This is a genomic window from Fuscovulum blasticum DSM 2131, assembly GCF_003034965.1.
GTDB classification, from domain to species: domain Bacteria; phylum Pseudomonadota; class Alphaproteobacteria; order Rhodobacterales; family Rhodobacteraceae; genus Pseudogemmobacter; species Pseudogemmobacter blasticus.
This window is the reverse complement of record NZ_PZKE01000007.1, coordinates 115344-202728: the sequence shown is the minus strand read 5'-3', so window position 1 is coordinate 202728 and position 87385 is coordinate 115344. Positions and strand designations below refer to the sequence as shown.

At 68.0% G+C, this 87385-nt stretch carries 87 protein-coding genes and 1 pseudogene (1 of these 88 running past the window's edge); 49 read left to right on the top strand and 39 right to left on the bottom strand.

Features of this window, described 5'->3' with window-relative positions; all coding sequences use genetic code 11:
• The 7 genes from C5F44_RS09580 to C5F44_RS09550 all read left to right on the top strand — a co-directional run.
• On the top strand, positions 1-876 hold an 876-nt coding region (locus C5F44_RS09580), incomplete at its 5' end, for an ATP-binding cassette domain-containing protein (protein ID WP_146161926.1).
• A complete protein-coding gene (locus tag C5F44_RS09575; protein ID WP_107673297.1) occupies positions 873-2171 on the top strand; it encodes an HlyD family type I secretion periplasmic adaptor subunit in 1299 nt (432 codons plus the stop codon). The genes C5F44_RS09580 and C5F44_RS09575, both read left to right, overlap by 4 nt.
• A 150-nt stretch (positions 2172-2321) precedes the next feature.
• On the top strand, positions 2322-2780 hold the full coding sequence (locus C5F44_RS09570; protein ID WP_107673296.1) for a RidA family protein: 459 nt from the start codon (positions 2322-2324) through the stop codon (positions 2778-2780).
• Positions 2780-3556 carry a glycerophosphodiester phosphodiesterase family protein gene (locus C5F44_RS09565; RefSeq protein WP_107673295.1) on the top strand — a complete coding sequence of 259 codons (777 nt, stop codon included), beginning with the start codon at positions 2780-2782 and terminating at the stop codon, positions 3554-3556. Before C5F44_RS09570 ends, C5F44_RS09565 begins: the two co-directional genes overlap by 1 nt.
• 49 nt (positions 3557-3605) lie before the next feature.
• Positions 3606-4766, top strand: a complete 1161-nt coding sequence (locus tag C5F44_RS09560) for a GNAT family N-acetyltransferase (protein ID WP_107673294.1) — start codon at positions 3606-3608, stop codon at positions 4764-4766.
• A gap of 77 nt (positions 4767-4843) precedes the next feature.
• Positions 4844-5452 (top strand): glutathione S-transferase family protein, encoded by a 609-nt coding sequence (locus C5F44_RS09555; protein ID WP_107673293.1) that lies wholly within the window; start codon positions 4844-4846, stop codon positions 5450-5452.
• A complete protein-coding gene (locus C5F44_RS09550) occupies positions 5452-5820 on the top strand; it encodes a 4a-hydroxytetrahydrobiopterin dehydratase (protein WP_107673314.1) in 369 nt (122 codons plus the stop codon). Before C5F44_RS09555 ends, C5F44_RS09550 begins: the two co-directional genes overlap by 1 nt.
• Before the next feature lie 40 nt (positions 5821-5860).
• Here C5F44_RS09550 and C5F44_RS09545 read toward each other — a convergent pair whose 3' ends face one another.
• On the bottom strand, positions 5861-6349 hold the full coding sequence (locus tag C5F44_RS09545) for a peroxiredoxin (RefSeq protein ID WP_107673292.1): 489 nt from the start codon (positions 6347-6349) through the stop codon (positions 5861-5863).
• Between the two features lie 94 nt (positions 6350-6443).
• On the opposite strand from C5F44_RS09545, the gene C5F44_RS09540 reads away from it, so the two are divergent.
• The 5 genes from C5F44_RS09540 (at position 6444) to C5F44_RS09520 (ending at position 12106) form a co-directional block, all read left to right on the top strand.
• Positions 6444-7643, top strand: coding sequence for an NAD(P)/FAD-dependent oxidoreductase (locus C5F44_RS09540; RefSeq protein ID WP_107673291.1), 1200 nt, complete (start codon positions 6444-6446; stop codon positions 7641-7643).
• Positions 7640-8203, top strand: coding sequence for a 16S rRNA (guanine(966)-N(2))-methyltransferase RsmD (gene rsmD / locus C5F44_RS09535; RefSeq protein WP_107673290.1), 564 nt, complete (start codon positions 7640-7642; stop codon positions 8201-8203). Before C5F44_RS09540 ends, rsmD begins: the two co-directional genes overlap by 4 nt.
• Positions 8200-8853, top strand: coding sequence for an HAD family hydrolase (locus C5F44_RS09530; RefSeq protein ID WP_107673289.1), 654 nt, complete (start codon positions 8200-8202; stop codon positions 8851-8853). Before rsmD ends, C5F44_RS09530 begins: the two co-directional genes overlap by 4 nt.
• Before the next feature lie 77 nt (positions 8854-8930).
• Positions 8931-10946, top strand: a complete 2016-nt coding sequence (locus tag C5F44_RS09525; RefSeq protein ID WP_107673288.1) for an oxidoreductase — start codon at positions 8931-8933, stop codon at positions 10944-10946.
• 254 nt (positions 10947-11200) lie between these two features.
• Positions 11201-12106, top strand: coding sequence for a LysR family transcriptional regulator (locus tag C5F44_RS09520; protein WP_107673287.1), 906 nt, complete (start codon positions 11201-11203; stop codon positions 12104-12106).
• A gap of 12 nt (positions 12107-12118) precedes the next feature.
• On the opposite strand, the gene C5F44_RS09515 is transcribed toward C5F44_RS09520, so the two are convergent.
• The 3 genes from C5F44_RS09515 to C5F44_RS09505 are packed head-to-tail and all read right to left on the bottom strand — an operon-like array spanning position 12119 to position 14560.
• A complete protein-coding gene (locus tag C5F44_RS09515; protein WP_412917537.1) occupies positions 12119-13111 on the bottom strand; it encodes an OmpA family protein in 993 nt (330 codons plus the stop codon).
• A 19-nt stretch (positions 13112-13130) separates the two neighbouring features.
• Positions 13131-13844, bottom strand: a complete 714-nt coding sequence (locus C5F44_RS09510; protein WP_107673285.1) for a GNAT family N-acetyltransferase — start codon at positions 13842-13844, stop codon at positions 13131-13133.
• Entirely contained in the window at positions 13841-14560 is a 720-nt protein-coding gene (locus tag C5F44_RS09505) for a competence/damage-inducible protein A (RefSeq protein ID WP_107673284.1), read from the bottom strand. The genes C5F44_RS09510 and C5F44_RS09505 overlap by 4 nt, the downstream gene beginning before the upstream one ends.
• A 146-nt stretch (positions 14561-14706) precedes the next feature.
• On the opposite strand from C5F44_RS09505, the gene map reads away from it, so the two are divergent.
• The 4 genes from map to C5F44_RS09485 all read left to right on the top strand — a co-directional run bounded on the left by map (position 14707) and on the right by C5F44_RS09485 (position 19037).
• The gene (gene map / locus C5F44_RS09500; RefSeq protein WP_107673283.1) at positions 14707-15516 is read left to right on the top strand and encodes a type I methionyl aminopeptidase; all 810 of its coding nucleotides are present in this window, start codon (positions 14707-14709) and stop codon (positions 15514-15516) included.
• Positions 15517-15660: 144 nt separating this feature from the next.
• Positions 15661-17142, top strand: a complete 1482-nt coding sequence (locus C5F44_RS09495) for an acetyl-CoA hydrolase/transferase family protein (RefSeq protein WP_107673282.1) — start codon at positions 15661-15663, stop codon at positions 17140-17142.
• A 57-nt stretch (positions 17143-17199) separates the two neighbouring features.
• On the top strand, positions 17200-17988 hold the full coding sequence (locus C5F44_RS09490) for a ThuA domain-containing protein (protein WP_107673281.1): 789 nt from the start codon (positions 17200-17202) through the stop codon (positions 17986-17988).
• Positions 17985-19037 carry a Gfo/Idh/MocA family protein gene (locus tag C5F44_RS09485; protein ID WP_235822591.1) on the top strand — a complete coding sequence of 351 codons (1053 nt, stop codon included), beginning with the start codon at positions 17985-17987 and terminating at the stop codon, positions 19035-19037. Before C5F44_RS09490 ends, C5F44_RS09485 begins: the two co-directional genes overlap by 4 nt.
• 4 nt (positions 19038-19041) lie before the next feature.
• On the opposite strand, the gene C5F44_RS09480 is transcribed toward C5F44_RS09485, so the two are convergent.
• From C5F44_RS09480 to ilvD, 4 genes are all read right to left on the bottom strand, one after another.
• Positions 19042-19431, bottom strand: coding sequence for a hypothetical protein (locus C5F44_RS09480; protein WP_107673280.1), 390 nt, complete (start codon positions 19429-19431; stop codon positions 19042-19044).
• A gap of 4 nt (positions 19432-19435) precedes the next feature.
• A complete protein-coding gene (locus C5F44_RS09475; protein WP_107673312.1) occupies positions 19436-20197 on the bottom strand; it encodes a DUF6478 family protein in 762 nt (253 codons plus the stop codon).
• A gap of 114 nt (positions 20198-20311) precedes the next feature.
• A complete protein-coding gene (locus C5F44_RS09470) occupies positions 20312-20893 on the bottom strand; it encodes a hypothetical protein (protein ID WP_146161924.1) in 582 nt (193 codons plus the stop codon).
• Positions 20874-22610: a dihydroxy-acid dehydratase gene (gene ilvD, locus C5F44_RS09465; protein ID WP_107673278.1), complete on the bottom strand. Its 1737-nt coding sequence runs from the start codon at positions 22608-22610 to the stop codon at positions 20874-20876. The genes C5F44_RS09470 and ilvD overlap by 20 nt, the downstream gene beginning before the upstream one ends.
• A gap of 377 nt (positions 22611-22987) precedes the next feature.
• Between ilvD and pheT the strand changes: the two genes are divergently transcribed.
• Positions 22988-25408 (top strand): phenylalanine--tRNA ligase subunit beta, encoded by a 2421-nt coding sequence (gene pheT, locus C5F44_RS09460; protein WP_107673277.1) that lies wholly within the window; start codon positions 22988-22990, stop codon positions 25406-25408.
• A 68-nt stretch (positions 25409-25476) separates the two neighbouring features.
• Positions 25477-27084, top strand: coding sequence for a GMC family oxidoreductase (locus C5F44_RS09455; RefSeq protein ID WP_107673276.1), 1608 nt, complete (start codon positions 25477-25479; stop codon positions 27082-27084).
• 2 nt (positions 27085-27086) lie between these two features.
• Here C5F44_RS09455 and C5F44_RS09450 read toward each other — a convergent pair whose 3' ends face one another.
• The 10 genes from C5F44_RS09450 to panB form a co-directional block, all read right to left on the bottom strand.
• Positions 27087-27740, bottom strand: a complete 654-nt coding sequence (locus C5F44_RS09450) for a DUF1523 family protein (protein ID WP_235822590.1) — start codon at positions 27738-27740, stop codon at positions 27087-27089.
• A gap of 4 nt (positions 27741-27744) precedes the next feature.
• The gene (locus C5F44_RS09445; RefSeq protein ID WP_328588485.1) at positions 27745-28014 is read right to left on the bottom strand and encodes a hypothetical protein; all 270 of its coding nucleotides are present in this window, start codon (positions 28012-28014) and stop codon (positions 27745-27747) included.
• Positions 28011-29426, bottom strand: coding sequence for a DUF6638 family protein (locus C5F44_RS09440; RefSeq protein ID WP_181318236.1), 1416 nt, complete (start codon positions 29424-29426; stop codon positions 28011-28013). Before C5F44_RS09440 ends, C5F44_RS09445 begins: the two co-directional genes overlap by 4 nt.
• Before the next feature lie 196 nt (positions 29427-29622).
• A complete protein-coding gene (locus C5F44_RS09435) occupies positions 29623-29949 on the bottom strand; it encodes a hypothetical protein (RefSeq protein WP_107673275.1) in 327 nt (108 codons plus the stop codon).
• On the bottom strand, positions 29942-31876 hold the full coding sequence (locus C5F44_RS09430) for an AAA family ATPase (RefSeq protein WP_107673274.1): 1935 nt from the start codon (positions 31874-31876) through the stop codon (positions 29942-29944). The genes C5F44_RS09435 and C5F44_RS09430 overlap by 8 nt, the downstream gene beginning before the upstream one ends.
• A gap of 70 nt (positions 31877-31946) precedes the next feature.
• Positions 31947-33074: a hypothetical protein gene (locus tag C5F44_RS09425; protein ID WP_107673273.1), complete on the bottom strand. Its 1128-nt coding sequence runs from the start codon at positions 33072-33074 to the stop codon at positions 31947-31949.
• Positions 33067-33387, bottom strand: a complete 321-nt coding sequence (locus C5F44_RS09420) for a hypothetical protein (protein ID WP_107673272.1) — start codon at positions 33385-33387, stop codon at positions 33067-33069. The genes C5F44_RS09425 and C5F44_RS09420 overlap by 8 nt, the downstream gene beginning before the upstream one ends.
• Entirely contained in the window at positions 33384-34454 is a 1071-nt protein-coding gene (locus tag C5F44_RS09415; protein WP_107673271.1) for a coiled-coil domain-containing protein, read from the bottom strand. The genes C5F44_RS09420 and C5F44_RS09415 overlap by 4 nt, the downstream gene beginning before the upstream one ends.
• 259 nt (positions 34455-34713) lie before the next feature.
• Entirely contained in the window at positions 34714-35553 is an 840-nt protein-coding gene (gene panC, locus C5F44_RS09410; protein WP_107673270.1) for a pantoate--beta-alanine ligase, read from the bottom strand.
• Positions 35550-36395, bottom strand: coding sequence for a 3-methyl-2-oxobutanoate hydroxymethyltransferase (gene panB / locus C5F44_RS09405; RefSeq protein ID WP_107673269.1), 846 nt, complete (start codon positions 36393-36395; stop codon positions 35550-35552). The genes panC and panB overlap by 4 nt, the downstream gene beginning before the upstream one ends.
• A 147-nt stretch (positions 36396-36542) precedes the next feature.
• On the opposite strand from panB, the gene C5F44_RS09400 reads away from it, so the two are divergent.
• Entirely contained in the window at positions 36543-36884 is a 342-nt protein-coding gene (locus C5F44_RS09400) for a cupin domain-containing protein (RefSeq protein WP_107673268.1), read from the top strand.
• 228 nt (positions 36885-37112) lie between these two features.
• Here the strand turns inward: C5F44_RS09400 and C5F44_RS09395 are convergent.
• The 3 genes and pseudogenes from C5F44_RS09395 to C5F44_RS09385 all read right to left on the bottom strand — a co-directional run.
• A pseudogene (locus tag C5F44_RS09395) lies at positions 37113-37838 on the bottom strand (L,D-transpeptidase); the annotation flags it as partial.
• Positions 37839-37980: 142 nt separating this feature from the next.
• Entirely contained in the window at positions 37981-40146 is a 2166-nt protein-coding gene (locus C5F44_RS09390) for an esterase-like activity of phytase family protein (RefSeq protein ID WP_107673266.1), read from the bottom strand.
• 96 nt (positions 40147-40242) lie between these two features.
• Positions 40243-41451, bottom strand: coding sequence for a M24 family metallopeptidase (locus C5F44_RS09385; protein WP_107673309.1), 1209 nt, complete (start codon positions 41449-41451; stop codon positions 40243-40245).
• A gap of 241 nt (positions 41452-41692) precedes the next feature.
• Here C5F44_RS09385 and C5F44_RS09380 point away from each other — a divergent pair, with 241 nt between their 5' ends.
• Positions 41693-42697: a P1 family peptidase gene (locus tag C5F44_RS09380; RefSeq protein ID WP_107673265.1), complete on the top strand. Its 1005-nt coding sequence runs from the start codon at positions 41693-41695 to the stop codon at positions 42695-42697.
• Between the two features lie 13 nt (positions 42698-42710).
• Here C5F44_RS09380 and C5F44_RS09375 read toward each other — a convergent pair whose 3' ends face one another.
• The 8 genes from C5F44_RS09375 to C5F44_RS09345 form a co-directional block, all read right to left on the bottom strand.
• The gene (locus C5F44_RS09375) at positions 42711-43151 is read right to left on the bottom strand and encodes a molybdenum cofactor biosynthesis protein MoaE (RefSeq protein ID WP_107673264.1); all 441 of its coding nucleotides are present in this window, start codon (positions 43149-43151) and stop codon (positions 42711-42713) included.
• A gap of 1 nt (position 43152) precedes the next feature.
• Positions 43153-43401, bottom strand: coding sequence for a molybdopterin converting factor subunit 1 (gene moaD, locus C5F44_RS09370; protein WP_107673263.1), 249 nt, complete (start codon positions 43399-43401; stop codon positions 43153-43155).
• On the bottom strand, positions 43398-44063 hold the full coding sequence (pgsA, locus tag C5F44_RS09365; protein WP_107673262.1) for a CDP-diacylglycerol--glycerol-3-phosphate 3-phosphatidyltransferase: 666 nt from the start codon (positions 44061-44063) through the stop codon (positions 43398-43400). The genes moaD and pgsA overlap by 4 nt, the downstream gene beginning before the upstream one ends.
• Before the next feature lie 90 nt (positions 44064-44153).
• Positions 44154-45413, bottom strand: a complete 1260-nt coding sequence (locus C5F44_RS09360) for a PAS domain-containing protein (protein ID WP_107673261.1) — start codon at positions 45411-45413, stop codon at positions 44154-44156.
• 76 nt (positions 45414-45489) lie between these two features.
• Positions 45490-47343 carry an excinuclease ABC subunit UvrC gene (uvrC, locus tag C5F44_RS09355; protein ID WP_107673260.1) on the bottom strand — a complete coding sequence of 618 codons (1854 nt, stop codon included), beginning with the start codon at positions 47341-47343 and terminating at the stop codon, positions 45490-45492.
• A gap of 298 nt (positions 47344-47641) precedes the next feature.
• Positions 47642-48415, bottom strand: a complete 774-nt coding sequence (locus C5F44_RS09350; protein WP_107673259.1) for an SDR family oxidoreductase — start codon at positions 48413-48415, stop codon at positions 47642-47644.
• Positions 48412-48588: a hypothetical protein gene (locus tag C5F44_RS17990; RefSeq protein WP_181318235.1), complete on the bottom strand. Its 177-nt coding sequence runs from the start codon at positions 48586-48588 to the stop codon at positions 48412-48414. The genes C5F44_RS09350 and C5F44_RS17990 overlap by 4 nt, the downstream gene beginning before the upstream one ends.
• Before the next feature lies 1 nt (position 48589).
• Entirely contained in the window at positions 48590-49384 is a 795-nt protein-coding gene (locus tag C5F44_RS09345; RefSeq protein WP_107673258.1) for a S49 family peptidase, read from the bottom strand.
• A gap of 109 nt (positions 49385-49493) precedes the next feature.
• Between C5F44_RS09345 and C5F44_RS09340 the strand changes: the two genes are divergently transcribed.
• Positions 49494-50390, top strand: a complete 897-nt coding sequence (locus tag C5F44_RS09340) for a LysR family transcriptional regulator (RefSeq protein ID WP_107673257.1) — start codon at positions 49494-49496, stop codon at positions 50388-50390.
• A 16-nt stretch (positions 50391-50406) separates the two neighbouring features.
• Here the strand turns inward: C5F44_RS09340 and C5F44_RS09335 are convergent, their stop codons facing one another.
• Positions 50407-50628, bottom strand: a complete 222-nt coding sequence (locus C5F44_RS09335; RefSeq protein WP_107673256.1) for a hypothetical protein — start codon at positions 50626-50628, stop codon at positions 50407-50409.
• 218 nt (positions 50629-50846) lie between these two features.
• Here C5F44_RS09335 and C5F44_RS09330 point away from each other — a divergent pair, with 218 nt between their 5' ends.
• The 9 genes from C5F44_RS09330 to C5F44_RS09290 all read left to right on the top strand — a co-directional run bounded on the left by C5F44_RS09330 (position 50847) and on the right by C5F44_RS09290 (position 61482).
• Entirely contained in the window at positions 50847-51899 is a 1053-nt protein-coding gene (locus tag C5F44_RS09330) for a saccharopine dehydrogenase (protein ID WP_107673255.1), read from the top strand.
• Positions 51900-51978: 79 nt separating this feature from the next.
• Positions 51979-53130, top strand: a complete 1152-nt coding sequence (locus C5F44_RS09325; RefSeq protein WP_107673308.1) for a saccharopine dehydrogenase C-terminal domain-containing protein — start codon at positions 51979-51981, stop codon at positions 53128-53130.
• 113 nt (positions 53131-53243) lie between these two features.
• Positions 53244-54971, top strand: coding sequence for a heparinase II/III family protein (locus C5F44_RS09320; protein ID WP_107673254.1), 1728 nt, complete (start codon positions 53244-53246; stop codon positions 54969-54971).
• Positions 54972-54988: 17 nt separating this feature from the next.
• Positions 54989-56572, top strand: coding sequence for a bifunctional phosphoribosylaminoimidazolecarboxamide formyltransferase/IMP cyclohydrolase (gene purH, locus C5F44_RS09315; protein ID WP_107673253.1), 1584 nt, complete (start codon positions 54989-54991; stop codon positions 56570-56572).
• A gap of 4 nt (positions 56573-56576) precedes the next feature.
• Positions 56577-57095 carry a signal peptidase II gene (gene lspA / locus C5F44_RS09310; protein ID WP_107673252.1) on the top strand — a complete coding sequence of 173 codons (519 nt, stop codon included), beginning with the start codon at positions 56577-56579 and terminating at the stop codon, positions 57093-57095.
• Between the two features lie 53 nt (positions 57096-57148).
• Entirely contained in the window at positions 57149-57676 is a 528-nt protein-coding gene (locus C5F44_RS09305) for a DUF3035 domain-containing protein (protein ID WP_107673251.1), read from the top strand.
• A gap of 91 nt (positions 57677-57767) precedes the next feature.
• On the top strand, positions 57768-59180 hold the full coding sequence (locus C5F44_RS09300; protein WP_107673250.1) for a M16 family metallopeptidase: 1413 nt from the start codon (positions 57768-57770) through the stop codon (positions 59178-59180).
• Positions 59177-60496 carry a M16 family metallopeptidase gene (locus C5F44_RS09295; protein ID WP_107673249.1) on the top strand — a complete coding sequence of 440 codons (1320 nt, stop codon included), beginning with the start codon at positions 59177-59179 and terminating at the stop codon, positions 60494-60496. Before C5F44_RS09300 ends, C5F44_RS09295 begins: the two co-directional genes overlap by 4 nt.
• Before the next feature lie 131 nt (positions 60497-60627).
• Positions 60628-61482 (top strand): glycosyltransferase family 32 protein, encoded by an 855-nt coding sequence (locus tag C5F44_RS09290; RefSeq protein ID WP_181318234.1) that lies wholly within the window; start codon positions 60628-60630, stop codon positions 61480-61482.
• Here the strand turns inward: C5F44_RS09290 and C5F44_RS09285 are convergent.
• Positions 61469-62389 carry a glycosyltransferase family 2 protein gene (locus tag C5F44_RS09285; RefSeq protein ID WP_107673247.1) on the bottom strand — a complete coding sequence of 307 codons (921 nt, stop codon included), beginning with the start codon at positions 62387-62389 and terminating at the stop codon, positions 61469-61471. The two genes, C5F44_RS09290 and C5F44_RS09285, sit on opposite strands and share 14 nt — an antisense overlap.
• A 212-nt stretch (positions 62390-62601) precedes the next feature.
• On the opposite strand from C5F44_RS09285, the gene mutL reads away from it, so the two are divergent.
• The 4 genes from mutL to C5F44_RS09265 are packed head-to-tail and all read left to right on the top strand — an operon-like array spanning position 62602 to position 67065.
• Entirely contained in the window at positions 62602-64437 is a 1836-nt protein-coding gene (gene mutL / locus C5F44_RS09280; protein ID WP_107673246.1) for a DNA mismatch repair endonuclease MutL, read from the top strand.
• Entirely contained in the window at positions 64434-65594 is a 1161-nt protein-coding gene (locus C5F44_RS09275; protein WP_107673245.1) for a DNA recombination protein RmuC, read from the top strand. Before mutL ends, C5F44_RS09275 begins: the two co-directional genes overlap by 4 nt.
• Positions 65591-66538: an alpha/beta hydrolase gene (locus tag C5F44_RS09270; RefSeq protein ID WP_107673244.1), complete on the top strand. Its 948-nt coding sequence runs from the start codon at positions 65591-65593 to the stop codon at positions 66536-66538. Before C5F44_RS09275 ends, C5F44_RS09270 begins: the two co-directional genes overlap by 4 nt.
• Positions 66535-67065, top strand: a complete 531-nt coding sequence (locus C5F44_RS09265; RefSeq protein WP_107673243.1) for a HutD/Ves family protein — start codon at positions 66535-66537, stop codon at positions 67063-67065. Before C5F44_RS09270 ends, C5F44_RS09265 begins: the two co-directional genes overlap by 4 nt.
• Here C5F44_RS09265 and C5F44_RS09260 read toward each other — a convergent pair.
• The 3 genes from C5F44_RS09260 to C5F44_RS09250 all read right to left on the bottom strand — a co-directional run bounded on the left by C5F44_RS09260 (position 67062) and on the right by C5F44_RS09250 (position 68958).
• On the bottom strand, positions 67062-67649 hold the full coding sequence (locus C5F44_RS09260) for a biliverdin-producing heme oxygenase (RefSeq protein WP_107673242.1): 588 nt from the start codon (positions 67647-67649) through the stop codon (positions 67062-67064). The two genes, C5F44_RS09265 and C5F44_RS09260, sit on opposite strands and share 4 nt — an antisense overlap.
• A 105-nt stretch (positions 67650-67754) precedes the next feature.
• Positions 67755-68402 carry a ChrR family anti-sigma-E factor gene (locus C5F44_RS09255; RefSeq protein WP_107673241.1) on the bottom strand — a complete coding sequence of 216 codons (648 nt, stop codon included), beginning with the start codon at positions 68400-68402 and terminating at the stop codon, positions 67755-67757.
• A gap of 7 nt (positions 68403-68409) precedes the next feature.
• Entirely contained in the window at positions 68410-68958 is a 549-nt protein-coding gene (locus C5F44_RS09250; RefSeq protein ID WP_228156700.1) for a sigma-70 family RNA polymerase sigma factor, read from the bottom strand.
• A gap of 235 nt (positions 68959-69193) precedes the next feature.
• On the opposite strand from C5F44_RS09250, the gene C5F44_RS09245 reads away from it, so the two are divergent.
• The 6 genes from C5F44_RS09245 to C5F44_RS09220 all read left to right on the top strand — a co-directional run bounded on the left by C5F44_RS09245 (position 69194) and on the right by C5F44_RS09220 (position 74672).
• Positions 69194-69934: a sulfite exporter TauE/SafE family protein gene (locus C5F44_RS09245; RefSeq protein WP_235822589.1), complete on the top strand. Its 741-nt coding sequence runs from the start codon at positions 69194-69196 to the stop codon at positions 69932-69934.
• Positions 69935-70072: 138 nt separating this feature from the next.
• The gene (locus C5F44_RS09240) at positions 70073-71368 is read left to right on the top strand and encodes an NAD(P)/FAD-dependent oxidoreductase (RefSeq protein ID WP_107673238.1); all 1296 of its coding nucleotides are present in this window, start codon (positions 70073-70075) and stop codon (positions 71366-71368) included.
• Positions 71365-72117, top strand: coding sequence for a DUF1365 domain-containing protein (locus C5F44_RS09235; protein WP_107673237.1), 753 nt, complete (start codon positions 71365-71367; stop codon positions 72115-72117). Before C5F44_RS09240 ends, C5F44_RS09235 begins: the two co-directional genes overlap by 4 nt.
• Positions 72117-73349, top strand: coding sequence for an MFS transporter (locus tag C5F44_RS09230; protein ID WP_107673307.1), 1233 nt, complete (start codon positions 72117-72119; stop codon positions 73347-73349). Before C5F44_RS09235 ends, C5F44_RS09230 begins: the two co-directional genes overlap by 1 nt.
• 1 nt (position 73350) lies before the next feature.
• Positions 73351-73935, top strand: a complete 585-nt coding sequence (locus C5F44_RS09225; RefSeq protein WP_107673236.1) for a DUF3833 domain-containing protein — start codon at positions 73351-73353, stop codon at positions 73933-73935.
• The gene (locus C5F44_RS09220; RefSeq protein WP_107673235.1) at positions 73932-74672 is read left to right on the top strand and encodes an SDR family NAD(P)-dependent oxidoreductase; all 741 of its coding nucleotides are present in this window, start codon (positions 73932-73934) and stop codon (positions 74670-74672) included. Before C5F44_RS09225 ends, C5F44_RS09220 begins: the two co-directional genes overlap by 4 nt.
• Before the next feature lie 371 nt (positions 74673-75043).
• On the opposite strand, the gene C5F44_RS09215 is transcribed toward C5F44_RS09220, so the two are convergent.
• Positions 75044-76276: an RsmB/NOP family class I SAM-dependent RNA methyltransferase gene (locus C5F44_RS09215; RefSeq protein WP_107673234.1), complete on the bottom strand. Its 1233-nt coding sequence runs from the start codon at positions 76274-76276 to the stop codon at positions 75044-75046.
• A gap of 71 nt (positions 76277-76347) precedes the next feature.
• Between C5F44_RS09215 and C5F44_RS09210 the strand changes: the two genes are divergently transcribed.
• On the top strand, positions 76348-76524 hold the full coding sequence (locus C5F44_RS09210; RefSeq protein WP_107673233.1) for a DUF1674 domain-containing protein: 177 nt from the start codon (positions 76348-76350) through the stop codon (positions 76522-76524).
• Between the two features lie 6 nt (positions 76525-76530).
• Here the strand turns inward: C5F44_RS09210 and C5F44_RS09205 are convergent, their stop codons facing one another.
• Together C5F44_RS09205 and dapB are read right to left on the bottom strand one after the other, a co-directional pair.
• Positions 76531-76893 (bottom strand): dihydrodipicolinate reductase, encoded by a 363-nt coding sequence (locus C5F44_RS09205; protein WP_107673232.1) that lies wholly within the window; start codon positions 76891-76893, stop codon positions 76531-76533.
• Positions 76894-76984: 91 nt separating this feature from the next.
• Positions 76985-77794 carry a 4-hydroxy-tetrahydrodipicolinate reductase gene (gene dapB, locus C5F44_RS09200; RefSeq protein WP_107673231.1) on the bottom strand — a complete coding sequence of 270 codons (810 nt, stop codon included), beginning with the start codon at positions 77792-77794 and terminating at the stop codon, positions 76985-76987.
• Positions 77795-77894: 100 nt separating this feature from the next.
• On the opposite strand from dapB, the gene rbfA reads away from it, so the two are divergent.
• From rbfA to truB, 3 genes are read left to right on the top strand one after another with little or no spacing between them, the layout of a single operon-like run.
• A complete protein-coding gene (rbfA, locus tag C5F44_RS09195) occupies positions 77895-78311 on the top strand; it encodes a 30S ribosome-binding factor RbfA (protein WP_107673230.1) in 417 nt (138 codons plus the stop codon).
• A gap of 56 nt (positions 78312-78367) precedes the next feature.
• Positions 78368-79054: a phosphodiester glycosidase family protein gene (locus tag C5F44_RS09190; protein WP_107673306.1), complete on the top strand. Its 687-nt coding sequence runs from the start codon at positions 78368-78370 to the stop codon at positions 79052-79054.
• A 3-nt stretch (positions 79055-79057) separates the two neighbouring features.
• Positions 79058-79960: a tRNA pseudouridine(55) synthase TruB gene (gene truB, locus C5F44_RS09185; RefSeq protein ID WP_107673229.1), complete on the top strand. Its 903-nt coding sequence runs from the start codon at positions 79058-79060 to the stop codon at positions 79958-79960.
• 13 nt (positions 79961-79973) lie between these two features.
• Here truB and C5F44_RS09180 read toward each other — a convergent pair whose 3' ends face one another.
• Complete coding sequence (locus C5F44_RS09180; RefSeq protein WP_107673228.1) at positions 79974-81035, bottom strand: calcium-binding protein; 1062 nt, start codon at positions 81033-81035, stop codon at positions 79974-79976.
• Between the two features lie 322 nt (positions 81036-81357).
• Between C5F44_RS09180 and rpsO the strand changes: the two genes are divergently transcribed.
• Positions 81358-81627, top strand: coding sequence for a 30S ribosomal protein S15 (rpsO, locus tag C5F44_RS09175; RefSeq protein ID WP_107673227.1), 270 nt, complete (start codon positions 81358-81360; stop codon positions 81625-81627).
• Positions 81628-81761: 134 nt separating this feature from the next.
• Positions 81762-82490 carry a sterol desaturase family protein gene (locus C5F44_RS09170; protein ID WP_107673226.1) on the top strand — a complete coding sequence of 243 codons (729 nt, stop codon included), beginning with the start codon at positions 81762-81764 and terminating at the stop codon, positions 82488-82490.
• A 95-nt stretch (positions 82491-82585) separates the two neighbouring features.
• Here the strand turns inward: C5F44_RS09170 and C5F44_RS09165 are convergent, their stop codons facing one another.
• The gene (locus tag C5F44_RS09165; protein WP_235822588.1) at positions 82586-82972 is read right to left on the bottom strand and encodes a pore-forming ESAT-6 family protein; all 387 of its coding nucleotides are present in this window, start codon (positions 82970-82972) and stop codon (positions 82586-82588) included.
• 302 nt (positions 82973-83274) lie between these two features.
• On the opposite strand from C5F44_RS09165, the gene pnp reads away from it, so the two are divergent.
• The 3 genes from pnp to C5F44_RS09150 all read left to right on the top strand — a co-directional run.
• Entirely contained in the window at positions 83275-85416 is a 2142-nt protein-coding gene (gene pnp / locus C5F44_RS09160; protein ID WP_107673224.1) for a polyribonucleotide nucleotidyltransferase, read from the top strand.
• A gap of 229 nt (positions 85417-85645) precedes the next feature.
• Entirely contained in the window at positions 85646-86779 is a 1134-nt protein-coding gene (locus tag C5F44_RS09155; protein WP_107673305.1) for a Fic family protein, read from the top strand.
• A gap of 185 nt (positions 86780-86964) precedes the next feature.
• Positions 86965-87385, top strand: partial view of a D-amino acid dehydrogenase gene (locus C5F44_RS09150; RefSeq protein WP_107673223.1) — the start only. It continues 878 nt past the right edge of the window; the window shows 421 of its 1299 coding nt (coding positions 1-421); the start codon lies at positions 86965-86967; the stop codon falls past the right edge of the window.

Genomic DNA, 87385 nt, shown 5'->3' with positions numbered 1-87385 from the left:
GAAACCGCCATCGGCCACTGGCCGCTGATGACCCGCGCCCGCGCCGCCGGCGCCCGGCTGGCGGCCCTGCTGGCCGCCGTGCCGCCGGACCGGCCCCGCCTGCCGCTGCCGCGCCCCGCCACCGGCCTTTGGGTGCAGGGGCTGACGGTCATTCCCCCCGGCGCCACGACCCCGGCCCTGCGCGCTGTCAGCTTCCGCCTGGCCCCGGGGCAGGTGCTGGGCGTGATCGGCCCCTCGGGCGCCGGCAAGACAACCCTTGCCCGCGCGCTAACCGGCGGCTGGCGCCCGGCAGCGGGCTGTGTCCGGCTGGGTGGCGCCACGCTGGACCAGTATGATCCCGCCGATCTGGCGCGGCTGATCGGCCACCTGCCGCAGCGGGTGTCGCTGTTCGAGGCCACGGTTGCCGAAAACATCGCCGGGCTTGACGAAACCGCCGACCCCGCCGCCATTACCGCCGCCGCGCAAAAGGCAGGGGTGCAGGATCTGATCCTGCACCTGCCCGCCGGCTATGACACACCGCTGGGGGCCAACGGCGCCGGCCTTTCCGGCGGACAGATCCAGCGCATCGGTCTGGCCCGCGCGCTGTATGGCGACCCCGCGCTTCTGGTGCTGGATGAACCCAACGCCAGCCTTGATGCCGAAGGTCAGGCCGCGCTGAACCACGCCATCCGCAGCGCCCGCGATGCCGGGGCGGCGGTGGTGGTGCTGGCCCACCGCCCCGCCGCCCTTCAACCCTGTGATCTGCTGATGGTGCTGGCCGAGGGGCGGGTGCAATCGTTTGGCCCGCGCGACCAGATCCTGCGCGAAACCCTGCGCAATGTCGGCCAGGTGGCACCCGCGCTGGGGGCCAGCGCCTTTGCCGGCGGTGTCGCATGACGCCGGCCTTCTGCTCGGCCCGCCGCCCGGTGATGCTGGGGCTGGGTACGCTGGCCGGGCTGGCCCTCGCCGCCATGCTCTGGGGCAGCCTTGCCCCGATTTCGGGCGCGATCATCGCCTCGGGCCGGGTTGAGGTGGCGCAGAACCGGCAGGTGGTGCAGCACCCGGATGGCGGCGTCGTGGCCGAGATCCGGGTCACCGATGGCGCGCATGTCGCCGCCGGGGATGTGCTGGTCCGGCTGGATGGCAGCGCGCTGGCCTCTGACCTTGCCATCCTGCAGGGCCGTCTGACCGAACTTTCCGCCCGCCGCGCCCGGCTGCTGGCGGAACGTGACGCAGCCGCCGCGCCGGTGTTTCCGCCCGCCCTGCTGGCAGAGGCCGCCACCCACCCCGAGGTGGCCGAACAAGTGGACGGCCAGCGCCGGCTGTTCACCGCGCGGGCGGAAAGCCTGACCGCCGAAACCGGCCAGTTGCGCCGGGAGATCGACCAGATCCGCGCCCAGATTGACGGCATCGCCGCGCAATCCGATGCGCTGGTGGTGCAACTGGCGCTGATCCGGCAGGAACTGGCCGCGCAACAGGCGCTGCAGGCCAAGGGGCTGGCGCAGGCCGCCACCGTGCTGGCCCTGCAACGGGAAGAGGCCCGGCTGGCGGGGCAGGCGGGGGAACTGGCCGCCGTGCAGGCGCAGGCCCGCGCCCGCATCACCGAAACCGAAATCCGCATCACCCGCCTGACCGCCGACCGCCGCGAAGCCGCCATGGCCGAATTGCGCGACATCGCCCCGACCGAGATGGAACTGGTCGAACGTGCCCGCGCCCTGACCGACCGGCTGGCCCGGCTGGACCTGCGCGCCCCGGTCTCGGGCGTGGTGCTGGGGCTTGCCGTGACCACGCCCCGCGCCGTTCTGCGGCCGGCCGAACCCGTGCTGTTCCTTGTGCCGCAGGACCGCCCGCTGCTGATCGCCGCCGCCGTTTCGCCCTTGCAGGTGGCCGGCGTGCGGCCCGGCCAGCCGGCAGAACTGGCCTTCCCCGCGCTTGCCGCCCCCGGCACGCCGCATCTGACGGGCCGGGTCACGCTGGTATCGGCCGATGCGCTGGCCGATCCGGCCACTCATGCCGCCTATTACCGGGTCGAGATCGCGCCCGATCCCGGCCAGATCGACCGGCTGGCCGGACAGGCGCTTGTGCCCGGAATGCCGGTGCAGGCCTATCTGTCAACCGGCCCGCGGTCGCCGTTCGGCTGGCTGGTGCAGCCGCTGACAGATGCCTTCGCCGGCGGCCTGCGCGAAGGATAGGGGCCGCCGAAATATTGGCAGATCGCGGAAGCCGCCAATCAACCCGTTGATATTGCTTTGCCAACGGCCTGGCCCGACCCGGGACAGTCCCCTTGCCCGCCACGGCCCGCCCGGCTAGGCTCCGCCGCAACCCGACAGGAGGAAGAACCCATGTCCGTCGAATCCCGTCTTGCCGATCTTGGCCTGACCCTGCCCGAAGCCCCGGCCCCGGCGGCGAACTATGTGCCCTTCGTGGTGGTGGGCAATCTGGTCCATATCTCGGGCCAGATCAGCCAGAACGAAGCCGGCCTGATCAAGGGCAAACTGGGCGCCGACCTGTCCATCGAACAGGGCGCCGACGCCGCCCGCCGCTGCGCCCTGTCGCTGCTGGCCCAGTTGAAACGCGCCTGCGACGGCGACCTGTCGCGCGTGGTGCGGGCGGTCAAGCTGGTGGGCTTCGTCAACTCGTCGCCCGATTTCATCGACCAGCCCAAGGTGATCAACGGCGCCTCGGACCTGATGGTCGCCGTGCTGGGCGACGCCGGCCGCCATGCCCGTTCGGCCGTCTCGGCCGCCTCGCTGCCGCTGGGCGTGGCCGTCGAGATCGAGGCCCTGTTCGAGATCCGCTGATGCCCCGCCGCATCGCCCTGCCGCCCGCCTTCCTGCGCGCGCCCATCGCGCACCGTGCCCTGCATGACCGGGCGCAAGGCAGGGTCGAAAATTCGCCCGCCGCCATACAGGCGGCGCTGGACCACGGCTATGCCATTGAGATTGACCTGCAACTCAGCGCAGACGGCGTGGCCATGGTGTTCCATGACGAAACGCTGGACCGGCTGACCGCAGAAACCGGCCCCGTCACCGCCCGCAGCGCCGCCGACCTGGGCCGCATTGGCCTGACCGGCGGGGCGGACACGATTCCCACCCTGACGCAGGTGCTGGATCAGGTGGCCGGCCGCGTGCCCCTGCTGATCGAGATCAAGGATCAGTCGCTGGTCATGGGCCCCACCGATGGCCGGCTTGAGGCCGCCACGGCGCAGGCGCTGCAAGGCTATGCCGGCCCGGTGGCGGTGATGTCGTTCAACCCTGCCGCCATTGCCCATATGGCCCGGCTGGCGCCCGAGCTGCCGCGCGGCCTGACCACCGCCGCCTATGACGCCGAAAGCTGGCACCCGCTGCCCGAAGCGGCCTGCGCCCATTTCCGCGCCATCCCGGATTATGACCTGCTTGGTTGCAGCTTCATCAGCCATGAAGCCGCCGATCTGGGCCGCGACCGGGTGGCGCACCTCAGGGCGCAGGGGGCGGCCATCCTGTGCTGGACCATCCGCTCGCCCGCCGAAGAGGCGGCGGCACGGAAGGTGGCGCAGAATGTCACCTTCGAGGGCTATCTTTCCCCGCTGCCCGCTTGACCCGGGCGGCGGCGGCCCCACCTTGCCCTCGGGCAACCCCAAGGGCGCCATGGCCGAAATCACCCTGCACGACAGCCTGACCGAAATCGACGCATCCGCCTGGGATGCGCTGGCCGCGCCCGAACAGGCCGATGGCGGGCGCCCGGTTGATCCGTTCACCACCCACCGCTTTCTGGCGGCGCTGGATCGGTCGGGGTCAACCGGCGCGGCGTCGGGCTGGCAGCCGAAGCCGCTGATCCTGACCGAAGCCGGGCAGCCGGTCGCCGCGCTGCCGCTTTATGCCAAGACCCACAGCCAAGGCGAATACATCTTCGATCACACCTGGGCCGAGGCCTATGAACGCGCCGGCGGGCGCTATTACCCCAAGCTGCAGGTCGCGGTGCCCTTCACCCCGGCCACGGGCCGCCGCTTTCTGGGCCTGCCCGAACACCGCGCGGCCCTGGCCCGCGCCGCCATCGGGCTGACGCGGGGCAACGGGCTGTCCTCGCTGCATGTCACCTTCTGCACCGCGGACGAGGCCACCGATCTGGCCGGGACCGATGGCCTGCTGCACCGTGTCACGCAGCAGTTCCACTGGGAAAACCGGGGCTATGGCGGTTTCGACGATTTCCTGGCCGACCTGTCCAGCCGCAAGCGCAAGATGATCCGCAAGGAACGCGACACCGCCCGCGCGGCGGGGCTGACGATCCGGGCGCTGACCGGCGACCAGATCGAACCCCGCCACTGGGCGGCCTTCTGGGCCTTTTACCAAGACACCGGCAGCCGCAAATGGGGCCGCCCCTACCTGACCCGCGCCGCCTTTGACGAATTCCACCGCACCATGCGCAACGACATCCTGCTGGTGCTGGCCTTCCGCGACGACCGGCCGGTGGCCGGGGCGCTGAACTTCATCGGGCGCCACACGCTTTACGGCCGCTACTGGGGCTGCGTGGAAGATCATCCCTGCCTGCATTTCGAACTGTGCTACTATCAGGCCATCGACTGGGCCATCGCCGCGGGCCTGCACCGGGTCGAGGCCGGGGCGCAGGGCGAACACAAGCTGGCGCGCGGCTATCTGCCCGCCGAATGTCATTCGCTGCACTGGATCGCCGATGCCGGCTTCCGCAAGGCCGTGGCGCAGTATCTTCAGGCCGAACGGCAGGCGGTGGATGAGGAAATCGAGGTTCTGACGGCCTATGGCCCGTTCCGCCGCGGCGACAGGGCCGAGTAACGCCGCGGGGGCTTCACGCCCCCGCACCCCCGTGGGGTATTTGTGCCAAGATGAAGCGGGGAATCGGAGGACGCCTGATGCTGACATTCTACACCAATCCGATGTCGCGCGGACGAATGGTGCGCTGGATGCTTGAGGAAACGGGCGAACCCTATGAAACGGTGGTGCTGGACTATGGCCCGCCGATGAAATCGGCCGAATATCTGGCGCTGAACCCGATGGGCAAGGTTCCGACGCTGGTGCATGACGGCAAGGTGATCACCGAAGTGGCCGCGATCTGCACCTATCTGGCGCAGGCTTTCCCGGAAAAGGGCCTGATGGCCAGGGACAGTGCCAGCTTTTACCGCTGGATGTTCTTTGGCGCCGGACCGCTGGAACAGGCGGTGGTGAATGCCTCGTTCGGCTGGGCGCCACAGGGCCCGCAAGAGGCCCGCCGCACCGGCTATGGCAGTCTGGAAACCGTGGTTGCCACGCTGACCGATCATCTGGCGAAGAACGATTACATCGCCGACGGACGGTTCACGGCGGCCGATGTCTATCTGGGCAGTCAGGTCGGCTGGGGTCTGGCGTTCAAGAGCATTCCCGCCAACGACACGCTGGCCGCCTACTGGGCGCGGCTGGAACCGCGCGCCGCCCGCAAGGCCGCCGCAATCAAGGATGACGCCCTGATGCCGACGAGGACATGATGACCGATCTTCTTTCCACCGACGACCGCGCCGCCCTGCTGCCTGCCCTGGGTGAAACCGGCTGGGCGGCCGTTCCGGGCAAGGATGCCCTGCGCAAGATCCTGAAGTTCAAAAACTTTTCGGAAGCCTGGGGCTTCATGTCCCGCGCGGCGCTGATGGCGGAAAAGCTGAACCACCATCCGGAATGGAAGAACACCTACAATGTGGTGGACGTGACCCTGACCACGCATGACGTGCAGGGGCTGACCCGGCTGGACATCGACCTTGCCCGCGCGATGGACCGTTTCGCCGGCAGCACCGAGGTGCAGCGCAACCATGGCGAGCCGGTCAGTTCGCTGTGCGAGGCGCGGGCCAGCCGCAAGGCCTGAGCGGCGGCCCCGCAGGGATGTGCGGGGCCGCGCCTTGGGTTCAGATCTGCGACAGCAGGGTTTCGCCGGCCGAAATCTCGCAGGCGCCGGGGCTTTCCTCAAGGTTCAGCACCTTGACCACGCCGTCCTCGGCGTAAAGCGCATAGCGCTTGGACCGGGAATGGAACCCGATGGCCGGAACATCGAAATCCATTCCGATGGCCTTGGTGAACGAAGCATCGGCATCGCCAAGGAAGGTGATCCCGGCGGCGGTGGCGCCGGTCGATTCCCCCCAGGCCTTCATCACGAAGGGATCGTTGACCGAGACGCAGATGATTTCATCCACGCCCTTGGCATCGAATTTCGCCTTGTTGCGGATGAAGCTGGGCACATGGGCGGTGGTGCAGGTGCCGGTATAGGCGCCGGGCAGGCCGAAGATCACGACCTTGCGGCCCTGAAGTTTCGGGCCAAGCGCCACCTGTTCGGGGCCGTTCGCGCCCATGGTCAGCAGCGTTGCGTCGGGCAACCAGGCCCCGGTGGAAATGGTCATGCGCGCGTCCTTCCTTGTCTGGCGGTGTCTGTGCGTTGCACCTGTCGGTCAGCCGGATATAGGGTCGGGCAAGAGACATGCCAAAGGAAATGCGATGCGTGTGGTGATCGTGGGGGCCGGGCAGGCCGGGGCGGCGCTGGCGGCGAAGTTGCGGGCACTGGGGCACGAAGGGCCGATCACCATGATCGGCGAGGAGGCGGCGCCCCCCTATCAGCGGCCGCCGCTGTCGAAAGGCTATCTGCTGGGGCAGATGGAGGAAGACCGGCTTTGGCTGCGCGCCCCCGATTTCTGGGCCGAGAATGCCATCGACCTGCGGCTGGGCACGCCGGTGACGGCCATCGACCGCACCGCGCGCACCGTAACGGTGGGCGACGAGACGCTGGCCTATGACGCGCTGGCGCTGACCACCGGATCGGCCCCGCGCAGGTTGCCGGCGGCGATCGGCGGCGATCTGCAGGGCGTGTTCACCGTGCGGACGCTGGCCGATGTCGATGCGATGCGGGCCGAATTCGTGCCGGGGCGGCGGGTGGTGATCGTCGGCGGCGGCTATATCGGGCTTGAGGCTGCGGCGGTGGCGTCGAAGCTGGGGCTGGCGGTGACGGTGCTGGAAATGGCGCCACGCATCCTGCAGCGCGTCGCGGCGCCGGAAACCAGCGACTATATCCGCGCGCTGCATCAGTCGCATGGCGTGACCATTCTGGAAGGCACTGCGCTGGAGCGGCTGCTCGGCGGCCCGCGCGTCACCGGGGCCCGGCTGGCCGACGGGCGCGAAGTGCCGGCGGATTTCGTGATTGTCGGCGTGGGCATCACCCCCGGCACCGCGCTGGCCGAGGCGGCGGGGCTGGCGCTGGACAACGGCATTGCAACCGACGAGATGGGCCGCACCTCGGACCCGGCGATCTGGTCGGCGGGGGATTGCGCGTCGTTTCCGTGGAATGGCCGGCGCATCCGGCTGGAATCCGTGGGAAATGCCATTGATCAGGCCGAAGCGGTGGCGGCCAACATGCTGGGCGCGGACCGGCCCTATGTGGCGACGCCGTGGTTCTGGTCGGACCAGTTCGACCTCAAGCTGCAGATCGCCGGGCTGAACACCGGATATGACCGGATCATCACCCGCAGCGAAGGTATGGCGGGGGTAAGTTTCTGGTATTACCGGGGTAACACCCTGCTGGCGGTGGACGCGATGAACGATCCGCGCGCCTATATGGTGGGCAAGCGGCTGATCGACGCCGGCAAATCGCCCGCGCCCGAGGTGCTGGCCGACGCGCCTGACCTGAAGGTGCTGCTGAAGTGAGGATCATCGGCGGCGCGCGACGCGGCCTTTTGCTGGCCGAGGTGGGCGAGGGCGATCCCGCCGCGCATCTGCGCCCTACGTCCGACCGGGTGCGCGAGGCGATCTTCAACCTGCTGATCAACGGCGCGGGGGAAAACCCGCTGCCCGGCGCGCGGGTGCTGGACCTGTTCGCCGGCACCGGCGCGCTGGGGCTGGAGGCGCTGTCGCGCGGTGCGGCGCGGGTGGCCTTTGTCGATGACGGGGCCAAGGCGCGGGCGCTGTTGCGGGCGAACATCGAAAAGATGCAGGCCATGGGCACCACCGATGTCTGGCGCCGCGATGCCACGCGGCTGGGGCCGAACCGTGGCCCCGGCTATTCGCTGGTCTTCCTTGACCCGCCCTATCACAAGGGTCTGGGCGAGGCCGCCCTTGCCTCGGCCATCGAAGGGGGCTGGCTGGCCCCCGGCGCGGTGATCGTGTGGGAGGAAGGCACCCCGCCGCAACCGCCCGACGGGTTCACCCGGCTGGACCAGCGCAAATATGGCGATACGCTTGTCACCCTGCTGAAAGCGCCGGAATGACCCCGGCCGCCGTTCTGTTCGACTGCGACGGCGTTGTCGTCGATAGCGAAGGCCCGACCTTCGACCTGCTGATCGAAGACTTGGCTGCGCATGGGCTGGTGCTGACCCGGCATCAGTTGGAAACCGACTATATCGGCGGCACGATCGAGACCGTCGCCACCCGGGCGCGGGCGGCCGGGGCGCGGTTGCCGCAGGACTGGGTCGCGCGGTTCTATGACCGGATGTATGCCATGCTGGCCGCCGGTACGCCGCTGATCCCCGGCATTGTGGCCGTGCTGGACGCGCTGGATGCGGCGGGCGTTCCCTATGCGATGGGGTCGAACGGCACGCTGGAAAAGATGTCCATCACGCTGGGCCAGCACGGGCTGCTGTCGCGGTTCCGCGCCACGCTGTCGGGGCAGGCGCTGGGCCGGCCCAAGCCCGCGCCAGACCTGTATCTGGCCGCCGCCGCAGCCTGCGGGGCCGATCCCGCCGCCTGCGTGGTGATCGAGGACAGCGCCACCGGGGCCCGGGCGGCGCTGGCGGCGGGCATCCCCTGCCTTGGCTTTGCCCCGCATGGCCCCGATGCCCCGGCCGCGCGCGGCATGGCCGCGCTGGGGGTGCCGCTTTTTGCCGATATGGCCGGGCTTCCGGCGCGGCTGGGGCTGTGACCCGCCCCAGATGACGCCGCGTTGCGGATGACGAACGCGCGCGCTCGCGTCATTCTGCCGGACAAGGGAGAGCCAGCATGTCCGATTTCAGCCACCTTCTGTCGCCCATCACCCTGGGCACCACCACCCTGCGCAACCGCAGCCTCATGGGGTCAATGCACACGGGGCTTGAGGAAACCGGCGACTGGGGCCGGGTGGCCGCCTTCTACGCCGCCCGCGCCCGGGGCGGGGCGGGGCTGATCGTCACCGGCGGCATGGCCCCCAACCGCGAAGGCGGCGTCTTTCCCGGCGCGGCGGGCCTGTTTTCCGACAAGGACATCGCCAACCACCGCCGCGTGACCGATGCGGTTCACGCCGAAGGCGGCCATATCGCGATGCAGATCCTGCACGCGGGCCGCTATGCCTATTCGCCCGACTGTGTGGCGCCTTCGGCGATCAAGTCGCCGATTTCGCCCTTCCCTCCGCGCGAGCTGGACGAGGCGGGGATCGAGAAGCAGATCGCCGACATCGCCACCGCCGCCGCCCGCGCCATCGAGGCCGGTTATGACGGGGTCGAGGTGATGGGGTCGGAAGGCTATTTCCTGAACCAGTTCCTTGTCACCCGCACCAACAAGCGGACCGACCGCTGGGGCGGGTCTTACGAAAACCGGATGCGCCTGCCGGTCGAGGTGGTGGCGCGCGTGCGCGCCGCGCTGGGGCGCGACCCGATCCTGATCTTCCGGCTGTCGCTGATTGATCTGGTGCCCGAAGGATCAAGCTGGGACGAGGTGGTGCACCTGGCCCGCGCGGTGCAGGCGGCGGGGGCCAGCATCCTGAACACCGGCATCGGCTGGCACGAGGCGCGGGTGCCCACCATCGCCACCTCGGTGCCGCGCGCGGCCTTTGCCGACCTGACCGCCCGGCTGCGCCCCGAGGTGCAGATCCCGGTCATCACCTCGAACCGGATCAATGCGCCGGATGTGGCCGAACGGCTGCTGGCCGATGGCATGGCCGACATGGTGTCGATGGCGCGGCCCTGGCTGGCCGATGCCGAATTCATGGTCAAGGCGGCCACGGGCCGGGCGCGCGACATCGCCCCCTGCATCGCCTGCAACCAGGCCTGTCTGGACCACACCTTCAGCGGCAAGCTGACAAGCTGCCTGGTGAACCCCCGCGCCTGCCATGAGACCGAGCTGGTCTATGCCCCGGCCGAGACACCCAGGCGGATTGCCGTGGTGGGGGCCGGTCCGGCGGGAATGATGGCGGCGATCGTCGCCGCGCGGCGCGGGCACAAGGTTACGCTGTATGAGGCGTCCGGTCAGGTGGGCGGGCAGTTGAATCTGGCCAAGCAGGTGCCGGGCAAGGAAGAATTCCACGGTCTGGTTGACTGGTTCGCCCGGCAGCTTGACCATCCGAACCTGACCCTGCGGCTGGGCAAAACCGCCACCGAGGATGCCCTGAAAGGGCAGGATGAGGTGATTGTCGCCACCGGCGTCACCCCGCGCGATCCGGGGATTCCGGTCGAGCCGGGCGCCCATGCGCTGAGCTATCTTGAGGTGCTGCGCGGGGCGCAGGTCGGCCCGCGTGTCGCCATCGTGGGCGCGGGCGGCATCGGCTTTGATGTGGCGGAATATCTGGTTCATTCCGGCGAAAGCCCGGCCGAGGACACCGCGCTGTGGCGGCGCGAATGGGGCGTTGCGGCGCCCTGGCTGTCCCCCGGCGGGCTGGCCCGCCCCGACCCCGAGCCGCCCGCGCGGCAGGTCTGGCTGTTGCAGCGCAGGGCCGAACAGCCGGGCAAGCGGCTGGGCAAGACCACCGGCTGGATTCACCGCGCCACGCTGGCCGCCAAGGGCGTGCAGATGCAGGGCGGCGTGACCTATGACCGGATCACCGCCGAGGGCCTTTGGGTCCGCCGGGGCGAGGATGCGCAACCGGAACTGCTGGCGGTGGACAGCGTGGTTCTGTGCGCCGGGCAGGAACCGGCACGCGGCCTGTCGGCCCGGCTGACGGCGGCGGGCATCGCGCATCATCTGATCGGCGGGGCCGATGTGGCCGCCGAACTGGATGCCAAGCGCGCCATCGACCAGGCCGCCCGGCTGGCCGCAACGCTTTGACGGGCCGGCTTTCACGCGGAAGGCGAATCACGGCAGTAACCACCCGCCCGCGCGCCGGACCTGCGCGGGCGGGCGGGTGGCGCTCCTTCCCCGCTGCCGTGCGAATCCCCTGCCCTGCCGCCGGTTTGCCGGTTTCCATGCCATGAACGGTTCGCGGTTTTATCCCGGATAGGTCGCGGTCGCGCCGCGTTACCGCCCCAATTCTGCTGTCAGATCGGGGCTACCCGCTTGTCGCTGCCCGCATGAGGATCTGGATGGACCGACTGACCGAAATGGAAGCCTTCGCCACCGTGGTGGATCAGGGCGGCTTCACGGACGCGGCCAAGAAGATGGGCATCTCGAAGTCTGCCGTGTCCAAGCATGTCTCGGCGCTTGAGGCGCGGCTGGGCGCGCGTCTTCTGAACCGCACCACCCGCCGCGTTTCGCCGACCGAGATCGGGCTGGCCTATTACGACCGCGCCCGCCGCGTGCTGAATGACGCGGGCGAGGCGGATGCGCTGGTCACCTCGATGCAGTCGGCGCCGTCGGGCCTGTTGCGAATTTCGGTGGCCACCGATTTCGGGGTGAACCTGCTGTCGCCGATCCTGGGGGATTTCCTGCTGGAATACCCCGACATCACCGTGAACATGGTGCTGAACAACCGCTATGTCGAACTGATCAGCGAAGGCTTCGACATGGCGATCCGGGTGGGCGATCTTGAGGATTCGTCGCTGCGCGCGCGCAAGCTGACCGAAACCACCCGCCGGATGATTGCCGCGCCGGGCTATTTCCGCAAGTTCGGCCGCCCGACCCGGATTGACGACCTGAACGAGCACAAGCTGCTGCATTATTCCAACCAGGCCAATGGCAATGTCTGGAAGATCACCGCGCCGTCGGGGGAAAAGCGGCAGGTGCGGTCGAACGGCTGGCTGACGGTGAATGACGGGCAAAGCCTGCTGAATGCGGCCATCGCGGGGCTGGGCATCGCCTATCTGCCGTCGTTCCTGTATGCCGATGCGCTGCGCCGGGGGCTGGTGGAAGAGGCCATCCCCGGCCTGCCGGTCGAGGTGATGGGGATCTATGCGATCTATCCGCCGGGCCGGTTCACCCAGCCCAAAGTGCGCGCCTTCATTGATTTTCTGGCGCAGCGCTTCATGGAAAAGGGCCCCGACAACTGGTAGGCGCCGCCGCCGTCAGTTGACCAGCGGCACCGCCTCGACCCGCCGGTTGCGGGTGCGGCCGTCCTCGGTGGCATTGGTGGCGCGCGGCGACAACGGACCGGCCCCTTCCGCCGTGACGCGCGCGGCGTCCACGCCATAGCCCTGGATCAGCGCCTGGCGCACCGCCTCGGCCCGCTTCTTTGACAGCGCCACATTGGCGGCCAGCCCGCCCGAGGCATCGGTATGCCCGACCAGCATCACCCGCCGCGCGGGATCGGCGCCCAGCCAGCCCGCCAGCGCCAGAAGCGACGGGTAGGCCCCCGGTTCCAGCCCGCCCGAGCCCGAAGCGAAAACCAGATCGTCCAGCGCCACCGGAAGCCCGGCATCCAGCGGCGCCATGTCAGGCGCCGCCGCATCGGCAGAGGGGGGCGTGACCGGGCTGACCGGGGCCGCCGGCAGGGGAACGGCGTCGGGCGCCGGGGCGGCGGCATCGGACGGCGCGTCGGACGGGGCCGCAGGGGCCGCGCCTTGCGCGCTGATCTGGATCACCTGCACGAACACCGCCCCGGTGGACCGGCTGACCAGCACGCCAACGCCTTCCTCGCCGCGCAAGGCGGCCAGAAAGCGGAACTCGCCCAGATCCACATGCATCGCGGGTTCCGGGATCACATCGGTCGCGAAGCGGAAATCGAACCCGCCGCAACGGCGGTCTTCACATTGGAACACCACCTCATACCCGGCGGCGACCAGTTGGTCGCGCAGCGGCACCAGCACATCCAGCAGCGGCGCCCCCGGCGCATCCAGCCGGTAGGCGCGGCGGTCCAGCGCCCCTTCCAGCCGATGCACCGGCACCCCTTCGGCCCCGAACAGCCCGACCGGCAGGTTATAGCTGCCATGCGGGTTGGTACTGCTGGCCTCGGCCGTGACCGGGGCCGGCATCACGGGGCGGAACGCAGCCTCTGCCGCCGCGGGCAGGGGGAACAGCAGCGCCGCGACCAGCGGCAAGACGGAACGGGGGGGCAACACGCGGGCAATCGTCCTTGCTTCAGGGCCGGTCCGGCGCGGGGCCGGCCCGGTAATGATACTGTCCCACAACCCGCATCCCGAGGCGATCATAAAGCGCCCGCGCGGCTGTGTTCCGCTCTGTCACCACCAGCGAAAACAGCGTGGCCCCGGCTTCGGCGGCCCAGTTCGCGGCGGCGGTCAGCAGGTGGCCCGCCACGCCGCGCCGGCGCTGCGCGCTGCGCACCTCAAGCGCGTGCAGCATCGCCACATCGCCCTGGCAGGCCACGAAGGCCGCGCCGGCGGGCCGGTCATCCGCCCGGGCCATCAGCGCCGTCTTCGGCCCCTGCACCCGCTGCATCACGGCAATCCGCGCCGGGCCGATGCCGCCTTCGGCCCAGACGGCGCGCGCCGCTTCCAGCGGCGGCCAATGGGCAAAGGTGGACAGGAACGGCGTCTCGCCCTGCAAACTGGCCACCGGGGCGGCATAGGCCACCACCGGATCAACCACCGCGAAGCCGCGCGCCGCCAGCGCGGCATCCAGCGCGGCATCGCCCTGGCGGATCAGGAACAGCGGTTCGGCCATGGCGGCAATCGCGGCCTCCAGCGCGGCGGCGTCCCAGGCGCCCTCGGCACTGGCCGCCGACACGCGCTTGCCGCCCCCCGCGCCATCGCGCAGGCGGAACGGCCCCAGATCGCGGCTTGCCGCCGGGGGCCAGGTCGCCTCCATCACGGCGGCCAGATGGTCGGGCGTCATCCGAACAGCCCCGTCAGCCGCACCATGGCCGCATCCAGCCGGGCCGGATCGCTGCCACGGATCACCAGATTGGTGCCGAAGGCACCGTTCAGGCTGAACGGGTAAGACCCCATCGACAGATCGGGATACTCGGCCGCAAGCGCCGCGAAATCGGCGGCAATCTCGCCCTCGCCCCGCAGAACGCGCAGGGTCTGCGACAAGAGCGGCGCACCCCCCGTCAGCGTGGGCAGCACACCGGCCAGCATCGCCTCGAAGATCTTGGGCACCCCGGCCATGACATGCACATTGCCGATGCTGAACCCCGGCGCGACCGAGATCGGGTTGTCGATCAGCCGCGCGCCTTCGGGGATGCGGGCCATGCGCTGGCGGGCCTCGTTGAAGGGCATACCCTGCCGGTCATAATGCGCCTGCAACAGCGCCATGGCATCGGCGCGGTGGCTGATCGGGGCGCCCATCGCCTCGGCCACGGCATCGGCGGTGATGTCGTCATGCGTCGGCCCGATGCCGCCGCTGGTGAACACATGGTCATGCGCCGCCGACAGCGCCCGCACGGCGGCCACGATGGCGGCATGGTCATCGGCCACCACCCGCGCCTCGCGCAGGTCAATCCCGCTGCGCGTCAGTTCCCCGGCCAGGTAATGCAGGTTCGAATCGCGCGTGCGCCCCGACAGGATTTCATCCCCGATGACCAGCATCGCCGCTGTCGGATTGGCCATGGCCCTGCCCCTGTCTGCGTTCCCATGCGCGGTATATCCGGCGGCGGCGCACATTCCAACTCCCCGCCAACTCCCCGCCCTTCACCTGCTGCCCGCTCTGGCCAAGCGCGGGGGTTGTGCCTATGTAGGGCACGAAAGGACCACCCATGGACGATACCCCTATCCGCACCACCCGTGATGGCATCCGCATCTATGACGCGGCCGATTTCGCCGGTATGCGCGACGCAGGCCAGGTTGCGGCCGAAATCCTGGATCAGGCCGCCGCCCTGGTGAAGCCCGGCGCCACCACCGCCGAGATCGACGATTTCATCCGCGAAGAGATTGTCCGCCGCGGCGTGGTTTCGGCAACCATCGGCTACAAGGGCTATCAGCACGCGTCCTGCATCAGCGTGAACCATGTGGTCTGTCACGGGATTCCGGGCGGCAAGGTTCTGGCCGACGGCGACATCCTGAACATCGACGTGACCGTCATCGTCGGTGGCTGGTATGGCGACACCAGCCGGATGTATGTGGCCGGCACCCTGTCGCGCAAGGCGGAACGCCTGGTCGAGGTCACGCATGAGGCGCTGATGCGCGGCATTGCGGCGGTGAAGCCCGGCGCCACCTTCGGCGACATCGGCCATGCGATCCAGACCTATGTGGAAGCCAACCGCATGTCGGTGGTGCGCGATTTCTGCGGCCACGGGCTGGGCCGGGTGTTCCATGCGCCGCCGAACGTGCTGCATTACGGCCGCCCGCGCACCGGCCCTGTGCTGGAAGAGGGCATGTTCTTCACCATCGAGCCGATGGTGAACCTTGGCCGCCCCGAGACCAAGATCCTGGCCGACGACTGGACCGCCGTCACCCGCGACAAATCGCTTTCGGCGCAATACGAACATTCCATCGGCGTCACCGCAACGGGGTGCGAGATCTTTACCCTGTCGCCGTCGGGCAAGTTCTTCCGCACCTGGGAATAGGCCGCGCCCGCGCCAGTCATTCCAAATTTGCAATAGGTATGCGATTTTCGCATACCGGCCTTCTCGCATACACCGGCATACCGCCGTTGCGCCCGCGCGGCCCTGAAACTAGGGGTCGCTCTGGTGCCGTCGAGGAGGAAGGCCATGCAAGATCGTATCCGTAACGCGGCGCTGCGCGACAGAATCGTATCCGCCGCCGAAGCGGCCGCCCTGATCCAGGACGGCATGGTCGTCGGCATGTCGGGCTTTACCCGCGCCGGCGAAGCGATGGCCGTGCCGCTGGCGCTGGCCGAACGAGCGCGCAGCCATCCGCTGAAGATCACGCTGATGACCGGGGCCAGCCTGGGCCACGATCTGGACAAGATCCTGGCCGAAACGCAGGTCACCGCGCGGCGCCTGCCGTTCCAGTCTGACCCGGCGCTGCGCCGCGCGATCAACGCGGGCGAGGTGATGTTCATCGACCAGCACCTGTCGGAAACCGTGGAACAGTTGCGCACCCGGCAACTGCCCGCGCCCGACATCGCCGTGATCGAGGCCACCGCGATCACCGCGGAAGGCGGCATCATCCCCACCACCTCGGTCGGCAATTCGGCGTCTTTCGCCATTCTGGCCAAGAAGGTGATCGTCGAGATCAACAGCGCGCATCCGCTGAGTTTCGAGGGGATGCACGACATCTTCATCCCGACCTACCGGCCGAACCGGATGCCCATTCCGGTGGTCACGCCCGACAGCCGCATCGGCCTGCCCTATATTCCGATCCCGCCGGAAAAGATCGCGGCCATCGTGATGACCTACAAGTCGGACAGTGCCGCCTCAATCGCCTCGCCGGACGAGGATACCGTGGCCATCGCCAATCACCTGATCGACTTCCTGTCGCATGAGGTGAAGATGGGCCGGATGGACAACCGTCTGGTGCCCTTGCAGGCGGGCATCGGGTCGATTGCCAATGCGGTGCTGCACGGGCTGATCGAAAGCCCGTTCCACGATCTGCGGATGTATTCCGAGGTCTTGCAGGATTCGACCTTTGATCTGATCGACGCGGGCAAGCTGACCTTTGCCTCGGGGTCGTCCATCACGCTGTCGGCGGCGCACAGCCGGCGGATCATGCAGGATTTCGACCGTTACAAGCCGCATCTGATGCTGCGGCCGCAGGAAATTTCCAACCACCCCGAGGTGGTGCGGCGGCTGGGGCTGATCGCCATCAACACCGCGCTGGAGTTCGACATCTACGGCAACGTGAATTCGACGCATGTTATGGGCACGCAGATGATGAACGGCATCGGCGGCTCGGGCGATTTCGCGCGCAACGCGCTGCTGTCGGTGTTCGTTACCAAGTCGGTCGCCAAGGGCGGGGCGATTTCGTCGGTGGTGCCGATGGTCAGCCACGTTGACCATACCGAACATGATGTCGATATTCTGGTGACGGAAACCGGCCTGGCCGATCTGCGCGGACTGGCCCCGCGCGAACGGGCCCGGATCATCATCCGGAACTGCGCACACCCCGACTGGCAGTCGTCGCTGCAAGACTATTATGACCGCGCCTGCGCCTTTGGCGGCCACACCCCGCATATCCTGGAAGAGGCGTTCAGCTGGCACATCCGGCTGCGCAAGACCGGGCGGATGTGACCGCTTTCAAAGCGCTTTGAACCCCGATAGCCTGCGGGCAGAAAAGGGGGATTCGGCATGTCGGATATTCGCGTCACCGTCTGGGGCGAAAATGTGCACGAACGCACCAACGCGGTCGTGCGCGGGATCTACCCGGAAGGTATGCACAGCACCATTGCGGCGGCGCTGAACGCGGCGGGCGGCATCACGGCCCGCACCGCCACGCTGGACCAGCCCGATCACGGCCTGCCCCCCGGCAGTCTGGAAGAAACCGACGTGCTGCTGTGGTGGGGCCATTGCGCCCATGGCGAGGTGCAGGATGCGGTGGTTGACCGGGTCTGCAACGCCGTATGGTCGGGGATGGGGGCGATCTTCCTTCATTCGGCGCATTTCTCGAAACCCTTCAAGCGGCTGATGGGCACCCCCTGCAACCTGACCTGGCGCGAGGCGGGCGAGCGGGAACGGCTGTGGCTGACCTCGCGCAATCACCCCATTGCCGCCGGCCTGCCCGATCATTTCGAGCTGGAACATGAAGAGATGTATGGCGAACCCTTCGGGATTCCCGATCCGATGGAAACCGTTTTCGTTTCCTGGTTCCAGGGTGGCGAGGTGTTCCGGTCTGGCGTGACCTACAAGCGCGGCGCGGGCAAGGTCTTCTACTTCCGGCCGGGGCATGAAACCTATCCGACCTATCACGATGCACATGTGCAGCGGGTGATCGCCAATGCCGTCCGCTGGGCGCACAACCCGGCCCCCCGGGTGGCCGATCCCTGCGATGCGCCCAACGTGCCGGTGGACACCGCGCTGGAGCCGATCACCGAACGCGGCCCGCGCCTGCATGGCCAGGATGATCGGGGGTTCCGGTGACGATCCGCCTTCTGGTTCTTGGCACCGGCGGCATGGCCGCCAACCACGCCACCGCCTTTGCCGCCATTCCCGGCGTGCGCCTTGTGGCGGGCGTGGACACCCGCGCCGAACAGCTTTCGGCCTTTTGCAGCACCCACGGCATCCCGCACGGCTTTGCCAGCCTGGATGAAGCCCTGGCCTGGGGCAAGTTCGACGCCGTGACCAATGTCACCCCCGACGCGGCCCACCACGCCACCACCCTGCCGCTTCTGGCGGCGGGCAAGCATGTGCTGTGCGAAAAGCCGCTGGCGACCAATGCCGCGCAGGCCGATGAAATGGCCGCAGCCGCCGAACGGGCGGGCGTGGTGGCCATGGTCAACCTGACCTATCGCAACGTGCCCGCGCTGCAGAAGGCGGCGCAGATCGTGCGCGAGGGCGCGCTTGGCGCCATCCGGCATTTCGAGGCCAGCTATCTGCAAAGCTGGCTGACCCAGCCCGCCTGGGGCGACTGGCGCACGCAGGACCAGTGGCTGTGGCGCCTGTCCACGGCGCATGGGTCCAAGGGGGTGCTGGGCGATGTCGGTATCCACATCCTGGATTTCGCCACCTTCATCGCAGGGCAGCCCGCGACCGAGATTTCGGCCCGGCTGGCCACCTTTGACAAGGCGCCCGGCGGCCGGATCGGCGCCTATGCGCTGGATGCGAATGACAGCGCCACGATGCAACTGCGGCTGGCCGGCGGGGCGCTTGGCGTGGTCCATGCCAGCCGCTTTGCCACCGGCCATTTGAACGACCTGCGGCTGCGGATCTATGGCACCGAAGGCGGGCTTGAGGTGCGGTTCGAAAACGCCACCAGCCGGCTGTCGGCCTGCCTGGGCATCGACCGGCTGTCGGCGGCCTGGCGTCCGGTTGATTGCCCGCCGGTGCCGACCATCTATCAGCGCTTCATCTCGGCCATCCGGGGCGAAGGCCCGGCGGACCCCGGCTTTGCCCGGGGCGCGGAATTGCAGCACTGGCTGGACCGGGCCGAAGACAGCGCCGCCGCCGAAGCGCGGGCGCTGCCGGTCTGACGCCCTATTCGCCCGACGGCGCGGGCGCCGTTTCGGCGCAATGGCGGCGGAAGGCGCGTTTCAGCAGGTCAAGTTCGGCGCGCAGCAGATCAATCTCGGCGCGCAGATCCTGTTCCGACGCCGCGCCGGTGATGATGGTGAAATGCGCCAGCGTCTCGTTGCCCGCTTGCAGCAGGAAGGTCTGCACCCCGTCATTCAGCAATTCGGCCGGGACCGGCAGGCGCAGCAGGAAATCGCCCGGCCCCTTGGCAACGGGCGTCACCGTCAGCCCTGCCACAGCCTTGCCCTGATGCGTCACCTCAAGCTGCGGCGCGGTCTCGCCCACGGCGGCAAGAACGCCTTCCCAAACCCCGGCGCGCAGGCGCGTCTGCGTCAGTTTCACCTTGTCACCCATGATCCTACACCTCGGCCCTTGGTCTGCGGCTGACCGACAGGTCGCGCAGAACGATCTGGTTCATCTCGGGCCCGTCAAAGATCAGGTCCAGCCACAGCTTCTCGATCCGCTTCTCGACCACCTTGGTATAGGTCAGGTCGAATTCGACCATCGTCTCATCGCTGTCCAGCGGCAGCTTGCGGACCACCTTTTCGACATTCGGGCCGTGCTTGATGTTCAGCCGAACATAAACCTCGATCGGCCGCTCGGTCTCGACAATCGCGTCCACCCGCACCAGATGGCGCAGCAGCAGCCCGTCGGCACCTTCGGGGGGCAGGTCCAGCACAAGGCTGAGATAGGTTCCGTCGAAGCGGAACACTTCCAGCGACAGGCCGAAGGGGGCCATGTCCGATTCGCGGGTGTTGCGGACCTGACGGTAGGAAATCTCGCTCAGCCCGCAATCGTGGAACAGGGTCACCCCGTCATGCAGCGTCTCGCGGCCTGACACGCCGGCGGCGCCGGGCTGCGGAATGGCCCCGCGCCAGGGGGCGGGCCGCCAGGCCCAGTCGGTGCCGGCCGGGCGGCGGACCTTGGTGGTTCCGATGGCGGGCAGCGTCAGCCGGTGGTCAGCCTCATGCAGCAGGCGGTCAACCTGCCGGCGCAGGGACCGCGCCTCGTCACGCAGACGGCGCAACTGCCCCAGGCCCATGGCCGGGGCTTCATCGGCCCATCTGGTCCAGCGCGACAACATCCGCCGGAACGCCAGCTTCTCCAGAACTTTATTCACGAGCACCACCATCGTTCGGCCGTTACCGACCCTTAAACGAGACCCGCGCCTGATTGGCATATCATGGCTGAAACGTAAACCGAATCGCTGACTTGACCTATGGTAAGTCGCCAATCACGGGGCAGAACCGCGATTGGCTGCCCGCATTGAGGCAATGCTGCGATCCAGCAGCGCCCGACCGGCCTTGGCGTCAAGGCTGGCCCCCCTGGGTGCGCTGACGGCGATGGTCACCGCCCGGCCGTTGAGGCCGATCAGCGCCCGCCAGATGCGGCCGACCGCGCGGTCGGTCAGGTCCAGCACCAGCGCGCCATCGGCCACCGCGACCGACCGCACCGCGACCGAACTTGCCCGCCCGTCGCGCGCCAGGGCCGCCCGACCGGCGGCGCTGGTGAAATAGGCGCTCAGCGCCGGCGCCCCGCTTTCCAAGACGGAGGCCGATCCCGGCCCGCCCACGGTGACGGTGATCAGCGCCGGCTTCGCCGTGCCGCTGCCGGAACAGCGGCCCAGCACGGCGACGGCGGTCCTGTCGGTCTGATGCCCCGCCTTGCCGTCGATGCAATAGCCCGAGGGTCCGGCCACAGTGACCGCGCCCCCCAGCACCGGCGCCGATGTGCGGCCCGTCGTGCCCGGCATTCCGCCGGGCACACAGGCCGCCAGCAGCAGGGCAGCGCCGGCCTTACTGATCCATGTAGACATGCGCCTCGTCCTTGGCGCCGGGGTGCGTGACCGCGCCATAGCGGGCAGACCCCACCAGCCGCGCATATTTCCACAGCGCGCCCGAGGTGTATTCGGTCTTGCGCGGGCCTTTCCATTCGGCCTTGCGCTTGGCCAGTTCCTCATCGGACAGCGCCACCGACAACTCGCCCGTCAGCGCGTTCAGCGTGATGACGTCGCCGGTGCGGATCAGCGCAATCGGGCCGCCATGCGCGGCTTCGGGGCCGACATGGCCCACGCAGAAGCCACGGGTCGCACCCGAGAAGCGGCCGTCGGTGATCAGCGCCACCTTCTTGCCCATGCCCTGACCGGACAGGGCGGCGGTGGTCGCCAGCATCTCGCGCATCCCGGGGCCGCCGGCGGGGCCTTCGTTGCGGATGACGATGACTTCGCCTTCCTTGTATTCGCGCGCCTTGACGGCGGCGAAAGCCTCTTCCTCGCATTCGAAAACGCGGGCCGGGCCGGTGAAGACCTGTTCCTTCTCGGTCATGCCGGCCACCTTGACGATGGCCCCGTCGGGCGCAAGGTTGCCCTTCAGCCCGACCACGCCGCCGGTCTTGGTCAGCGGCTTGTCGATGGAATAGATCACCGTGCCGTCGGCCTCGCCGCGGATTTCCTCAAGGCTTTCGCCCAGGGTCTTGCCGCTGGCGGTGATGCAGTCCAGGTGCAGCAGGCCGGCGCGCGCCAGTTCCTTCATCACCACCGGCACGCCGCCCACTTCGTACAGATCCTTGGCCACATATTTGCCGCCCGGACGCAGGTCCACGAAATAGGGCGTGTCGCGCATGATGTCGGCCACGTCGAACAGGTCGAAGTCGATGCCCGCCTCATGCGCGATGGCCGGCAGGTGCAGCGCGCCGTTTGTGGAACCGCCGGTGCAGGCCACCACGCGGGCGGCGTTTTCCAGCGCCTTGCGGGTAACGATGTCCCGCGCGCGGATGTTCTTCTCGATCAGGGTCATCACGGCAACGCCCGAAGCCTCGCCATACTGGTCGCGGCTTTCATAGGGCGCGGGCGCACCGCTGGAATTCAGCAGCGCCAGGCCAATGGCCTCGGACACGCAGGCCATGGTGTTCGCGGTATATTGCGCGCCGCAGGCCCCGCTGGACGGGCAGGCGATCTTTTCCATGATCTCCAGCTCCGCCTCGCTCAGCGTGCCGGCCTGGTTCTTGCCCACGGCTTCGAACATGTCTTGAACGGTGATGTCCTGGCCCTTGTAGCGGCCGGGCAGGATGGACCCGCCATAGATGAAGACCGAGGGCACGTTCAGCCGCACCATCGCCATCATCATGCCGGGCAGCGACTTGTCACAGCCGGCAAGGCCCACCAGCGCGTCATAGCAATGGCCGCGCATCGTCAGTTCCACTGTATCGGCGATGGCATCGCGCGAGGCGAGCGAGGACCGCATCCCCTCATGCCCCATGGCGATGCCGTCGGTCACGGTGATGGTGGTGAATTCGCGCGGGGTTCCGCCGCCCTTTTTCACGCCATGCTTCACGATCTGCGCCTGACGGTTCAGCGCGATGTTGCAGGGCGCCGCCTCGTTCCAGCAGGTGGCCACGCCCACCCAGGGCTGGTGGATTTCCTCTTCGGTGATCCCCATCGCATAGAAATAGCTGCGGTGCGGGGCGCGTGCCGGCCCTTCGGTGACATGACGGCTGGGCAGCTTCGACTTGTCGAACCGCTGGTTGGTGGACATTGGCTTTCTCCCGCAGAATTCGCTTTGCGAAGGGGATATAACCATGCCCGCACAGGGGCAAGCGGCGCGTTGCGGGGAAGGGCCGTCAGCCCGCCAGAAGCGGGAAGCCCAGCCACAACAGCAGGAAGCCCGCGCCCATCAGCAGGCACAGCAGCCAGACGGGCAGGCCCTTGCGGCGTTTCGGAACTTCAAGCCAGTCATCCATGATGCCACCCTAGCGCAACCTGGACGCGAAATCCCAGCCCTATTCGCCGCAGCCCGGCCCCGGGGGCGGAAACCCGCGCAATCGGGCAGGCCAGCGTTGCCCTACCCCGCCCTTCCCCTTGCGCCGGCTTTGCGCTAATCCCTCCGCCGACCCCGCCCAAGGACCGCTTGCGATGAAATTCACCCTTTCCTGGCTTTCCGATCACCTTGAAACCTCGGCCAGCGTGACCGAGATCGCCGAGGCGCTGACCGACCTTGGCCTTGAGGTCGAGGGTGTCGAAGACCCGGCCGAACAACTGGCGCCCTTCCGCATCTGCCGCGTGATCGAGGCGGTGCAGCACCCCAACGCCGACCGCCTGCGCGTCTGCCGGGTGGCAACATATCCGGGCGGGCCGGGCAGCGAGATGGTCGAAGTCCAGGTCGTCTGCGGCGCCCCCAATGCGCGCACCGGGCTGGTGGGTGTGTTTGCCCCGGCCGGCACCCATGTGCCCGGCACCGGGGTGGACCTGAAACCGGGCAACATCCGCGGGGTCGATTCCAACGGGATGCTGTGTTCCGAACGCGAACTGATGCTGTCGGATGATCATAACGGCATCATCGACCTGCCCGAAGATGCGCCGCTGGGCGCCCGCTTCATTGACTGGCGCGGCCTGAACGACCCGGTGATCGAGGTCAAGGTCACGCCGAACCGCCCCGATGCCCTGGGCATCCGCGGCATTGCCCGCGATCTGGCCGCGCGGGGCCTGGGCAAGCTGAAGCCGCTGGACATCGCCCCGGTCGCGGGCGGGTTTGACAGCCCCATCGCCGTGCAGATCGACCCGGCGCTGAAAGCAAAGGGCTGCCCGCATTTCGCCGGGCGGGTGATCCGCGGCGTGACCAACGGCCCCTCGCCCGACTGGCTGCAAAAGCGGCTCAAGGCGATTGGCCTGCGCCCGATTTCGGCGCTGGTCGACATCACCAACTTCTTCACCTACGCGCTGAACCGCCCGCTGCACGTCTTTGACGCCGACAAGGTGGCCGGCGGCAGCCTGCGGATTCACCCCGCTGCCGGTGGCGAGGAATTCCTGGCGCTGGACGGCAAGACCTACACGCTGGCCGCCGGCCAGATGGTGATTTCCGATGATGCGGGCGTGGAATCCCTGGCCGGCATCATGGGGGGCGAACTGTCGGGCTGCACGCCCGAGACGGTGAACGTCTTTCTGGAAAGCGCCTGGTGGGACCCGATCACCATCGCCGCCACCGGGCGCGCGCTGAAGATCAACTCGGATGCGCGCTATCGCTTTGAACGCGGCGTCGATCCGGCCTTCACCCTGCCGGGGCTGGAACTGGCCACGCAGATGGTGCTGGACCTGTGCGGCGGCGAGGCCAGCCATGTGGTGCAGGACGGTGCCGCGCTGGACACCACCCGCAGCTACAAGCTGAACCCGGCCCGGGTGATCAGCCTTGTCGGCATGGACATCCCCGAAGCCGAGCAGCGCCGCACCCTGACGGCGCTGGGCTTCACCCTGCGCGGCAATGACGTGACGCCCCCTTCGTGGCGGCCCGATGTGCTGGGCGATGCCGATCTGGTGGAAGAGGTGGCGCGCGTCGCCTCGCTGTCGCGGCTGAAGGGCGCCCCGATGAAGCGGGGCACGCCGGGCGTGCCGAAGCCGATCCTGACGCCGCTGCAACAGCGCGAAAAGGCCGCCCGCCGCACCATCGCGGCGCTGGGTTACAACGAATGTGTGACCTACAGCTTCATCGACGCCAAGGCCGCCACCCTGTTCGGCGGCGGGTCCGAGGCGGTTCGGGTTGAAAACCCGATCTCGTCCGAGATGAGCCACCTGCGCCCCGACCTGCTGCCCGGCCTGCTGGCCGCGGCGGCGCGCAATCAGGCGCGCGGCTTCATGGATCTGGCGCTGTTCGAGGTGGGCCCCGCCTTCCAGGGCGGCGAGCCGGGCGAACAGCACCTGCAAGCCACCGGCCTGCTGGTGGGCGCTTCGGCGGCGCGCGATCCGCACGGGTCGCGCCGCGCGGTCGATGTCTATGACGCCAAGGCCGATGCCGAGGCGGTGCTGGCCGCGCTGGGCGCCCCCGCCCGCGCCCAGATCAGCCGCAAGGTGGCCGGCTGGTGGCACCCCGGCCGGTCCGGCGCCATCGGGCTGGGGCCGAACACCATGGCGACCTTTGGCGAAATCCACCCCCGCATCCTGCGCGAGATGGATGTGAAAGGCCCCGCCGTGGCCTTCACCGTGCTGGTCGCCAATGTGCCCGCGCCCAAGGTGAAAACGCCCACCCGCCCGGCGCTGGCGATCAGCGACCTTCAGGCGGTGGACCGCGATTTCGCCTTTGTGGTGGATGCGGGCGTCGAGGCGCTGACCGCCGTCAACGCGGCGCTGGGGGCCGACAAGGCACTGATCGAAAGCGTCCGCGTCTTCGACCAGTTCACCGGCGACAAGGCCGAGGCGCAGATGGGGGCGGGCAAGAAATCCATCGCCCTGACCGTGCGCCTGCAACCCACCGCCTCCACCCTGACCGATGCCGAGATCGAGGCGGTGTCGGCGAAGATCGTGGAAAAGGTGTCCAAGGCCACTGGCGGCACGCTGCGCGGCTGATCCCGGCTTTCCGGGCTGACGGTGCGTCACGCTTCCGTGACGCGCCGTCCTCGCCTAGCCTGCGGGGCATGGAATTCGATTTCATCATCGCGGGCGGCGGATCGGCCGGGTCGGTTCTGGCCGCGCGGCTGTCGGAAGACCCGGCCGTTTCGGTCTGTCTGGTCGAGGCCGGCGATAGTGCGCGCGACCTGCTGGTCCGCGCGCCGGCGCTGGTGGCGGCCATGGTGTCGGGGCGGCCGCCCCTGCACAACTGGGCGCTGCACACCGTTCCGCAAGCCGGGCTGAACGGCCGCCGCGGGTTTCAGCCGCGCGGGCGCGGGCTGGGCGGCAGTTCGGCGATCAATGCCATGCTCTACATTCGCGGCACCCCGGCCGATTATGACGGCTGGGCCGATGCCGGCGCCACCGGCTGGGACTGGGCCAGCGTCAGGCCGTGGTTCCTGCGGGCCGAAGGCAATATCCGGGGCGCCGGCCCCGACCATGGCGCCGACGGCCCGCTTCAGGTGGCCGACCAGCGCCACCCCCGCCCCATCACCCGCTCCTTCATCGAAGCGGCAGGCACCTGCCAGATCGCCCCGAACGACGATTTCAACGGCCCGGTGCAGGACGGGGCCGGTCTCTATCAGGTGACCCAGTTCCACTCTGGCCCGCGCAAGGGCGAACGCTGTTCGGCCGCCGCCGCCTATCTGCATCCGGTCATGGGCCGCCCGAACCTGACCGTCCTGACCCGGACCCGCGCGCTGCGGCTGGTGCTGGACGGCCGCCGCGCCACCGGCCTTGTCGTGCGTGGGCGGGGCGGTGAAACCACGCTCACGGCGCGGCGCGAGGTGATCCTGTCGCTGGGCGCCTTCGGCTCACCACAGCTTCTGCTGCTGTCGGGTATCGGCCCCGAGGATGAACTGCGCGCCCATGGCATTGCCCCGGTGCATGTGCTGCCCGGCGTGGGGCTGAACCTGCAGGACCATCTGGATTACACCATCAGCCACAGCTCGCCCCGGCGCGATGTGGTGGGGCTGAACCCGCGCGGGCTGATGCGGCTGCTGAAGGCAGGCTTGCGCTGGCGGAAAACCGGCGAGGGGCTGTTCGCCTCGCCCATGGCGGAAGGGGCGGCCTTCCTGCGATCAACCCCGCAGGAACCGCAGCCTGACCTGCAAATTCATTTCGTGGTGGGAATCGTCGATCAGCACATGCGCAAGCTGCACATGGCCGATGGCTGGTCGGCCCATATCTGCGCGCTGCGGCCGTTCAGCCGGGGCACGGTGGGGCTGACCTCGGGCAACCCGCTGGCGCCGCCGCGCATCGACCCGGCCTTCCTGTCCGATCCGCGTGATCTGCCGCTGTTGATGCGCGCCGCGCGGCGGCTGGAAGAGATCATCGCCGCGCCACCGCTGGCGCCCTGGCGCGGGCGGCGGCTGTATCCGCACAACGGCAGCGATGCCGCGCTGGAAGCCGACATCCGCGCCCGCGCCGACACGATCTATCACCCGGTCGGCACCTGCCGCATGGGCCAGGACGATCTGGCCGTGACCGACCCCGCCCTGCGCGTGCGCGGCATCAGCGGGCTGCGGGTGGTGGATGCCTCGGTCATGCCGCGGCTGATCGGCGGCAATACCAACGCCCCCACCATCATGATCGCAGAACGCGCGGCGGCCCTGATCCGGGCCGACCGCGCCTGAGCTTAGCGGCGCGGCGTGCCGCGCCAGGTTCCGATCCAGGCCATGAAGCGGCCCCAGACGCCGCGAACCTCGTCGGCCGCGGCATCGGCGCGGGAATCGATGGCGCTCAGCGCCGGGTCCACCGTCCGTTCGCGGAATTGCAGCCACATGCGCCGGATCATGAAGATCACGAAGGCCAGGAAGGTGAAGATCACGATGTTCACCCAAGGAATGATCGTGACATCCGGCCCTTCCACCTGCTTCACCGCCACCGCATTGGGGAAGATGGTGAACAGCTTGTTGCGCCAGCCGTAATGCGTGACCGAAACCCAGATCGGCTTGTCGGGCGACGAACCCAGCTCTTTCGCCTGGGTCTGCAGCCCGTAGCTGTCGACCTTGAAATAGGGCGGCCAGCCCCAGCCGGTATCTTCGTTGCGGTATTCCATCGTCTTGCCGTTCGGATAGACGGCGTTGATGAAGAACACGTCGCGGCTGGTGCTGTTGGCCATGCCCACTTCGGCCCGGCTCCAGAAGATCGAGTTGTCACCGACATCGACGCGCCGGTTTTCCGTGCCCACGATGCGCACGATGTCATGCTGCGGCAGGGTGTAGTGGAAGAAGGCAAACAGGCAGAGGCCGATCACCGTCCAGAAAGCCCATTTCAGATAGCGCATCATCGCCTCACTTGAAGTTCACGACATAGAAGGCGACCGTGGCGGCCGTCAGCGGCAGTATGTAGATAAGCCATAGCAGCTTTTTTTTAAGCCCCCGGTCATAGGCTTTCATGCCCTCTTCGATCCAGGCGTCGCGGTCGCCTTCCAACCCCTCGGAAACCCAGCGTTTTTCCAGCTTCTCGCGCCGGACGCTGCGGGAATAGAGCCCGACGAAAAAGTAGATGATGGTCAGCCCCACCAGGGCAAACGCCATCAACCTCAGCCAACCGATGATCATCCGCGCCTCCTTGTCTCGCCCCAGGGCCCGACGGGGCCACCGCCCCGGCCGCCCGCCCCCGCGCCCCAGGGGCCAACCGCATCACGCAGGCCGCGCGTGGGTTTCGGGCCTTCCTTCATCTGCGGGCGGGCCAGTTCGTCCATGCGCGGCTCGGGTCCGAACAGCGCCTCGCGGGCGCCCTCGCGATCCACCTGATACTCCCGCGCCAGGAATTCCGCCACATAGACCTTCTTGGCGTCGGACCAGCCGGCGTAATCCTCGTAGAACCGTTCCTTGTGGGTGATGAACATCTGCCGCACGTCCATCGGCGCCAGTTCCGACAACAGCATGTTCACCAGATCGCGGTCCTTCCCGGCCCGCGCCCGCAGCGTGTAGAAATAGGCCGGATGTTCGCTGGAAATCCGCGGCCATGGCCCCGCGCCTTCCACCCAGCGCAGCATCGAGGCGAGGCCAAGGAATTCATCCGGCAAGGCCGTGCCAATGCGGTAGGCCAGCTTGCGCAGCTCGGTCCGCCGCGCGTCGCCCAGCGCGATTCCCAGCCGGTCGGCCGCATCGACCAGGATGAAATCCATCTTCTGCCGCAGGATCGCCCCCGCATCCGCGCCACGCGCCTGCACGATGGGTTCCACCAGCAGATTGCGGTCCAGCCAGTCGGCAATGTGGTTGCGGTGGGTGAAATCCATCACCTGCGCAATCGGCACCGTTCCCAGACTGGCCACCGGCAGGCGCGAGATGGCCGCCGGGAACTTCACATCCTGAAAGACGTAAAGCCCGCCGAAATAGCTGGTCCAGAAATTGCCCTGTTCAAAGGTCATCGCGGGCAGGGTGATCGGCACCCGCGTCACATCGCCTGTCCGCCGCGCCAGCCCGATCATCTCGGCAATCAGCGCATCGTCGCGCCAGCCATCGGGTTCGCGGCGGAACTTCTCGATCAGCGCGCCCAGCTTTTCGGCATCGGCCACATGGCCGCCGATCGTATCGGCCTCAACCGTGACCTGCCGTATCTCGAACAGCCGCGCCGGGGTGTCCACCGCATAGACGCTGCCCTGCAATTCACCGCAGACCGCATCGCGCGCGGTCAGCGCGAAAAGCTGCGCCTCGTTCTTCTCGATGAACTGGGTCAGGATCCCGCGCGAGGTGGAAAACCGGATGTTCAACAGCGGCGCATCCTTCTGCGCCGTGGTCAGCAGGATGAACTGCCGGTTCGCCCCGTTGGGGTTCAGATACAGCGGATCACCGAACTCATCGCCGATTTCCGGGCTGTAGCCCGACAGGTCGATATGAAAATCCTTCAGCGCGGTTTCCTTGCCCGTCAGATGCTTGAGCGCCCGGTTGTAACGGTCAACAAGCTGCGGCGAGGACACCTCGATCAGGTTCCCGAACATGAGGCCGCGGGTGATGAGCTGTTTCATGGGCGGCCTCTTTCGGCGTTTGGCAGGGGCCCGAAGGGCAGCGCCCGCACCGCGGGGTGGGCGAGAAGCGCCCGCCCCGGGGGGGCGGTGCGGGCGCTGCCCGGGGCAAGCCCCGGGCGACTCCCGCGAGACAGGCCACACGGCCCTTGGCAGACAGGCAGGACCGCTGCGAAGGCGAACGGTTTGGGTATCGGCCTCACCCCTCTCCCTCCGCCGCCATCAGCGCCATCATGCCGCGATAGCGGAAATAGGCGACCAACGCGTAAAGCGCCAACCACAGGTGGGCATAAAGCAGGAAGGGCGTGCCATAGCGGTCGGGGCCAATGTGCCAGGGGTCCAGCGTGGTCAGCAGGAACCACACGGCCAGCAGCAACCCGATGGCGCCCGCGAACAGGACGTAAAGCGTCAGCCCCCGGCGCTGGACCCAGCGGTTGATCAGGAACAAAGGTGCCACGACCGCGATCATGGCGCCGGGCAGGATCAGCACCAGCAGGAAAAGGCTGAACATCACCTGTTCAGGCATTTCCCTTCCCCTCCAGATACCTTCTCTTCGCTTCTTCCATCCGCCGCATGTCGCGTACCGCCGTCTCGATGGCCACCTCGTCCGACTTGTCGGCGTAGCGGAATTCGCTGTCGGCGTAGCGGTTGATCTCCTGCACCACCATTTCCACCGTGATCGGCTGCATCAGGCCGCGGATCATGCCCATCTTCTCGTCATAGGGCTTGAACAGGAACAGGTCGGGGTTTTCCATCCATTCGTCCGGCAGTTCGAAATCCATCGCCCGCACCTTCACGGCATCGGTGATGTTCTTGATCGCCCGCCCGGTAAAGCGTTCGTCGGCGGACTGGATTGCCTTCAGATAGGTGCCGATCCGGGCGATGCTGTCCAGAGGCCCGATGTCGCGGGCCACCTGATCCCAGACCTTCAGCAGCCCCGCCTCATGCGGGCGGGAATGGCCCTCGAAGCTGGCGGCCACCGCGCGGCGGATTTCCTGCGCGGCGAACAGGTCATGGTCGCCCAGCGGGATCTGGTGGTTCTTGCCCAGAAGCAGCGACAGGATGTCGATGTAATCCTCGCGCGTCTGTGGCCCGTCCACCAGGAAACGCGCGCCGGCCCGCTGGCGCAGCGCGTCATCCACGTTCTCGGGATAGTTGCTGAACATCCCGAAGGTGCAGTTCCCCCGCACCACCGTGCCCGCCCCGGCAAAGGCCTGCATGAAGACCGCCGTCACCTCCTGCTGGCCCGCACTGGACTGCCGGTCGCCGCGCTTGCCCGCCACCTGGTCGATGTCGTCAATGGTGCCAAAGCCGATCACGCCGGGGTCCAGCACCGCGTCGATGAAGGCCTTGGCGTTCTGCCCCGACTTGCCCTGATAGCTGTCGATCTGGTCGATGCTGAAATTCTGGTAGCGGAAGGGATAGCCCGCCGCCTTGCAGTAATCGTTCAGCAGGCCCGCCATCATCTGGATCAGCGTGGTCTTGCCGGTGCCCGGCTTGCCGTCGCCCATGAAGGTGAAGATGAAGCCGCCCAGTTCGGCAAAGGGGTTCAGCCGGCGGTCGAAGTCATAGGCCATCAACATCTTGGCCAACCGCATCGACTGATACTTGGCGATATGGTTGCCCACCACCTCCTGCGGCTTCTTGAAGGCCATGGTCAGCGCGCCACCCTTGGCCGCCCGCGCCGGCTTGAACCCGGCCAGCACCAGCCCGTCCGCCTCAACCTTCCAGCTTCCGCCGGTAAAGACCGAGACGCGGGCGCCGTTCTCGGCCCGGATCGCCACCTTCTGCATCAGCGCCTCGGCAAAGGCGGAAATCACCGCCACCAGCCGCGCGTCATCGCTGGCCAGCGCCGCGATGTCCTGATCCAGCTCCCACAGCGCGCCCTGCAAGGCCAGCGGCGCGTTGTCGGTCAGCACCTCCTCGACCTCGCCCAGCTCGACCGTGGCCGGCGTCACATGCGGCGCAATCAGATAGGCCGCCGCATTGGCAAAGCTGAACAGCACCACCAGCGCCTCGGCCTGCAACAGCTCGCCGAACTCGGCCCGTTTCGGTTCCGGCACCCGGCCCTCAAGATTGGCCCGCTTCAGCTCGGCCAGCCCCGATTGCGCGGCAAAGGTCTCGCCCATCGCCAGCGCGATGGCCAGCGCCCGGCGCAGCACGGTCAGGCTGGCCGCCTGCACCGGCGATACCAGCCCGTCCGACAATCCTTCCACCCGCTCGGCCAGCCGCACGCCGCCCGGCCGCGCGGTGGACCGTGTCGCCATCCCCACCACGGTGGACCGGAACCGCGGCCGCGCCCCCACGCCCGGAGACCGTTCGACCACCGCCGCCTCGGCCAAAGGCTTCGCCAACCGCGGCGCATGGTCAAAGCCCTGAAGCATCCCCAGCGCCGCCTCATACTGCGCCCGGATCGCCTCTTCCTTCAGCTCCATCGTGTCGCGCGTACTCATCGGCCCTGCCCCATTTTCTGTCCTCAAATATCCCGGGGTCCGGGGCAGCGCCCCGGGGCGTCCATCCGCCTCAAACCCCCGGAATCAGCCGCCCCCCGGCCCCCACCACGAACTTCCGTATTCCGCGCAGGCCGGCCGGGTTCTGCTCTACCAGCACCTGATAGGGCCGCTCGGGCAGCACGATCATCCGCTCAAGGCTGGTCGTGCCGGTGTCCGCCCCGGTCAGCGGATCCAGCTTGTAGACCTGTTTCACACGCGACGAGAACCAGCCGTCTTTGACCTCTTCCTCACGGTCCGACACCAGGTCCTCCACCGTCCAGACCAGCGCCCAGTCCTGCCCCTCGGGCGCGCGGGCATCTTCCAGCACGCGCGAGATCGGGCCCGATTGCAGGGTGAAGCTGGCCGAATACATCGGCCCCAGCGTGATCCGGCGCAGCCGCCTGGGGTGCAGATCCTCGAAATCGGCATCGAAGCCGGTGGCGATGGTCACCAGCTTCAGCCCGCCCACCGATTGCGCCAGCACCTTCTGCTGCAGCGGCGGCCAGCGGTAATCGTCGTTCGGCAGCGGCTTCTTGCCGGAATCCTCAAGGTCCATCAGATAGACCACCGGCAGGTTGACCTGGGTGTCCCAGACCGCCCAATGCACCAGATACTGCCGCCGCGGCCCCGCCTGGCCCAGCCATTGCGCATCCGGGTCGTTGCGGGCCCAGAACAAACCACCCGCCTTCAGCGCCTCGAAATACAGCCGCTGCGACAGCGCGTATTGCAGCCCCGCCGGCACCTTCAGCTCGCCCACGATGGTGCGGATCATCCGGTCCTTCAGCTCGGCCTCGGATGCCATGCCCGACAGGTGCTTGTCGGCCTGCGCCGCATCCAGCGCCATCACCATCAGCTCCTGCGCCACCGGAAAGCCGCTTTCGTGCCGGTCGATGGTCAGCCGGGGCGCGCCTTCCGCCTTGCCGGTCATCAGGTATTTGTGGTTCAGCGCCCGGAAGGTGCCGATCACCCCCGCCAGATACTGCCCCAGCAGCCGCGATTCCGTCCGCGTCAGGCGCCCCTCGCCCTCCAGCTCGGCGGCGATGCGGGGAAAGTAGCTGCCGATCCGGGCGAATTTGGCGAAATACCGCGCCGCCACCGCCGGATCATACAGTTCGGCATGGTCCTCGACCAACGCCTCCTTGACAGTGTTGTCAGCCATCGCGGTCCCGTCCGGTCTCATCGACCCAATACCACCAGCGCAGCAGCGCATGGCGCTGCCCCCAATCCCGCAGCCGCCCGGCGGGCAGCCCGCCCCGGAACGCCGCCCGCTGTGCGGGCCGCGCCACGGCACCGCCCAGCACCAAAAGCGCCCCGCCCGCGATCAGCCCCACCGAGGCGGCCGCCGCAGCGCGCGACGCCCCGGCATATCCGCCCGCCTCAAGCAGCACGGCGGCCAGGGCCAGGCCGCCGCCCGCCACAACCGCCGCACCGCCACGGGTCAGCGCCCACCGGACCTGCCGCCGGAACGTCATCCCCCATAGGTGTTCTTGTCGTGCTTCTCGACAATCGCCGCAAAGCGCCGGGCAAAGCGTTCGTCCGCCTTGGCCTTGTCCTCAAGAATCTTGCGGGCAAACACCATCTGGCCTTCATGCGCCTCCAGCATGTCGGCCATCCGGTCATTGGTGGCCGCGCCGATCGCCGCCATGGCCGCCTGCGCCTCCTGGTCGGTCTTCACCCCGATCTCGTTGATCCGGTGCGCCACGTCCTGCTGCTCGGCCGTCTTCAGCGATGAGGTCAGCGCGTCATACAGCACCACCCGCTGCTTGGTGTCGGTCTGCAGCTTGTTGATCAGCACCAGTTGCGTCGCGGCCTGGTTCGTCAGGCTGTCCACCCAGGTCTTGCCCTTCTCGATATAGCGTTCCAGCGTCTGGCTGCGGGCGATCTGCACCTGTTCATCCTGCACCAGCGCGTTGTGCTTCGCGTTCAGGTTGGCCAGTTCGGTTTCCAGCTTGGTCCGCGCCGCCGCGTCGGTCTCGACGCTGATCCTGTTCTCCAGTTCGATGATGCGCGGGTCCAGCGCGGCAATCTCCTTGCGCACCGTCTCCAGCGCGCCCACCGTCGCCTCGCGGTCGGCCAGCGTGGCGGTCAGGTTCGCCTCGACCCGGCCCTTCTGCGTGGTCAGCAGGGTCAACTGCCCCTGCAACAGCTTCACGATCACATCCGACTTGGAAATCAGATCCTGCAACTTGTCGTCGATGCTGGCGTCGCGCAGCCGTTCGTGCCGCAGCGATTCCGCCTTGGCCGAGGAAAAGATGCCGACAAAACTTTCCCAGCCGGTCTTCGACCTCAGTTCCGCGAATTCGGTGGAAAAACCGGCGGTCACATCGTCCAGCCCCATGATCAGCTCGGCGATGTTGGAATTCATCACCTCGGTGTGCTTGTGCACATCCTCCAGCGTGGCATTCTCCACGTCGATGGCAATGCCCTCATCCAGCTTGGCGCGGGCCTTGTCGATGGTGTCGGTTATGGCGCTGATCTTCGCCTGGGCGGTCGCCACCTGTGCCTGGCTTTCCTTGATCTGTGCTTCGAAATCCGCCATCGAACGCTCCTTTGCGGGCCCTGGGCCGAACCAATCTCACCTAGGGATGTAAATCCGAATTACATCCCCCTCGCACGGGGAATTCTGCTGGCCGCGCCGCAATCTGGCAAGGCGTGCTTTCCCCATGTCCGATGTCGATAGTCTTGCCGCAGTCGAAACCCGCCGCCAAGACCTGATCGGTCCAGCCCAAAGCCGCCGTTTCATCTGTCCAGAAATATCCCGGGGGCCCGGGGGCAGCGCCCCCGGCGGCTTCCCCCCCTTAGACCGGGATATTGTCGATCAGCCGCACGCCATCCAGCCAGGCCGCCGCCAGCATCCGGCGCGGGCGGGTCGGGTCGTCCGAGGGCATCAGCGTCGCGGCGTCGCGCAACTCAATGTATTCCACCCGCTCGAAGCCGGCGGCCCGCATCGCCTCGGCCGCCTCGCGGATCGCCATCCGGTCGGCATGGCCGGCGCGAATGTCGGCAGCCGCCGCGCTGATCGCGGCGTACAGCACCGGCGCCTTGGCCCGGCCCGCCGGCGTCAGCCGCACATTGCGCGACGACATCGCCAGACCGTCCGCGTCGCGGATCGTCTCGCAGCCCACGATGTCGACCGCCAGGTTCAGGTCGCGCACCAGCTTCTGCACCACCTGCAACTGCTGCCAGTCCTTCTGGCCAAAATAGCCGCGGTCGGCCAGCACCATGCCGAAGAGCTTGGTCACCACCGTCGCCACCCCGTCGAAATGGCCCGGGCGCATCCGCCCTTCCAGCGGTTCCGACACGCCCGAGACACTGACCGTCGTGCCATAGCCTTCGGGATATACCTCGTCCGGCTCGGGGGCGAAGATCGCATCCACCGGCACCGTCGCCAGCAGCGCCGCATCCGCAGCCTCGGTGCGGGGGTATTTCTTCAGGTCGTCGGGGTTGTTGAACTGCTTTGGGTTGACGAAGATCGTCGTCACCACCCGGTCACATTCCGCCCGCGCCCGCCGCGCCAGGCTCAGATGCCCGTCATGCAATGCGCCCATGGTCGGCACCACGCCCACCACTTCGCCCGCCGCGCGCCAGCTTCGCGCCAGGGCGCGCATGTCGGACACCGTCCGCAGGATCGGAATCATTTCTTCACGGCTCCGGCCTTTGCAGGCACTTCGTCGGGAAAGCCATGCTCGGGCGCGGGGAAGCTGCGGTCCCGCACCTCGGCGGCATAGGCGGCGATGGCCGCATCGGCATCGCGGCCCAGCTCGGCATAGCGTTTCACGAACTTCGGCCGGAAATCGGTGAACAGGCCCAGCATGTCATCCACCACCAGAACCTGCCCGTCGCAGCGCACCCCGGCCCCGATGCCGATGGTCGGGATGGTCAGCGCCTGCGTGATCCGCGCGGCCAACCCTTCGGGCACCTTTTCCAGCACCACCGCAAAGGCGCCCGCCGCCTGCACCGCCTCGGCATCGGCCATGACCTTGGCCGCCTCTTCGGCGCGGCCCACCACCTTGTAGCCGCCCAGCGTGTTCACCGCCTGCGGCGTCAGCCCCACATGCGCCATCACCGGCACGCCGCGCGCCGTCAGGAAGGCGATGGTTTCGGCCATGTGCTGCCCGCCCTCCAGCTTGACCGCCGGGGCACCGGTTTCGGCCATCAGCCGGCTTGCGTTGCGAAAGGCCTGTTGCGGGCTTTCCTCATAGCTGCCGAAGGGCATGTCGATCACCGGCATCGCCTTCTGGCAGCCCCGAACCACCGCGCGGCCATGCAGGATCATCATCTCCATCGTCACGCCCAGGGTCGAAGGCAGGCCATGGATCACCATGCCGACCGAATCCCCCACCAGCGCCACATCGCAATGCGCATCGACAATCCGCGCCATCGGCGTGGAATAGGCCGTCAGCACCACCAGCGGCGCCCCGCCCTTGCGGGCGCGGATGTCGGGGGGCAAGACAGGCCGGACAGCAGAGGTTGCGCTCATCAGGGGCTCCGGGGTTCTCAAACTGCCCGCAATAAGGGCACGGGGGCGCGGCGGACGCAAGAATTAACGCCGCAATGCAGCACGGTCTTTGCCGCTTGACGCCACGGCCCCGGCCCGCCCCAATGCCGCAAACCAACCGGAGGCCCCATGTCCCTGATCCAGCGCGTCACCCGCGAAGCCACCCCCGCCGAAACCGAACGCCCCGACCCGGCCAAGGTTCTGGCCGGCGATCCGGTCCACACCACCTGGAACCTGGAAGAGGATGACGGGCTGTATTGCGGGCTGTGGCAATCAACGCCGGGCAAATGGCGTGTGGCCTATGTCGAATGGGAATATGTCCACATCCTGCAGGGCCATTCCATCCTGACCGCCGCCGACGGCACCGAAACCCACCTGCGCGCGGGCGACAGTTTCATCATCCGCCCCGGCTTTGAAGGCACCTGGGAAGTGGTCGAAACCACGCTCAAGGATTACGTCATCCGCACCTGAAACGAAACGGGGCCGCCCTGCCGGGCGGCCCCGATCCGTGCCGTTCCAGCCCGATCAGCCGGAAACCGTGGTTTCCAGCGGCGGGCAGTCCTCGGGGGCGATGCCCTTGCTCTTGCAGGCGCGCAGCCGCTTCTTGTCGGCCTTTTCGGCGGCGATCCGGGCGGCTTCGGCTTCCTTCGCCTTGCGCTCGGCTTCGCGCGCCTCATAGGCGGCAACGGCGGCGGCGTCCTTTTCCTTCTTGGCCATGTTCTCGGGCGTTGCCGGCACGACGCGGCCATAGGCATCGTCCATCATCGGCCCTTCCAGCGCCACGCTTTCATCCAGCGTGCGCACCTTGACACGGGCGCCGGTATCGACCCGCTCATACAGGTCAATCGCATCCTGGTTGAACAGCCGGATGCAGCCCGCGCTGGTGGCTCGCCCGATGGACGCGTTCTCGATGGTGCCGTGGATGCGGAACATCGTGTCGCGGCCGCCGCGATACAGATACAGCGCCCGCGCGCCCAGCGGGTTGTTCAGCCCGCCCGGCAAGCCGGCGGCATAGTCGCCATACATGTCGGGGCGGGTGCGCAGCATGTTCGCCGTGGGCTGCCACGACGGCCATTCCCGCTTGCGCCCGATATAGCCGTTGCCCTTGAACGACAGCCCCTCGCGCCCGACGGCAATGCCATAGCGGACGGCGCGGCCGCCCTCCATCACCCAGTAAAGTTTGCGCGCGAAAATATCGACGACGATGGTCCCGGGCTTTTCATCGCCGGCATAGTCCACCTCGGTGCGGACATTGCCTTCGATCAGGTCTTTCCGCTCGACAGCGGGGATCAGGAATTCGCCATCCTGCACCGCCTCATATCCCGGCAGCGTTCCGGGGGGCGTGTCGGCAGGTCGGGGGCCGCCGCAGGCAGCAAGAAGCGGAAGGGCCAGAATGGCCGCAAGTCGGGCAAGACTGAAGGTCACGGTGAGACTCGGACGTTAAGGCAGCTATGGCGCGCACCATGGCCCGAGCGGGGGGGCCGGCGTCAAGCCTGAGTCTTGTGAAACAAGCGAAAAACGGCCCCGGCAACGGGTGCCGGGGCCGGATTCAACCCCGCCGGCAGGCCTAGAGCTTGCCAAGAGACCAGAACAGCGTCTCGCCCGAGCTGTCGTCGATGCCGTCATTGTCGGTCACGACCCAACCGATTCCCCCGGCGTCGATGGCGAAGCCTTCCACCTTGTCGGGAACATAGCCGTTCAGCACCTTCAGGTCGGGCAGCAGGTCGCGGACCAGTTCCTTCTGCACCACCGGCAGCGCCTCGCCCAGCTTGGCCGGGGCCAGATCGGCGGCCTTCACGCGATAGATCTTCTTCACCGCCGCCTTGTCGGCAATCTGGTTGTCGCGTTCCACGACATAGACCCAGTCGCCGTGCAGGGTGATTTCCGAAAGCCCCATCCAGGCGCCCTTGGCCGGGGCATCCAGCGGGTAATGCACCGCGCCCCAGGTCTTTTCCTTGGTGTCATAGGCCACCAGCTTGACCATGCCCTTCGGATCGTCCGCCCATTCGCGCTGCACCGCCAGCCACAGCACATTGCCCGCAACCGTGATGCCTTCGAACCCGAAGCGGGTTTCGTTGGCCGCCAGTTCCGGCGGCAGGCCGATGGTTTCCCTGATCTCGCCCTTGTCGTTCACATGCACGATGCCATGCGGAACCATCTTGTCGCTGCGGCCCTCGGTGGCGATCCAGAAGCCGCCCTCGCCATCGGCGGCCAGCCCCTCGATGTCCATCAGTTGCGCCGGGTCGCCGCCGCGCGTCACCGGCAGCGCCGCCGTGATCCGGGCCGGCACCTGCGTCGCGTCGATGGTATAGATCGTGGGCGCCGCCCCCAGGGCCGAGTCATTGGCGGCATAAAGCCGGCCCGGCGTGGCCGGGTCGGCCGCCAGCGCCGACAGCGCCGCCCAGCCGATCAGCGGATCGCTGCCCGCGCTGGTGATCATCGGATAGGCGGCCGTGCCTTCGGCCCGCGCGTAAACCATCACATGCGCCGGGGCGAGACCGTCTTCCCGCAGGTCCACCTCATTCGCGGTGGCCAGCAGGCCGCGCGCCGGAAGGGCCACCATCCCCTCGGGCGACACGCCCGACGGCAGAAGCTGCTTCAACACCGGCGCCGCCGGATCGGTCAGGTCATAGACCGCCACGATGGACGCCCGTTCCGACGCCACGAACAACAGCCGCGCGCCGTCGAAGGTGGCCACTTCAACCGATTCCAGCTCGGCGCCCTTCTTGTTGCGGAAATCGGGGTAATGCCCGATGGCGGCAATCTCGCGCTCAAGGCTGGCGCCCGATTCGTAGACCACCGTCCCGTCCTTCTTCCAAATGGTGAAAGACCGCGATCCGCCCTTCCAGTCGCCCTCGTTCGCCGTCACGAAATGATCGGCGTCGATCCACTTCACCCCGTCGGGTTCGCGCAGCACGCCCTTGGCGCTGCCGGTGAAATCCAGCCGCCCGTCCTTTTTCGTGTCGATCCCGTCCAGATCCACCGCCCCGGCGCTGAAATGGCTGGCCACCTTGCCATCCGCGCCGATCACCAGGATGTGGTTGTTCTCCTGCAAGGTCACCACGATCTCGCCCGCCTCGTTCACCGCCAGGAACTCGGGCTCGGGGTCTTCGGGGGCCACCTCGGCCAGCCCGGTCACGTCGATCTTCTGCAACCCGGCGCAATCCACCGCGCCATCCTTGACCGGCAGCCGGACGACATAGCCCGCCGGCATCTGCGGCAGGTCGCCATCGGCCACGTCCTCATCCCGCTCGTTCTCGATGGCAACGGCGATGAAACTGCCGTCCGGCGCGCGGGCCACCGAATCCGGCTGACCGCCCAGATCACATTCGGCCACCACGGCCTTTTTCGCCAGATCCACCGTCACCAGCTTGCCCGAAGGCGCGGCGCGGCTTTCGCTGGTGTTCACCCCGGCGAAGGCCAGCCCGCCGATCACCACCGTCGTCGTCGGCTCGCCGCCCATCGCCACATTGCCCAGCGGCCTGGGCGCGGCGGGGTCGGTAATGTCCACCATCCCGATCACGCCCAGCGGGCTGTCGGAATAGATCAGCGTCATCCCGTCCTCGGTCGCGGTGATGATCTCGGCGCTGGTGGCGCGGGCGCGGTCCTCGCCCTCGGCCATGTTGTCGGGCGTGGCAAAGGATGCAACGCGGTTGAACACCGGCTCGGCCAGCGCGGGCAGGGCCGCAGCCAGCGCAAGGGCCGAGGTCAGGCAGAGATGGGGAAAACGCATGGGGCCAGTCCTCTGGTTCGCTTCAATCGGCCAGAGGAATGGCCCCCGCAGGTCACGGCCCCGCGACAGGGCCGTGACAGGACCGTGACGCTTTGATCAGCCCACCACGTTGAAGCCCGGACCGTAAGGATAGCCGGTGATATTCTCGGCCCCGTCCTCGGTGATGACCAGAATGTCATGCTCACGATAACCGCCCGCGCCGGGCTGGCCATCGGGAATGGTCAGCATCGGCTCCATGCTGATCACCATGCCCGGCTCAAGCACGGTGTCGATGTCCTCGCGCAGTTCCAGCCCCGCCTCGCGGCCGTAGTAATGGCTGAGAACGCCGAAGCTGTGGCCATAGCCGAAGGTGCGGTATTGCAGCATCTGCCGCTCGGACAGGAAATCGTTGATCTGCGCCGTCACCGCCGCGCAGGACACGCCCGGTTTCAGCAGGCTCATGCCGTATTCATGCGCGGCCACGTTCGCCTCCCAAACCTTCAGGCTGGCCGGGTCCACCTCGCCCAGGAACAGCGTCCGCTCCAGCGCGGTGTAATAGCCGCTGATCATCGGAAAGCAGTTCAGGCTGAGAATGTCGCCGCGCCGCAGCTTGCGGTTCGTCACCGGGTTATGCGCCCCGTCGGTGTTCAGGCCCGACTGGAACCAGACCCAGGTGTCGCGGTATTCCGCATCGGGAAACCGCTTCGCGATCTCGCGCTCCATCGCGTCCCGCCCGGCGATCGCGATTTCCAGCTCGCTCGCCCCTTCGGCAATTGCCTCGCGGATGGCATAGCCGCCCACATCGGCCACATTGGCACCATGCTTGATCAGCGCGATCTCGGCCGCGGATTTCATCATCCGCTGCTGCATCGTTGCAGCGCTGACATCCACACCGCGCTTCGGCCGCAAAAAGGTGTTCAGCTTCTCGGCCCGCTCCATGGTCAGGTGATCGGCCTCGCAGCCGATGGCCTTGCCGGTGCCGGTGATCCCCGCCACCACGCACCAGAAATTGTCGCGCGCCCAGTCGGTATAGGTGATGTTGTCGCCGATGCTGCGCCGCCAGGGCTGGCCCGCGTCAATGCCCGCGCTGACGGTGATGCAGTCGGTCTTCGTCACCACCGCCGCATAGGGCCGGCCAAAGCTGCAATACAGGAACCCGGAATAATAGGCGATGTTGTGCATACTGGTCAGCACAACCGCATCCAGATCATGCAGCTCCATGATGTCACGCAGGCCCTCCAGCCGGTCGTGATATTCCTCATCGGCAAAGGGCAGCGTGTGCTTCTGGCCGCCGTTGTGAAAGCGGTACTGTTCGGGACGGTTCACTGTCATGTCAGACCCCATGTGGCCGGGGAATGCCCCTGTCGCGGCGAGACCCCGAAAGGTCCCGGCGTACAGGACGAAGGCGGAAGCTCCGCAAGCAGAAGGGCCAGTGCCCCTGTGGCGACGCCATCGCCACGGCTCGGGGCAAACAGTGCCGCAACCCGGCACCGGGCGCAAGACCCGTGCCCCTTCCCCCGCCGCCCCCTTCCCCGCTAGGCTGCGCCATGACCCGAAAGGACGCGCCATGCAGCCCGGACCGCTGAACCTGATCACCGATGTCGCCGGCCTGCGGGTGGGCCAGGCGCAGGATGAAACCCTGCGCTCGGGCGTCACCGTGCTGACCGCCGACCAGCCCTTCACCGCCAGCGTGCATGTGATGGGCGGCGCCCCCGGCACCCGCGAGACCGACCTGCTTGCCCCCGACCGCATGGTGCAGGCGGTGGATGCGCTGGTGCTGTCCGGCGGATCGGCCTTCGGGCTGGACGCCTGTTCCGGCGTGATGGACGGCTTGCGCGCCATGGGCAGGGGCTTTGCCGTGGGGCCGGCGCGCGTGCCCATCGTGCCGGGTGCCATCCTGTTTGACCTGCTGAACGGCGGGCAGAAGGACTGGACCGCGAACCCCTATGCCGCCCTGGGGGCCGCCGCGCTGCGGGCGGCTGATCGCCGCTTCGCCCTTGGCACCGCCGGCGCCGGTTTCGGCGCGATGACCGGCACGCTGAAGGGCGGGCTGGGGTCGGCCTCCTGCGTGCTGCCCTCGGGGCTGACCGTGGGCGCGCTGGTGGCGGTGAACGCGCTTGGCTCGGCCACGGTGGGCGAGACGGGGCATTTCTGGGCGGCCCCCTTCGAACAGGGCCGCGAATTTGGCGGCCTTGGCCCCGCGCCGCAGGTGCCGCTGCCCGCCCCCCTGCCCACCAAGCGGCTGGGCGAGGCGACGACCATCGCCATCGTCGCCACCGATGCCGCGCTGACCAAGGCGCAGGCGCACCGTCTGGCGGTGGCCGCGCATGACGGCATGGCCCGCGCGCTGGTCCCTTCGCACACGCCGCTGGACGGGGATCTGGTCTTTGCCGCCGCCACCGGCGCGCGGGCGCTGGCCGACCCGGTGACCGACACGTTCCAGCTTGGCCATGCCGCCGCCACCTGCCTGGCCCGCGCCATTGCCCGGGCGGTGTTCCTGGCCCGCCCGATGCCGGGCGACCTGCAACCCTGCTGGGCGGTGCGGTTCGGGCAGGCACCGGCGGGCGCCTAGGCGGACCGGAGCGCTACCACCGTTTCAGGGCCGCCTCGTCTGCGTCCCTTGCGGCCACCCATTCCGTCCCCGACGCGCCGATTTCCTTCTTCCAGAACGGGGCGCGGGATTTCAGGTAGTCCATCAGGAACTCGGCCGCGTCAAAGGCCGCCGCCCGGTGCGTCGCGGCGGTGGCGACCATCATGATCGCCTCGCCCGCCGCCAGCCGCCCGAAGCGGTGGATCACCAGCGCATCGACCAGCGCCCAGCGCCGGGCAGCCTCGTCCACCATGGCACTGATCGCCGTTTCGGTCATGCCGGGATAATGCTCGATCTCCATCGCGGCCAGCGCACCGCCATTGTCGCGCACCAGCCCGGTGAAGGTGACAACGGCCCCCGCCCCCGGCACCGCCGCCGCGAACCGCGCCGCCTCGGCCCCCAGATCGAAAGGCGCGGATTGCACCGCGACCCGCATCTCAGCCCCCGGTCATCGGCGGAAAGAACGCCACCTCGCGCACCCCCGCCAGCGGCGCGTCGAAATCGGCCAGGCGCTGATCCAGCGCCACCCGCAGGCTGGCCCGGTCGGCAAAGGCCAGCGCATAGCGGTCTTCCCGCGCGGCCAGCTCCTTAACCAGCGCGGCCACCGTCGGCGCCGCCGTTTCCACCCGTTCGCGCGGCACACCCACCCGTTCGCGCACCCAGGCGAAATACAGGATGTCGATCATGGGTCTTCCTTCAGGAAGGGCTTGGCCTTCGTGAAATATTCCCAGCCCGTCAGCGCCGTCAGCCCCGCCGCGATCCAGATCAGCACCAGACCGGCGATATTGGCGAAGGACGCGCAGTCACGCTTGCCGCAGGCGCGGATCGGGTCGGCCAGGCCATGGCTGACCGCCTCGGCATATTGTTCGGGCGTCATGCCCTGCATCGCCACGCCGTTCAGATATTCCAGCCCGGTGCCAAGGAACAGCGCGGCAATCGCCACCATCTGCGCCGTGGTCTTCCACTTGGCCAGCTTCGTCACCTTGAGCAAGCCGCTCTTCTGGCCCAGGAATTCGCGCAAGCCGCCGACAAACACCTCGCGGAACAGGATCACCGTGGCCGGCAGGATCAGCCAGGGATTCATCCCGTTATAGCCGGTCAGCACCATGATCGCGATCACCACCATCGCCTTGTCGGCGATCGGGTCCAGCATGGCGCCGAACTTCGATTCCTGTTTCCACAGCCGGGCCAGATAGCCATCGAACCAGTCGGTGATGGCGGCGCCCACGAACAGGCCAAGGGCGAACCAGTCGGCCCAGGGGCGATGGAAATACAGGAACATCAGCGCCACGCCGGGGGCCGCGAGCAGACGGATGAACGTCAGGGTATTGGGGATCGTCCAGGTCATACCGGATTGGTAGCCGATGCAACCCGGCGTGGGAAGAGCGGCTTGCCATGATAACGGCGCGGGCGGGGCGCTTGGCCTTCCCCTTTGCCGTCATTCCGCGGCAAGCCCGGCCTGCGGCCTGTGGTCGCGCAGGGCGGCCAGACCATGTTCCATGGCCAGCGTCCGGTCCATCATTGCCCGCAGACTGCCCGAGATCGCGGCCTGCACGCTGTCGATCCGGTCGATGGTGGCGGTCAGCGCATCCTGGCTTTCGGCCGACTTGCGGCTTTCCACCCGGGCCAGGATACGGATGGTATCCAACCCCAGGATCATGCGCCGCAGGTCATTGCTGACCGCGTTCAGCACCCCGGCCTGATGCGCCGCCTCCTCCAGCAAGGCGCGGGCGCGGGCCATGTTCTGCGCCCGGACCGCCCGCAGCATCGGCAGTTCCACCCGCCTTTCAACCCCGTGATAGCCGCCGGGCTGGCGGTCATAGGTCTGCACCAGTTCCTCCTGCAACCCGGCACAGCCCGAAAGGATCAGGCTTCGCCGCAGGGCATGGGCCATGCGGGCGCAGGGGTTTTCCCGGCCTGAGACGAACGCGGACAGCCGGCGCGAAATCTCGTCCGAGGCGGTCTTGTAATTGACGGCGATCTGGCTCAGCGGGCCGCCCTGCGCCTCAAGCCGGGCGGCGGCAAGGCGCATGTTCACCGGCAGGATCAGCAGATCGGCAAAGCGGGCCATCAGCCGCGCCTGTTCCTGCAGGGTTTCCTCCAGCAGCCCCAACAGCAGCGCCTGCGCCTCGACCCGGGGGTCCGGGTCGCGCCCAAGCGCCCGGTTGCGGGCGCGCATCTCTTCGGTCACGGCGCGGGCGGCAAAGGCGTCATAGCCGGAAAACCCCAGACCGGAAAGCTGCCCCGCCAGTTCGTCGGCCGAAGCCTGGGGCGACAGGCCCTCGTCAACCTCGCGCCGGCGCAGGCGGGCATACAGGTCGCGCAGCGTGCCGAACAGCGGGGCTGACGGCCGCATCCGCACCGAGAAATAGCCCCCCTCGCAGGGCATGGCGGCGGCCAGCACCCAGTAACCGGCCCCGTCCTTGCGGCGGTTGCGCACATAGCCGACCGCCGGTTCCCCCTGTTGCAGCAGCGACCAGAACAGATGGAAGAACCCCGCCGGCATGTCGGGGTGGCGGATCGCCCGGTGCGGTGCCCCGATCAGATCGCGCCAGTCGATCCCGGTCATCCGCTGGAACACGGCATTGCCGGACAGGATCACCCCGCGCGCATCGGTGCGCGAATAGATCAGTTCGCCAAAGCCGAAACCGGCATCCGGCGGGGCGGGGGGCAACAGGGCAGGCGTCGGGCCGTGCATCGGTATCACCGTCAGGAAAGCAGGCCCCCATCCTGGGCGCGCTTCCTTACCAACAGGTTTCCGGCCGCAAGCTGCCCTAGTCGCGGTGGAAGAAATTGTAGACCGTCTCGGCCATGGCCTGCGAAATGCCGTCCACCGCCATCAGGTCGGGCAGGGCCGCGCGTGATACCGCCTTGGCGCTGCCGAAATGCGCCAGAAGCGCCCGCTTGCGCGTGGCGCCCACGCCGGGAATTTCATCCAGCGGCGTTGCCGCCACCGCCCTGGACCGCTTGGCCCGATGCGCGCCATTGGCCCAGCGGTGCGCCTCGTCGCGCAGGCGCTGCACGAAATATAGCACCGGGTCATTGCGTTGCAGCGCAAAGGCCGCCTCGCCGGGGCGGTGGAATTCCTCTTTCCCGGCGTCGCGGTCGATGCCCTTGGCCACGCCAACCACGGGAATATCCTCCACCCCCAGGGCGGACAGGATTTCCATCACCGCCGAAACCTGCCCCTGCCCGCCGTCGATCAGCAAGAGGTCGGGCCAGGTGTCGCCCCGGCGGTCGGGGTCTTCCTTCAGCAGCCGCTCGAACCGGCGGGTCAGCACTTCGCGCATCATGCCGAAGTCATCGCTGTTCGCGCCCGCTTCCGACCGGATGTTGAACTTGCGATACTGCGATTTGACAAAGCCTTCCGGCCCGGAAACGATCATGCCGCCCACGGCATCGGCGCCCTGGATATGGGCGTTGTCGTAGACTTCAATCCGCTGCGGCGGGCCGTCCAGATCGAAGGCCTCGGCCAGACCCTGCAACAGCTTCATCTGCGTGCTGGATTCCGACATCCGCCGCGCCAGGCTTTCGCGGGCGTTGCGGGTGGCGTTCTCCACCAGCTCGGCCTTTTCGCCGCGCAGGGGCACCGCCAGTTCAACCTTGCGCCCCGCCCGGTCAGACAGCGCCTGCGCCACCAGATCGGGGTTTTCAACGCCATGCGACAGCAGGATCAGCCGGGGCGGGTCCTTGTCGTCGTAGAACTGCGTGAGGAACGCCTCAAGGATTTCCGGCTCTTCCGCGCCCGACCCGGTTTTCGGATAGAAATCCCGGTTGCCCCAGCTTTGATGCGCCCGGATAAAGAACACCTGCACGCAGGCCTGACCATGGTCCAGATGCAGCGCCACCACATCCGCCTCGGCCACGCCGCGCGGGTTGATGCCCTGCGCCGACTGCACCGCCGTCAGCGCGCGGATGCGGTCACGCAGCGCGGCGGCGCGCTCGAACTCCATCGCCTCGCTGGCCTCGGCCATCGCCTTGGCCAGATCGGCCTGCACCGTGGTGGACTTGCCTTGCAGGAACCGCTCGGCATCGGCCACCAGCCCGGCATAGGCCACCTCGTTCACCTTGCCCACGCAAGGCGCCGCGCAGCGCTTGATCTGGAATTGCAGGCAGGGCCGGCTGCGCCCGGCGAACATGCTGTCGCTGCAATTGCGCAGCAGAAACACCTTCTGCAACTGGTTCAGTGTGCGGTTCACCGCCCCCGCGCTGGCGAAGGGGCCGAAATAGCTGCCCTTCTCCTTCTTCGCGCCCCGGTGCTTCTTCAACTGCGGAAACGGGTGTTCCTTGCCGATCAGTATGTTCGGGAAGCTCTTGTCGTCCCGCATCAGCACGTTGTAGCGCGGCTTGAGCTGCTTGATCAGGTTCTGTTCCAGCAGCAGCGCCTCAACCTCGGTGCGCGTGGTCAGGAACATCATCGACGCCGTTTCGTCGATCATCCGCGCGATCCGCGCCGAATGGCCCGAAGGCCGGGCATAGTTCGACACCCGCGCCTTCAGATTGCGCGCCTTGCCGACATACAGCACCTCGGATGCGGCATTCAGCATACGATAGACCCCGGGAGAGGCGTCCAGCGTGCGCAGGTAATCCTGAATCACCTCATGCCCGGTGCGGGGGGCGTCGGTCATGCGAATTGTCCGGTTTCTAAGTCATCGATTCTTCGGGGGTGCTGCACTGAACCACGCCCCCGGGCAAGAGGAAAGCTGTCCACGGTTTCTGTGGATAACTGCGGGGAGAAGATTTCGCCCCGGGCCGGAATCCCCTGATTTCAGGGCCCTTGCAACGACTTGCACAAAAAACAGGCAGACTGGCAACCCGTTGTTTATAAAGGAAAGAAAATTTCACGTCTGACAAATACCTGAGATTCCAGCAGTTTTTGTAACGTGTCTGTGAAATGCGTGTTCGAAGTGGACAACTTCCCTCGGGTCACTCGACGCCCAGCACATCCGGGGTCTTCCAGGCCAGGTGCTGCCCCCCGTCCACGGCGATCATCTGCCCGGTCACGGCAGGCGCATCCAGGAAAAATCCAAGCGCGGCAACAATATCGCCCTCGTTCGCACCGCGGTTGAGGATGGTCGCCGCGCGCTGCCGCGAAAAGTGTTCCTCGCTTTGCCGCGCGCCGCGCAGCGTGGGGCCCGGGCCAATGGCATTGACGCGGATCTGCGGCGCCAGCCCCTGCGCCGCCGTCTGGGTCAGCGCCCACAGCCCCATCTTGGCGATGGTATAGGTCGAGAACTCGGGCGTGGGCTTCCAGACCCGCTGGTCGATCATGTTCACCACCAGCCCCTGCGCCAGCGGCTCGCCCGCCGCATCCGGCACGGCGGGCGGGCACTGGCGGGCAAAGTGCTGGATCAGCACATAGGGCGCGCGCAGGTTCGATTCGATATGCCGGTCCCAACTGGTGCGGGTGGCGGTGTCGATCCGGTCGTATTCAAAGATCGAGGCATTGTTCACCAGCACCGTCAGCGGCCCCAGCGCGGCGCCCGCGCGCTCGACCAGCGTCTCAACCTGCGCCTCGTCCAGAAGGTCGGCCTGCAGCGTGACGGCACGGCGCCCCAGGGCGCGGATCTCGTCTGCCACCGCCTCGGCCTCGGGGCCCGAACCGGCGTAATGCACGGCCACGTCATGGCCGCGCCGGGCCAGATACAGCGCCATCGCGCGCCCCAGCCGGCGCCCGGCCCCTGTGACCAGCGCCGTCATTTGCGCCCCCGGCAGTCGCAGGTGCCGCGCCCGATCCTGGGGCGGCCGCAATCGGGGCAGAACGCCCCCTTCCGGCGACCCAGCCCGGGCAGGCTGTTGGGGAACAGCAGCTTGCCGACCATGCCCACCAGAGCCATGGCCAGCAGAAAGATCAGGATGGTCTTCACCAGCATGTCACAGCCCGTATCCCGACCATAGCGCCCGCTCTTCCACCGCCGCCATCGCCGTATCGGCGGCGGCCAGCCCGAAGCGCTGCGCCAGGCTGCGCTTCTGCGTCAGCGGCACCAGCCGCACCTTCTCGCCGTAAAGCTCCATCAGCTTGGGCTTCAGATGCGCCAGCCCATCCACCAGCCCCAGCCCCACCGCCGCCTGCCCGACCCAGATGTCAGCATTGAACAGGTCGGCCGCCGGGTCCAGCCGCGCGCCGCGGCGGGCCTTCACATGGGCGATGAAATTCTCGTGCAGCGGCGACAGCAGCGCCCGGATCCGGGCCACATCCTCATCCGTCTGCGGCTTGAACGGATCGGCAAAGCTCTTTGACCGCCCGGCGGTGTGAACACGCCGCTCCACCCCCTGCCGCTGCATCAGCTCATGGAAGCCAAAGCCCGAGAAGATCACCCCGATCGAGCCGACGATGGAACTGGCATCCACCCAGATGTCATCCGCCGCGCAGGCCAGCCAATAGCCGCCCGAGGCCGCGATGTCCTCGACGAAGGCATGGACGGGCACCTTCTTCTCATCCGCCAGCCGGCGGATGCGCGCCGCGATCAGGCTGGATTGCGCCGCCGATCCGCCGGGCGAGTTGATCACCAGCGCCACGGCGGCCGGCTTGCCGCGGGTGAAGGCGCGTTCGATCAGCGGCGCAAGGGCCGCATCACTCAGCGCCCGCCCGCCCGAGCCGATGGTGCCCTGCAGGCGAATGACGGGCACGGTGGCCGGTTTGGGCAGAAAGGGGATGAGATGGCGCATGTCGCAGAGGTAGGCGCTTCCCCGCCCCCCGACAAGGGAAACCCTGCGCGCTGGCACCCCCCGCTTTCGCCGCTTGCCGTGGCCGGGCGGGCGCGGCACCTTGGCGCCCATGATCGACAAGCTGGAAATGTTCATCGCCCTTGCCCGCGAACGCCACTTCGGCCGCGCGGCCGAAGCCTGCGGCGTGACGCAGCCCTCGCTCTCCTCGGCCATCCGCCAGCTTGAGGATCAGCTTGGCGTGCAGCTTGTGTTCCGGGGCCGCAGTTTTCAGGGCCTCACACCGGAAGGCCAGCGCGTGCTGGACCGCGCGCTGCGCATCGTGGGCGATACCCGCGCGCTGAAGGATGAGATGCGCAGCCTGAAGACCGGCCTTACCGGCAACCTGCGGCTGGGGGTCATTCCCACCGCCCTGCCCATGGTGGCCGACCTGACCCGCCCCTTCCTGACCCGCCACCCCGGCCTGCGGGTGCAGATCCTGTCGCGCACCAGCACCGAAATCCTGGCCGGGCTGGACAGTCTCGATCTGGATGCCGGCATCACCTATCTGGACAACGAACCGCTGGGCCGCGTCAGCCGCGTGCCGCTTTACACCGAATTCTACCGTTTCCTCTGCGCCCCCGGCAGCCCGCTTGCCGCCCGCGAGCGCGTCACCTGGGCCGAGGCCGCGGGCGAACCGCTGTGCCTGCTGACCGGCGACATGCAGAACCGCCGCATCGTCAACCAGCATCTGGCCGAGGCGGGCGTGCGCGCCGCGCCGACCATCGAATCGAATTCGACCATCGCGCTGGTGTCACATGTGATGACCGGCGCCTGGTCCAGCGTGGTGCCGATGCGGCTGGCCACCCTGTTCGCCGCCGGCGGCCAGTTGCGCGTGATCCCGCTGGTTGACCCCGAAGCGGAACATCTTGTCGGCCTGATCGCGCCGAAGCGCGACCCGCAAACCCCCATGCTGGCGGCGCTGATCGACGCCGCCGAACGGCTGGGCGCAAGGCCAGGGCGGCCCTGACCGGACCGCCGCCGCGTCAGCCCTGTTCTGACTGGCGCACATGGCGCCAGCGCTGCGGATCGGTGCTGCGGGCAATCTTCAGATAGGTGAAGACCCCGGTGAACAACCCCGCCGCGGCCAGCAGAAGCGCCACCGTCACATGGCCGGTGTTTTCCACCCCGGCGGTCAGCGCCAGATAGCCGAAGGCCCAGAAGCCCGACCAGCTTATCACGCAGACCGTGGCGATCACCTTGTTCATCCCGTCTCCTCCCGTCTGCCCGGAGTCGAGGCGCCTCCTCCGGCTTTTCCCTTGAAGTCTAATGCAAGATTTCCCCCTGTCGCGACAATTCGTCGCTGCGGCGGCATCGCTGCATTGCAGCGTGACGCAGGGTCCGAACACGCCTCGCTGCGGCTGGACGGCGCCTTGGCCGGGCAGTAAGGAGTGCGGCGAAATCAGACCGATGCGAAGGGGGACGCATGACTCATCTCTGGATCAGGGCAGAACAACGCCCGAACGAAGAGCGCGTGGGGCTGCTGCCTGAAGGCGTTTCGGCGCTGATCGCGGCCGGTATCCGCGTCTCGGTCGAGGAATCCTCTGTCCGCGCCATCCCCATCGACGGCTACCGCGCCGCCGGGGCCGAGATCGTGCCCGAAAATTCCTGGCCCGACGCCCCGCGCGACGCCATCATCTTCGGTCTCAAGGAACTGCCGGAAGACGGCACCCCGCTGCCGCACCGCCACATCATGTTCGGCCATGCCTTCAAGGGCCAGCCCGCCGGGCAGGAACTGCTGCGCCGCTTCGCCGCCGGCGGGGGCGCGCTGTATGATCTGGAATATCTGGTCGATGAAACCGGCCGCCGCGTGGCCGCCTTCGGCTACTGGGCGGGCTTTGCCGGCGCCGCCGTCAGCCTGCAATGCTGGGCCGCCCAGCAACGCGGCGGCATCTGCCCGCCGATCTCGAAGGTGCCCTCGCGCGCGGCCCTGCTGTCTGCGCTGGAGGAAGACCTGAAGGGTCTGGAACGCCCCCGCGCGCTGATCATCGGCGCGTCCGGCCGCGTCGGCACCGGGGCCGCCGACCTGTGCGAAGCCATGGGCGTTGCCACCACGCTTTGGGGCCGGGCCGAAACCGCCAGCGGCGGGCCGTTCCCGCAGGTGTTGCAGCATGAAATCTTCCTCAACTGCATCCTGGCGCGTCCCGGCTGCCCGGTCTTCGTGCCGGCCAGCGCCAAGGCCGACCCCGCCCGCAAGATGACGGTGATCGGCGACATCGCCTGCGATCCCAGCTCGGAATTCTCGCCGATCAAGGTCTATGACCGCATCACCGACTGGCAGGCGCCCGCGCTGCGTGTCCATGACACCCCGCCGCTGGACGTGACCGCCATCGACAACCTGCCCTCGCTGATGCCGGTGGAATCCTCGCAGGACTATGCGGCCCAGCTTCTGCCCTCGCTCCTGACGCTGACAGACCTGTCCGCCGGTGTCTGGGGCCGCGCCCGGGCCGAGTTCGACCGCCGCAGCGCCCTGCTGTAAGCCACGCCCCCGCAAGCCCCCGCCCGGAGGCTTGCGCCAATTCCTGCCCCGTTCCCGGGGCAAATCTGGGAGAATGACGATGATGATCCACTGGTGCGGAACCGGCCTGTCCTCGGGGCCCGGCCTGCGGCGCCTGATCGAGGCGGGCCATCCTGTTGCGGTCTGGAACCGCTATCTTGACCAGGCGCAGGATCTGGTCGGCGACATCACCACCGACATCCGTCTCTATTCGCTGGAAGCCCTGGCCGCCGCGCTGCAACCCGGCGACGTGGCCGTGTCGATGCTGCCCGCCGACCATCACGTCGGCATCGCCCGGATCTGTCTGGAAAAGGGCGCGAACTTCGTCTCCTCCAGCTACATCTCGCCCGAGATGCGCGCCCTGGACCCCGCCTTCCGCGAAAAGGGTCTGGTCAGCCAGAACGAAAGCGGCCTTGATCCGGGGCTTGATCACCTGATGGCGCATGACCTTGTGGCCCGCTACCGCGCGTCGAAGGTCTGTCACCCCGACAACGAGCTGTCCTTCCTGTCCTATTGCGGCGGGATTCCCCGGATTCCCAACCCCTTCCGCTACAAGTTCAGTTGGGCCCCCGCCGGCGTGCTCAAGGCGCTGCGCTCGCCCTCGCGCAGCCTGAGGAACTTTTCCGAACTGCGGGTGAACCGCCCGTGGGATGCGATCACCGACTATACCGCCCCCCTGCCGCAGCCCGAGGCGTTTGAAGTCTATCCGAACCGCGACAGCTATCCCTTCATCGAGGATTACCACTTCGACCCGGCCTGGAAGCTGCGCGATTTCGTGCGCGGCACCATCCGCCTGAAAGGCTGGGCCGAGGCCTGGGACGGCATCTTCCGCACCGTCGAAGGCCTGGAAGGCCGCCCCGATGCCGAAATCGACGCCCGCCTGAACGAGATGGCCGAAGACCTGCTCAAGGAAAACAGCTACGCGCCGGGCGAACCCGACCGGGTGGTGCTGTTCGTCTCGCTCAAGGCCGAACGCGACGGGCGGCCCGTGTTCCATGAAACCTGGGCGATGGATGCCTGGGGCGATGCGCGCGGCAGCGCCATGAGCCGGATGGTCTCGGTCCCGGTGTCGATGGCGGTCGAGGCGGTGATGAACCGCGAAATCCCCGCCGGCGTCCATTCCGCGCCGCGCGATCCGAAACTCGTGCTGCGCTGGCTCGACCAGACGCGGCAGATGGCCCAGTATCTGGAACGGGTTGACCATCTGGTCTGACGGCTGCGTCAACAGCGCGGGGGTGCGGCGCGTGACAGCGCCCCCGCTTGACGGTAAGGTTCCGGCTGCGATCCGGGGATAACCCGGACAGGGTTTGACAGGCATCTGGGCGCATGGGCAGGGAAGGCACAGCAGAACGCCGGGCCGGGCTGGCCAACCGCATTGCCGTCTGGCGTGCGGGCCGCGTCGCTGCGGCCACCGGCTTCGTCTCGCAGCCCGAACCGCGCTCGATGGGGCTTTACGCCCGTGGCAAGCAACTGGTGTCGGGCAACATCCTGTTCGCCGGCCACCTGGTCGAAGCCCCCGGCGCCCTGTTGTGGGACATTCCCGCACCCGACGCCGCCTTTGCCGCCGAAGCGCAGGGCTTTGCCTGGCTGGACGATCTGGTCGCCGTCGGCACGCCCGAGGCGCGGCGCATCGCCCAAGGGTGGACCCGCGGCTGGATCGACCGCTTCGGCAATGGTAGCGGCCCCGGCTGGTCGCCCGAACTGACCGGGCGGCGGGTGATCCGGCTTCTGCATCACGCGATCTTCCTGCTGCACGGGCAGGACAAGCCCGCCAGCGATGCGCTGCTCACCAGCCTGGCCCGGCAGACCGCCTTTCTTGCCCGCCGCGCCGGGGCCGCCAGCCCCGGCCTGCCCCGGTTCGAGGCGCTGACCGGCCTTCTCTGCGCCAGCCTCGCCCTGATCGGGATGGAGGATCACGTCGCCCCGGCCACCTCGGCCCTGGTGCGCGACTGCACGCGCGAGATCGACGCCGCCGGCGGCATCCCCACCCGCAACCCCGAGGAACTGCTGGAAGTCCTGACGCTGCTGACCTGGGCCGCCCGCGCCCTGGCCGAGGCCGACCGCGACATCCCGCCCGAACTGGGCCAGGCCATCGACCGCATCGCCCCCTGCCTGCGCACGCTGCGCCATGCCGATGGCGGGCTGGCGCGGTTCCACGGCGGCGGCGGCGGGGTGGATGGGCGGCTGGATCAGGCGCTGGCGGCTTCGGCCATGCTGAAACCGCCCGGCCATCTGGCGCAGGCCATGGGCTTCGTCCGGCTTTCCGCCGGCCGCACCAGCCTGATCCTTGATGCCGCCGACCCGCCTTCCGGCGCGGCCAGCGCCACCGCCCATGCCTCGACCGCCGCCTTCGAACTGACCTCGGGCCGCCGCCCGCTGATCGTGTCCTGCGGATCGGGCCTGTCCTTCGGGCCAGACTGGCGGCTTGCGGGACGCGCCACGCAATCCCATTCCGCGCTGGCGATCTCGGGCTATTCCTCGTCGCGCTTCGGCACGTCGAAACAGCCCGGCGCCCTGGGCGACAGCGCCCGCGTCACCGCGCTGAACACCTGGGCCGACACTGGCGCCGAGGTTTATGTGGCCCATGACGGCTGGTCGGCCACCCATGGCCTGACCGCCGGGCGCCGGCTTTCGCTCAGCACCAATGGCCGCCTGCTGACCGGCACCGACACGCTGACCGCCACCACCCCGGCGGAAATCGCCCGGTTCCAGGATCTGCTCACCCGGTCGAAGCTGGACGGCATCGCCTTCACCATCCGCTTCCACCTGCACCCCGATGTCGATGCCACGCTGGACATGGGCGGCACCGCCGTCTCGATGCAGCTCCGCTCGGGCGAGATCTGGGTGCTGCGCCACGACGGCCGCGCGCATCTGTCGCTTGATCCTTCGGTCTATCTGGAAACCGGCCGCCTGCGGCCCCGCCCCGCCTGGGCCATCGTGCTGACGGGCCGGGCACGCGAAAATGAAACGCGCATCGGCTGGACCTTGGCGAAGGCACAGGATACTCCCACCGGCATCCGCGACATCGACCGGGAAGACCCGGTCTCTCTCTGACAGGCACCGGAGACCCCATGACAGCCCCCGTCCGCATCACCCGCGCCCTGATCTCGGTTTCAGACAAGACCGGCCTTCTGGACCTGGCCCGCGCCCTGCACGGGCATGGGGTGGAACTTCTGTCCACCGGCGGCACCTCGGCCCTGCTGCGCGAGGCGGGCCTTCCGGTGAAGGATGTCAGCGACGTGACCGGCTTTCCCGAGATGATGGATGGCCGGGTCAAGACGCTGCACCCCAAAGTGCATGGCGGCCTTCTGGCGCTGCGCGACAACCCCGCCCATCTGGCCGCCATGGCCAAGCACGGCATCGGCCCGATCGACCTGCTGGTGGTGAACCTTTACCCGTTCGAGGCGACGGTGGCCAAGGGCGCCGATTACGACACCTGCATTGAAAACATCGACATCGGCGGCCCCGCGATGATCCGCGCCGCGGCCAAGAACCACGCCTTCGTCGCCGTGGTCACCGACCCCGCCGATTACGCCCCCCTGCTGGCCGAACTGGCCGAACAGGATGGCACGACGCTGGCCTTCCGGCAGAAGCTGGCGCTCACCGCCTATGCCCGCACCGCCGCCTATGACACCGCCGTTTCCACCTGGATGGCCGGCGCCATCGGCGAAACCGCGCCGCGCTACCGCAGCTTTGCCGGCAAGCTGGCGCAGACCCTGCGCTATGGCGAAAACCCCCACCAGTCCGCCGCCTTCTACACCGATGGCTCGGGCCGCCCCGGCGTCGCCACCGCGAAACAGTGGCAGGGCAAGGAACTGTCCTACAACAACATCAACGACACCGACGCCGCCTTCGAACTGGTGGCCGAATTTGCAGGCCAAGGCCCGGCCTGCGCCATCATCAAGCACGCCAACCCCTGCGGCGTGGGCAAGGCCGCCAGCCTGCGCGATGCCTATCTGCGCGCCTGGCAGTGCGACCAGACCTCGGCCTTCGGCGGCATCGTCGCGCTGAACCAGCCGCTTGACGCCGCCACCGCCGAGGAAATCGTCAAGATCTTCACCGAAGTCGTCATCGCCCCCGGCGCCAGCGACGAGGCGAAGGCGATCTTCGCGGCGAAGAAGAACCTGCGCCTGCTGACCACCGAAACCCTGCCCGACCCGACGCGCGGCGTGCTGGCCTTCCGCCAGGTCGCCGGCGGCTTTCTTGTGCAGGATTCGGACGTGGACAGCGTCACCCCGGGCGATCTGCGGGTCGTCACCCGCCGCACCCCTTCGGCGCAGGAACTGGAAGACCTGTTCTTCGCCTGGAAGGTGGCCAAGCACGTCAAGTCCAACGCCATCGTCTATGTCAAGGACGGCGCCACCGTCGGCGTCGGCGCCGGCCAGATGAGCCGCGTCGATTCCACCATGATCGCCGCCCGCAAGGCCGGCGAGATGGGCACCGCGCTTGGCCTGCCCGAAACCCCGGCCAAGGGCTGCGTCGCGGCCTCCGATGCCTTCTTCCCCTTCCCCGATGGAATCGAGGTGCTCGCCTCGGTCGGTGCGACGGCGGTGATCCAGCCCGGCGGCAGCATGAACGACAGCGCGGTGATCGAGGCGGCAGACCGGCTGGGTCTGGCCATGGTCTTCACCGGCCAGCGCCATTTCCGGCACTGACACCATGCGGATCACCACGCTTTCCGCCCTTGTGACCTTTGGCCTGGATCAGGCCAGCAAGCTGGTCGTACTTAAAGGACTCGGTTTAGAAAATCGAAGCTTTCTAGACGATTATGAAATCTGGCCACCCTACCTTGTGTTCCGCATGACCTGGAACCGGGGCATCAACTTCGGCCTGTTCTCGGGCCATTCCGACCTGACCCGCTGGGTGCTGATCACCATCGCGCTGGCCATCGCAGCCTGGGTCTGGGTCTGGGTCCGCCGCGATCGGCCTTCGCGCATCGTGCAGATTTCGGCCGGGCTGCTGATCGGCGGCGCGCTTGGCAATGTGGTGGACCGGCTGGTCCATGGCGCGGTGGCCGACTTCCTGAACATGTCCTGCTGCGGCTTCGAGAATCCCTATGCCTTCAACGTGGCCGACATCGCGATCTTCGCCGGTGCGGCCGGTCTGGCGCTTTTTGCCGGGCAATCAACCGGGCAAAAACCGCCAAAGCGCGGGAAACCCGACCGAAAGACCCCGTGACGGGGCAAATCCTTTGGGTTAAGACGGACGGCAAGACGAAGGTGGAGGCCGGAATGCAGGCAAGGACGGTTCGGCTCAGCGTCATCGCGACGATGGCGGCGCTTGCGCTGGCCGGTTGCGGCGACCAGGGCGACCCCAAGCTGATGAACATCCGGACCAAGGGCCCGGATGAATTCGCCATTATCCCGCCGAAGCCGCTGGAAATGCCCGAAAGCCTGAATGACCTGCCCGCGCCCACGCCGGGCGGATCGAACCGCAGCGACCAGCGCCCGCTGGATGATGCGGTGGTCGCCCTTGGCGGCCGGCCGGGCGCCAGCACCGGCATCCCGGCGGCGGATGGCTCGCTCTTTGCCCATGCCAGCCGCTTCGGGCTGGATGGCGCGATCCGCCAGACGCTGGCCGCCGAAGATCTGGAATGGCGGCGCAAGCACAACGGCCTGGTGCTGGAACGGTTGCTGAACGTCAACGTGTACTACAAGGCCTATCGCAAGATGTCGCTGGACCAGCACGCCGAACTGGCCCGCTGGCGCAAGGCGGGCGCGCGCACGCCTTCGGCCCCGCCGCCCAAAGACGGCGAATAACCGGCGGTCACATCCGCGACAGTGCCGGCCGGCGCGGCTTGACCGCCCGGCCCGCCCCTTGCACCCTGCCCCCGGACAACCGAGGTATCCCATGCGTCTGCCCCTGCGCCGGCTTCTGCCGCTGTTTCTTGCCCTTGCCGCGGCCCTGGCCCCGCTGGATGCTGCCCGCGCCGAAACGGTTTCCACCTTCACGCTGAAGAACGGGCTTGAGGTGGTGGTGATCGAGGATCACCGCGCCCCGGTGGCCGTTCAGATGATCTGGTACAAGGTCGGCGCCGCGGATGAACCCGCCGGAAAATCGGGCATCGCGCATTTTCTGGAACACCTGATGTTCAAGGGCACCGACAAGATTCCCCCCGGCGCCTTCTCCACCATGATCGAGGCGCAGGGCGGCGATGACAACGCCTTCACCTCCTGGGATTACACCGCCTATTTCCAGCACATCGCCGCCGACCGGCTGGATCTGGTGATGGGCATGGAAGCCGACCGGATGCGCAACCTGCGCCTGACCGAAGAGGATGTCACCACCGAGCGGCAGGTCATTCTGGAAGAACGCGCCCAGCGCACCGATTCCAGCCCCGGCGCCCTGCTCAGCGAACAGATGCGCGCCGCGCAATACCTGAACGGCCCTTATGGCGTGCCCGTCATCGGCTGGCGGCATGAGATCGAACAGTTGAACCGCGAAGACGCGCTGGATTACTACCGCCGCTTCTATGCGCCGAACAACGCGATCCTGATCATCGCGGGCGATGTCACCCCCGATCAGGTGCGCGCGCTGGCCGAAAAGCATTACGGCCCGATCCCGCCCTCGGAGGGGCTGACGCCGCGCCTGCGCCCGCAGGAACCGCCGCAACTGGCCGAACGCCGGCTGGCCATGTCTGACCCGCGCGTGTCCGAACCCTATCTCTACCGCAGCTATCTGGCCCCCGAACGCAACCCGAGCGACCAGAAGGATGCCGCCGCCCTGTCGATCCTGGCCGAGTTGCTGGGCGGCAGCGGCCAAACCTCGGTTCTGGCCCGTGCCCTGCAATTCGACCGCCAGGTCGCGCTGTACACCTCGGCCTTCTATGACGGCACCACGATCGACGACAGCAGCTTCGGCGTCTATGTCGTGCCCGCCCCCGGCGTCAGCCTGGCCAGCGCCGAAGCCGCGCTGGACGAAACCCTGACCCGCTTCCTGGCCGAAGGCCCCGATCCGGCCGCCTTCGAACGCATCCGCACCCAGATGCACGCCTCGGAAATCTTCGGCAAGGATGACGTGCAGGGTCTGGCGCGCATGTATGGCGAAGAACTGTCCATCGGCCTGTCGGTGCAGGACATCCAGGGCTATGACGATGTGCTGATGTCCGTCACCATCGACGATGTGATGAAGGTCGCCGCACAGGTGCTGAACCGCAATCAGGCCGTCACCGGCTGGCTGACCGCCCCCGAAGGCGCCGCCGCCCCCGACAGCGCCGCCCCGTCCCCCCTGCCGATGCCCGCGCCCGAGGAGATTCAGGAATGATGCTGCGCCCCGTTCTCGCGGCCCTCTCGCTGGTGCTGACGCTTGCCCTTCCGGCCCGCGCCGAAGTGGCCATTCAAGAGGTGAAGACCCCCGGCGGCCTGACCGCCTGGCTGGTGGAAGACCACGGCCTGCCCTTCGTCTCGCTGGAACTGCAATTCCGCGGCGGCACCTCGCTGGATGCGCCGGGCAAGCGCGGCGCGGTCTATCTGATGACCGGCCTGATCGAGGAAGGCACCGGCGACATGGACAGCCGCGCCTTTGCCGAGGCGCGCGACGGGCTGGCCGCCAGCTTCCTGTTCGATTCGGGCGCCGACACGCTGTCGGTCTCGGCCCGGATGCTGACCGAAAACCGCGACGCCGCCACCGACCTGCTGCGTCAGGCGCTGACCGCACCCCGCTTCGATCAGGATGCGATTGACCGGGTGCGCGAACAGGTGCTGTCGGGCCTGCGCTCCGATGCGATGGACCCCAACGCGATCGCGCCGCGCATCTTCGACCGGCTGGCCTTCGGCGACCACCCCTATGGCACCCCCGGCAAGGGCACGCCCGAAACGGTGGCCGCGCTGACCCGCGACGATCTGGTCGCCGCCCACAAGGCCACGCTGGCCCGTGACCGCGTGGTCATCGGCGCGGCCGGCGACATCACCGCCGTCGAACTGGCCGCCCTGCTGGACAAGCTGCTGGGTGGCCTGCCCGAAACCGGCGCGCCGCTGCCCCCGCAGGCGCCCTGGACGCTCAAGCCCGGCGTGACGGTCGAGGATTTTCCCTCGCCGCAATCGGTGGTGTTCTTCGGCCAAGGCGGCATCCGCCGCGACGATCCCGATTTCTTCGCCGCCTTCATCCTGAACGAGGTTCTTGGCGGCGGTCGCTTCTCGGCCCGGCTGATGACCGAGGTGCGCGAGAAGCGCGGCCTGACCTACGGGATCGGCACCTATCTGGTGCCGATGGATCTGGCCGAAATGCTGATGGGCCAGTTCTCCGCCTCGAACGAAAAGGTGGCCGAGGCGATGGAGGTCGTGCGCGCCGAATGGGCCCGCATCGCAACCGAAGGCATCACCGCCGACGAACTGGCCGCGACCAAGACCTACCTGACCGGCAGCTACCCGCTGCGCTTTTCCGGCAATGGCCCGATCGCGAACATCCTTGTCGGGATGCAGATGGACGATCTGCCCATCGACTATGTGAACACCCGCAACGCCAAGATCGAGGCCGTCACGCTGGAAGACGCAAACCGCGTCGCCGCGCGCCTGTTCCAGCCGCAGGCGCTGCATTTCGTGGTGGTGGGCCAGCCGGCCGGCGTGACAACCGCCCCCTGAACGGGCCGGCCCCGCCCGGCGGGTGGCGGATTGCCGCAATCCGGCCGGGCGCTGGCGGAAATGCCGCTTTCCTTGTGGGCGCGTTGATGTATGCGCTTGCTCCTCGGGCCTGTAATCAGGGGGTGAAGCGGATGATTCCAAGGAACCTGATCCATCTCGTGCCCTCGCACGAAGGTCTCTGGCCCGAGTTCCGCCGCAACCTTGCGGATCTGGCCGCCGCCAACCCGGGCTGGACGCAGACCATCCTGTCCGATGCCGAGGCGCTGGATTTCGTCCGCCGCCATTACGGCCCGCGGGAACTTGACGCGCTGGCCCGCATCGACCCGGCCTATGGCCCGGCGCGGTCTGATCTGCTGCGCTATCTGGTCCTGCACCAGTTGGGCGGCGTCTATTTCGACAACAAGAGCGGCGCCTCCCGCCCGCTGGACCAGATCCTTCGCCCCGAGGATGAATATCTTGTGGTGCAATGGGACAACGGCCCCACGGGGGTTGATGCGGGCTGCGGTTTCCACCCCGAACTTTCGGCGGTCGAAGACGGCGAATACATCAACTGGGTGATGATCAGCCGGGCGGGCCACCCCTTCCTGGCCGCCGTGATCGACCGGGTGCTCGACAATATCGAAACCTATTCCCGCCACCGCTTCGGTGTGGGCAAGGACGGCACGCTGCGCACCACCGGGCCCATCGCCTGCACGCTGGCGATCCACCCCATCCTGCACCGGCACCCGCACCGCCGGATCATCTGCACCGATGAAGGCCTGCTTTATGCCAGCTCGGGCGACGGCTCACACCACACGCTGCGGCACAAGCTGCATTACAGCCGCCTGCTGCACCCCGTGGTGCGGCCCGCCGCTTCGGCGCCCCTGCATGAAAAGCTGGCCGCAAGGCTGACCCGCCCGCTTTATCTTGGCCTCGCCTTGCTTCGCCAGCAGAACCGCCGCCGTCGCGATCGGTCCCGCCGGCGGCGCGGCCTTAATGGCCTTTGATCCGCTGCGGCTGATTGGCCAGTTTCTTGACCGACCAGAACACCCGCAGCGCCGTATGGACCAGCGGGTTCCGCACCTGGCTGAAGAATTCCGCCGGCACCGCAGGCTCGGGGCTCTTGGCGGCCACGCGCAGGAAGCGCGTCGCCAGGAACCAGTAAGACGGTGAAAGGTCCGGCACCGATGGCGCATTGCGGCGGAACACGGTCAGGTAATTGTTGGCGCGCTCGTCCAGATCGCCGGCGGTCAGTTGCCGCGCCTGCCCCTCCTGAACCCAGCCGCGGTGGGTGCGCACCCCGGCCTGCACCGTGCGCCAGCCCTCATGGCCCTTTGCAAGCAGCCGGCAGCACAGGTCGGTGTCCTCATCGGTGCGCAGGGTCGTCTCCAGCCCGCCGATGGCCCGGAACACGGCAGCGCGCACCCAGAACCCCTGATTCAGCCCCGCCACCTTCTTGCGCAGCGCGCCGCCGGGGCGCACCGGGCCTTCACGCCAGCGGCAAAAGTATTCGGGCGCTCCGGGCTGGCCTGCGGCGTCATAGGTGACAACCTCCATCGCGGAATAGCCCCACTGGGCCCGGGGCTGCTGCGCGGCAATCTGCAGAACCTGTGCCGGATAGTCCGGCAGAACCTCATCATCGTCATCCAGAAACAGCAGGATGTCGCCCCGCGCCGCCGCCGCCCCCAGATTGCGCGCGGCCGAGGCGCCCGTCCGCCCCGCGCTGCGCACAATGCGCAGGCTGTCCGGCGCGGTCATCCCCGGTGGCGGGCGCAGCGGGTGCTGCACCCCGTCATCCACAACCACGATCTCGCCCCCGGGCGGCAACCCCGCCTGCGCGGCCTTCACCGCACGCCACACCAGGGCCGGCCGGTCACAAGTGGGAATGATGATCGAAAGCCCTGGATTACGCATCTGCTGCTCATCAAGAAGTAACTCTCCCTCTGGTAGAAACTTCCGCGGCCCGCGTCACCCGGCATTTTGCGCGGCCCGGCTTGCTTGGCGGAACTTCGCGCAAAAGGGGATCGGGCCACCTCCCGCCACCCGCGATGCCCGCCCAGCCGCCGCCCACCGGGCCGCCGCCACCGGCCTTTCCCGACTCGCCGCCACCTGCTACATATCGTCGGATGACGCTTCACACCCCCAAGATAGCCGATGCTTCCGGTCGGCCCGTCATCCGTCAACTGGATGAAGCCGCCATCAACCGCATCGCGGCGGGCGAGGTGGTCGAACGCCCGGCGTCGGCGGTCAAGGAACTGGTGGAAAACGCGCTGGATGCCGGGGCCAGCCGCATTGCCATCGACTATACCGATGGCGGAAAGACGCTGATCCGCGTCACCGACGATGGCTGCGGCATGACCGCCGCCGACCTGCCACTGGCCCTGTCGCGCCATGCCACATCCAAGATCGACGGGTCAGACCTGCTGAACATCCGCTCCTTCGGCTTCCGGGGCGAGGCGCTGCCCTCGCTGGGCGCGGTGGGCCGGCTGACGCTGACTTCGCGCGCGGCGGGGCAGGATGCGGCGCAGATCACCTGCCACGGCAGCCGCCTGTCGCCCGTGAAGCCCGCCGCGCTGACCCGTGGCACCGTGGTCGAATTGCGCGACCTGTTCCACGCCACCCCCGCGCGGCTGAAATTCCTGCGCACCGACCGGGCCGAAGCGCAGGCGATTCACGAGGTGGTCAAGCGCCTTGCCATGGCGGAACCCACGGTCGGCTTCACCCTGTCGGAAATCGGGGCCGACGGCCCCCGCACCCTGCTGCGGCTTGATCCCGAACAGGGCGACCTGTTCGATGCGCTGCACCGCCGGCTGACCCGCCTGATCGGCGCCGATTTCACCGCCAACGCCCTGCGGATCGAGGCCGAGCGCGACGGCCTGGCGCTTCTGGGCTATGCCGCCCTGCCCACCTATTCGCGCGGATCGTCCGCCCAGCAATACCTTTTCGTCAACGGCCGCCCGGCCACCGACCGGCTGCTGCTGGGGGCGCTGCGGGCGGCCTATTTCGATTTCCTCTCGCGCGACCGCCACCCCGCCGCCGTGCTGAACCTGATCGTCGACCCCGAGCGGGTGGATGTGAACGTCCACCCCGCCAAGGCCGAGGTGCGCTTCCGCGAACCCGATGCTGCGCGCAGCCTGATCATCACCGCGCTGCGCACCGCGCTGTCGGGGGCTGGTCACCGCGCCTCGACCACGGTCGCCAGCGAAACGCTGGCCGCCTTCCGCCCCGAAGGCCCGCGCCCCGCGCAGGCCACGCTGGCCCAGGCATTCGCCTTCCAGTCGCCCGCCCCTGCCCCCGGCTTTGCCCCCGGTTTTGCCGAAGCGCCCGCCGCCCGGGTTGCCCTGGCCGACCCGGTTCCGCAGGCCCCCGAACCCGCGGCCCAGCACCCGCTGGGCGCCGCCCGCGCCCAGTTGCACGAAAACTGGATCGTGGCGCAAACCGCCGATGGCATCGTGATCGTCGATCAGCACGCCGCGCATGAACGGCTGGTCTATGAACGGCTGAAACGCCAGTTGGCCGAAACCGGCATCGCCCGCCAGCCGCTGCTGATCCCCGAGATCGTCACCCTGTCGCCCTCGGACGCCGCGCTGATCTTGTCGGCCGCCCCCGCGCTGGCCGAGGCGGGGCTGGTCGTGGAACCCTTCGGCGGCAGCGCGGTTGCCCTGACCGAAACCCCGGCCATCCTTGGCCCGGTCAATGGCGCGGCCCTCTTGCGCGACATTCTGGATGAACTGGCCGAAGGCGGCCACAGCGCCCTGACCCGCGCCCGGATCGACGCGGTGCTGTCGCGCATGGCCTGCCACGGATCGGTGCGCTCCGGCCGCCAGATGCGCCCCGAGGAAATGAACGCCCTTCTGCGCGAGATGGAGGCGACCCCCGGGTCGGGACAGTGCAACCACGGCCGCCCGACCTATGTCGAACTGAAACTCGCCGACATCGAAAAACTGTTCGGCCGCCGATGATCACGCTGTTTGGCCAGACCTATGCCTGGAACGCGCCCGAAGTGCTGCTTCTGGCCGGCATCGCCCTTGTGCTGGCGCTGTTCCTGGGCCTGATCCTGCGCGCTGCGCTGCGCGCCTCGGCCAGCGCAGACCCGCTTTTGCGAGAGGTGGTCTGGCTGTCGCAGAAGGTGCAGCACATGGGCGAGGCGCAGGAACGGCTGGCCGGCGGGCTGCATCATGTTTCCGAAGCGCAGGCCACCAGCCAGACCTCGATGATCCACCTTGTCGAACAGCGCCTGTCCGACGTGCAGCGCCAGATGACCGAGGCGCTGCACGGCACCTCGACCCGCACCGCGCGGTCCTTGGGCGAACTTCAGCAGCGGCTGGAAACCATCGACAAGGCGCAGGCCAATATCGAAAAACTGTCGGGCAACGTGCTGTCCTTGCAGGACATCCTGTCGAACAAGCAGACCCGCGGCGCCTTTGGCGAGATCCAGTTGCATGACATCGTGCAGAAGGCGCTGCCGAAAGATGCCTTCACCCTGCAGGCCACCCTGTCGAACGGCCGTCGCGCCGATTGCCTGATCCACCTGCCCAACCCGCCCGGCCCCATCGTCATTGACGCGAAATTCCCACTTGAGGCTTATGAGGCGCTGCGCCGCGCCGAAACCCCGCGCCAGCAGCAGGAAGCCGCCAGCCTGATGCGCAGCGCGGTGCGCACCCACCTGCGCGCCATCGCCGAACGCTACATCCTTGACGGCGAAACCGCCGACGGCGCGCTGATGTTCCTGCCCTCCGAAGCGGTCTATGCCGAGCTGCACTCCAACTTCCCCGAGATCGTCCGCGAAGGCTTCGCGATCAAGGTCTGGATCGTGTCGCCCACCACCTGCATGGCCACGCTGAACACCATGCGCGCCATCCTCAAGGATGCCCGGATGCGCGAACAGGCCGGGGCGATCCGCCGCGAACTGGGCCTGCTTTACGCCGATGTGGAACGCCTGTCCGAACGGGTCGGCAATCTTGACCGCCATTTCTCGCAGGCCGCGAAAGACATCGAGGACATCCGCATTTCCTCGGACAAGGCCAGCAAGCGCGCCCGGCGGCTGGACAATTTCGACTTCGAGGAAATCGCCCCCGACAGCGCCGCGCAGGTGATCGGACCGCAGGCCGCCGAATGAGCAGGTTCCCCACCCTTGCCGGCCTTGCCGCCCTGATGGCCGGCACCGCGCTGCAGGCGGGCGACGTCACCATCCCCGGCCCGCAAGGCCCCCTGTCGGCCACGGCGATTGCCGTTCCCGGTGCAAGCCACGCGGTCGTGCTGATCCCCGGCTCCGGCCCGACCGACCGGGATGGCAACGGCCCGCTTCTGCAATCGAACACCTATCGTATGCTGGCCGAAGGTATGGCGGCGGCGGGCATCGCCTCGCTGCGGGTGGACAAGCGCGGCATGTTCGCCTCTGCCCGCGCCATTCCAGACCCCAACGCCGTGACACTGGCCGCCTATGCCGAAGACGCCCGCGCCTGGGTCGGGCAGGCCCGCGCGCTGGCGCCCTGCGTCTGGCTGATGGGCCATTCCGAAGGCGGGCTGGTCGCGCTTCTGGCCGCGAATGACCCGCCGCCCGGCCTTTGCGGGCTGATCCTGCTGTCCACGCCGGGCCGCCCGCTGGGGCAGTTGATGGTGGAACAGATGGCCGCCAACCCCTTCGCAGGGCTGCTGATGGCTGACATGAAAAGTGTCGTCGCCAGCCTGTCGCGCGGCGAAACCCGCGATCCGGCCACCCTTCCGCCCGGCCTGCAACCGCTGTTTCCCGCCGCCGTGCAGCCCTATCTGATTGACCTGTTTTCCTATGATCCCGTCACGCTGGCCGCCGGCTGGCCGGGGCCGGTGCTCATCGTGCAGGCCGGCAAGGACATTCAGGTCACCGCCGCCGATGCCGACCGTCTGGCCGCCGCCCTGCCGCAGGCGCAGCGGCTGACCCTGCCCGCCGCCACCCACATGCTGAAACCCGATCGCCCCGGCCTGCCGCTGGCCACCTATTCCGACCCGACAGCCCCGCTTGACCCCGGCCTGATCCCCGCGCTGGCCGGTTTCCTGGCCGCCCATTCCCCGATTGCAGAATGAGACACCTCACCCCCGCCGATTACCGCGTGCAACCCTGGAAGAACGGCCTTGGCAGCACGGTCGAGCTGTTCCGGGCCGAGCTGGACGGCGTGCTGCTGGCCCGCCTGTCCCGCGCCACCGTCACCGAAGATGGCCCGTTTTCACTGTTTCCCGGTCTCAAACGCAACCTTACCGTGCTGACCGGCCCCGGTTTCCGGCTGGTCGGATCGGGCTTCGATCTGGATTGCGCGCCGCTGACCCCGGTTGCCTTTCCCGGCAGCGTGGCGATTGCCGCCACCGCCACCGGCGGCACGGCGTCCGAGGATTTCAACGTGATGACCGCCGATCACCTGCCCGCGCCGCAGGTGCAGATCGCGCGCGAAGGCAGCGTCCTGCCCGCTGGCGGGCTGCTGGCTCTTTACGCGGCCCTTGGCCCGGCCACGGTCAACGGCTCGCCGCTGGAAGAAGACCACCTGCTGCTGACCACCGGCCCCGCCCGCGTGCATGGCCGCCATCCGGTCATCGCGGCCCGGCTGTTCGGGCTTTAACCCAGCCAGCGCCGCGCAAGCGCATGGGCCCGGGCAAAGGCCGCCTCGGCCCCGGCAATCACCCGCGCCTCCTCGGCCGCGTTCAGGACCGGGGCGTCCAGCCCCGCCTTGAACGCCCGCCACACCGCCGCCGGCCCTTCCTCGGGGTCAACCATGTGCCGCGCACCATGGCTTTCGCTCAGGCCAATCGCCCGGGCCGCCTTCAGCAGGAACGCCCCGCCCAGGTTCGACCCTTCCACCACATAAAGCCAGCCCAGCGCCTCGGGCAGCGCCACGCCTTCGGCGGCGGGCGGCCCCATCCCCTCGGGCGGCTCCAGCCCCAGATCGGCCAGGTCGGCCCGCACCGCCTGCAAGCGCGCCATGCCCGCCAGACCGGGAATTGCCGCGTTCAGCGCCGCATCGGCATAGGGCCCGGCCACATCGCGGTGAATCTCGTATTGCATCAACAGATAGCGGCCATAGCGGCCCAGATCGGCAAAGGGGTTTGCCGCCATCACCCAGGCATCCAGCGCCTGATGCGTGTCATCCGTCGCCGCGCGCAGACGGTCGGCGCGGCCGGGCTTGGGGGAAATGTCTGCGGTCATGGCACGGGCTTTCAGGCTGTCGCTTGACCTTCCCCGATCCCCGGCGCCCAGACAAGACCACAGCCCGCGACACGATTGCCCGACGGCCCCCGTCGCAGCCGGTCGTCAGATCCGCATGAAGGGCTGCGCCAGCCGCGGGATCATAGCCTTGAACCGCAAGGGCGCGTCGGTCGCGGCCAGGCAGATGCAGTCCTCGCCCGGTTCGGCCACCGGCACATGTTCCAGATCGCCATCGGCAATCTCGACATCGCCGCGCGCGAAACGCCCGGTCGCATCGGAAAACGCCCCCTGCAGCACCAGCGTCATCTCAAGCCCCCGGTGCCCGTGATCCGGCACCGCCACGCCCGCGGGAATGTACAGCAGCCGCGCCGCCGCCTGCCTGTCGGTCGGCAGGATCGCCTGCCGCACACCCTTGCCCAGCGACCGCCATTTCACCGCCGACACATCGCCGCCCACATAGGCGGCCAGCGGGGCCGGGAACACGGACCGCCGGGGCGCCGGCTGCGGCACCGGGCGCGGCTCCTGCTCCAGCCCATCCAGCCGCGCCAGACAGGCCTCCAGCGCGTCGTCGCCCATCGGGGCGAACCCGTCCTCGACCACGGCGCCGCCCACCGCCTCCCAGGCTTCGGACCGCGCCCGGCAGTCGTCGCACAGCGACACATGCGTTGCCACGACCAGCGCAAAGGCCTCGGGCAACTCGCCGGCCGCATAGGCCATCAGCAACGGTTCAGATAGGTGATGACGAATGGTCATGTGCCTCTCACTTCAACTCCTGGCGCAAACGGTCCAGCGCCAGCCTGATACGCGACTTGATCGTTCCCAGCGGCAACCCCGTCTCGGTCGCGATCTCGCTGTGCGAGACCTCGCCCCAATAGGCCCGCTCGATCAGCGCGCGTTGGTTTTCCGGCAGGCGCGCCAAAGCCTCGCCCAGCCGCTCGGTCTCCTGCCGCACTTCCAGCACCTCGGCCTGATCGGGTTCGGGCTCCGGTCCCCAGGGCAGATCCTCCGGCTCGGGGCGGCGCGACCGGCGCAGCACGTCAATCCGGCGGTTGCGGGCAATGGTGAAGACCCAGGTCGACACGCTTGCCCGGGCGGGGTCGAACAGATGCGCCTTCTGCCACAGCACCGCCATGACATCCTGCGCACATTCCTCGGCCAGGGCCGCATCCGCGCCCGACTTCATCAGAAAGCCCTTCACCCGGGGGGCAAAGTGGCGGAACAGCGCAGCAAAGGCCGCGCGGTCCTGACGGTCGCGCACGGCGGCAACCAGCGCCGCCCAATCCTGATTGTCCGATCTGTCCGCGGTCACATCCTTGCCTTGCTGCCAAATCCGTCGTTGCGCCGCACCATAGGCGGGCGCCGGCAGCGATGCATCCGATTTATCGTGACCAAGGGCGTCGAACATGATGCGGGGAATACGCGGCCCGGCGCCGGGCGGATCACCGCCGCAACCGGATTTCTGCAAATCCCCGCCCGGCCTCCGGCGCTTGGCCCCGCAACCGGGCCGGGCTATAAGCCGCCCAAACAGCGGAACCCCGTCCTTGGTGACTGAATCCCCCTTCCTGACGCTGGCCTTCCTGCTGATCGCGCTGGTCTATGCCGCCGTCGGGCAGGCGGGCGCGTCGGGCTATATCGCCGCCATGGCCCTGGCCGGCTTCGCACCGCTTGCAATGAAGGCAACGGCGCTTGCGCTCAATCTGCTGGTGGCCTCCATCGGAACCGCGCTGTTTCTCAGGGCCGGGCGGGTTTCGTGGCGCAATGTCTGGCCGTTTGCCATTCTCGGCTTCCCCTTTTCCATGCTGGGTGGCGCGGTTCACCTTCCCGAAGGGCTTTACTTCCGGGTGGTCGGCATCGTGCTGCTGCTGTCGTCGCTTCAGATGGCGCGCGGCGCCTTGTCCGGCCCGCCCGTGCAGCCCGCGCCCCCGGTGACGCCCCCCTTTGCCGCCGCGCTGGCAACCGGGGCCGTGATCGGCTTCATCTCGGGCACAACCGGAACCGGCGGCGGCGTGTTCCTTGCGCCGGTCATCCTGGCCATGAACTGGGGCACCGCCCGGCAGACCGCCGCCACCACGGCGGTCTACAACCTTGTCAACTCGGGCGCGGCGCTGATCGGGGCGCAGGCCACCTGGCACCAGCTTCCGGCCGCCCTGCCGGTCTGGCTGGTGGCCGTCGCGGTCGGCGGAACGGCGGGCGCGCTTCTGGGCAGCAGATACCTGTCCGACCGCTGGCTGCGCGGCCTTCTGGCCCTGCTCCTGCTGGTGTCGGGGCTCAAGCTGGTCTGGTAGCGGCGGCCCAGTCCTGCCCACCCTCCATTTCATCCCCCTTTCGCGAAAAAACCTGTAAGCTCGGCCTGACAAGGTGATCCGGGCGCCCCCGACTGCCGTAAGCACTTCAACATCCGCTCAGAATCGGGAACGCCGTTCATGCCCTTTGAAACCCTGACCCAGGCCCCCCGCCGCATTGCCGTGATCGGGGGGGGCATTTCCGGCCTGTCCGCCGCGCATCTTCTGGCCGATGGCAATGCCGTGGTGCTGTTCGAAGCCGAAGGCCGCCTTGGCGGCCACGCCCGCACCCTGATCGCCGGCAAGCGCGGCGACCAGCCGGTCGATACCGGCTTCATCGTCTATAACCGGGTCAACTATCCCAATCTGGTCAGGCTGTTCGAAAAGCTGGACGTGCCGGTTGCCGAAAGCCGCATGTCCTTTGCCGCCTCGATCGACGGCGGGCGGGTGGAATACGGCCTTGCCGACCTGAACACCCTGTTCGCCCAGCGCCGCAACATCCTGTCGCCGCGCTTCCTGGGCATGATCACCGACGTGCTGCGCTTCAACAAGCACGCCGAGAAGGTGGCGCAGGACGGCCGCATGACCATCCGCGAACTGCTGGACGAACTGGGCACCGGCGATGCCTTCCGCGACTGGTACATCACCCCCTTCTCGGGCGCGATCTGGTCCACCCCCACCGTGGGCATCCTGGATTTCCCGGCGCAGGCGCTGGTGCAGTTCTTCAAGAACCACGCGCTGATGTCGAACAGCGGGCAGCACCAGTGGTACACGGTGCGCGGCGGCTCGATCCAGTATGTCAGCCGCCTGCAGGCGCTGCTGGCCCGGCAGGGCGTCGACATCCGGGCCGCCAGCCCGGTGGCCGGCGTGCGCCGCGAACCCGGCGGCGTCATGGTCCGCGCCGAAGGCGGCGACTGGGAGATGTTCGACGAGGTGGTCTTCGCCACCCATTCCGACGTGTCGCTGCGCCTTTTGGCCGACGCCACGCCGGACGAACGCGCCGCCCTGGGCGCCGTGCGCTACCAGCCGAATGAAGCAGTCCTGCACGCCGATACAAACCTGATGCCCCGCATCCGCAAGACCTGGTCGTCGTGGAACTATGTCGAACCCAAGGGCGGCGCGCGCGACCGCATCGACCTGACCTACTGGATGAACTCGCTGCAACCCATCCCGCAGGATGACCCGCTGTTCGTCACCCTGAACGCCACCCAGGCGATCCGGGCCGACCTGATCCATGATGTCACCACCTTCCGCCACCCGGTCTATGATCTGGGCACACTGGCCGCGCAGGGGCAGGTCCGCGCGATGAACGGCACCCGCAACACCTGGTTCTGCGGCGCCTGGATGAAGAACGGCTTCCACGAAGACGGCATCGCCTCGGCGGTCGATGTGGTGCAGGGCCTGCGCGCCCGCACCCCCCAGCAGGCCGCCGCATGAGCGAGGTCGAACATATCCGCGGCGAAACCTTCCACGGCCGCAAGGGCGCTGTGAAGAACAGCTTCCGCTACGGTGTGGATTACCTGCTGCTTGACCCCGACCGCGCCACCGGCCCGCGGCTGTTCTCGCACAACCGCGCCAATCTGGTGGCCCTGCATGACAGCGATTACGGCGGCCCCCCCGGCCAGGGCCGCGGCACCGCCTGGGTGCGCGAGGTGCTGGCCACCCACAACGCCCCCGGGTCAGACCATATCCTGCTGCTCGGCCAGCCCCGCGTCATGGGCTATGTGTTCAACCCGGTGTCGTTCTGGCTTTGCCATGATGGCAAGGGCAACCTGCTTTCGGTCATCGCCGAAGTCTCCAACACCTATGGCGACCGGCATTGCTACCTTTGCACCCATCCCGACGGCCGCCCGATCCAGCGCACCGATACGCTGACCGCGCAGAAGATCTTTCATGTCTCGCCCTTCCAGCCGGTTGAGGGGCGCTATGATTTCCGCTTCGACATCCGGCCAGACCGGGTGGGGGTCTGGATCGACTATACCTCGTCCGACGGCGGGCTTTACACCAACCTCACCGGCCCCCGCGCGCCGCTGACCAACCTTGGCATCCTGCGTGCCTGCCTGCGCCGTCCGTTCGGATCGCGCCGGGTGATGGCGCTGATCCACTGGCAGGCGCTGAAACTGTGGTGGAAGGGCGTCACCTTCCGCCCGCGCGGCACGCCCCCGGCCAAGAACGTCAGCCGCTGATGGCGCAGCGCCTGCCGGCCTGGTCGCTGTTCGCGGCGCTGATCGCCATGGCCGGCCTGCCGATCTACATCCACGCGCCCAAGTTCTTTGTCGACAGCTACGGCGTGTCACTGGCCGCACTTGGCGGCACGCTGGCGCTGCTGCGCCTGATCGACGTGGTGCAAGATCCCGCCCTTGGCTGGCTGGCGCAGGCCACCCGCCCGCACCGCCGCGGCATGGTGGCCGGGGCCGCCGCGCTGATGGCCACAGCACTTTGGGGCCTGTTCGCCGTTGCGCCGCCGGTGGCCCCGCTTCTGTGGTTCGCCCTGACGCTGACCGCCCTTTTCTCGGCCTTCTCCTTCCTGACCATCGTCTTTTACGCCGAAGGCGTTGCCAAGGCCGGCCGGCTTGGCCCGAACGGCCATATCCGCCTTGCCGGGTGGAGAGAGGCGGGCGGCCTGATCGGCGTCTGCCTGGCCGCGACCGCGCCGGTGGCGCTGTCGGCCCTGACCGACAGCCCCTTCACCGCCTTCGCCGCCGGTTTCGCGGCGCTTGCCCTGGCCGCCACGCTGGCGATGAACCGCGAATGGTCCACCGCGCCCGCCGAACCCGTGGCCCCGCTGGCCCTGTTCCGCCCCGCCCTGTCCGACCGGCTGGCCCGCCGCCTGCTGCTGATCGCGCTGCTGAACGCGGCGCCGGTCGCCGTAACCTCGACCACCTTCCTGTTCTTCGTCGAAAGCCGGCTGATGGCCCCGGGCGCCGAAGGCCCGCTCCTGCTGCTGTTCTTCCTTTCCGCCGCCGCTGCCGCGCCCCTCTGGACCCGCGCCGCCGCCCGCTTCGGTGCGAAACCCGTGCTTCTGGCCGGCATGGCGCTGTCCATCGCGGCCTTCCTCTGGGCCGCCACCCTGGGCGCCGGCGACACCGCGGCCTTCGCGGTGATCTGCGCCGCCTCGGGCGCGGCCCTTGGCGCCGACCTGACGCTGCTGCCCGCCCTCTTTGCCCGCCGCCTGTCGCAAGTTTCCGCCGGGACCGAGGCCGCCGCCTTCGGCCTGTGGTCCTTCGTGTCGAAACTGTCGCTCGCGCTGGCCGCCGCCACCCTGCTGCCCGCCCTGCAGGCGGCGGGCTTCACCCCCGGCGCGCAGAACCCCGAGCCTGCGCTTTTTGCCCTGACGCTGATCTATGCCGCCCTTCCCTGCGTATTGAAGGTGACAGCCCTCGCGCTCCTGTCCCTCACCCCGGTATCGGAGACCTGATGTGACCTTCGCTTTCGCCTTCGCCCTTGGGGCCGCCTTCGTGGCCATTCTTGTGCTGGCCCGCAGCCGGCTGGCCGGTTTCGCCGCCCAGCGCCCGCAGGATTATGCCGCGGGCCCCGCCCTTGACCCCACCCGCCACCTGGCTGGCCCGCTGGTGATGGAAGGGATGCTCTACGGCCCCACCGGCCGCGTCGTGTCGCGCTTCGTCGCGCTGGCCCAGGGCACCTGGCAGGGCGATCGCGGCACCCTGACCGAAGAATTCACCTATGACAGCGGCGCCCGCCAGTCGCGCGCCTGGTCACTGACCCTTGGCCCCCATGGCACTCTGACCGGCACCGCGCCCGACATTCTTGGCACCGCCACCGGCCGCGTCACCGGCTCGGCCCTGATGCTGCGCTACCGCATCCGGCTGGAACCGCAGGCGGGCGGGCATGTCCTCTCGGTGACCGACTGGATGTATCTGCTGGACAACGGCACGCTGATGAACCGCTCCGAATTCCGCAAGTTCGGCATCAAGGTGGCCGAGCTGGTTGCCACCATCCGCCCCGCCGCCGACAGCGCCGCCGCACGCATGGCCGCGGAATGAGGGATTTCACCGGCAAACGCTACTGGCTGGTCGGGGCGTCCGAAGGCTTGGGTCTGGCCCTGGCGCAGCGCATGGCCCGCGCCGGCGCAAGGCTGGTGCTGTCGGCCCGGTCCCCCGAAGGGCTGGCCAGCGCCGCTGCCAGCATCCCCGGCGGGGCCGAAACCGTGCCGGTCGATGTGGCCGACAGCGCCAGCGTCCGCGCCGCCGCCGACCGGATCGGCACCGTCGATGGCGTGGTCTTCCTTGCCGGCGTCTACTGGCCTATGGCCGCGCAGGACTGGGACGCCGACCGCGCCGAGGCGATGCTGAATGTCAACGCCACCGGCTGTACCCGGGTGATCGGTGCCGTGCTGCCGCAGATGCTGGCCCGCAACGCCGGCCATATCGTGATCACCGGCTCGCTCTCGGGCTTTCGCGGCCTGCCCGGCGCCATCGGCTATGCCGCCTCCAAGGCCGCCACCATGGTTCTGGCCGAATCCCTGTATGCGGACCTGCGCAAGACCGGCATCACCGTGCAGGTGGCCAACCCCGGCTTCATCCGCACCCGCCTGACCGCCAAGAACGATTTTGCGATGCCCTTCATCCTGGAGCCCGAAGCGGCGGCGGACATCATGTTCACCCATATGGCGAAAGGCGGCTTCAAACGCAGCTTCCCCACCGCCTTCTCCTGGCTCTTCCGCGGCGGCCAGTTCCTGCCCGACGCGCTGTGGTACCGGATGTTCCCGCCGGGGAAGTAGCCCCCTGACCTGTGACGGGGCAGAAAGGCGCTTTCAGCCCATCGCAAATTTCTTCGAAGAAATTTGCAAGATCCTTCGAAGGATCTTGGCCCGCGCAGGTGCAACCACCTGCCCCGCCCAACCAGAGGCCCCGGCCGGGTTAACAGCCGCGCAGCGGCCCCGGCCAGCGCCCGACCGCCCCCCGGGCGGGCGCTTCTGCGCTGTGCCTCTTCGTTCGGCCCGCAGAAGGGACCGCCCCATAAAGCGCCGGCCTCGCACCGTCGAAAGCGCCCCCCCGCGGTCGGGCACCGGCCTTGCTCTGTGCAAAAGAAGCGGCGGCTTTGACCGGCGAACACGCATCCACCGTCTGCAAATGCCTGCCGTCCCTTCCCCTACCCCGCCACCCGCAGCCGGGCGATGAAGAAGCCGTCCATGCCGCCTTTTTCGGCCCAGTGGTCCGGGCGCAGCCGCAACCCGCCCCCTTCGGTCCACCAGCCCGGCTCCACCCCCGGAACCTCCGCCCTCTCGACCGCCAGCCCCGGATGCCGCTCCAGCGCCGCCGACACCTGGCCCTCGCCCTCCTCGGACAGCAGCGAACAGGTGGCAAAGACCAGCCGCCCGCCCGGGCGCAGCATCGTCAGCGCCCGGTCCAGCAGCCGCGCCTGCAGCTCCACCAGCCCCGGCAGCTCTGATCCGTCCTTGACGAAGGGCAGGTCGGGGTGGCGCCGCACCGTGCCGGTGGCCGAACAGGGCGCATCCAGCAGCACCGCGTCGAACGGCGCCTCGGGCTGCCAGTCCAGCGCGTCGGCCAGCACCGTTTCCGCCGCCAGCCCGGTGCGGGCCAGGTTTTCCCGCACCCGCGCCATGCGGGCGGGGCTGATATCCAGCGCCGTCACCCGCGCGCCCGCCGCCGCCAGTTGCATGGTCTTGCCGCCCGGCGCGGCGCACAGGTCCAGCACCCGCTCGCCCGGCTGCGGCGCCAGCAGGCGCACCGCCAGCGCGGCGGCGGCATCCTGCACCCACCAGCCCCCCGCGGCATAGCCCGGCAGGCCCGACACCTGCCCCGGCGCGGCCAGCCGCAGGCTGCCGGTCGGCAGCGCCTCGCCCTCGGGCGCCTCGGCCTCCGGCCGCACCGTCAGGTCCAGCGGCGGCGTCAGCGCCTGCACCGCCTCGATCGCCGCCACCACCTCGCGGCCCCATTGATGCACCATCGGCTGGCGCATCCAGCGCGGCAGCTTCTGCACGCCCAGCACCGGGTTGGCCGGCACCGCCCGCAGCACCGCATTGGCCAGCCCCGCCAGATGCTGCGTGCGCTTGCCCCGCCGCACCAGCGCCACCGCCGCGTTCACCGCGCCATGCGGGGCCGCGCCCAGCGCCATTTCCACCACCGCCAGCCGCAGCAGGTTCAGCACCGGCAAGGGCGGCGCCTTGCGCATCAGCCCGCCCAGCAGCCGGTCCACCGGCTCGACCCGGCGCAGCACTTCCTCGGCCAGCCGCCGCGCCCGCGCCCGGTCGCCCGGCGCCAGCCCCTCGGCATCGGGCAGCTCGGACAGCATCCGCCCCTCGCCCAGCACGGCATCCAGCAGTGCCGCCGCCGCCGCCCGTGCGCCCAAGCCTTCTGCCATGCCATTCCCCTTTGCGGCTTTCTCCCGCCGGGCCTATATCACCCGCAAGGCCCTGCACAAGGAAGCACCCCATGTCCAAGGATACGCGCGATCTCCCGCCCGAAGCCCTCCGCGCCCTGGCCGAGGCCGAGGAACGCCGCAAGGCGGCCAAGACCGAAGCCCCGCCCGTCGAACACGGCGGGCGCGACGGGCCGGAACCCGTGCGCTATGGCGACTGGGAAAAGAAGGGGCTGGCGATCGACTTCTGATCCGCCTCAGCGCAGCCGGAACCGCGCGCTGTCGCCCCGGCCCTGATCCACGGTAAAACGCAGCTCGTCGCCGCCCCGCACCTCGACCAACTGGCAATTGTAGCGGATGGCATAGCCGCTCCAGTCCATTTCGCGGCAGAAATAGCCGTCACGCCAGGCCCAGGTGCCGGTCACATCCCAGCCCAGCGCCTCGCCCTCGATCCGGCCATCGGGCAGCACCTTCAGCGTCAGGTCGTAAAGCCCGATCCGCAATTCGCGGTTCTCGATCAGCGACAGGAACTGCCCCTTGTCGCGCACGGGTTCAAACCCGTTGGCAGCAGCGGTCAGCGGAAACAGGATCAGGGCGGCGGCAAGCAGCGGTCGGATCATGGCGGCCTCGCACAAACGGGAACCTGCCTTCTACGCAGACGGCCCCGCAGCGGATGACCGCCCCGTCGATCACAGGCCCGTGAAGACGGGACTACAGGCCCAGCACATCCATCATGTCATATTCGCCGGGCTTCTGCCCCTGCCCCCACAGCGCGGCCCGCAGCGCGCCGCGGGCAAAGATCGCCCGGTCGGTGGCGACATGGCGCAGGATCACCCGCTCGCCCTCGGCGGCAAAGATCACGTCATGCTCGCCCACGATATCACCACCACGAATGGCGCTGAAGCCGATGCTGCCGCGTTCCCGCGCGCCGGTGATGCCGTCGCGGCCCGAAACCATGGCCTGTTCCAGCGTCACGCCCCGCCCTTCGGCCGCGGCCCGGCCCAGCATCAGCGCGGTGCCCGACGGCGCGTCCACCTTCATCCGGTGATGCGCCTCCACAACCTCGACATCCCAGTCGGCATCCAGCGCGGCGGCGATCTTCTGCGTCATCCGCACCAGCAGGTTGACGCCCAGGCTCATGTTGCCCGCCCGCACGATCACCGCATGGCGCGCCGCCGCCGCGATCTTTTCCAGATGCGCCGGCTCCAGCCCGGTGGTGCCGATCACATGCACCGCCCGCGCCTGCGCCGCCAGCCCGGCATAGGCCACCGTCGCCGCGGGGGCAGTGAAATCCACCACGCCCTGCGCGCGGGCAAAGGCTTCCACCGGGTCATCCGTCACCATCGCGCCCAGCGGTGCGCCGCCCATCGCCTCGCCGATGTCGCGGCCCACCCAAGCGTGCCCCTCGCGCTCCACCCCGGCCACCAGCCGGGCGCGGCCGCTTTCGGTGATGGTCTTCACCAGCATCCGGCCCATCCGGCCCGATACGCCCGTCACCACCAGTCCCGGAAGCTCTGTCATCGCCCATTCCCCGTGTGCCAGCCTTCGCTTTAGCGCCCCTCGCCCGGCTGTGAAAGCCCGGCCCGTTGCGGGACGGCCCGAAACCGACTAGAGGAACCTCATGTCCTCAAAACGCTTCCCCACGGGCCAGGGCCCTTCGCAGCGGCAGTTGCGCGTCGGCGAACTGATCCGCCGTACCATTTCCGATGTGCTGAACCGGGCCGAGATCCACGACCCTGACCTGAACGCCATGTCCATCACCGTAGGCGAAGTGTCCTGTTCGCCCGACCTCAAGGTCGCCACCGTCTATGTGATGCCGCTGATGGGCAGCGTCCCGGTGGAAGAGGCGATCAAGGCGCTGGCCCGCAACAAGGGCGAATTGCGCCGCCGCATCGGGGCCGAGCTGACGCTGAAATACGCCCCCGACCTGCGCTTCCGCCCCGACGAAACCTTCGACCGGCTGGACGAGACGCGCCGCCTGTTTTCCGATCCGACCGTGCAGCGCGACCTGACCACCCCGGATGAGGACGAGGGCTGAGCGTGCGGCGGCTGTTCGCCCTTCTGGCGCTGCTTCTGCCCTCTGCAATCGCGGGCATGGCCGGCGCCAGCGCCTGCCGGGATGAGGTGTTCGAAGGCGCCTCCTTCACCCTGTGCGACGTGTCGCGCGGCGAAGACCTGCGGCTGTTCCTGAACGGCCCCGACGGCCCCTATGGCAGCTTCGCCGCCGTGAACCGCGCGCTTGAAGCCGAAGGCAAGACCCTGGCCTTCGCCATGAACGCGGGCATGTATCACCGCGATCTGTCGCCCGTGGGCCTGTTCATCGCCGAAGGGCACGAACAGGCGCCGCTGATCACCCGCGCCGGCCCCGGCAATTTCGGCCTGTTGCCGAACGGCGTCTTCTGCTGGGGCAAGGACGGCTTCCGCGTGATCGAAAGCCGCAGCTTCCGCGACAACCGCCCCACCTGCCGCTGGGCCACGCAATCCGGCCCCATGCTGCTGCTGAACGGCGCGCTGCACCCCAAGCTGCTGCCCGACAGCGATTCGCTTTATGTCCGCAACGGCGTGGGCGTGCCCGCCGACGGCAGCCGCGCCGTCTTTGCCATCTCGAACGAGGCGGTGAACTTCCACCTCTTCGCCCGGCTCTTCCGCGATCACCTTGGCCTGTCCGATGCGCTGTATTTCGATGGCAGCATCTCGCGGCTCTATTCCCCCGCTCTGGGCCGCAGCGACCTGGGCTTTCCCATGGGGCCGATCGTCGGCGCCGTCATTCCGAAAGGCTGACCGATGGGTCGCGCGAAAAAGGGCCGCCCGGTTTCGGGCTGGGTGATCGTGGACAAGCCCGCGGGCATCGGCTCGACCAATATCGTCGGCAAGGTCCGCTGGGCCTTCGGCGCGCAGAAGGCCGGCCACGCCGGCACGCTGGACCCCGCCGCCACCGGCGTTCTGGCCGTGGCCCTGGGCGAGGCCACCAAGACCGTGCCGCTGATCACCGATGCGATGAAGGGCTACCGCTTCCGCGTGACCTTCGGCGCCGCCACCACCACCGATGATGCCGAAGGCAGCGTGATCGCCCGCAGCGACCTGCGCCCGACCGATGCGCAGATCGAAACCGCGCTCAACGCCTTCCGCGGCGACATCCTTCAGGTTCCGCCGCAGGTCTCCGCCGTCAAGGTCGAGGGCGAGCGTGCCTATGACCTGGCCCGCGAAGGCGTGGAAATGGACCTCGCCCCCCGCCCGCTTTATGTGGAACGGCTGGTGCTGGCTGGCCGCCCCGATGCCGACCACGCCGATCTGGAAATGGTCTGCGGCAAGGGCGGCTATGTCCGCGCCATCGCCCGCGACCTGGGCGCCGCGCTTGGCTGCCTTGGCCATGTGCAATGGCTGCGGCGAGACTGGACCGGCCCCTTCCGAGCCGACATGGGCTGCTCGCTGGAAGACCTTGACCGTCTGGCCGGCACGCCCGAGATCGACAGCCTGCTGCACCCGCTGGAACTGGCGCTGGCCGACCTGCCGGAACTGCAGGCCACCCCCGAAGGCGCCGCCCGGCTGGGCCATGGCAACCCCGGCCAGGTTCTGGGCCACCTGCCCTATGGCACCGAAGCCTGGGCCAGCCTGAACGGCCGCGCCCTGGCCGTGGGCCGCTACATGGGGGGCGAACTGCACCCCTCGCGCGTGTTCAACCGCTAGCGCCGCTGCGCGGTCAGGCCGCCAGCAGGCGGATGTCCTGCACCGCCACCGCGCCATGCACCGTGGCCACCTCATGCCCGTCCAGCAGGATGGTCACCCGGTCGGTGCCGGCCACCGGCTGAACCGTCACCATCGGGTCGGCATGGGTTGCCGGATCATAGACCAGCACGATCTCATCCTCGGCGGCATCGTAATCGGTGATCGTGGCATGGCCGCCTTCGCCCAGCCAGTGGCTCAGAAGGAAACTGTCCGCGCCATCGCCCCCGGTCGCCACATCGCCCGCCCCGGCGGCCAGCGTATCGGCCCCCGCGCCGCCGTTCAGGAAATCCGCCCCGGCATCGTCGCCTTCGGGAAACACGCCCGACAGCCAGTCGTCACCGGCATTGCCGTCCAGCACATCCGCCCCGGCGCCGCCCTGCACCTGATCAGCGCCATCGCCCCCGGCCAGCCAGTCCGGCCCCGCACCGCCCGACAGCGTATCCGCGCCGCCGCCCCCCAGCAGCGTGTCGGCCTCGGCCCCGCCGTCCAGCAGGTCACCCCCCTCATGGCCCGCCAGCCAGTCCGGCCCCGCGCCGCCCGACAGGCTGTCGCCCCCGTCCTGCCCTTCCAGCCGGTCCGCGCCCTCGCCCCCTTCGGCAAGGTCATCCCCGGCCCCGGCCCAGACCGCATCATCACCCGGCCCGCCCGACAGGGTATCGTCGCCCGCCCCGGCGTCGATCTGGTCATTCCCGCCGCCCCCGGCCAGCGCATCGCCCGCCCCGCCGCCGGTGATCAGATCCTCCCCGTCGCCGCCGCCTTGCGCCCGGGGCAAATCGGGCACCTCCGGCCGGTCATCCGACACGAAGCCGTCCTCTGCCGCCCCCTCTTCCGCGCCCTGCGCGCCCGCCGTCTCTTCCTGCAACAGGTCGCCGTCCCCGGCCTCCGCGTCCTCGCCCCGGGCGTCCGGCGCATCCTCCGCCTCGGGGGCATCCGCCCCGTCCTCGTCCTCCGCCGTGTCGGGCGATCCAAGCGCCATGATGCCTTCGGCCAGAACCCCGGCCAGAACGGCCCCCATCATACCCAGAATCAGCATCATCCGCCGTCCCCCCGCGCCTGCGCCCTGCCGCCCGCCGGGCGGCGTTAACCATTCTCCCCTCCAACCTTCTGACAGGACTAGGAAATTCATGGTCGTCCTAGCATGATTCGGCGGTCGCTGCAGCCGCCGGTCGCGGCAAGATTTCGCAAAACTGTTCCGATCCCGCGCCCGCCCGGCCCCGCAGCCCCGCGGTGATTCCGGCTTCCCTTCCGGCGCGATTCCCCCTATAGGCACGCATCCGCCGCAGCCCGGCGGTGTTCAAGGGCCCTGCTGGACGACATCCCGGCCGTGGCCGTCACGCCAACCCGTAAGGAGCATCCCGATGTCGATCACTGTTGAAGACAAGGCCCGCCTGATCAAGGAATACGCGACCAAGGAAGGCGACACCGGCTCGCCCGAAGTCCAGGTCGCCATCCTGTCCTCGCGGATTGCCACCCTGACCGAGCACTTCAAGGCTCACAAGAAGGACAACCACTCGCGTCGTGGCCTTCTGATGATGGTCGCCCAGCGCCGCAAGCTGCTGGACTACCTCAAGAAGAACGACGAGACCCGCTACGCGACGCTGATCCAGCGCCTCGGCCTGCGCCGCTGATCCGGCCGTTCCGGGCAAACGAACCAGGGGTCGCTTCGGCGGCCCCTTTTGCTTGACGCAGCGTCCCTGTTGACCGGCCCCGCCTCCTCGCCTGATTTTGAACCACCCTGTTCAGTTTCACCACGAGGCCGGCAATGATTCCCACCCTTCGGGTTCTGGTCCACATGGGCAGCCTGCAACGGCTGGCCCCGTTCTGGCTGCTTGCTTTGGGGCTGCTGGTGGCGTTCTGGTCGCCCTGGCTGCTGCTGGCCATCGCCTATGGCGTGGTGATGCAGTTCTTTGTCGAATACGCGATGCACCGCTTCCTGCTGCACCGCAAGCCGCCCACCGATCAGGGCGTGTTCAACGCGCTGTATCGCAGCCACATCGGCCATCACGAATTCCCCTCCGATCCCGAACTCTTCACCGGCGACGATCACTGGTATCCGGTGCGTTTCGGCCTGATCTCGGTGGCGCTGCACACGCTGTTCCTCTGGCCCGTCCTCGGGCTTGGCGCCGCCTTCGTGACCGCCTTCGTCGCCCTCTTCCTCGGCTCGGTCTCGGCCTTCGCCTTCTACGAAGGTTGCCACACGCTGGCGCATCTGAATGTGCCGAAGGGCTGGCTTGGGCAGAAGATCACCCGCGATCATCTGGCCCACCACTATCAGGACCACGCCGCCACCTTCCACGTCAGCCTTGGCGCGGGCTGGATCGACCGCCTGTTCGGCACCAGCCATGATGCCGAAGCCGCCCGCGCCCGGTTTGACCGCAAGACGCTTCTCTCCATGGGGATGGACCCGGAAGACCTGCGCCTCGTCACCGCCCGCAAGGCCTATGGCCTGCCACCCCGTCCGGGCATGAAGCGCGGCCAGCCGCAGGCGTGACGGCCCCGCCCCGCCGGGGGCACCGTCTTTCAAAGGAAAACGCCCGCCCGGAATCCCGGGCGGGCGTTCCTGTTTCGGTCAGGGCAGGCGGGGGATTACATCCCCATCTGCGCGCCGGCCTGTTCGATCATCGTGCCCATCTGGGCGCACAGCGCGGCTTCTTCCACGCCCTGGGCCTTGGCGGCATCGGCCAGCGGCATCTCGGTTCCCATCGCGGAAACCACGCCTTCCTTGCCCTTGGCATAGGCCGCTTCCACCTTTTCGGCATCGGTCGCCGGCGGCAGCATGCCCAGCATCTTGGTCTGAATCTCGACCGGCTTGGCCTCGATATGGCCGGCGGTCTGGCAGTATTCCAGCACACCAAGCTGGTTCTTGGCGGCAGCGACGGCATCATCCGGCGTCGGCGCGGTCTGCGCGTTCACGGCAAGGCCCGTCATCAGGAACGGCAGCGCAAGGGCTGCTCCGCGAAGGGTCATCGACATATTCATACTCTCCATACTCGTTACCGGCGATTCAGGTCGCCTGCTCCTTGCAAATCAGATGGGAAAAGGTCGCGCAAGATGAAGTTGCCGGCCCGCCCACCATCGGCGGCCTTCGCCCGGTGCGGGTCCGCCGGCCCAACAACACACTTTCAATGCAGGCGCATTTCCTGTATGGCCCGCGCCATCTGTGACGTGACGGCCTGCCCCCGGGGCCCATGCAAAGGATCGGGGGAAGACGGCGGCAATGGGGCCGCCATATGTGGGACCACCGGCAGGGGCCGGGGCCCTAGAGGAAACGATATATGTTCAACGTGACGAAGAAATCCATCCAGTGGGGCAACGAAACGCTCACTCTGGAAACGGGGAAAGTTGCGCGTCAGGCCGATGGTTCGGTCATCGCGACGCTTGGCGAAACCCAGGTCATGGCCAACGTGACCTTCGCCAAATCGCCCAAGCCGGGCCAGGACTTCTTCCCCCTGACCGTGCACTATCAGGAAAAGTATTACGCCGCCGGCAAGATCCCGGGTGGCTTCTTCAAGCGCGAGGCGCGTCCTTCGGAAAAGGAAACGCTGGTCTCGCGTCTGATCGACCGTCCCTGCCGCCCGCTGTTCGTCGAAGGCTTCAAGAACGAAGTCCTGGTCATGGCAACCGTGCTGTCCTGCGACCTGGTGAATGATCCCGACATCGTGGCGATGATCGCCGCCTCGGCCGCGCTCACCATCTCGGGCGTGCCCTTCATGGGCCCGATCGGCGCCGCGCGCGTCGGCTTCTCGAAGGGCGCCTATGTGCTGAACCCCTCGATGGACGACATGCACCAGCTTCGGATGAACCCCGAACAGCGGCTGGATCTGGTCGTCGCCGGCACCAAGGACGCCGTGATGATGGTCGAATCCGAAGCCTATGAGCTGTCGGAAGACGAAATGCTGGGCGCCGTGAAGTTCGGCCATGCCGCGATGCAGCCGGTGATCGACCTGATCATCGACTTCGCCGAGGAATCCGCCAAGGAACCCTTCGATTTCTCGCCGCCCGACCTGTCGGCCATCTACGGCAAGGTCAAGGCCGCCGGCGAAGCGCAGATGCGCGCCGCCTTCGCGATCCGCGACAAGCAGGACCGCACCAACGCCATCAGCGCCGCGGTCGATGCCATCAAGGCCTCGCTCTCGGAAGAAGACCTGGCCGACGCCAACCTTGGCGCCGCGATCAAGAAGCTGGAATCCTCGATCCTCCGCGGCGACGTGGTGAAGAAGGGGGCCCGCATCGACGGCCGCGATACCAAGACCGTGCGCCAGATCGCCGTGGAAACCGGCGTCCTGCCGCGCACCCATGGGTCGGCGCTGTTCACCCGCGGCGAAACCCAGTCGCTCTGCGTCACCACGCTGGGCACCGGCGAGGATGAGCAGATCATCGACGCGCTGAACGGCAACAGCCGCTCGAACTTCCTGCTGCACTACAACTTCCCCCCCTATTCGGTGGGCGAAGTGGGCCGCGTCGGTTCGCCCGGTCGCCGTGAAATCGGCCATGGCAAGCTGGCCTGGCGGGCGCTTCAGGCGGTTCTGCCGGCACCGACCGATTTCCCCTACACGATCCGCATCGTGTCCGAGATCACCGAATCGAACGGCTCGTCCTCGATGGCCACCGTTTGCGGCGGCTCGCTGGCGATGATGGACGCGGGCGTTCCGCTGAAGGCGCCGGTTGCCGGCGTGGCCATGGGCCTGATCCTGGAAGATGACGGGTCCTGGGCCGTGCTGACCGACATCCTTGGCGACGAGGATCACCTCGGCGACATGGACTTCAAGGTTGCGGGCACCGAAAGCGGCATCACCTCGCTGCAGATGGACATCAAGGTTGCGGGCATCACGCCCGAAATCATGGCGCAGGCCCTGGCGCAGGCCAAGGACGGCCGGATGCACATCCTGGGCGAGATGGCCAAGCGCATCTCGGCCCCGCAGGCGTTCAGCGAATACGCCCCCAAGATCGAAACGATGTCCATTCCCACCGACAAGATCCGCGAAGTGATCGGTTCGGGCGGCAAGGTCATCCGCGAGATCGTGGAAGTGTCGGGCGCCAAGGTCGACATCAACGACGACGGCATGATCAAGATCGCCTCGAACGATCAGAAGGCCATCAAGAAGGCCTATGACATGATCTGGTCCATCGTGGCCGAACCGGAAATCGGGCAGATCTACACCGGCAAGGTGGTGAAGCTGGTCGATTTCGGCGCCTTCGTAAACTTCTTCGGCAAGCGTGACGGTCTGGTCCATGTGTCGCAGATCGCCAGCAAGCGCCTGCAGCACCCGAACGAGGCGCTGAAGGAAGGCCAGGAAGTCAAGGTCAAGCTGCTGGGCTTCGACGAACGCGGCAAGGTCCGCCTTGGCATGAAGATGGTCGATCAGGAAACCGGCGAAGAAATCGCCGAGAAAAAGGAAGAATCGGCCGAAGGCTGATCTTCCTCTCCACAGGAACACGAAGGCCCCGGGGGAAACCCCGGGGCCTTTGTCATTTCCGGCGCGTCGCCCCGATAGCGACAAGCCGCTTTGTCGGGGCCCCGCCTATAACAAGAAGCTTTGTCGAACTTGCAGACCAGATCCAGCTACAACAAATGGCTTTACCCTATATCAGACTCACACTAGCCTTGTTGTCATATCCATATGTCCGTTCAAGGTACGACAAATGATGGAAGCGCACCTGAAAGAAGCCGTAGCCTATCACTATGGCGCATTTCCCCCTGAAAACCTGCGCTTTCAGGAACTGCTGGACCCGGTCTTCGAAACCGGCAACGCGCTGTCCCGTTACGATCAGATGCTTGCGGCCATGCACAACAGTGAAATCCTGCTGGCGCCCCTGCGCAACCAGGAGGCCGTGATCTCCTCGCGGATGGAGGGCACGATTTCGACACTGGATGAAATCCTGCGGATCGAGGCCGAGGAGAGCGAGGCCTCCGAAGAAACCTTCCGTCAGGCCCGGAGCGAAGCCGTCGAAACCTTCCTCTACACCCGCGCCCTTCAGCGCGTTCAGCGCGAGATCGAAGCCGGGCGCCCGCTTTCCGAGGCCATGATCAAGCAGGCACACCAGATTCTGCTCTCGTTCGGCAGAGGCGCCACGAAGTCACCCGGCGCCTACAAGACCGAACAAAACTACATCGGCGAAAGACGGCGCTCGGTTTCCTTCGTGCCGATCAATCCGATCGCCCTGCCGCAGGGGATGGAGAACCTGTTTTCGTTCATCACAACCAGCAAGACCAATCCGCTCCTGAAAACCGCTCTTGCCCATGTCGAATTCGAAGCCCTGCACCCGTTCAAGGATGGAAACGGCCGGATCGGCCGTATGCTCATCACCCTCATGCTCTGGACCTCGGGCCTGATCAAGCAACCGCACTTCTATGTCAGCGCCTACTTCGAACGCTACAGGGACGATTACATCGACATGATGCGCCGCGTGTCCTCGGATGCAGAATGGACGGAATGGTGCGTGTTCTTCCTGAACGGCCTGCGTGAACAGGCCGAGCGAAATATCATCGTCGCCCAGAAGATCTTTGATCTCTACAGCGCCATGAAACTGCGGTTCCGCGAAGAGCTGAAAAGCGAATGGGCAACCGACGCGCTGGACTTCATGTTCGCAAACCCCAGTTTCAAGAACAGCAAGTTCACCAGTCATGACCGCATCCCGCCGCATGTTGCCGCCAGCATGACACGCAAACTGCGCGAGACCGGACTTCTGTCCCAGATCGTCCCCGGATCGGGCCGGAGACCGGCAATTTACGGCTTCAAGCCCCTCATCGACATCGTCCGTCACGAGACCGAGGAATAGGCAGGCAAGCCAGCATCCAGCGTGAGACTATTGCTTCATATCACGCAAACAAGCACGATACTTCTGCACTATATGACTTTTGCAGAAGAACATTCTGACTTCACTGGAATCTCGCCACATCTTCACCAAAACATTTCTCGCGCCTGCGATATTTTGTCCCAATCTTTCGCGGACAGGAGATTCCCATGCGTGTCGTCGTCCTTGGTGCCGGTGTCGTCGGTATCACCTCGGCCTGGTATCTGGCCCGTCAGGGCCATGAGGTGACGGTGATCGACCGCCAGCCCGGCCCGGCGCTGGAAACCTCCTTCGCCAATGCGGGCGAGATCAGCCCCGGCTATGCCAGCCCCTGGGCCGCCCCCGGCGTGCCGCTCAAGGCCTTGAAATGGCTGTTCCAGCGCCACGCGCCGCTGGTCATCCAGCCGCGCCCCGACCCGGCCATGATCGAATGGCTGCTGCGGATGCTGGGCAACTGCACCTCGGCCGCCTATGCGGTGAACAAGTCGCGCATGGTGCGGCTGGCGGAATATTCCCGCGATTGCCTGATCGAACTGCGCGCCGAAACCGGCATCACCTATGACGAACGCACCAAGGGCACGCTGCAACTGT

Bases quoted from the DNA above. Each gene is read 5' to 3' on its own strand.
- C5F44_RS09575 (WP_107673297.1), top strand. From the start codon at position 873: ATGACGCCGGCCTTCTGCTCGGCCCGCCGCCCGGTGATGCTGGGGCTG.
- C5F44_RS09570 (WP_107673296.1), top strand. From the start codon at position 2,322: ATGTCCGTCGAATCCCGTCTTGCCGATCTTGGCCTGACCCTGCCCGAA.
- C5F44_RS09565 (WP_107673295.1), top strand. From the start codon at position 2,780: ATGCCCCGCCGCATCGCCCTGCCGCCCGCCTTCCTGCGCGCGCCCATC.
- C5F44_RS09560 (WP_107673294.1), top strand. From the start codon at position 3,606: ATGGCCGAAATCACCCTGCACGACAGCCTGACCGAAATCGACGCATCC.
- C5F44_RS09555 (WP_107673293.1), top strand. From the start codon at position 4,844: ATGCTGACATTCTACACCAATCCGATGTCGCGCGGACGAATGGTGCGC.
- C5F44_RS09550 (WP_107673314.1), top strand. From the start codon at position 5,452: ATGACCGATCTTCTTTCCACCGACGACCGCGCCGCCCTGCTGCCTGCC.
- C5F44_RS09545 (WP_107673292.1), bottom strand. From the start codon at position 6,349: ATGACCATTTCCACCGGGGCCTGGTTGCCCGACGCAACGCTGCTGACC.
- C5F44_RS09540 (WP_107673291.1), top strand. From the start codon at position 6,444: ATGCGTGTGGTGATCGTGGGGGCCGGGCAGGCCGGGGCGGCGCTGGCG.
- C5F44_RS09530 (WP_107673289.1), top strand. From the start codon at position 8,200: ATGACCCCGGCCGCCGTTCTGTTCGACTGCGACGGCGTTGTCGTCGAT.
- C5F44_RS09525 (WP_107673288.1), top strand. From the start codon at position 8,931: ATGTCCGATTTCAGCCACCTTCTGTCGCCCATCACCCTGGGCACCACC.
- C5F44_RS09520 (WP_107673287.1), top strand. From the start codon at position 11,201: ATGGACCGACTGACCGAAATGGAAGCCTTCGCCACCGTGGTGGATCAG.
- C5F44_RS09510 (WP_107673285.1), bottom strand. From the start codon at position 13,844: ATGACGCCCGACCATCTGGCCGCCGTGATGGAGGCGACCTGGCCCCCG.
- C5F44_RS09505 (WP_107673284.1), bottom strand. From the start codon at position 14,560: ATGGCCAATCCGACAGCGGCGATGCTGGTCATCGGGGATGAAATCCTG.
- map (WP_107673283.1), top strand. From the start codon at position 14,707: ATGGACGATACCCCTATCCGCACCACCCGTGATGGCATCCGCATCTAT.
- C5F44_RS09495 (WP_107673282.1), top strand. From the start codon at position 15,661: ATGCAAGATCGTATCCGTAACGCGGCGCTGCGCGACAGAATCGTATCC.
- C5F44_RS09490 (WP_107673281.1), top strand. From the start codon at position 17,200: ATGTCGGATATTCGCGTCACCGTCTGGGGCGAAAATGTGCACGAACGC.
- C5F44_RS09480 (WP_107673280.1), bottom strand. From the start codon at position 19,431: ATGGGTGACAAGGTGAAACTGACGCAGACGCGCCTGCGCGCCGGGGTT.
- C5F44_RS09470 (WP_146161924.1), bottom strand. From the start codon at position 20,893: ATGTCTACATGGATCAGTAAGGCCGGCGCTGCCCTGCTGCTGGCGGCC.
- ilvD (WP_107673278.1), bottom strand. From the start codon at position 22,610: ATGTCCACCAACCAGCGGTTCGACAAGTCGAAGCTGCCCAGCCGTCAT.
- pheT (WP_107673277.1), top strand. From the start codon at position 22,988: ATGAAATTCACCCTTTCCTGGCTTTCCGATCACCTTGAAACCTCGGCC.
- C5F44_RS09455 (WP_107673276.1), top strand. From the start codon at position 25,477: ATGGAATTCGATTTCATCATCGCGGGCGGCGGATCGGCCGGGTCGGTT.
- C5F44_RS09450 (WP_235822590.1), bottom strand. From the start codon at position 27,740: ATGATGCGCTATCTGAAATGGGCTTTCTGGACGGTGATCGGCCTCTGC.
- C5F44_RS09445 (WP_328588485.1), bottom strand. From the start codon at position 28,014: ATGATCATCGGTTGGCTGAGGTTGATGGCGTTTGCCCTGGTGGGGCTG.
- C5F44_RS09440 (WP_181318236.1), bottom strand. From the start codon at position 29,426: ATGAAACAGCTCATCACCCGCGGCCTCATGTTCGGGAACCTGATCGAG.
- C5F44_RS09435 (WP_107673275.1), bottom strand. From the start codon at position 29,949: ATGCCTGAACAGGTGATGTTCAGCCTTTTCCTGCTGGTGCTGATCCTG.
- C5F44_RS09430 (WP_107673274.1), bottom strand. From the start codon at position 31,876: ATGAGTACGCGCGACACGATGGAGCTGAAGGAAGAGGCGATCCGGGCG.
- C5F44_RS09425 (WP_107673273.1), bottom strand. From the start codon at position 33,074: ATGGCTGACAACACTGTCAAGGAGGCGTTGGTCGAGGACCATGCCGAA.
- C5F44_RS09420 (WP_107673272.1), bottom strand. From the start codon at position 33,387: ATGACGTTCCGGCGGCAGGTCCGGTGGGCGCTGACCCGTGGCGGTGCG.
- C5F44_RS09415 (WP_107673271.1), bottom strand. From the start codon at position 34,454: ATGGCGGATTTCGAAGCACAGATCAAGGAAAGCCAGGCACAGGTGGCG.
- panC (WP_107673270.1), bottom strand. From the start codon at position 35,553: ATGATTCCGATCCTGCGGACGGTGTCCGACATGCGCGCCCTGGCGCGA.
- panB (WP_107673269.1), bottom strand. From the start codon at position 36,395: ATGAGCGCAACCTCTGCTGTCCGGCCTGTCTTGCCCCCCGACATCCGC.
- C5F44_RS09400 (WP_107673268.1), top strand. From the start codon at position 36,543: ATGTCCCTGATCCAGCGCGTCACCCGCGAAGCCACCCCCGCCGAAACC.
- C5F44_RS09390 (WP_107673266.1), bottom strand. From the start codon at position 40,146: ATGCGTTTTCCCCATCTCTGCCTGACCTCGGCCCTTGCGCTGGCTGCG.
- C5F44_RS09380 (WP_107673265.1), top strand. From the start codon at position 41,693: ATGCAGCCCGGACCGCTGAACCTGATCACCGATGTCGCCGGCCTGCGG.
- C5F44_RS09375 (WP_107673264.1), bottom strand. From the start codon at position 43,151: ATGCGGGTCGCGGTGCAATCCGCGCCTTTCGATCTGGGGGCCGAGGCG.
- moaD (WP_107673263.1), bottom strand. From the start codon at position 43,401: ATGATCGACATCCTGTATTTCGCCTGGGTGCGCGAACGGGTGGGTGTG.
- pgsA (WP_107673262.1), bottom strand. From the start codon at position 44,063: ATGACCTGGACGATCCCCAATACCCTGACGTTCATCCGTCTGCTCGCG.
- C5F44_RS09360 (WP_107673261.1), bottom strand. From the start codon at position 45,413: ATGCACGGCCCGACGCCTGCCCTGTTGCCCCCCGCCCCGCCGGATGCC.
- uvrC (WP_107673260.1), bottom strand. From the start codon at position 47,343: ATGACCGACGCCCCCCGCACCGGGCATGAGGTGATTCAGGATTACCTG.
- C5F44_RS09350 (WP_107673259.1), bottom strand. From the start codon at position 48,415: ATGACGGCGCTGGTCACAGGGGCCGGGCGCCGGCTGGGGCGCGCGATG.
- C5F44_RS17990 (WP_181318235.1), bottom strand. From the start codon at position 48,588: ATGCTGGTGAAGACCATCCTGATCTTTCTGCTGGCCATGGCTCTGGTG.
- C5F44_RS09345 (WP_107673258.1), bottom strand. From the start codon at position 49,384: ATGCGCCATCTCATCCCCTTTCTGCCCAAACCGGCCACCGTGCCCGTC.
- C5F44_RS09340 (WP_107673257.1), top strand. From the start codon at position 49,494: ATGATCGACAAGCTGGAAATGTTCATCGCCCTTGCCCGCGAACGCCAC.
- C5F44_RS09335 (WP_107673256.1), bottom strand. From the start codon at position 50,628: ATGAACAAGGTGATCGCCACGGTCTGCGTGATAAGCTGGTCGGGCTTC.
- C5F44_RS09330 (WP_107673255.1), top strand. From the start codon at position 50,847: ATGACTCATCTCTGGATCAGGGCAGAACAACGCCCGAACGAAGAGCGC.
- C5F44_RS09325 (WP_107673308.1), top strand. From the start codon at position 51,979: ATGATGATCCACTGGTGCGGAACCGGCCTGTCCTCGGGGCCCGGCCTG.
- C5F44_RS09320 (WP_107673254.1), top strand. From the start codon at position 53,244: ATGGGCAGGGAAGGCACAGCAGAACGCCGGGCCGGGCTGGCCAACCGC.
- purH (WP_107673253.1), top strand. From the start codon at position 54,989: ATGACAGCCCCCGTCCGCATCACCCGCGCCCTGATCTCGGTTTCAGAC.
- lspA (WP_107673252.1), top strand. From the start codon at position 56,577: ATGCGGATCACCACGCTTTCCGCCCTTGTGACCTTTGGCCTGGATCAG.
- C5F44_RS09305 (WP_107673251.1), top strand. From the start codon at position 57,149: ATGCAGGCAAGGACGGTTCGGCTCAGCGTCATCGCGACGATGGCGGCG.
- C5F44_RS09300 (WP_107673250.1), top strand. From the start codon at position 57,768: ATGCGTCTGCCCCTGCGCCGGCTTCTGCCGCTGTTTCTTGCCCTTGCC.
- C5F44_RS09295 (WP_107673249.1), top strand. From the start codon at position 59,177: ATGATGCTGCGCCCCGTTCTCGCGGCCCTCTCGCTGGTGCTGACGCTT.
- C5F44_RS09290 (WP_181318234.1), top strand. From the start codon at position 60,628: ATGATTCCAAGGAACCTGATCCATCTCGTGCCCTCGCACGAAGGTCTC.
- C5F44_RS09285 (WP_107673247.1), bottom strand. From the start codon at position 62,389: ATGCGTAATCCAGGGCTTTCGATCATCATTCCCACTTGTGACCGGCCG.
- mutL (WP_107673246.1), top strand. From the start codon at position 62,602: ATGACGCTTCACACCCCCAAGATAGCCGATGCTTCCGGTCGGCCCGTC.
- C5F44_RS09275 (WP_107673245.1), top strand. From the start codon at position 64,434: ATGATCACGCTGTTTGGCCAGACCTATGCCTGGAACGCGCCCGAAGTG.
- C5F44_RS09270 (WP_107673244.1), top strand. From the start codon at position 65,591: ATGAGCAGGTTCCCCACCCTTGCCGGCCTTGCCGCCCTGATGGCCGGC.
- C5F44_RS09265 (WP_107673243.1), top strand. From the start codon at position 66,535: ATGAGACACCTCACCCCCGCCGATTACCGCGTGCAACCCTGGAAGAAC.
- C5F44_RS09260 (WP_107673242.1), bottom strand. From the start codon at position 67,649: ATGACCGCAGACATTTCCCCCAAGCCCGGCCGCGCCGACCGTCTGCGC.
- C5F44_RS09255 (WP_107673241.1), bottom strand. From the start codon at position 68,402: ATGACCATTCGTCATCACCTATCTGAACCGTTGCTGATGGCCTATGCG.
- C5F44_RS09240 (WP_107673238.1), top strand. From the start codon at position 70,073: ATGCCCTTTGAAACCCTGACCCAGGCCCCCCGCCGCATTGCCGTGATC.
- C5F44_RS09235 (WP_107673237.1), top strand. From the start codon at position 71,365: ATGAGCGAGGTCGAACATATCCGCGGCGAAACCTTCCACGGCCGCAAG.
- C5F44_RS09230 (WP_107673307.1), top strand. From the start codon at position 72,117: ATGGCGCAGCGCCTGCCGGCCTGGTCGCTGTTCGCGGCGCTGATCGCC.
- C5F44_RS09220 (WP_107673235.1), top strand. From the start codon at position 73,932: ATGAGGGATTTCACCGGCAAACGCTACTGGCTGGTCGGGGCGTCCGAA.
- C5F44_RS09215 (WP_107673234.1), bottom strand. From the start codon at position 76,276: ATGGCAGAAGGCTTGGGCGCACGGGCGGCGGCGGCGGCACTGCTGGAT.
- C5F44_RS09210 (WP_107673233.1), top strand. From the start codon at position 76,348: ATGTCCAAGGATACGCGCGATCTCCCGCCCGAAGCCCTCCGCGCCCTG.
- C5F44_RS09205 (WP_107673232.1), bottom strand. From the start codon at position 76,893: ATGATCCGACCGCTGCTTGCCGCCGCCCTGATCCTGTTTCCGCTGACC.
- dapB (WP_107673231.1), bottom strand. From the start codon at position 77,794: ATGACAGAGCTTCCGGGACTGGTGGTGACGGGCGTATCGGGCCGGATG.
- rbfA (WP_107673230.1), top strand. From the start codon at position 77,895: ATGTCCTCAAAACGCTTCCCCACGGGCCAGGGCCCTTCGCAGCGGCAG.
- C5F44_RS09190 (WP_107673306.1), top strand. From the start codon at position 78,368: ATGGCCGGCGCCAGCGCCTGCCGGGATGAGGTGTTCGAAGGCGCCTCC.
- truB (WP_107673229.1), top strand. From the start codon at position 79,058: ATGGGTCGCGCGAAAAAGGGCCGCCCGGTTTCGGGCTGGGTGATCGTG.
- C5F44_RS09180 (WP_107673228.1), bottom strand. From the start codon at position 81,035: ATGATGCTGATTCTGGGTATGATGGGGGCCGTTCTGGCCGGGGTTCTG.
- rpsO (WP_107673227.1), top strand. From the start codon at position 81,358: ATGTCGATCACTGTTGAAGACAAGGCCCGCCTGATCAAGGAATACGCG.
- C5F44_RS09170 (WP_107673226.1), top strand. From the start codon at position 81,762: ATGATTCCCACCCTTCGGGTTCTGGTCCACATGGGCAGCCTGCAACGG.
- C5F44_RS09165 (WP_235822588.1), bottom strand. From the start codon at position 82,972: ATGTCGATGACCCTTCGCGGAGCAGCCCTTGCGCTGCCGTTCCTGATG.
- pnp (WP_107673224.1), top strand. From the start codon at position 83,275: ATGTTCAACGTGACGAAGAAATCCATCCAGTGGGGCAACGAAACGCTC.
- C5F44_RS09155 (WP_107673305.1), top strand. From the start codon at position 85,646: ATGGAAGCGCACCTGAAAGAAGCCGTAGCCTATCACTATGGCGCATTT.